The organism is Hydrogenophaga palleronii, assembly GCF_031457455.1.
In the GTDB taxonomy this organism is placed as follows: Bacteria; Pseudomonadota; Gammaproteobacteria; order Burkholderiales; family Burkholderiaceae_C; genus Hydrogenophaga; species Hydrogenophaga palleronii_A.
In genome coordinates, this window is record NZ_JAVDWU010000016.1 from 1 (window position 1) to 92,277 (window position 92,277).

Here is a 92,277-nt window from a genome sequence, read left to right on the forward strand (position 1 = left end):
GGGCAATCTTTGCCAGTCGGTCTGAGCCAATAGCCGGAAGTTCCAGGCCCTCCACCCCAACCCCTCAACCATACAAGCCGGTTCCTCGGGTGCCCTTGTTTGAAGGCACTTCATGCCTGCCGAGCTTCATCGATCAGTAGTTCACTGAAACGACTGATTGCCTTTTCTGTCTGAACTTTGTTGACCTTCTCCACCCGAACCGCGATGACACTTTTTCGATCTTCTTCTTTGCTTTGTGCTGCCCTTCTTGCTGTGCCTGCCTGGGCGCAGAGCCCCGAGTTCGACAGTTGCCTGAACACCTTGCGCGCCCCAGCGCGTGCAGCGGGTGTGCAAGAAGACACATTCACCCGCCACACGCAGGGCCTGGCGCCTGACATGAGTGTTATCGACAAGCTGAACTTCCAGCCGGAGTTCCGCACCGCCATCTGGGACTACCTGGCTGGGCTGGTGGACGAGGAGCGCGTGGCCGAAGGGCGGGCCTTGTTGGCGCAGCATGCCGACACATTGACCCGGGTGGAAGAACGCTATGGCGTGGACCCGGCCACCGTGGTGGCGGTGTGGGGCGTGGAGAGCAACTTTGGCCAAACGTTTGGCAAATCGCCCCTGGTGCAGTCGCTGGGCACGCTGTCGTGCTTCGGGCGGCGTCAGACCTATTTCCGCACCGAGCTGTTTGCTGCGTTGCGCATCCTGCAGGCCGGGCACATCGCACCCGAACGCTTCGTGGGGTCGTGGGCCGGTGCGTTTGGCCACACGCAGTTCATGCCCAGCACGTTTGAGCGGCTGGCGGTGGACTTTGATGGCGACGGCAAGGCCGACCTGATGGACAGCACGGTGGACGCTTTGGCCTCCACCGCCAACTTCCTGCAGAAAGCCGGCTGGCAAACCGGACAACCTTGGGGCTTTGAGGTGCGCCTGCCACCCGGCAGCAATGTGAGCGGCGAAGGCCGCCGGACCAAGCGCCCCACGAGCGAATGGGCCTCACGCGGGCTGCGCCGCGTGGATGGGTCGCCCTTTCCCACCGGCCTGGGCAATGCGGGTCTCATGACGCCCGCCGGTGCGGAAGGTCCGGCCTTTCTGGTGCTGCGCAACTTCGATGCCATCTACAGCTACAACGCCGCCGAGAGCTACGGCCTGGCCATTGCCCACCTGGCCGACCGTCTGCGCGGCGGCGGCCCCTTCACCACGCCCTGGCCCACCGACGACCCCGGCCTCTCGCGCGCCGAGCGCCGCGAGGTGCAGACGCTGCTGATCGCGCGCGGCCACGACATTGGCGAAGTGGACGGCATGCTGGGCGAAAGGAGCCGCGTGGCGATCCGCGCCGAGCAGGAACGTCTGGGCCACGAGGCCAGCGGGCGCGCCGGGCAGAAGCTGCTGAAGGCGCTGCGCGGCGGCTGAGGCTCACGCGCCGACATGGCTTGAAGAAGCGGCACGCCACTCAAAACATCGAACGGATCGATCGGCCCCCTCACCCTTGCGCCATCGGCTAAAGTCTCGCCGATGAAGCTTCTGCTGATCGACGATCATCCCCTGTTCAGCGTGGGGTTTGCCCACGCCTTGAGCCAGGCATCGAGCGTCGAGGTTCTCACCGCGCCGACCATCAAGGACGGGCTGGACCAGGCGGCGGCCTGGCCGGACCTCGATATCGTGCTGATCGACTACCGTCTGGGCGACACCGACGGCCTGGCCGGGCTGCGGTGTTTCGGCGAGCGTTTCCCCATGGTCGCCCGCGTGCTGATCTCCGGCGATGAAGACCCGGCGCTGGCGTTGCGGGCGCGCGCGGCCGGAGCCAGCGGCTTCCTGGGCAAGTCGGCATCCATTGCGGCGCTGCTGGCGGCGCTGCAGCGCGTGGCCAACGGCGACGTGGTGTTCGACGATGCGGCCCTGCGCATCAGGGCGGGGGCCACCGCGCGCCAGATGGAGGTGCTGACCCTGGTGGCCCAAGGCCAGCCCAACAAACGCATCGCGCTCGAGCTGGGCATTGCCGAGCGCACGGTGAAGCTGCACGTCACCGCGTTGCTCGAAACGCTGGGTGCACGCAACCGCACCCATTTGCTGGTGCGGGCACGCGAGCAGGGGCTGTTGTAGATGCTATGGCCGCGTCTGCGCGCCTGGCTCGAGGGGTTCGAAGGCGAGCAGCTTGACCACCTGTTTCGGTTCACGTCGTTGACGTCGCTGATGACCACGGTGGCGGCCCTGATCCTGTATTGGGCATTCCGCAGCGGTGAAGGATTCGACGCGGCCGACGCCTGGATGCTCGCTTTTGTTCTCGTCAGCGTGGCGCGCATGGCAGGCGCGCGCCGCTACCACCGCCTGCGCCCGGCACGCGATCGCCTGCACCGCTGGGCCGCCTGGGCGTTCGGCACCATCTTGCTGCAAGGGCTGCTGCTCGGCTCCCTGAGCCTGATCTGGCTGCGGCCGGCGGCACCGGAGGTCGAGTCGCTGCTGCATATCGTCATGGCGTCGATCGCCATCGGCGCCACGGTGCCCCTTCCACCCTTCTATCCCGTGTTCGTCGCCTTCGTCGTCTGCGTGATGGGGCCGTTGGCATTGCGCGACTTGTGGATTGGCGACGCCTACCACCTGACGCTTGCGGCGCTGGTGGTGGCCACCGGCCTGTACACCTTGCAAGGGGGGCGCCGTCAGGCGCAGGCCCTGGCGCAGACGCAGGCCGAGCGGCGCAAGAACGCCGCGCTGATCGAGGCCCTGCGGCTGGAGAACCAGCGCGCCGAACGGGCCCACGACGCAAAGGCACGCTTCTTTGCCGCCGCCAACCACGACTTGCGCCAGCCCTTGCACGCCATGGGTCTGCTCGCACACACGCTGAACGAGGGCGGTGCTGCGGCGCGCGCCGACGAGGTGCCGACGCGCCTGGTTGAATGCGTCGACAGCATGACGCAGATCGTTGACGAACTGCTCGAACTGGCTCAGGTGGATGCCGCGGGCGTTGTGCCACGGCCGGAAGCATTCGCACTCGACCCACTGCTGCGCGAGGTGGTGCGAACCTACGACCTGCAGGCCAGGCACAAAGGCCTGAAGCTGGACATCGACAGCAGCGCCTTGGCGGTGCGCAGTGACCGCCGTCTCGTCGCCCGTGTGCTGGCCAACTTGTTGTCCAACGCACTGCGCTACACGGAGCATGGTGTTGTACGCCTGGCCTCCCGGGTGCGGGGCGATCGCGTCGAGGTCAGCGTGGAGGACAGCGGCATCGGTATCGCCGCGCACGAGCTGCCGCGCATCTTCGAGGAGTTCTATCAGGTGGGCAACCCGGCGCGAGACAGGCGCTTGGGCGTCGGGCTGGGCCTGGCGACCGTCAAGCGCCTGGGCGAGCTGCTGGACTTGCGCGTCCAGGTGCAGTCCACGCTCGGGCAAGGCAGCGTGTTCTGCATCACGCTGCCGCTGCACGATGCCGCCCCAGCCGCCACCGCAGCACCAGCCCCACCGCACGACGCGCTGCTGGCACAGCGCCGTGTGCTGGTGGTCGAGGACGACGCCGACTCACGTGCGGCGCTGATCGGTTTGCTGTGCGCCTGGGGGTGTGAAGTACGGTCGGCAGAGGACGTGGTCAGTGCGCGCCAGCGACTGACCGAGGGATTCGAGCCTGAGGCGGTGCTTGCCGACCTGCGGCTCGCCGGCGGCGCCAGTGGCATCGACGCCGTGCTCGCGGTACGGAGCTCGCTCGGCAAGGAACTGCCGGCGCTGCTGGTCACGGGCGACGTGGGTGATGCACAGGCGCAACGCGCCGCGGACGCAGGCCTGCCCCTTCTGGCCAAGCCCGTCAAGCCCATGCAACTGCGTGCCTTCCTGGGCCAGGTCTTCGGAACATGACGTCGCGCGCCAACAACCTACCCTTTGGTGCTATTCAAACCGGGACACCCGCTGCATACCATCGAGGCCATTCCAGCAACGACAACAAGGAACGCCTCGAATGGTTCACATCAAATCCCTCGCCCTGGCCCTGGCCGCGCTCGTTTCCCTGGGCGGCTGCGGCAGCATTGCCAGCTCCACCAACAGCCTCTCCGACGACCGACTGAAATCTGAAGCGGCAGGCTCGCTTGGCCTGTCGCCGGGCGAGCTGTCGCTGCTTAACCGGCGCACCGAAGGCACCAACACCTTTTACGCCGTCAAGGGGCGCGATGGCAAGGAATACAACTGCGTCCTCAATGGCGGCAACCTGCTGAGCTTCGGCATGACCAACCCGCCCAGTTGCAAACGAAAAGGCAGTTGACGCCCCAATGCTGTTCACGCGTGAATGGAGCTTCGTGATGCGTCAGACGTACAGACTGGCAGGCCTGTGCCTGCTGGCCACCTTGAGCAACACCGCCCTTGCAGGGTGGGTTCTCTTCCACCAACAGGGCCAACCCGGCCATCGGGAAGCCTATTTTGCCGAGATCACCCACACCACCGAACGATCCGAGGTGGACAGCACCCTCGGCACAGGCAACGACATCATGGCCAGGACCAGTGTCTGGGAAATGCCCGTCCTGGTGGTTCACGAGTCTGCCACCGCGCCGGAGTGGACCGAACTGAAGCTGCAGTTTGAGTGCATGAACAAGTACCGGGCCTCGTCTTACAGCGAGGCGCAAAAGGCGGCCACCGCCAGACAGGAGGGCAAGCCATACAACCCGTCTGTCATCGCAGATGGCTGGAACGACCCGGCCAGGTGGAACGACCCGGTGAACATGCGCATTGCCGCACGCAGCTACACCGTGCCCAGGGTCGATTTGTCGAACCGGCCGCTGGCGGAAACGCGGTGGGCCAAGGATGCCCGCCCGCTGATGATCAAGGCACAGAAGTTCGCCTGCCAGGGCGAGGATGTGCGCAATGCCTTGCAGGCGGCCATGTCCCAGGGTCCGTTCGACGTGGGCCGCTTCAACACCGAGCTGCAGAAGATCGGCCTGGTGGAGCCGGTGCATCCACTCGAAGCCAGAACCGCTATCGCGCTGCTGGACCTGAGCTGGAACGTGCTCTGGAAAGACAGCAAACGGCCGGACCCTTCCGGGCTTTGGGTGAAAAAGCTCAGCCCGCAGGACAAGGCCCGCAACGAGGCCCAGTACGCCGCCATCCAGAAGCAGATGGACGACGCCGTGCAGATAACGAACAAGAAGTACCTGCCCAAGCTCAAGAAGATGCAGGCCGAGCACGGGTTCGTGGAAGCGGCGGCCAAGGTGCGCGGCAAGCGTTCACTCAGCAACATGGAAGCTTCGGCATTGATGGTGTGGCTGGCCCAAGAGGAAAGCGAAGTCGCCGCCAGAATCGGTGCCCCGGCCGTCGCGCAGTCCGGCAACCTGAAGTTTCTGGGCTACGACCAGTCTTTTGACAACACCTCGGCGATGGTGCACGCCCCCAGCGGTCGCGTTCTGGAGCAAGGCGTGCGCACCCACTGCGAGGCGCAGTTCGTGATGCTGCAGGACAAAGCGAATATCTGGCGCGTCGCTGACGTGCGCATCTCCGGTTCGTCCAGTCAACTGGGTATCAATCCATGCCATGGCCTGTTGAATGTGCCGGATGTTCCCGCAGCCCGGAAATGAAAAATGCCCACGCCTGAACGGCCCATCGCGCAGAGGGTCCGGCACATGCTCTGGCCGCTCCTGTTGGCCGGCATGGTGGCCACTGCAAGTGCTGCCCAACCGGGCGGCCCCGCATCGCCCGGCCCTGGGTTGCCATTCCATGCGGACGGAAAAACCATGCTGGTGACCAAGTCCGGGTTGGGCGCCTGGATGCTGTATGAGGACCCGGCAAACCCGCGCATGAACTGCTCGGTGAAGTTCGAGTCGGCAAGAAAGAAGCGATCCGGCTTCACCCTGCTGGGGCCCACCAGAAAAACGCCCGGCGCCGTGATCCTGTTCAACGGGGAAGACATCCCATCGTCCCCATCCGCCCAGGACATTCAGGTGGAACTGGTGCAGCACAGGCTGGCGTCCACGCAACTGCGTGCCACGCAGCTTCCGCGCCAGCAGGGTTCGCAGGAGGGCCTTCTTGCCGTTGCGGCTGGCGACATCCGGCAGACCATGAAGTCCATGCGTGACAGCGAACACAACATGCAGATCCGGCTGGAAGGCACCACGGTTTTCTCGCTGGACTACGACGGCCTGGCACTGGCACGCAACGCCATGCTCGACTGCCTGGAGGGCCGGCAGTTCGCGGGCCAGACCCTGAAAGAGGCCACGGCGGAAATCCGGCCGCTGGGCACGTCCGTCATCATGGGACAGGCGTACTTCAAGGGTGCTTTTCTGGCGCCCAGGAAGTATCCGCCCAAGGGCAGCGAGGCGGTCGGGCTGATCTGGATGACCGACGAATTCAAGGTCTGGTACGAGCAGGTGAAGCGCGACCAGAAAATGCCGAAGCACATTCCCCAGGCCATCCTGAAGCACTTCATGCGCACCCAGATTCTGGACGACAAGGGCAGCTTCATGTTCACCAACATGCCCGCAGGCGAATACCTGTTGATCACCGACTTCTCCTACGAACGAACCCGCAACCAGGTAGAGGTGATCGGGCGAACGGACGTGTACACGGCTGGGGGAAATTACGTTGGATCGAACGACCAGATCACCGTCAACACCTACGCATTTCAAGAAGGGGTGACCTTCGAGAAACGCGTCGTCGTGCCCGCTGACGGCCAGACGATCGAAGTGACTCTGGACAAGTCTTGTCTCTTCGGCTGTTAAGCATCATGGAACGGGCATTCAAGGAGTGCCGTTGAAACGGCCTGCAGCTGTTCGGAATTGCGCCATCTCCATGGTCTTGGCGCTGGGTGCGGTTGGTGGCACCCAGGCACAGACGGCGCAGATGGACCAGTTCATCGAGGACATGGTGCACATGCACCAGGATTCCACGCTGTGCATCGAGAAGTCCGCTTCCACCGCCGCCATCCGCCAGCAACTCGTGACGTTCTTGCAGGCAACCGGAGCACAGAGCACCGTGACGCCCCGGGCCCTTGCCATGGCCATGTGGGCCAACTTTCCGTGCCCCTTCTCTCCCCTGCGGCAAGAGGCATGCTGTCATTGCTGGCCTGGCGGCCACATGCCCGTTCGCCAAGGCCGATGACCTGGAAGTGGCTAGACGCCACCCGGGCGTCTCGACATGGACGATGCATGGCGCCGGACGCGTGGGTGTTGCGCGAACCGACGTGGCGGACCACGTCGAGGAATGGGACGTCTTCCTCGTGATGGCGCCGTTCGTGTTTGACGAGGTGGCATTTTCAGCCGGTGACCTGGTGGCCTACGTTCGCAAAGAAAATGGAAACGACATGGGCATCGCCACCCAGTTCCGTCATTTGCGGCGGTTGCCGTAGATCGGCCTGGTTCCGGCCATCCCGCCCAGCGCCCGCGCCACCCGCTCCCCCGCCGCGCGCAACCGGTCGATGAGCGCCGGCGGTGCCTGCGCTTCGAACTCCACGTTCAGCGACATCAGCCAGTACACCAGCCAGTCGAGCTGGTGCGCGGGGCAGCGCATCAGGCAGCGCGTGTCATCGATGGCTTCCAGCAACGCCGCCGCGGGCGGGATGCGCGGCGCCATCACTTCCATGGGCTGGTGCAGCACCACCCTCGCCTCTTCGCCCTGAATGTCTACAGCGATCCCACCCGCCACGTAGGCGCGCAGGTCGCCACCGCCGGGTCCAGGGCGCGGCGCGAAGTGCACGCCGTTGACGGGCTCGCTCTCCACGCGATCGATGCGAAAGGTGCGCCAGTCGTCGCGCGCCGGGTCCCAGGCCACCAGGTACCAGTGATTCCCGGTGTGCACCAGGCCCTGTGGCTCCACCATGCGCGCGGTGCTGCGGCCCTTGACGTCGCGGTAGGCAAAGCCCACCTGCAGCTGGTCGCGGCAGGCGGTGGCCAGTGTGGCCAGCACGCCGGCGTCGATGGTCGGCCCGATGCGCTGCATTGGCAGGATGGCCGAGCGCAATGCATCGGTGCGGCGACGCAGGCGCGCGGGCATCACCTGCTCAAGCTTCACCAGCGCGCGCAGCGAGCTCTCTTCGACGCCGCTCACGGTACCGGCCGCGGCGATCTGCAGCGCGATGGCCACGGCCAGCGCCTCTTCGTCGTCCAGCAGCAGCGGCGGCAGGGACCGGCCAGCGCGAAACGCATAGCCGCCCGCCACACCGCTGCTGGCGTGGATCGGGTAGCCGAGCTGGCGCAGCCGGTCGATGTCGCGGCGCAGCGTACGCGGGTGCACGGCCAGGCGCTCGGCCAGTTCGGGACCTGCCCAATGGCTGCGGGTCTGCAACAACGACAGCACCCGAAGCAAGCGCGAAGAGGATGACAACATGGCCACATGCTAACTTCTATTGAGGGCTAAAACTGTCCGCAATTTGGGCGACATTGCAGTCACGGGTTCGGCACGGTGTTGAACCCGCCATCCACACTTCAAAGGAGCCCCTCATGTCCCAGATCGTTCTCTACTGGCACCCCATGTCCAGCGCCTCCCCTGTCGCCTGCGCCCTCGCCGAACTGGACGTGCCGCACAAGCGCATCAAGGTCGACATCACCAAAGGTGAACAGCGTCGGCCCGACTACCTGGCCCTGAACCCCAACGGAAAGGTGCCCACGTTGACGGTCGACGGCGCGCCGATGTTCGAGGCGCTGGCGATCGAGATGTGGCTGGGCCAGACCTACGGCGTCAAGAGCGGCCTGTGGCCCGCCGAAGGCACACCTGAACGGCTGCAGGCCATGGCATGGAGCACCTGGTCGTACGTGACTTATGGCGCGCAACTGGTGCGCCTGCAGGCCGCCAACGACCTGGGCACACCCGATGATGCGCACGGCACCGCCGCGCGCAAAGGCCTGGACGAACTGCTGACCGTGCTCGATGGCCGCCTGAACCAGCAGGCCTGGATGCTCGGCGACAAATACACACTGGTGGACCTGATCGTGGCCTCGGTGATCGGCTACAGCGCCCACATTGGAGCGCCTGTGGCCGCGCACCCGACCACGCTGGCCTGGCTGCAGAAGGTGCAGGCGCGGCCGTCGATGCAGATTGACGCCTGAGGCCAATTGCAGAGATCCCATTGTGCGGTGGTGCCTCTGCTTAAGCCACATGGACTATCCTTGCCGTAGATCAACGAAGCAGGGGCTGAACATGAGCGCATGGCATAAGGCGGGGATAGGCTGGCTATGGGCATGCCTTTTTGCGATCAGCGGCGCGAGTCTGGCACAGGTCTATACATGGACTGACGCCGATGGGAAGAAGCACTTTGGCGATGCGGCCGTGCGGCCCAAGAACAACGCCAGCCCGGAGGTCAAGGTGCCGCCTCCCAACGTGGCGGACCGCTTTGAAGTCCGAAAGGCGCCCGAGGGGCAAAGCGAGTCGACAACCTCTTCGGAGGCGCTCCCCCTGACACCTCCTGCAGCACCCCACCCGACAGAGCAGGCCCGCCGACCTTCGGGCGCCCAACGCAGCCAGGATTCATGCAAGGCAAAGTGGGAGGCCTTCGACTCGGCCTCTGCCTGCTATGCCGAATGTGGGAAAAGTCTGGCCCCGGACGGAGGGCGAAACAACGCTGCGTGTGGCCATTGCACGGACGTGCCCATGCCTAGATGTTGAGGTGCCAGGCGCCCGGACCGGGCAGGCCTGCATGCAGGCCATGAGATCCAGTCACACCCATCCGAACTGCGCCCTCACATCCCGCGCCGTCACATTGACAGGTGCCGCCGGTGCATGGGGGTATTGGCGCAGGTTGGGGGCGCGCACACCGCCGTCGTTCTGTCCGAGCACGGCCACACCCTTGATGCGCCAGCCCATCTGCCGAAAGGCGGCCACGTAAGCTGCGGCATCGGGCAGTTCGACGGACTCATTCCTGTTGGCCGTGGGTGACAGGCAGAACACCGTGGCGTCGCAACGCGAGCGGTTGGCTTCGGCCGCGAACTGCTCGATGGTGGTGTGGGTGTCCTGCAGCGTGCCCACGCGGGCGTAGAAGCGTTGGGGTCGCTTTGAGCCTTGCAGAAGGATGTCGCGCACGCTGCGGTTGAAGCAGCCCGTGAGGCTGCGCACCAGCGACGCCTTGCGGGTGCGGGTGTTGCCGATGATGATGTAGGCGTCCATGTCGGAAGGGAAAGCGGCGGGCAACAGTTGAGAGACGGCGTTTGAAGTCGCAAGGAAGCGGTGTCAGGTCAGCTTCACCGCCGTGCCGCTCACGGCCACCATCATCATGCCGTTTGTCTCCCCCAGCACCTCGTAGTCGAAATCGATGCCGATCACACCGGTGGCCCCCAACTCTTTGGCGGCTTCAATGAGCTCGGCCATGGCCGCATCGCGCGCGCCGGCCAGGGCGCGCTCGTAGCCACCGGCCCGGCCACCCACTACATCGCGCACCGAAGAAAACATGTCGCGAAAGATGTTGGCGCCAATGATGGCTTCACCATTGACCACGCCCAGGTACTGGTTGAGCGCGATGCCTTCGGGCAAGGTGGTGCTGAGGAAAAACTGATCGGTGCTCTTGGAAAACCAGCCCATGTGCAACTCCCGTCAAACACACCTCAACGCGGGTGCCCGGCCATTGTGCCGCACGCTCACCACAGCGCCACCAGTTGCCCACCCTGCAGGCCCCAGGCACGCTGCGCCATGGCGCGGGCCTCCTGCTCGTCGTGGGTGACCAGAATGGCCGTCATGCCGGCCTCGGTGATGCGTTCGCGGAATTCGCTGCGCAGCTGTTCGCGCAACGTGGCGTCGAGCGCACTGAAGGGTTCGTCCAGCAGAAGCGCGCGGGGCTGTGTGATCAGGGCGCGCGCCAAAGCCACACGTTGTTGTTCGCCGCCAGAGAGCGTCCACACCCGTGCGGTCCCGCGATCGCCCAGACCAAAGCGCTGCAGCATGGCGCGCGCCTGCTCGCGAGCGGCAGCTTTTCGCACGCCTTGCTCCACCAGGCCAAAGGCCACATTGTCGACCACGTTCAGGTGCGGAAAGAGCGCGAAATCCTGGAACATGAGTGCGAAGCCGCGTCGCTCAGGGGGCAGGCGGGTGATGTCCACACCGTCAAACCACACGCTGCCGGACTCGGGCTGATCCAGACCGGCGACGATCTTGAGCAGCGTGCTCTTGCCGCTGCCGGAAGAGCCAAGCAGGGCCACGGTTTCGCCGGCCACCACACTCAGGCTCACGCCGTCCAGCAGCTGGCGGTGGTCCCATTGTTTTCTGATGTCGCGCAGTTCAAGCATGGCGCGCATTGTCCGGGTTGGGGCGCTGCGCCCGGCCTTCGATGCCGGCGAAGGCCAGCAGCGCCAGCAGCATGAGCACACAGGCCAGCACCAAGGCGGCGTCCAGGTTGGCGGCACCCGGGCGGCTCAGGCGCTGGTAGATGAGCGTGGTGAGCGTGGTCCATTCAGGGCGTGAAAGGAACAGCGACACCGCGAATTCGCCCAATGCAGTCGCTGCCGCAAACGCCATGCCCCGGCGCAAGGCAGTGGCCACCAGCGGCAGCGTGATCCGCCAAAAAATGCGCCAGGGACGGGCGCCCAATGTGGCCGCAGCCTGCGCGTAGCTGGCCGGCAGCGCATCGAGCGCGGCAGTCAGCGACTTGGCCACGAAAGGGTAAGCCAGCAGCGCGTAAGCGGCCACCAGCAATCCCAGGCTGGCTGTCCATTGCGGGTACAAGAGCAGCAGGCCAAATGCCACCGTCACTGGCGACACCACGAACGGCAAAAACGCCGCCGCGCGCCAGCCCAGCGCAGCTGTGGATTGCACGCCGCCGGCACCGCGCAGGGCACTCACCCGATCCAGCACCTGCACCGCCAGCGCGTGGGTGAGGCCCAGTGCCGTGGCCAGCGCCAATGCCATCCCGGAAAAACGCATGGTGTTGCCCAACGCGGCAAGGGTTTCAGGCTCCCTCAGCACGGCCGCACCCTGCCCCCACACCACTGCATGCAGCGCGCGCATCACGATCGCCAGCAAGGGCGCCGCACACACCACCACCAGCACCACCAACGCACCCGCCAACGCCAACCAATGGCCTGCACCCTGCGGGCGCTGGCGCATCACGGGCACCGTTCGGCCGGGTGCCGCCAGGCGCTTTTCGATGGCGGCGTAGGCCAGTGCCACGGCACCGGTGAGCAGCAGCATCCACACTGCCAACACGCCCGCCTGGCCCAGCTCAAGGTCATGGGCCACCAGCGTGTAGATCTCCACCTCCACCGTGGCGTAGCGCTGCCCGCCGAGGATCAGCGCCAAACCAAAACCGGCGAAGCAGTAGAGGAACACCAGACACAAAGCCGACGCCAGCCAGGGCGCCACCGCAGGCCATTCCACGCGCCAGAAGGCACGCCAAGGCGTGGCACCTAACGTGCGCGCAGCAGCCACGCGTTGCGCGCTCACCTGCTCCAGCGCGTCCACCCCGGCACGCGCCACCACACACAGGTTGAAGAACAGGTTGCCGTACAACAGCAGCCAGGGCGTGTCTTCCAGGCTCCAGCCCGCCGCCGCCATCGGTTCACCCAGCCAGCCCCGCGGCCCCCACAGCGCCAGCACCCCCATCGCCGCCACCAGCGTGGGCACCACAAACGGCAGCATCAGCAATCGCAGCACCGAGGCGCGACCAGGAAACTCCAGCCGCGCCAGCACCCAGGCCACCGGCAGCCCCAGCAAGAGCGTCAACACGCAGGTGATGCCCGCCTGCGCCACCGACCACCCCACCCGCCACCGCAAATGATCGTCCTGCCAGACCGCCCACCAAGACACCTCGGCAGCCCCCAGCCCCTCCACCAGCAACCGCACCACCGGTGCCACCAGCAACACCCCCAGGAACAGCAGCGGCCCCACGAGAAGCCAACGCCCACGCGCGTTCATGCGAGGCCAGACACTGCTATTTCAACACCACCTTTGTCCACCGCTGCACCCACGCCCGCCCCTTTTCCTCCATCTGCGCAGCAGGCGGATTGTCAAACGCGGTGGGCTCCACCGCGTGCTGCTCCATCACTTCCACACGGGGTGCACCAGCCTCGGCCGGATACATCCACATGGTGGTCTGAAGGGCCTGCTGGGCCGGAGCAGAGCGAAGAAATTCGATGAACCGCCCGGCCCCTTCACGTGCGGCCGGGTTGCCGCCCCTCACCAGCGCCACGCCTTCCACCTGCCGGAACACACCGCCTTTGAGGAACAGGTTGGCAGTGGGTGATTCGCTGAGCTTGTCCTTGCTGAAAAACACCTCGGCGGCCGGGCTGCTGGCGTAGCTCACCACGATGGGCCGTGTGCCGCCGTTGCGGGTGAATTCGGTGTAGTAAGCCTCGGTCCAGCCTTTGGCCACCTTCACACCGTTGGTTCGCAACTTCGCCCACCAGTCGAACGCGGCTTCTTCGCCCAGGGCGGCAATGTTGGCAAACAGAAAAGCCAGGCCAGGGCTCGATGTGGCGGGGTTCTGTACCACCAGCAGTTTGGCGTAGGCAGGTTCGGCCAGTTGCTCCAGGCGGGTGGGCAAGGCCAGCCCCGCTTTGGCGAACCAGGCCTTGTCGATGTTGAGGGTAACGTAGCCATGGTCCACCGGCACCACGCCGGCCACCACGCCGGTCGCATCTGCGGTTTCGCCCATGCCGGCAGCGGCCTTGCGCTGTGCGGCCGGTCCCACATACGGTTCGATCACATTGGCGGCCACCGCACGCTGCAGCAAGGTGTTGTCGATGCCGAAGACCACATCGGCAACCGGTTTGGCGCGGGTGAGGATGAGCTTGTTGAGCATCTCGCCGGCGTCGCCGCCCCTGACGATCTGCAGCTTCACGCCGGCTTGCTGCTCGAACCCGGCCAGCAGTTCGGCCGGCAGCTCGAAGGAGCTGTGGGTGAGCACGCGCAGGGTTGCCGGCTTGGGAGTTTGGGCCAGTGCGGTACCGCCCAACAGTGCCAAGGAAAGAAAGCCGCCTGTCGCCAGGGAAAACACTCGTCGCTGCATGCCAACCGCCAATTCATGAACGCCGCGAAGGGCGGTGGCAGAGGCGGTTTCCGGCAAGGCGGATAGGGTCTGTCACGCTCCCTACGCTGGCACAACCCAGATCAGGTGAGAGGGGTATTTCTCAGCCCTTGACCAGCGCAGAAACAGCAGTGGTCCGGCACCCCCGGTGAAGGCCTGCATTGTAGACCTGGGAGCGTGTTAATGTGGCCGAGCGCCAATCCCTTGGCGCACGCCAGTGCCTCTTCGGCCTGCATGGCTTTCCCCTGGAATGAGTCCTTGTGAAGCGTTGTGCCCGTTCGATCTGAACACCCGACGCGCCCACTTCAAGGAAAACAGCCATGCCCGGCTATCAGGTCAAAACCGAAACCCTTCTGCTGGGCAATACTCCCTGGCAGATCCGCAGCCTGGTGGACAACCAGCAGTACGCCGATCCGCTGAACACCTCGGGTGAGATTGGCATTCCGCCGGCCGGCTGGTCGCTGTTCGGCCAGGTGTGGCCATCGGCGCGCGTGCTGGCGCTGGCCATGCTGACCCATCCGCTGCGCGGCCAGCGCATTCTGGAGATTGGTGCCGGCCTGGCGCTCACCAGCCTGGTGCTGCACAGCCGGGGGGCCAACGTGACGGTCAGCGACTGGCATCCGCTGGCCGAGTCCTTTCTGCTGGAGAACCTGCGGTTGAATGGTCTCGGCCCGATGCGCTACGCGGCTGGCAACTGGGCAACGGCCAACCCCTGGCTGGGCAGGTTTGACCTGATCGTGGGCAGCGACCTGCTCTACGAGCGCCAGCAGCCGGCCCAACTGGCCAGCTTCATCGACCGGCATGCGGCCGCAGGCTGTGAGGTGATCGTGGTGGACCCGGACCGGAGCAACCGGGCCGCGTTCGGGCAGGAAATGGCGGCGCTGGGCTATGGCCTCATCATGCGCACGGCCGACCGCGAGCTGGAAGACGGCGTGGCCTACAAGGGCCGGTTTCTGACGTTTTCCAGGTGAGATGAAACACCCCCCGTGCCGCTTCGCGTCACCCCCCTCAAGGGGGGCGGCACTGGCCGTCCGGCAAAGCCGGCCCGGCGGTGCCCCTGGATGGGACCACTTCGTACGTCGTGGGTCGCGCGCTGCGCGGCGGAGCAACTGAAGTGCTGAATCGCCCATGCAAAAGGCCCGCTTAAGCGGGCCTTTTGCATGGGCGATGCCTGAAACGCGAAGGCGGATCAGCCGCCCTTTTTCGAGCGCTTGCCGGGGTTCTTCTTGCTGCGCGTGGCTACGCCGCGCTCCAGGCTCACGCGTTGACCGCGGCCGGGGGTGGTCAGCGAAACGCCAGGCACGGGCGTGGGACGGGGGGTGGCTCTGCGGTCGGCTTCGGTGACGATTTTGTTGCCCATGGCTGCATCCTGAGAAAGTTGGAGGAAAAACCGCTATTGGACCACAAGCGCCGTGGCGGGCGCCAGGGTCAGGCCGCGTCCACCATGTTCCAGGTGAATGCCGAGTCGGTGGAGAGCGCTTCTTCACGGTGCACCGGCATCTGCCAGCCGTTCTGCGCGTTCACCTGGGCAGAGATGTCGATGCGTGGCGCCTGGGCGTTCACGCCGCCAAAGATGGTGGCAAACGAGGCATCGGCCGCGTCGCGTCCGGTACCGATGCGGATGAAGCCCATGGGAATGGCGGTGCCCGATGGGTCAAACATGTACCAGCGGTGCCCCAGGTACACCTCCACATAGGCATGGAAGTCGGTGGGGCCGAGCGCCGGGTCGGCACCGTAGTCGATGGCTGTGGTGAAGCGGGCCGGGATGTTCAACGCGCGGCACATGGTGATCATGAGATGGGCGAAATCGCGACACACGCCTTTGTGGTCGTTCAGCGTGTCCAGCGCCGATGTCATGGAGTTGCTGGTGTTGGACTCGAACGTGACCTGACTCTGCACCCAGTCCTTGATGGCCTGTACACGGCGGTAGCCCTGCGGCATCTGACCAAACAGCTCCATGGCCATGGCGGTCACACAGTCGGACTGGCAGTAGCGGCTGGGATAGATGTAGCTCAACACGTCGGTGGGCAACTGGGCCACCGGGGTTTCAAACACGCTGTCGGGCTGGGCCACGTGGTGGGTGATGTCCAGCGTGGCGCGGTAGCGCAGTGTGAGTGGACCGGGGCCAGCGGTGAGGCGTAGGGTGCGGTTGCGGGTGGCGGCATCGGTGTGCATGACCATGGGCACCGGCTGGCTCACCTGCAGCTCTTCCCACACCACTTTCTGCTGTGGCGCGTGAGCGGCCTGCACGTTGAAGATGAAATCGGCGCTGGGGGGCGCCACGTCGTACTGCAGATCGATAGCGAGATGAATGCGAACCATGGAGATCACCGTGAAAAAAGAGCCGTGGGCCGGGGAACAGGTCGCTGGCGCGCAAGCGCCGCGAAACGGTGAACAGCGTCGGGAAAACCGGAAAGACCATCTTACGCGCACGCAAGCCTTGGGCCATGTGCGCTAGCGCACACCGGTCATGGAACAAACCGCCCCTGCGCATCCTCAAAAGCCTTGCAGCGGGGTTGTTTTCCTGCTGCAGGAGGTACTTGCCATGAAACCCCTGAAACATTGGGCCGACGCGGTCAACGCCATCCTCGGCGTCTGGTTGGTGGTATCGCCCTGGCTGTTGGGCTACCAGGACGTCTCCGCAGCCATGTGGAACGCGAGCATCGTGGGTGTCGCGCTCATTGCCGTTGCAATGGGTGCCATCTTCGTGCCCCGGGCCTGGGAAGAATGGACCGAGTGCGGTCTGGCGGTGTGGCTGCTCGCATCGCCCTGGCTGCTCGGGTTCGCCGCCATGCAAACCGCCATGCTCACTGCGGTGGCCACGGGTGTGGTGATCTTCGCGCTGGCGCTCTGGACTCTGATGACCGACAGCGAATACAACGGCTGGTGGCACAAGGCCACCGGGCACTGAGCGCCTGAACGGAGCGACCGGCCCGCCCGCTGGCCGCTCCCCAGGGCACGACGCAGTGACCCGCCCCCGGGCGGGTGGGAGTGCGCGCTCGCGCCCGCGCCTCTTGCCGTAAGCTCTGAGCCAGATGCACACGCTGCTCACCACCTACTCCTGGCAGGAACTGCGCCACCACCCATGGCGCAACGCGTCTGCGGTGGCGGCGGTGATGCTGGGCGTGGCATTGGCGTTTGCGGTGCACCTCATCAACGCTTCGGCCCTGGCCGAATTCTCCAGCGCGGTCAGTTCCGTCAACGGTCAGCCCGATCTGGAACTGCGGTCGCGACAAGGCCTGCTCGACGATGCGCTGGTGGAACGTGTGAGTGCGCACCCCGGCGTGGCCCTGGCCAGCCCGGTGCTGGCACTGTCCACCGCCGTGCTCGATGCGCGCGGCGAAAAGCTGAGTGTGCAACTGGTGGGGGTGGACGCGCTCACGGTGGCCGGTGTGTCGCCTGCGCTCATGCCACGCACGGAACAAGCTGACGATGCTACCGGTAGCCGACGTCTGGACCTGTTTGCATCAGACGCCGTGTTTCTGAACCCGGCGGCCCGCCTGGCGCTCAGCACGGAAAGTGAACCACCCGCCACGCTGCAAGTGCAAAGCGGTCTGAGCCTGCGCACCGTGCGCGTGGCCGGCACCGTGAATGCACCGGGTGCGCCCATGCTGGTCATGGACGTGGCCGCCGCGCAGGCCCTGATGGACCGCGTGGGCGCGATCAGCCGCATCGACATGCGTCTGACACCCGGCACGCAGGCAGACGCCTGGCTGGCATCGATGGCGCTGCCGCCGCAGGTGGTGGCGCAGCGCCCGGAACAGGCCACCGAGCGGGTCAGCAACCTCTCAAGAGCCTACCGGGTGAACCTCACCGTGCTGGCACTGGTGGCGCTGTTCACGGGTGCGTTCCTGGTGTTCAGCGTCTTGTCGCTCTCGGTGGCACGGCGCCAGCAGCAGTTCGCCTTGCTGGGCGTTCTGGGCCTGTCCGCACTCGAGAGGCTGCAACTGGTGCTGGCCGAATCGGCCTTGCTGGGTCTGCTGGGCAGTGTGCTGGGCGTGGCACTGGGCTCCGCGCTCGCGGCACTGTCGCTGCGTCTGTTGGGTGGTGACCTGGGCGGCGGCTATTTCTCTGGCGCCACGCCACCCTTGCAGTGGCAATGGTGGGCCGCCCTGCTCTATGGCGGGCTGGGTGTGGCCGCTGCGGTGGCGGGGGGGTGGTGGCCCGCCCGCGCCACCGCACAAATGGCGCCGGCCCTGGCGCTCAAGGGACTGGGTGGCGCAAGCGTCGGCACCACACGCCGGGGCCATTCCGTGGCGCTCGGCATGGTGCTGCTGGCCGGCGCACTGGCCTGGGCACCGCCGGTAGCGGGCATTCCCCTGTTCGCATATTTTTCTGTGGGCCTGCTGCTGGTGGGTGGCATTGCCGCGTTACCGCTGGGCGTGAGTGCCCTGCTCGACCGGCTGGCGCCCTGGGTGGCCCGCCACGCCTTGCCCCTGCTGGCGGTGGAGCGCTCGCGCCGCATGCGCGAAACGGCTGCCGTGGCCACCAGTGGGGTGGTGGCCAGCCTGGCCCTGTCGGTGGCGCTCACCGTGATGGTGGCGAGCTTTCGCGATTCGGTGACGCAGTGGCTCGACGGCGTGCTGCCAGCGCCGCTGTATGTTCGCGCAGCCGCCAGCACGCTGAGTGAGAGCAACACCCTGCCAACCGACTTTGTGCAGGCGATGGGCCAGGTGCCCGGTGTGGCTCGGGTGGACCCGCTGCGCGCCACCTCACTGCAGTTCAGCCCCACGCTGCCCGCCGTGGCCCTGCTGGCCAGGCCGCTGGACGGCGCAGGCACCACCGGCCAGCGTCTGCCGCTGGTGGGCAACCCATTGCCTATGCCCGCAGCGGCTGTGGGCGAAGACGTGGTGCCGGTGTACGTGAGCGAGGCCATGCTGGACCTGTACGACGCGCAACCCGGTGGCTGGCTGCCGGCGCTGGGCCTGGCCTTTCCGCCAGCGAGTGCAGGCACACCTGAGCCCCGCTTCTTTGTGGCCGGCGTCTGGCGCGACTACGCGCGCCAGCACGGCAGCGTGGTGATGGACCGGACCGACTTCGTGCGCCTCTCCGGCGACGAACGGGTGAACGATCTGGCGCTGCATCTGGACGAAGACGCTGAAGAAACTTCGGTTCAAGAGGCCATTCGCGCATTGGCCCGTGAGAAGGGAGCAGAAGACCTGATCGAGTTCGCTTCGGCCGGGCAGATCCGCGCCGTGTCGCTGCGCATTTTTGACCGCAGCTTCGCCGTCACTTACTGGTTGCAGGCGGTGGCCATTGCGATCGGCCTGTTTGGAGTGGCCGCCAGCTTCAGCGCGCAGGTGCTGGCTCGCCGGCGCGAATTTGGCCTGCTCGCTCACCTGGGGCTCACGCGCCGGCAGATCCTGGGTCTGGTGGCGCTCGAAGGCCTGGCGTGGACGGTGCTGGGCGCCATCGCCGGCCTGCTGCTGGGGCTGGCGGTGAGCCTGGTGCTGGTGCACGTGGTGAACCCGCAAAGCTTCCACTGGACCATGGACCTCGCCCTGCCCTGGGCGCGGCTGCTGGCGCTGTGCTTCGCCGTGGTACTGGCGGGTACGGCCACCGCCTGGCTGGCCGGGCGCGCCGCCGCCAGCCGCGACGCGGTGCAGGCGGTCAAGGAAGACTGGTAAAAAGCTCGGCATGAAACACACCACACCCACACCGGACTGGACCCACCAGGCCATCGCCCTCATTGAAGCCGATTTCTGCCGCAGCGCCGACACGCACCTCATCGCCCTGCCCCTGCCCCACTGGGCGGCGCATGGCATTGACATGTACCTCAAGGACGAATCCACCCACCCCACCGGCAGCCTCAAGCACCGGCTGGCGCGCTCGCTGTTTTTGTACGCGCTGTGCAATGGCTGGCTGCATGAGGGCACCACGGTGGTCGAGGCCTCCAGCGGTTCCACCGCCGTGAGCGAGGCCTACTTCGCCCGCCTGCTCGGCCTGCCCTTCATCGCGGTGATGCCGCGCAGCACCTCACAGGAAAAGGTGGACCAGATCACCTTCTACGGCGGGCGCTGCCATTTCGTCGAAAAGGCCGGCGAGGTGTACGCCGCCGCGCAGCAACTGGCGCAGGACACGGGCGGCCACTACATGGACCAGTTCACCTATGCCGAACGCGCCACCGACTGGCGCGGCAACAACAACATCGCCCAGAGCATGTTCGAGCAGATGGCACGCGAGCGCCACCCGGTGCCGCGCTGGATCGTGGTGGGCGCGGGCACGGGCGGCACCAGCGCCACCATCGGCCGCTACCTGCGGTACCAGCGCCACGCCAGCCAGCTCTGCGTGGCCGACCCCGAAGGCTCGGTGTTCGCCGCCTACCACCGCAGCGGCGACGCCACGCTCACCGCACCGGGCTCGCGCATTGAAGGCATCGGCCGCCCGCGTGTGGAACCCAGCTTCATCCCCAGCCTGGTCGACCGCATGATCGAAGTGCCCAATGCCGACTCGCTGGCAGCCATGCATGCACTCTCCGCATTGCTGGGCCGCCGCGTGGGCCCTTCCACCGGCACCAACCTGGTGGCCATGCTCACGCTGGCACAGGAAATGAGGGCCAGGGGCGAGAGCGGCGCGATTCTTTCGCTCTTGTGCGACAGCGGCGAACGCTACCGGCCCACCTACTTCGACGCCGACTGGGCCAGCGCGCAGTTTGGCGACTGCGCCACCGCCAACGCACGCATCGCCGCTCAGCTTAAAGGCGCATGAGCTTCGTTCAGGAAACCCTCGCGATGGCAGATGCTGCCCGGCTCAGCCGGCGGCGAATGCTGCTGGGCGGAGCGGGTGTTCTGGTGTTGCCCTCAGCGCGCGCACAGGCTTCTGCACACAGGCCGGGCGACGTGCTGCAACCCCGCGCGCTGACCTTTCCACGCGACCACGGCAGCCACAACGACACCCGCACCGAATGGTGGTACCTCACCGGCCACGGGCAAACCGCCGAGGGCCGCGCCTTCGGCTACCAGATCACTTTTTTCCGCAGCCGCGTGGACGAAGCGCAGCCGCTGCAAAGCCGGCTGGCGGCACGGCAACTGCTGTTCGCCCACGCCGCCATCACCGACGTGCAAAGCGCCAAGCTGTGGCACGACGACCGCATCGCGCGATGGAACGGTCTGCCGCCCGTACAGACCGAGCGCGGCGTGTTTGCCAGTGAAGACGACACGCAGGTGGTGCTGCGCGACTGGTCGTTCCAGCGCCTGCCCGACGGTCGCTACCGGTCGCGCATCGAAGGCGGCGACATTGCCATTGACCTGACCGCCACCCCAACGCAAGGTGTGCTGCTGCAAGGCGAAGAGGGTTTCTCGCGCAAGGGGCCGGAACCCGCCCAGTCCAGCTTCTACGTCACCCATCCGCAACTGGCGGTGCAGGTCGCGCTCACGGTGCGCGGCCAGCGTTTCGACGTGAAAGGCACGGCCTGGCTGGACCACGAATGGAGCGAAGCCGTGCTGGCCCCCGACGCCGTGGGCTGGGACTGGATCGGCATGAACCTCTTCAACGGCGACAGCCTCACCGCCTTCCAGCTGCGCCGGCAGGACGGCAGCGCCTTGTGGGCCGGTGGCTCCTTTCGCAGCGCGACCGATGCCAACGCGCCAATGGCCGGTCAGCGCTTCGCGCCCGATACCGTGCACTTCGAACCCTTGCGCACCTGGACCAGCCCCCTCACCCGCGCCACCTACCCCGTCGCATGGACCATCACCACGCCCGCCGGCCGCTTCAGCGTGCACGCGGCGATCGACGCACAAGAACTCGACAGCCGCCAGAGCACCGGCACCATCTACTGGGAAGGCCTGTCGGATTTGCTCGACGAACAGGGCCAGCGAGTGGGGCGGGGGTATTTGGAGATGACGGGGTATGCGCGACGACTGGTCTTGTGAAGCACGGCGCGTTCCTCATCCATGTGCCAATACATGACGCAGAATGGCTTTCTGCACGGGCAGAAGAAGCTTCTTCTGTTCATGCCCAACGAAACCCGCGTAGCTCAAGGGATCAAAAGCCAACTCACGGCCAATAGAAAACGGCGGGGTGGGTAAGAGCTTGGGATGTCCCATTTGGGAAAGATGGGCTTCGGTAAGCGAACTGCCTGGGGCCTCAATTCCGCTGGGCCAGGCATCGGTGATGACGATGTCCACCTTTGCATCCACCGATTCGGTGAACACCACGTTGGGCATGGCTTCATGAAAGCGGGCCTCACACACATGTTGAATCGAAAAACCCATGACACCAGCGAGCTCGTGCCACGATCGCAATACGTTGGTGGGCGGACCCCAAAGGCAGATGCGTGCCTGCTCAATGGGAACCAAGGCGCTGTTCACGTAGAAGGCGTCGGTCAGCACCTCGCAGGGATGACCCTTGCTGGACATGGCATTGACCACCGGGCGGCAGGAAGCGTCTGCGAATTCCGCCAGCCGCTCATGATTCGACTCCCGCACCACATACACGGCATAAAACGGATCCAAATAGCCCGCAAGATCACAAACCCGCTCACCTGTTTTGAGGAGATTCGGCAGTTCCGTGAAAGCAAGCCCAAGCTCGCGAAAAGCCTGAACGAAGGTGGTCCGGGTGCGAATGCCATTGCCTTCAAACGACCACGCCACTGCACCATTCATAGGCATTGCCGGTGCTTCGACAAATGTCCAGATTGCCCTTACGTCGGCAGGCGTCAGGTCGGACAAGTGAATGAGGTTCATGCAAGTATTCCGGTGTGCTCACGTCATGCCCAGACTGTGAATCACGAGCTTCTCATTGCGCAACGTCAGGGGCCCACTCCCTGAAGAACCGTATGCGCTCGCCGTGGTCAGGATGACTGGAGATGGCAATGGGCAGTGCTACCCCTTCCTTGTCTTTGTCCGCCTTGCCCTTCTCGTCGTCACCTCGGTCTTCCTCCTGCATGCGCTCAAAGAACACAGCCATCGCTGATGGCGAGAGCCCGGCTGCGTGCAACATGCTGGCAGCATGCGCGTCGGCGCGGCGTTCGGCGTCGCGGGAGTATGACTGGGTGGCCAGCGTGGCGGGCACGGTGGCGATGAAGCCGCTGGCGTCGCCCAGCACCACGCCCACGAGCGCACTCACCAGGCTGGCGCGAACCATCATGTCCATGCCGTCCCGGTGCTGCACGTGGGCCAGTTCGTGGGCGAGCACACCCACAATGGCGTCGGGCTGGTCTTTCAGCAGGTCGACGAGTGCGTCGGTCATGACGATGTAGCCACCCGGCAAGGCAAACGCGTTGGCACCCAGGATCTTGGAGGCATGGAACGAGAGCTGCCAGGGCGGCGCATCGCCCGCTGGGTAGGCCCGCTCCACCACCGTCTCGAAGCGCTTGCGAAGTTCAGCCTGCCGAGCTTCGGGCAGCTTGCTCGGCTTGAGAAACAGGCGGTCCAGTTGCTGCATGCTCTGCTGGCCAATGCGGGCCTCCAGTGCGTCGGGCAAGGCATGTGCCACGGTCTGGCTGAGCCAGGGAACACCCCACACCCAGGCGGCGGCCAGAAAGACCACCGTGCCAGCCATGGCCACCAGCGTGGCACGCCAGCTCTGCATCCAGCCCACGACGGGGCTTTCATATGGGTGGTTGGCCTGCCACCAGGTGTCCCATTCGGCGGCATCGGCATGCTGGATCATGCCGCCGTCGGGCAGGTCGGTCTGGCGCTGACCATGCGAACGGCGTTCAGGCCATCGCACTTCTTTCAGCGGGTAGTGGCGCACCTCGTCGCCGGTGTGCATGAGCAGTTCGGCCCCCTCAATGCGAAGGCGCACCGTGCGCGCCCGGGGGCTTTGCCCATCAAACCAGCGGGTGACGATGGGCCCGCCCGGCGGCATCACAGACCCATGTCCATGCCAAAGAAATCGCCGGCGGCGTCGCCCAGCACGCCCTTGTTGCGCTGCTGGGCCTTGGCCACCCACTGATCCACGTCGCCATCCACCTCCACGGCCATGGCTTCCAGCTTGACGCGCGCGGTGCGCACCTTGGCAAAGGGCCAGAAAAGCCCCAACGTGAGCACCAGCAGCAACAGGTTGACCAGAGTGACCCGGAACAGGCTGCGAAAGCGCAACTGGCTCTGGAACGTCACTTGTTCGCTGCGGGTGTTATCCCACAGCAGGTTCTGCATGCGGGAGGCAGCAAAGGGACCCAGCACCAGCGGGACCACCAAGTAGAAAACGGCCACGAAGCCAATGATCATCAAGAAAATGGCTGCGGTGCCTGCGCCCGCGCCTCCACCGCCCATGGCCGAATACACCGCCCCGACACCCACCGTGACGGACAGCACAGCCACCAGCACGGCAAGGGAACCGAACACCACCAGCAGGGTCAGGCCGACCAGCTTGAGGAACAGCAGGTAGAAGCGGCCAGCACCCACTTTCAGCGATGTGCGCTCTTGTGCAAAGGCATAGCCGCCATGCTGGTATCGCTTGACGCGCGCCCATAGCCAGGGCAACAAGACCAGAAAGGCAAGAGTGACGACGCCCATCATGGCTGCGGCACCTTGCGCGAGTTCGGAAACGAGTTCTTCGTCGGTCTCCACGGCAGGCAGCATGAGCACAAACACCAGACCAGGCACAAAGAAAGGCAGCATGGCCATGTAGGCCGACTTCAGATCGCCTTCAAACGCAAACCGCACACCCCGCCAGCTGGTGTTGCGCAGACGGAACTGGAGAGAAGCACGCCACAAGGCAGGCCATAGCGCCATGAGCACCAGAAACGGCACCCAAGACAAAGACGGCACAAAGTTCGAAATCGCCCAGTAGCCCACGCCCAGCACCAGCATGACCAGATAGCCCCGAAACATTTTCCAGGGATCGGCATGAAAACCCAGCGGGTCCCCGCCGACCAGCGTGTTGTTCTGAAAGTAAGCCATGCGTCGGGCGCGCGCAAAAGGCCAGTACAAGGTCAGCGTGACCAGGGTCAACAACAGGTTGACGATCCAGATGCGGAAATACTCGCTGCCGGAACCCGTGAAGCGCACATCGAGCGTGCGGTTGCTCAGGCCCTTCGGGTCGCCTTCGTCGGGCAGCGTTTGTGTGGGCGCGAATTCGCCTTGTGGTTCCATCCCTCATCCTCCGTATTTGTGAAAACCGGGCAGATGCTACCACTGGTTACACAGGCATCCGGAGGCGTTGGCATTACTCCCAGAGTTGCTTGACGCGCGCGTCGCGCCCGCAAGAGAGGCGGTAGTAGTTGTAGCGCACCGGGTTCTTCTTGTAATAGTCCTGGTGGTAGTCCTCGGCCAAATAGAAGGTGCTCGCGGGTGCGAGTTCTGTGTGAATCTCCTTGAAGCGTCCGCTTTTCAGCAGTGCCCCATGGCTGGCCTCCACCACCTTGCGCTCCTCTTCGTTCTGCCAGTAGATGCCGCTGCGGTACTGGCTGCCGATGTCGCAGAACTGCCGGTTCTTGACGGTGGGATCAATGTGGCGCCAGAAGTATTCCACCAGTTCGGCGTAGCTCACCTTGGTGCTGTCGTAGATCACGCGCACGGCTTCGGTGTGGCCCGTGTGACCGTTGCTGACCTGTTCGTAGGTCGGGTTCGTTGTTTTGCCGGCGGTGTAGCCCGACTCGGCTTCGATCACGCCAGGCAGTTTTTCAAAGTCTTTCTCCACGCACCAGAAACAGCCCCCAGCAAAGATGGCGGTGGCCGTGGCGGCTTGGGCCGCACCGGCCAGGGTGGCGAGCCAGGCGGTGGCAATGAGGGAGGGCAATGTCTTGTTCATCGTGATGGCTCGGTGAATGGGTGGCCAGGTTTCACGTGCGCAGGGCTGGCAGGGCCGTGCCTTCAGGCACGAACGCCAGCGCCACGCCGTTGTTGCAGTAGCGTTTGCCGGTGGGGCGCGGGCCGTCGTTGAAGACGTGGCCCTGGTGCCCGCCGCAGCGCGCGCAGTGGTACTCCGTGCGCGGGAAGATGAGCTTGAAGTCGGTGGACGTACCCACCGCATCGGGCAGCGGCTGCCAGAAACTGGGCCAGCCGGTGCCGCTGTCGTACTTGTGGGCAGCGCTGAACAGCGGCAGGTTGCAGGCCGCACACACAAAGGTGCCGGGGCGCTTTTCACCGTCCAGGGGGCTGGAACCGGCGGGCTCGGTGCCGTGTTCGAACAGCACATGGTAGGCAGCGGGCGAGACGATCTGCTTCCACTCAGCCGCCGTCTTCTTCACTGGGAATGGTGCTGCCGCCACGGCGGTGGCAGGCAACGCAGCACCGGCGATCCAGCCGGTCAAGGACTTCAACATGGTTCGTCGCTCCATCACATCTTCCTCGGTTGTTTGCACGTGGGCACGAAATCTGCGCAGGCCCCGGCGGAGCAGCAGTTCGCTGCCTTTGGATCCACCATAGAGCAGTTTCCGTGACCATGAGTCGGTCCAGGAGCAACATCCTTACAGCCCAGTTTGCAGGGCCCCGGCGGCCAAGCGGCTACATTGGTGCGGCTTCCACCCTGCACGCCTGCTCATGACCCCCACCCCCGAACGTCCGCTGCCCGTGCGCTTCCTGCGCTTCCTCGGGCCCTTGGTGCTCACCAACGTACTGAACGCGCTCTCGGGCACGCTCAACATCATCTTCCTGGGTCAGTTGCTGGGCGCGGCGTCCATGGCGGCGGCGGTGGGCTTCTTTCCTGCTTTCATGTTCCTGATCGCGTTTGTCATTGGCCTGGGCACGGGCGCCTCTGTGCTGGTGGGGCAGGCGCATGGTGCCCGAGAGCCCGACAAGGTGCGCGAAGTGGCTGGCGCCGTGTTGCTGGGGGGCGTGTTGCTGGGTGTGCTGGTGGGCGTGACCGGTGCGACGTTCGCACAGCCCTTGATGCACTGGCTTGGAACGCCGCCCGAGATCCTGGCGGATTCCGTGAGCTATGCACGGGTGATGCTGTTCGGTCTTCCGGTGTTCTTCACCAACATGCTGGTGGCCGCTGTGCTGCGCGGCATGGGCGATTCGCTCACGCCGCTGCGCATGTTGGTGGTATCGTTCGCCGTGTCAGCCGTGGTCACGCCTGCGCTGATTCTGGGCTGGTTCGGTCTGCCCCGGCTGGGCGTGGCCAGCGCAGGCTGGGGCACGCTGCTGGGTACCTTGACCGCGTTGATCTGGCTGGCGTGGCGCCTCCAGCACCAGTCCCACACCCTGACCTGGTCGGCCCTGGTGCCGCACCTGCGGCTCTCGCGCCGCTTGTTGACGGTGGCCAGACTGGGCATCCCCTCCGCCCTGTTCTTCATCACCAGTGCAGCGGCCGACATGGGCCTGCTGGCCCTGGTCAACGACCATGGCGTGCACGCCACCGCTGCGTGGGGCGCGGTGAGCCAGACCACCGCCTATGTACTGTTCCCCGCCATGTCCATCGCCATTGCGGCTTCCGTGTTCACGGCACAGGCCGTGGGGGCTGGCGACACCGCCCGAATCGATCAGGTGACCCGCGTTGGCCTGCTCATGAACCTGGTGCTCACCGGTTCGCTGGCCCTGGGCGTGGCCTTGCTGGCGCCCCGGATTGCCTCGCTCTTCGTGCAGGACGCCGCGGTGATCGAGCTGGCCGCCACGGTGCTGCGCATTGCGGTCTGGGGCAACATCATCTTCGGCATGGCCAGCGTGTTCAGTGGCGTCATGCGCGCCACCGGCACGGTGCGCGTGCCCACCCTGATGTCGCTGGGCTGCCTGGTCTTCCTGCTGTATCCACTGGGCCGGGTGTTCGACAGTACACTGGGGCTGCCCTTCATCTGGCTGACTTATCCCGTCACCTTTGCGGTGGCGCTGCTGCTGCAAACGGCGTACTTCTACGGCGTATGGAAGCGGCAGCCCGTGCACAGACTGATCTGAGCGCGCGTTTGCCTATCAAGGGACAACCGCATCGCGCATCGCCCTTGGCCAAAAAAAACCTGCCAGAAGCAGGTTTTTCCTGGCGGACTTGGTGGCCCGGCCCAGACTCATCAGCGTGCAGGAACGATGACAACGGTGTCACCTGGCTTGGTCGCACCCGTGGCGCCCGTGGTGCCGCGGGAACCGGTGGCACCCGTGCTGCCTGTTGCGCCTGTACTGCCTGTGGCGCCGGTATAGCCCGTGGCGCCTGTGTCACCGGTGGCCCCGGCACCGCCAGTTGCACCCGTGGCGCCGGTGTAGCCTGTGGAACCGGTTGCGCCGGTGTCCCCCGTGGCGCCGGTGTAGCCGGTGGTGCCGGGGCGGCCTTGAGCACCCGTGTCACCTTGTGGGCCAGGGGGGCCCGCAGGTGCCGAAATGCAGGCAGCAAGGACGAGCGAAAAGCCGCTGGCGAGCAGCAATTTTGAGTATTTCATGATGGTTCCTAAGCGTGGCAACCAACCGCCTCGCACCGAAGGTGCCGGGTACGGCCGGTCATTGATCGGTATCTGGAGACAGGTTCGGCGAAGACAGATCACGTCTTCACCGCGCCAGTCGCCCACGCGCTTGATTGGCCATATGCCCCGGTAGCTGATGGTGGTGTTGCACCGCCGGTGTGCGACCCAGGCATTTGGCGACAGCGTCGCGACTGGGATCCAGCATAGGCACACAAACCGTTCCTGTCGGTGTGTTGAAGCACATTGCCGTGGCGCTGAATACTCGAGGCTCACCACGGAACGCCAGGCTTGGGGTGGCACATGCGCGGGCCGCCTTTCACCACCCGTCTCAAAACCCGGCACACTTCAACCATGAGTCTCACTTCTGCGTCCGAGCGCCCCAAGGCGTCTTCCCCCACCTCGCTCAGCGGCCTGTTGCCCTTCATGCGCCCTTACAAGGTGCAGATTGCGCTGGCGGTGCTGTTCCTGACGCTGGCCGCAGTGGCCACCCTGCTCTTTCCGGTGGCGTTGCGCCACCTGATCGACACCGGGCTGGTGCCTGAGGACCGCAACGCACAGGCCATGGCCCTGCAGGGGCACTTTCTGGAACTGTTCGGCGTGGCCGTGGCACTCGGCCTGTTCTCCGCCGCCCGCTTCTATGTGGTGAGCTGGCTGGGTGAGCGCATCACCGCCGACCTGCGCAACGCCGTCTACAGCCATGTGTTGCGCCAGAGCCCACAGTTCTTTGAGACCACGCAAACCGGCGAAGTGCTCAGCCGCCTGACCACCGACACCACCCTGGTCCAGACCGTGGTGGGCTCGTCGCTGTCGATGGGCCTGCGCAACACGTTCATGGGACTGGGCGCACTGATCATGCTGGTGGTGTCGCACCCTTACGTGATGATTCAGGTGATGCTGGTGATCGGCCTGGTGGTGCTGCCGACCATGTGGTTCGGCCGCCGGGTGCGCAAGCTCTCGCGCGCCAGCCAGGACCGCGTGGCCGACTCCAGCGCCATCGCGGCCGAAGTGCTCAACGCCATTCCCATCGTGCAGAGCTACACGGCGGAAGATCGCGAGGCCCGACGCTTCGACGCCTCCACCGAACAGGCATTCAACACCGCCGTGCGGCGCAGCCGGGCACGTGCCGGGCTGGTGGCCTTCATCATCATCGCCAATGCGGCGCTGGTGCTGTGGGGCCTGTACCAAGGCACACAAGCGGTCATTGCAGGAGACCTCAGCGCCGGCCAACTGGGCCAGGCGGTGCTCTACACCATCATCTTCGTGGGCGCGGTGGCTGTGCTGGGCGAGGTATACGGTGACCTGCTGCGTGCTGCCGGCGCCAGCGAACGCCTGGTGGAGTTGTTGAACACCCAGTCGCCCGTGCAGTCGCCCGAGCGGCCACAAGCCGCACATGCACCCCAGGGCGGCAGCAGCGTGCGGTTCGACGACATCACCTTCCACTATCCCTCGCGCCCGGCGCAGGCGGCGCTCTCGGACTTCACGCTCGACGTGCCATCCGGGCAAACCGTGGCACTTGTTGGCCCGAGCGGCGCGGGCAAAAGCACCGTGTTCGGACTGCTGCTGCGCTACTACGACCCCTTGATGGGCAGCATCCGCCTGGACGGCGTGCCCATCGACCAGCTCAGCCTGCATGATTTGCGCGCACGCATCGGCATCGTGCCGCAGGACCCGGTCATTTTCTCCAGCAGCGCGATGGAAAACATCCGCTACGGCCGACCCAGCGCCACCGACGACGAGGTTCGAGCCGCCGCCCACGCGGCGTTCGCCGACGAATTCATCGACAAACTGCCCGAGGGCTACGACACCTTCCTGGGCGAGCGCGGCGTGCGTCTCTCAGGTGGTCAGCGCCAGCGCATCGCCATTGCACGTGCCATGCTGAAGAACCCGCCGCTGCTTCTGCTCGACGAAGCCACCAGCGCACTCGATGCACAGAGCGAGCGCATGGTGCAGGCGGCCCTCGAATCGGCCATGAAAGACCGAACCACTTTGGTCATCGCCCACCGCCTGGCCACCGTTCAGCAAGCCAACCGCATCGTGGTGCTCGACCACGGACGTCTGGTCGAACAAGGCACCCACGCCGAGCTGGTGGCCGCCGGCGGCGTTTACGCAGGGCTGGCTGCACTGCAATTCAATGCGTAGCTCCACCCGGAGCGTGATCCGGATCGTGTGAAGTGACTCCCTTCCAGGGACCGCAAGGGTCCGGCTCCGCCGGCCCGAGAGGTCGTCCCCCCTCCAAGCCGAAGGCGCCAGAGAGGGGGGAAGCCGCGTCAGCGGCGCAGGGGGGAGTCACCCTAAATTGCGCAGCTCGCGCAACGCCACCGAAACGGGGGCCAGGTCAGGGGTCTGGCCCGCGATGCTTTCGCGCATGGCATTGAGGCGTTCGATGGCCTTGGCGTGGCGTTCCAGCCATTGTTCAAGCGGTTGCTGGCTGGACAGCAGCGACAGCGACATCTGCGCGGCGATGGAGTACACGTCGTCGCGGGCGCTGGCGCGGGCCTGGGTTTGCCACAACGAGTCTGTGGGCAGCTTGCCAATCTGCTGGCGCCACAGGCCGAGGCCCAGCGTGCTCTCGATGGCGAAATAGGTGCGCGCGGCTTCCTCCAGCGTGCTGCCGGCTTTGGCGGCCACGTCCACCAGGTCGAGCACGGGGTACAGGTATTCCAATACCGTGAGGTCGTCGGCAAGCTGGGTCTCCACACCGGCTTCGACCAGTCGCGCGCTGTCTGCCTTCCATTGCGCCACAGCCGCGGCGGGGAGCCACTGGTCCACATGCTGGCGCAGCGTCTGCGCGGCTGGCTGGTAGTGCGCGATCATGCTCGGCAGATCACCCTGGCCGCGGTGGCGCAGCATCCACCGGCTGGCGCGCTGGGCGATGGCCGCCAGTTGCGTGAGCAGGCTGAGCTGCAGGTCGGAACTGATGCGGTTGTCGAGCGCATCGATGCGGTCCCAGATCTGTTCCAGACCAAACACCTCGCGCGCCAGCGTGTAGGCGCTGACCACGTCGCTGGCGGTGCACGAGGCCTCGTTGGCCAGGAAGTTGACGAAGGTGGCACCCACCCGATTGACCACGGCATTGGTCATGTAGGTGGCGATGATTTCCCGGCGCAGCGCGTGGCGCGCGATGTATTCACCATAGCGCTCCCCCAGCACTTTTGGAAAGTACATCGTGAGAACCCGTGCATAGAAGGGGTCGTCGGGCAGCGTGCTGGCACACAGCTCGTCGAACAGGTTCATCTTGGCATAGGCCATCAGCACCGCGTTCTCCGGCCGCGTAAGGCCTTTGCCTTCGCGCTTGCGCCTGGCCAACTCCTCGTCGCTCGGCAGGAACTCGATGGTGCGGTTGAGCAACCCTGTGCTTTCCAGCCAGCGCATCAGGCTTTGCTGCCCGTTCAGCAGGTACACCGGGCGCGCCGCCGCCAGTTCGATCTGCTGCGTCTGGTAGTAGTTATCCTGCAGCACCAGCAGGCCGACTTCGTCGGTCATGCTCGCGAGCAGCTCGTTGCGGCTGTCCTGCGTCAGGCCACCGGCCTCTTGCACCGCACCCACCAGAATCTTGATGTTGACTTCGTGATCGGAGCAGTCCACGCCGGCGGAGTTGTCGATCGCATCGGTGTAGATCAACCCCCCGGCCTGGGCGAATTCGATGCGACCGTTCTGCGTGCAGCCCAGATTGCCGCCTTCGCCGAACACCTTGCAGCGCAATTCATTGCCATTGACGCGGAAGGCATCGCCGGCCTTGTCGCCGACCTGCGCATGGCTCTCGAAGCTGGCCTTCACATAGGTGCCGATGCCGCCGTTGTAGACCAGATCCACTGGCGCCTTGAGGATGGCGTTGAGCAGATCGTTGGGCGCCATCTCGGTGGCGTCGGTGCCGATCACGGCCCTTGCCTGCGGGCTCAGGCGGATGGATTTGGCGGTGCGGGGAAACACACCGCCGCCCTCGCTGATGAGCGATTTGTCGTAGTCATCCCAGCTGGAGCGCGGCAGCTTGAACAACCGCTCCCGCTCGGCAAAACTGAGGGCCACATCCGGGTTGGGATCAATGAACACATGGCGGTGGTCAAACGCCAGGACGAGCTTGATCTGGGTTGACAGCAACATGCCGTTGCCGAACACGTCGCCCGACATGTCGCCAATGCCGGCCACGGTGAAGGGCTGAGTCTGTGTGTCCAGGCCCAGGCCACGGAAGTGGCGCTTGACCGACTCCCACGCGCCTCGCGCGGTGATGCCCATCTTCTTGTGGTCGTAGCCCACCGAGCCACCCGAAGCAAACGCATCCCCCAGCCAGAAGCCGTAGGCCGCACTCACGCTGTTGGCGATGTCACTGAAGGTGGCTGTGCCTTTGTCGGCCGCCACCACCAGGTAGGGGTCGTCTTCGTCGTGGCGCACCACATCGGTGGGCGGCACCACGGCGCCCTTGACCAGGTTGTCTGTGACATCGAGCAGGCCAGAGAGGAAGGTCTTGTAGCAAGCCACCCCTTCAGCCAGATAGGCTTCGCGGTCGGTCGCCGGTGGCGGGTTCTTCAGAACGAAACCGCCCTTGGAGCCCACCGGCACGATCACGGTGTTCTTCACCATCTGCGCCTTCACAAGGCCCAGAATTTCGGTACGGAAATCTTCACGCCGGTCGGACCAGCGCAGGCCTCCGCGCGCCACCTTGCCACCGCGCAGATGCACCCCTTCCACCCGGGGCGAATACACCCAGATCTCGAACAGCGGCTTGGGCTCAGGCATGCCGGGAATGCTGCGCGGGCTGAGCTTGAAGCTCATATAGTCGCGCCCCTTCTGGTAGACATTGGTTCGCAGCGTGGCATTGATCGTGCCCAGGAACTGGCGCAACACACGGTCTTCTTCCAGGCTGGCCACATCGGCGAGCAAGGCTTCAATGACCTGTACCTTGGCGTCGGTCCGCTCCTTGCGGCGCTCGGCTTCGGCCGGGTCGAAGCGCAGCGCAAACAGTTCGAACAGGTTTTGCGCAATCAGCGGGTTCTTGTTCAGCGTGTCTTCGATGTAGCTCTGGCTGAAAGCAAAACCCAGCTGCTTGAAGTAACGCACATAGGCCCGCAAGACAGCAATCGCACGCGCATGGAGATCGGTGGACAGCACCAGGCGGTTGAGCGCGTCGCTTTCCACTTCGTGGCGCCACACCGCATGAAACAACTCTTCAAAGCGCGGCTTGAGATCGGCCACGTCCAGCGGCTGGGAGAATGCCATGCCCCAGTCGTGAATCCAGTGCCCTTGCGGCGCGAAATGGTAGGGGTGTTCGTCCAGCACGCGGGCGCCCATGGCCTCCATCACGGGCATGGCATCGGACAGGGTGATCTTCTGTGTGGAATAGGTCTTCAGGCGGACCTGGCCCTGGCGGTCGTACAGGTTCAAGGCCAGCGGTTGCTGCTCGCCCAGCTGGCTCAGGATCACCGCATCCTGGGCTGCGGTTTCGGCATCGAAGTCTTCACGGTAGGCGGTGGGGAACGCGTCCAGCAGGTCGCTCAACCGGGCCGAACCCTTGCCATTGCGTGCCAGCAGCACGGCGTGCACGCCGTCGACCCAGCGTTTGCAGGCCTGGGCCACCTGGGCTTCCAGCTTGGGCAGGTCCACGTCCAGGGGCAACTGGCTTCTGGCACGCACGATGTAGTGAATGCGCGCCAGGGCGCTGTCGGTGAGCATGGGTGTGAACTCGACCGATTCGGCATCAAAAGCCTCTGACAGCAAGGCGCCGACCTTGACGCGCAGCTCGGTGGTGTAGACATCGCGTGGCACATACACCAGCACCGATGCGAGCTTGCCAAACGCGCCGCGACGCACGAACAGGCGAACCCGTTGGCGCTCCTGCAGCCGCAGGATGCCGATTGCGTGTTGCGACAACGTGTCCGCGTCGATCTGCAAGATTTCATCACGCGGATAGGTTTCAAGAATGGCCTGCATGGCCTTGTGCGCGTGGCTGCCTTTGACCACACCCGCATCGGCCATGACCCTGGCCACGTGCTGACGCACCACCGGAATTTGCTCCACCGAAGCGGCATAGGCTGCGGCGGTGTACAGCCCGAAAAACCGGCTTTCTCCCACCAGCCGGCCAGCGGCATCGAGTCGCTTGACGCTGATCGCGTCAAGCCAGGCAGGCCGGTGCACGGTGGAGCGCCGCATCGCTTTGGTCGAGAGCACCAGCACCGGATTGGCGCTGAACTGCTGCGCCGGCTGGCTGGGCAGGGCCTGCTCGCCAGCATTCTTCAGCAATCCCAGCGCCGTGCCTGGGACGGGGACGAGCTGCTTGCCCTTGAGCTCATAGTCTTCTGCTGCCAGGAAGGTGAAATGGCCTTGCTCCAGCCAGGTCAGAAAGGCCTTGGCTTCGTCGGCTTCAGGTGCATCCACCGCCGTGAAGCTGGCATTGAGCACCTGCACGCGAGACAACATGGCTCGCCAGTCCTGCACGGCACACCGCACGTCGCGCAGGGTGTCTTCGATCTTCTGGCACAGGGCCTCACCATCCGGATCGGAGGCGAGACGGTCGCACTCGACCAGAATGCACGACACCATCTGTCCTTCGCCCGGCGTGTGGTCCACCGCTCCTGCGATCCGGGTCACTTTCCCGGCGGCGTTTCGTGTCACTCTCAACAGGGGATGGACGATCCAGTGCACCGTGCGGCCGGAGCCGTTCACGGCCATGGTGACTGAGTCGACCAGAAAGGGCATGTCGGGGTGCACGATCTGCACCATGCTGGTTCCCGCATCCTGCTTCTGGTCAGCGGGTTGTGGCAGCAACTGAACCCGTACCTCGTTGGCAGCTGAAGCATTGAGCAAAGCCAGGTGCGACTCGGCCATGAGCTTGAGCATCGCCGGATCGCGACTGCGCATTTCGTCGGGGTCGGCGGCGGCAAAAAACAGTTCCTGAAAACTCGGTTTCATGGTTTTTATCCAGTCGGATGGGGGTCAGGGTGGTGTCACTGAGCGGGTATCGAATCGCGCAGATTCTAGGAGTGAACAGGGCTCCCTAACCGGGTCAGTAGAGGATTGCATGGACCCATACCATGGGCTTATGCAAGAAATGCATGAACCCAGGGTAGCGCATTTTGAATGGCATCAACGGCCACGGTACCGCAAAAATCGGGAATGGGAAACTGGGTCAGGTCATGAGCGTGGATGGACTCATGCGGCAACCCCAGGCGGGTCTCGCGAATCAACCACCGCCATGCTCGGACGGAGGCCCGCCCGCCAGCGCGTATGCGGAACGCTATTGCAGCGTTTCCTTGAGCAGGGGAATCTCGGGCAAGGGCAAAACCTCGATGCCCTCTTCGATCAAGGCCATGGCCTCTTCCGGGCTGGCGCGTCCGCGGATATTGCGCTGATCGATCTCGCCCTGGTGCATCGCCCGGGCTTCATCGGCAAAACGTTCACCCACGTCCTCCGTGTTTTCAAGCACCTGCCGCACCGCCTTGAGCCACTGGGCCTGCATGGCGGAATGACCACCGGGCGAAGCTACCGCCCGATGCTGCGACGGGTCCTGCACGGCAGCTCCAGTCTCACGCGCCACCCCCAGGTTCAGCCGGGGCGCCGAGAGCATCTTGCGCACCTGCGCATCGCCACAAATGGGGCACGTCAACTGCCCGCGCGCCAGCTGGTCGCCGAAATCGCTTTCGGACGCAAACCAGCCTTCAAAGCTGTGCTGTTGAGAGCATTGCAGGTCAAGAACCTTCATGTCGCGAATTATCCGCCAGCGGGGGCTCAGGGTCGGTCGACCACTCCAATGCCCAGGCGCCCTGCTGGACCTGCAGCAACCACAGGGCGCCGACCAGGGTCTTGCCATCCACCACTTCTCCGCAGCGGCACCAGTCGTTCAATTGAGCGGGCGTGGCGGTGATCACATCGAGAAACTCACCGTCATCGAGCCGGCGCTCACCCAGGCTCAATCCGCGCGCAAACCAGATGTCGATGAGTTCGTTGGAGTACGCAATGGTGGGCGCCAGACGCCCTGCAAAGGCCCACTCCCTGGCGCTGTAGCCGGTCTCTTCAAGCAGTTCGCGTCGGGCACAGGCCAGGCTGCCCTCCCCTGCATCGAGCTTGCCCGCAGGAAACTCGATCATCACGCGCTGCATGGGGTGGCGATACTGACGTTCCAGCACCAGCTGGCCGTCGTCAAGCAAGCCGATCACCATCACGGCACCCGGGTGCAGAACGTACTCCCGGGTGGCATCGCGTCCGCTGGGCAAACGCACCGCGTCGCGGACCACGTGCAAGAAATGGCCATTCAGCAGCTCGGTACGGCCCAGCGTGGTCTCTCGCAAATGGTCGTCGCCCTTGATGCAGTCAGTCATGTCGATAGTAGGTGCGAAGCGGCTCGGACAGCAGGTCATGCCTCAGGAGCGAGGTGTCCCACTCCAGAGATACCGTGGAACCGGCTTCGCCGGGCCACTGGTATCGCCCCCTTGAGGGGGTGGCGCGAAGCGACGCGGGGATGCCTCATGTTCTCCGCTTGAACAAGTAGCGGTACACAAACCCGGGGAAGGCAAGCGTCAGAAACAAGGCGCCAGTGGTGGCATAAAACTGCCAGCGCTGCGGATAGATCTGTCCGGCGTATTGCTCAAGCGCCAGGCCCAGGGCACCCACCAACAAGTAGCACACAACCAGTTCGGCTGCCCGCATGCCCAGGGTTTTGGGGTTGGCACGCGGAACAATGGCCAGCCAACGGTCATTCAGGAACGGCAGGTTCGCCGCCACCAGTGCTGCAAGCAGCACCAGCCAGATGGAGACATCTTGGGTCATGTTGTGGCGTTCGATGGCACTGCACGCAATGAGTTCACCGCCAGGCGGTGAACAGCATCAGGCGAAGAGCGCGGAGACCGCCTGCGCACACAGGGTCATGAGCCCACCGGGCACGATGCCCAGCAGGAGCACCAGGGCCCCATTGAGCGAGAGCACGGAACGGGCGTCTGCGCCCGCCACGATGTCGGCGGTCTGCGTGGGTTCGTCGAAGTACATCACCTTGACGAGTCGCAGGTAATAGAAGGCCCCGATCAGCGACATCAGCACCGCGAACACCGCAAGACCGATGTAGAAAGGACCGCTGGACGCCAGCAGCGCCTGCAGCACCGAGAGCTTGGCGTAGAAGCCCACCAGTGGCGGCACGCCAGCCAGCGAGAACATGCAGATGGCCATGACGCCGGCATACAGCGGACTGCGCTGGTTCAGACCCGCCAGATCGTTGATGTTCTCCGACTCGAATCCGCTGCGTGACAGCAGCAGGATCACGCCGAAGGTGCCCAGCGTGGTCAGCACATAGGTCACCACATAAAACATGGACGACGCGTAGGCGTTGGCCATGTTGCCGCTGTCGCCGTCCAGGATGCCGGCCAGCAGGCCCAGCAACATGAACCCCATCTGGGCGATGGTGGAGAAAGCCAGCATGCGCTTGAGGTTGGTCTGCGCAATCGCTGCGAGGTTGCCCACCAGCAGCGAGGCCACCGACAGCACGGCCAGCATCTGCTGCCAGTCGAAAGCCAGCGGCTGCAGCCCTTCGACCAGCAGACGGATCACGATCGCAAAGGCGGCGAGCTTGGGTGCACCACCGATCATCAGCGTGATCGCGGTGGGTGCACCGTGATAGACGTCGGGCACCCACATGTGGAACGGCACCACGCCGAGTTTGAAGGCCAGGCCCGCCACCACAAACACCAGACCCAGCACCAGCACCTGGCTCGATCCCTTGAGCGTGGCCTCGCCTCCGGCAATGGCCTCCAGGACCGCCGCCAGGTCGAGTGAGCCGGTCGCGCCGTACACCATGGACAGGCCATACAGCAGAAAACCGCTGGCCAGTGCGCCAAGCACAAAGTACTTCATGGCCGCTTCCGTGGCCTGCGCGTCATCGCGCCGCAGGGCCACCAGCGCATAGCTGGACAGCGTCAGCAATTCCAGCCCCAGGTAGATCACCAGGAAGTTGTGACCCGAGATCATGACGAACATGCCCAGCAGAGCAAACAGTGCCAGTGTGAACAGCTCGCCGCCGCGCAGCATGTCACGAGCACCTGCGTAGGCACGGCCATACACCAGGGTGACCATCACGGCCAGTGCCGCGAAACATTTGAGCCAGTTGCCCATGGGGTCGCTGACCACCATGCCGCCCCACCCCATGATGGTCGTGCCTGTGCTGGCGTAGTAGCCTTGCAGCGCCGCCACCACCGCCAGGGTCGCCATGGTCAACACATAGGTAGCGCCCCGGAGCGGGCTTTTGACGGCGAGATCCAGCAATGCGATCACGCAGGCCATCACCAGCAACAGGATTTCAGGGTAAGCCGCGACCCAGCTGAGGTTGTCAATCATGTAAGCGCTCTCTTGCATTTTTGCTGGTCACGGAATCAGTTCAGTTTGGAGATGGCCACGTGGCGCAGCAGTTCGGCGACCGAAGCGTCCATCACATCCGTGAAGGGCTTGGGGTACACGCCCATGACCAGCACGGCGATGGCCAACACCGCCATGACAAGGAATTCGCGCGCGTTGATGTCGGTCAGGCCTTTGACGTTGTCATTGGCCGGCGCTCCCAGGTACACCCGCTTGAACATCCACAGCGAATAGGCCGCGCCGAAGATCAAGGCCGTCGCGGCGCCCATGCCGATCCAGAAGTTGGCTTTGACGGCAGACAGGATCACCATCCACTCGCCCACAAAACCGGCCGTGCCCGGTAGGCCGGCATTGGCCATCACGAAAAGCAAGGCGAAGGCGGTGAAATTGGGCATGGTGTTGACCACACCGCCGTAGTCGGCAATTTCGCGCGAGTGCACGCGGTCGTACAGCACGCCGATGGCCAGGAACATGGCGGCCGACACAAAGCCGTGGGCGATCATCTGCACGATGCCACCGGCCATGCCGAGGTCGCTGAACACGAAGAAGCCCAGCGTGACAAAGCCCATGTGCGCCACCGACGAATACGCCACCAGCTTTTTCATGTCCTGCTGCACCATGGCCACCAGACCCACGTAGATCACCGCAATCAGCGACAGCGTGATCATCAGCCAGGCCCACTCTTGCGAAGCATCGGGCAGGATGGGCATGGAGAAGCGCAGGAAGCCGTACGCACCCAGCTTGAGCATGATGGCGGCCAGCACAGCCGATCCACCGGTGGGTGCTTCCACGTGCACGTCGGGCAACCAGGTGTGCACCGGCCACATGGGCACCTTCACCGCAAACGCCGCAAAGAAAGCAAAGAACAGCAGCGTCTGTGCCGTGCTGCCCAGCGGCAGCTGGTACCAGTCGGCCAATGCGAAACTGCCCGCCGATTCCGTGTAGAGGTAGATGAGCGCCACCAGCATCAGCAGGGAGCCGAGCAAGGTGTAGAGAAAGAACTTGAAAGCGGCGTAGATCTTGTTGGGACCACCCCAGATACCGATGATCAGGTACATCGGAATCAAGGTGGCTTCAAAGAACACATAGAACAGCATGGCGTCCTGTGCACTGAAGACACCGATCATGAGGCCCGAGAGGATCAGGAACGCACCCATGTACTGGTTCACGCGCTGCGTGATGGCTTCCCAGCTCGCGACCACTACGACCACGTTGATGAAGGCGGTCAGCAACACCAGCCAGAGCGAGATGCCATCCACGCCCAGGTGGTAGTGCACATTGAATCGCTCGATCCACGCGGCTTTTTCCACAAACTGCATGCTCGCCGTGCCCAGCTCGAAGCCGGTGTAGAGCGGCACGGTCACGGCCAGTCCGGCGATGGCGCCCACCAGTGCGATCCAGCGCACCATGTGTGCCTGATCGTCACGGCCAAATGCCAGCAGCACGACGCCGAAGAAAACCGGCGTCCAGATCGCAAGGCTCAGCAAACCCATCTTGTTCTTCCTCTTATTTGGCGAGCCACACGAAATACGTCATGAACAGCAACACGCCCACGATCATCACCAGCGCGTAGTGGTACAGGTAGCCGGTCTGCACGCGACGCACCACGGACGACACCAGACCCACCAGCTTCCAGCTGGCATTGACCACTCCACCCTCGATGACCCCTCTGTCACCACCCTGCCACAGCCCGCGCCCAAGCCCGCGTGCCGCACGCGCCAGCACGTTCTCGTTGAACCAGTCCATGTAGTACTTGTTCTCGAGAATCGTGACCAGAGGGCGCAATGCGCGCCCGATGGCGACCGGCAGCGCCGGGTTCACCAAGTACATGTACCAGGCGGATATAGCGCCGGCCAGTGCAAGGTACAGCGGTGGGGTGAAGAAAGCGTGGCTGACCATGGCCAGCGGACCCTGGAAGATCTCGCCGAACTTGACCATCGCCGGGTGGATTTCGGTGTTGATGTAGATCGCATCGGCAAAGAAGTCACCAAACACCATCGGCTGGATCGTCATGTAGCCAATCACCACCGACGGAATGGCCAGCAGGAGCAAGGGCACCGTGACCACCCAGGGCGATTCGTGCGGTTTGCCGTCGCCGTGTCCATGGTCGTCGTGGTGACCGTGGTCGTCATGGTGAGCGTCCGGGTTCTGGTCGTAGCGCTCCTTGCCATGGAAGACCAGGAAGTACAGACGGAACGAATAGAAGGACGTGACAAACACACCAGCCAGCACGGCGAAATAGGCAAAGCCCGAGGCAGGCAGCGCGCTGAAGTGCACCGCCTCGATGATGCTGTCCTTGGAGTAGAAGCCCGCAAAAAATGGCGTGCCGATCAGGGCGAGCGTGCCCAGCAATGAGGTGATCCAGGTGATGGGCATGTACTTGCGCAAGCCACCCATCCAGCGGATGTCCTGGTTGTGGTGCATGCCGATGATCACCGAGCCTGCAGCCAGGAACAGCAGCGCCTTGAAGAAGGCGTGTGTCATCAGGTGGAACACCGCCACGGAGTAGGCGGAAGCACCCAGCGCCACGGTCATGTAGCCCAACTGCGACAGCGTGGAATACGCCACCACGCGCTTGATGTCGTTCTGGATGATGCCCAGGAAGCCCATGAACAGCGCGGTGATGGCCCCGATCACCATGATGAAGTTCAGTGCCGCGTCCGAAAGTTCGAACACCGGGGACATGCGGGCCACCATGAAGATGCCTGCCGTGACCATGGTGGCCGCGTGGATCAGTGCCGAAATGGGGGTGGGGCCTTCCATGGAGTCGGGCAGCCACACGTGCAGGGGGAACTGCGCCGATTTGCCCATGGCGCCGATGAACAGGCACACACCGATCACGGTGACCAGCAGCCACTCCGTGCCCGGGAACAGAACGGCGCTGAGCTCTGGGGCCCTCGTGAAGATCTCCGTGTAGTTCAGCGTGCCGGTGTAGGCCACGATCAGGCCGATGCCGAGAATGAAGCCGAAGTCACCCACCCGGTTGACCAGGAAGGCCTTCATGTTGGCGAAAATGGCCGTGGGTTTGTTGAACCAGAACCCGATCAGCAGGTAGGACACCAGACCCACCGCCTCCCAGCCAAAGAAAAGCTGCAGCAGGTTGTTGCTCATCACCAGCATCAGCATGGAGAAGGTGAAGAGCGAGATGTAGGCAAAGAAGCGGTTGTAGCCGGCGTCTTCTTCCATGTAGCCGATGGTGTAGATGTGCACCATGAGCGAGACGAAGGTCACCACGCACATCATCATGGCGGTCAGACCGTCCACCATGAAGCCGATTTCCATCTTCAGACCACCCACCACCATCCATTCGTAGATGGTCTGATTGAAGCGGGCACCGCCGATCACGTCCTTGAGCGTCATCGCCGACAGGATGAAGGCCAGCAGCACGCCCAGGATGGTGAAAGTGTGCGAGGCGCGACGACCGATCACGTTGCCGCCGAAGGTGGTGCCCAGGATGCCGGCCAGAGCGGCACCCACCAGGGGAGCGAGCGGGACGGCCAGCAGCGTGCTTGCAGAGAGGGTGGAGCTCATCGTTTTCGTGTCTCTTCTGGATCGGGCTTCAACCCTTGAGGGTGTTGATTTCTTCGACGCTGATGGACGACTTGTTGCGGAACAGCAGCATCAGGATCGCCAGACCAATGGCCGATTCGGCAGCGGCCACCGTCAGGATGAAGAACACAAAGACCTGGCCGTGCATGTCACCCAGGAAATGCGAGAACGCCACGAAGTTCATGTTCACGGCGAGCAGCATCAGCTCGATCGCCATGAGCAGCACGATGAGGTTCTTGCGGTTCAGGAAAATGCCGATCACCGACAGGGTGAACAGGATCGCACCGACAGAAAGAAAATGTCCCAGCGTGAGGCTCATGCCTTGCCCTCCTCGGTGGCGGCTGCGTCTGAGGCAGGCGCCTGTTTTTGGGTGGCGGCCATAGGCAGCACCACCAGGCGGTCGCTGGCGCGCACATGCACCTGCAGACCGGGGTTGATGGCCTTGCTGTCCTTGCGCTGGCGCAGGGTCAGCGCAATGGCTGCGATCATGGCCACGAGCAGAATCACTGCAGCCACTTCAATCGGATACAGGTACTCGCTGTAGAGCAACAGTCCCAGTTCACGCGTATTGGAATAGCCGGCAGCGTTGACACCCACACCGGCGGCATCCGGGCTGGCGGACACGGAAGGAAAACCGGCCCAGAGCACAGCAATGAGTTCGGCAGCGACCAGGGCACTCAAAATCGCGGCGAGCGGAAAGTGTTTCCAGAAACCCTGACGCACCGAGTCCATGTTGATGTCGAGCATCATCACGACGAAAAGGAACAGCACCATCACCGCCCCAAGGTAGACAAGCACCAGCGTGATGCCCAGAAACTCGGCCTTGAGCAACAGCCAGAGCGCAGCCGCCTGCGAAAAGGCCAGCATCAGGAACAGCACCGCGTGCACGGGATTGCGGGCAGTGATCACGCGGAAGGCTGCAAAAAGCAGCACGGCCGCGAACAGATAAAAGAAGCCGGTCTGGTAGTCCATGGAGGGGGTCTGGCTGGATGCGTTGGGCGATTTCGCGGGGTGTGGTATCGCTGAACGATCAACGGTATCTGGCGTCTGCGGCCTTGGCTGCAGCGATCTCCGGCTCGTATCGGTCGCCGACGGCCAGCAGCATCTCTTTGGTGAAGTAGAGGTCGCCCCGCTTTTCACCGTGGTATTCGAGAATGTGGGTCTCCACGATCGCATCCACCGGGCAGGCTTCTTCGCAGAAGCCGCAGAAGATGCACTTGGTCAGATCAATGTCGTAGCGCGTGGTGCGGCGGGTGCCATCTTCGCGCTGGTCGGATTCGATGGTGATGGCCACGGCCGGGCAAACGGCCTCACACAGCTTGCAGGCAATGCAGCGTTCCTCGCCGTTTTCATAGCGGCGCTGGGCGTGCAAGCCTCGAAAGCGTGGCGACAACGGTGTCTTCTCTTCCGGAAACTGCACCGTGACCTTGCGGCGCAAGGCATATCGCCCGGTCAGGGCCATGCCCTTGACCAGTTCAACCAGCAAAAAGCTCTTGAAAAAATCCCGGAACGAGAACGGTGCGACAACCGCAGGCGATGCGGCCGTGGTGGCGGTAGAAATGGACATATCGATCGCCCTGCTTATTTCCAGAGATTCCAGGACGTCTGCATCAGGCCGCCAACCAGCAGCAACCAGATGAGGGTCACGGGAATGAAAATCTTCCAGCCCAGACGCATGATCTGGTCGTACCGGAAGCGCGGGAAGGTGGCACGGATCCAGATGAACATGGACACCACCACGAAGGTCTTGAGACCCAGCCAGATCCAGCCGGGCACCCAGTTGAAGACGGCGCTGTCCACCGGTGGCAACCAGCCTCCCAGGAACATCAGCACACCCAGGATGGACACCAGCCACATGCTGGCGTATTCGGCCAGGAAGAAGATGGCAAAGCCCATGCCGGAGTACTCCACCATGTGGCCGGCCACGATTTCTGCCTCACCCTCGACCACGTCGAATGGGTGGCGATTGGTTTCGGCCACGCCGGAGATCAGGTACACCACAAAGATGGGCAGCAGTGGCAGCCAGTTCCACGACAGGAAATTCAGACCCACGTCGGCGGCCATGCCACGCGACTGCGAAGCCACGATTTCGCCCAGGTGCAGACTGCCGGCGGTCATGACCACCACCAGGAAGCAGAAGCCGATGGCGATCTCGTAGCTCACCATCTGGGCCGACGCACGCAGCGCGCCCAGGAAGGCGTACTTGGAGTTGGACGCCCAGCCCGCAATGATCACGCCATACACCTCGATCGAGGTGATGGCCAGAATCACCAACAGCCCCGCATTCACATTGGCCAGAATGGCATCGGGCCCGAAGGGTACCGCCACCCACGCGGCCAGCGCCGGCATGATGGCCATGATGGGGCCCAGGCGAAACAGCCCGTTGCTGGCCGCCGTGGGGCGAATCATTTCCTTGGTCAGCAGCTTGACCGCATCGGCAATTGGCTGCAGCAGACCAAACGGGCCCACACGGTTGGGACCATGGCGCACCTGCATGAAGCCCAGCAGCTTGCGCTCCCAGAGGGTGAGGTAGGCCACGGCGCCCATCAGCGGCGCCAGCACCGCCACGATCTTGATCAGGTTCCACAGCACGGGCCAAGCGGCCGTCGTCCACCAGGGCGCTGCAATCAGTCCCAGACCACCGTTGTACATCGCATCGATCATGCTGCCACCTCTCCCGCCGTGACTTTGCCGTCGCGTCCGTCGGCCGTGCTTTGCAAAGCAGGCGCGCGGCGCACCAGACCATCGAGCTGGTAAATCGAGGCCACGCAAGGAACGCGTGCTGCGGGCGCCAGATCGGGCACCACGTTGCCGGTGTTGTCCAGGTGTGTGGCATCCACAAAGGCACCAGAGGCCACGCCTGGCAATGCCTTGGCGAGCACCGCCTGTGAAGAATCGGCATCAAAGCCGCTCAGCCCCATCAGATTGCCCAGCACCCGCAACACCTTCCATGCAGGCCGGGTCTCACCCAGCGGCTTGACCACGGCATGGAAACTCTGCAGGCGTCCTTCGGCGTTGACGAACGAACCCGACGTCTCGGTGAAGGGCGCGATGGGCAACAGCACATCGCTCACATCGAGGTTGGTCTTGAAGGGGCTCAAGGTGACGACCATCCCCGCCGTCGCCAGGCCTTTTGCCGAAGCGGCTGCGTCGTGAAAGGGTTCGGTGTTCAGCAGCAGCACGGCCTTGAGCGCGCCGCCCAGCATTTGTGAAGCGTTCAGGCCACTGTGCCCGGGCAGGGCGCCCACCAGCTGTGCGCCAACGGTGTTGGCTGCTTCACTCAAGTAACCCACTGCGGCGCCCGTTTGCTGAGCGATCCAGTTGGCCAGCGACAGCAGGCTGGCCGCCTTTTCGTGATGAGCAGCCGCATTGCCCAGCAACACGGCTTTGCGCTCGCCACTCAGCAGCGACTTGGCAATGGCACGGGCTTCATCTCGCACGTCTTCGACACTCACTGGCGCCTGAACGCCCGCTTCAACCGCAACGGCCGCAGCGATACCAGCGAGTTCATTCACCCACTGACGGCTGTCGTTGACGATGCGCTGCGCCACGGGCATGGCCCAATCGGGGGAGTTGTCGTTCAGCAGGTGAACCACACCGCCTTTGCGCGCTGCTTGACGGATGCGCTGGGCGAACAAGGGATGGTCCTTGCGAAGATTCGATCCCACCACCAGCACGCGCTGCAGGCCCGACAAGGCCTCGATGGGCATGCCCAGCCAGCGGGCGTTGCCTGCAGCTGCGTGGTTGTCGAAGTCCGCGTGCCGCAAACGGGAGTCGATGTTTTCCGATCCCAGACCACGCACAAAAGCACCGGCCAGAGCCAGCTCTTCAACCGTGCTGTGGGGACTGGCGATCACACCGATGGCGTCGGCGCCGTGATCGGTCTTGACCTGCTTGAGTCCGTTGGCCACGTACTCCAGGGCCGTCTGCCAGTCCACCGTTTTCCACTCACCGCCCTGCTTCAGCATGGGCGCGGTCAGGCGATCTTCGCTGTTGACAGCTTCGTAAGAGAAGCGATCGCGATCAGCGATCCAGCACTCGTTGACGGCCTCGTTTTCCAGGGGAACCACGCGCATCACCTTGTGGTTTTTCACCTGGATGATGAGGTTGGCACCGGTGGAGTCGTGGGGACTCACGGACTTTCGCCGCGACAATTCCCAGGTGCGCGCCTGATACCGGAAGGGTTTGCTGGTGAGCGCACCGACCGGGCAGATATCGATCATGTTGCCCGAGAGCTCGGAGTCCACCGTGTCGCCGATGAATGTCTCGATCTCGGCGTGTTCGCCGCGATGTGACATGCCGAGTTCCATCACGCCGGCGACTTCCTGGCCAAAGCGCACGCATCGGGTGCAATGGATGCAGCGGCTCATCTCTTCCATCGAGATCAGTGGGCCCACGTCCTTGTGGAACACGACGCGCTTCTCTTCTTCATAGCGCGAGCCCGAGCTGCCATAGCCAACAGCCAGATCCTGCAACTGGCACTCGCCGCCCTGGTCGCAGATGGGGCAATCCAGCGGGTGGTTGATGAGCAGAAACTCCATCACCGACTGCTGGGCCTTGATGGCCTTGTCGCTCTTGGTGCGCACGATCATGCCCTGCGTCACCGGCGTGGCACAGGCGGGCATGGGCTTCGGCGCCTTCTCCACGTCCACCAGACACATGCGGCAATTGGCTGCAATGGACAGCTTCTTGTGATAGCAGAAGTGGGGGATGTAGGTGCCGGCCTTCTCGGCCGCATGCATGACCATGCTGCCTGGCGGTACTTCCACCTTCTTGCCGTCGAGTTCGATTTCAACCATGTTGTTTTCCGATGTCGATGTCAGACCGCTGCCGGAGCCACTGGCTTTGCACCAGCGTCGGCCCGGATCATGGCCTCGAACTCGGGCCTGAAATGCTTGATCATGGCGCGCACCGGCATGGCGGCTGCATCGCCGAGTGCGCAGATGGTGCGGCCCATGATGTTCTCGGCCACGTTGTCCAGCAAGGCCATGTCGGCAGGACGACCTTCGCCCCGATGAATGCGGTCTACCAGACGCCAGAGCCAGCCCGTGCCTTCACGGCAGGGCGTGCACTGCCCGCAGCTCTCGTGCATGTAGAAATAGGACAAGCGCTTCAGGGATTCGACCATGCATCGCGAATCGTCCATCACGATCACCGCGCCAGAGCCCAGCATGGAGCCGGCCTTGGCGATGGAGTCGTAGTCCATCGTGCAGTCCATCATGATGTGCGCCGGCAGCACCGGGGACGAAGAGCCCCCGGGAATCACCGCCTTGAGCTGGCGCCCCTTGCGCACGCCGCCAGCGAGTTCCAGCAACTTAGAGAAGGGCGTGCCCATGGGTACTTCGTAGTTGCCCGGCAATTCCACGTCACCGCTGACCGAATAGATCTTGGTGCCACCGTTGTTGGGCTTGCCACACTCCAGGTAGGCCTGACCACCATTGCGGATGATCCAGGGCACCGCCGCAAACGTCTCGGTGTTGTTGATCGTGGTGGGCTTGCCATAAAGGCCGAAGCTGGCCGGGAACGGCGGCTTGAAGCGGGGCTGGCCCTTCTTGCCTTCCAGCGATTCGAGCAAGGCGGTTTCTTCGCCGCAGATGTAGGCACCAAAGCCATGAAAGGCATGCAGCTGGAAGCTGAAGTCGCTGCCGAGCAGCTTGTCACCCAGGTACCCTGCGGCACGGGCTTCTTCCAGTGCGGCCTCAAAGCGCTCGTACGCCTCGAAGATTTCGCCGTGGATGTAGTTGTAACCCACCGAAATGCCCATGGCATAGGCGGCGATCGCCATGCCTTCGATGACGATGTGCGGGTTGTACAACAGGATGTCGCGGTCTTTGCAGGTACCCGGCTCGCCTTCGTCGGAGTTGCACACCAGGTACTTCTGGCCCGGAAACTGGCGTGGCATGAAGCTCCACTTGAGCCCGGTCGGGAAACCAGCGCCGCCACGTCCGCGCAGCGCAGACTCCTTGACCGTTGCGATGACTTGGTCCTGCGTCAAGCCTTCGCCGCCATCCTGCCCCAGGATCTTCCGCAGGGCCTGGTAGCCACCACGGGCCACGTAGTCCTTGAGCGACCAGTTGCTGCCATCCAGCCCGGCATAGATCTGGGGGTTGATGTGGCGGTCGTGAAAACAGGTTTGCACGCCGGTGGCGCGAAACTGGGAGATCACCTGTTCGGCGTTCATGCCTTGCCCTCCGAAGCGCTCAAGCCTTCGATGAGCTGGTCGAGCTTGTCATGGCTCATGAAGCTGCACATGTGGCGGTCATTGACCAGCATCACGGGTGAATCGGCGCACGCACCCAGACATTCACTTTGCTGCAGGGTGAACATGCCATCGGGCGTCGTTTCGCCCATGGTGATACCCAGCTTCTCTTCCAGGTAGGCCAGGGCCTTGCCGCCATCGCGCAGCTGGCAAGGCAGGTTGGTGCACACGTTGAGCTTGAACTTGCCCACCAGGCGCTGGTTGTACATGTTGTAGAAGGTCGTCACCTCATGCACGGCCATGGGCGCCATGCCCAGGTACTCGGCGATCGCCTTCTCAGCTTCGAGGCTGACGAACCCGTGCTCGTGCTGGGCAATGGCCAGGCAGGCCATGACGGCCGACTGCGCCTGATCCGGCGGGTACTTCGCCACCTCACGCGCGAAACGCTGCAAGGTCTCTTCGGACAGCAAAGGCGACCTCACGGGTTGATGGACGGATGTCATCGGTCAATCTCTCCAAAAACAATGTCCATGGTCCCGATGATGGCGACGGCATCGGCCAGCATGTGGCCTGTGGCCATCTCGTCCATGGCAGACAGGTGCGCAAAGCCGGGCGCACGAATCTTCAGGCGGTAGGGCTTGTTCGCGCCGTCGCTCACCAGGTAGATGCCGAACTCACCCTTGGGGTGCTCCACCGCCGCATAGGCTTCGCCCTCGGGCACATGAAAACCTTCGGTGAAGAGCTTGAAATGGTGGATCAGCTCTTCCATGCTCGACTTCATGGATTCGCGCGAAGGCGGCGCCACCTTGTGGTTGTCGGTGATCACCGGGCCGGGATTCACACGCAGCCAGTCCACGCATTGTTTGATGATGCGGTTGGACTGCTTCATTTCCTCCATGCGCACCAGGTAGCGATCGTAGGTGTCGCCCGTCTTGCCCACAGGAATGTCGAACTGCATGCGGTCGTACACGTCGTACGGCTGCTTCTTTCGCAGGTCCCAGGCAATGCCGGAGCCCCGCAGCATCGGGCCGGTCATGCCCAGGTTGAGCGCGCGCTCGGGCGTGACCACACCGATGCCCACGGTGCGCTGCTTCCAGATGCGGTTGTCGGTGAGCAGCGTGTGGTACTCGGCCAGGTAGGTCGGGAAGCGCTGGGTGAAGTCGTCGATGAAGTCCAGCAGGGAACCCTGGCGGTTGGCGTTCATTTCCGACATGGCACGCGCGTTGCGGATCTTGCTGTGCTGGTACTGCGGCATGCTGTCAGGCAGGTCGCGGTACACGCCGCCCGGGCGGAAGTACGCTGCGTGCATGCGAGCACCAGACACCGCCTCGTACATGTCGAAGAGGTCTTCGCGCTCGCGGAAAGCGTAGATGAGGATGGTGGAACTGCCGCAGTCGTTGCCATGTGAACCCAGCCACATCAGGTGGTTGAGCAGGCGCGTGATTTCGCTGAACATCACGCGGATGTACTGCGCACGGATGGGCACTTCAATGCCCAGGAGCTTCTCGATGGCTAGGCAGTAGGCGTGCTCGTTGCACATCATCGAGACGTAGTCCAGTCGATCCATGTACGGCAGCGACTGGATGAAGGTCTTGTGTTCGGCAAGCTTTTCGGTGGCGCGGTGCAGCAGTCCGATGTGCGGGTCGGCTCGTTGCACGACCTCGCCGTCGAGTTCGAGCACCAGGCGAAGCACGCCGTGAGCAGCGGGATGCTGTGGACCGAAGTTCAGCGTGTAGTTCTTGATTTCGGCCATTTCAGTGCAGGCCTCCGTAGTTGTCTTCACGGATCACACGCGGTGTGACTTCGCGCGGCTCGATGGTGACCGGTTCGTAGATCACCCGCTGGCGCTCGGCGTCGTAGCGCATTTCCACGTGGCCGGAGAGAGGGAAGTCCTTGCGGAACGGATGGCCAATGAAACCGTAGTCGGTGAGGATTCGCCTCAGGTCGTCGTGACCTTCGAAAACGATGCCATAAAGGTCGAATGCTTCGCGCTCGTACCAGTTCGCAGCGGCCCAGATCGATGTGACCGATGACAGAACAGGGAAATCGTCTTCACTGCAGAAAACACGCACGCGAACGCGATGGTTGTGCGTGACCGAAAGCAGGTGCACAACCGCTGCAAAGCGGGGACCTTCCCAGCGACCATCGCCGTAGGTGGAATAGTCCATGCCGCACAGATCGATCAACTGCTCGAAACGGAGCGCCGGCGCATCGCGCAGCTGCTGCATCACCGACAGGTATTCGGCAGCATCCACGGTGAGCGTCAGCTCTTCGCGCTCCACGTGAATGGCCTGGGCGCGCTCGCCCAGAGCCTCGGCCAGTACAGCCTTCAACATTTCCGGATTTACAGCAATCTCGCTCATGAAAACCGTCTTTCTTGGACAGGGCCGTTGCAACGGCGCTCAGGCACGCGCAATGGTGTTGGTGCGACGGATCTTCTGTTGCAACTGAATGATGCCGTAGAGCAGCGCTTCCGCCGTCGGAGGGCACCCGGGCACATAGACGTCGACCGGAACGATGCGGTCGCAGCCGCGCACCACGGAATAGCTGTAGTGGTAATAGCCACCGCCATTGGCACAGGAACCCATGGACAGCACCCAGCGTGGCTCGGCCATCTGGTCGTACACCTTGCGCAAGGCGGGCGCCATCTTGTTGCACAGCGTGCCGGCCACGATCATCAGATCGGATTGGCGCGGACTGGCCCGAAACACCTCGGAACCAAATCGCCCGATGTCGTAGCGCGCCGCGGCCGCGTGCATCATTTCCACCGCACAGCAGGCCAGACCAAAGGTCATGGGCCACAACGAGCCGGTCTTGGCCCAGTTCACCACCGAGTCGTAGCTGGTGGTGACAAAACCTTCCTTGAATACGCCTTCAATCATGTACCGCTCCGAAGCTTTGACCCGTCTTGTTCACACTCATTCCCAATCCAGTGCACCCTTCTTCCACTCGTAGGCGAAACCCACCGTCAAAATGGCAAGAAAGACCACACCCGCCAAGAAGCCGGTCATGCCGATGTCCGAAAAGGCCACCGCCCAAGGAATCAGAAAAGCAATCTCGAGGTCGAACAGAATGAAGAGAATCGCTACCAGGTAGTAGCGCACGTCAAACTTCATGCGGGCGTCTTCGAAAGCCTCGAAGCCGCACTCATAGGGGGAGTTTTTTTCTGCATCTGGCCGATTGGGGCCAAGGATGTAACCCAGGACCTGGGGAATGATCCCAATGGCAATGCCGACCAGTATGAAGAGAAGCACGGGGAGGTACTGATCGAGACTCATCTTGGGTATGTCCACTGACATGGCTGGGCGCCATGTTTGCCTAAGATTGGTGCCGACGGCGAGACTCGAACTCGCACAGCTTTCGCCACTACCCCCTCAAGATAGCGTGTCTACCAATTTCACCACGTCGGCTGGGTCTGCATTGCTGGCGCACGAGGAAACGTGTGCGCCTTGCTGACAACTCATAGAGTTTACCCTGAAACACCCCCTCTTTTTGGGAGGTGCCGGGCTTTTTAACTCGATGGGTGCGCCACTTGCAGCGTGACCGCAAGGGCTGTGAAGGACCTCACATCACGCAAGGTCCGTACCTTGAAGGCCCTGCTTATTTGCCCGGGATCTGTGCGGCGCCCGCATCGGGAGCAGCGGCTGGACTGGCAGGGGCTGCGGGAGCGGGAACATCGCTCGCAGGTGGCGCATCACCCACGCCTGGAATCTGCTGCGATGGCACCACGACGCCTTCGAGCACACTGCCCGAACTTGTTGGCGCCTCGCGCAGATTGCCGAAGTACGCCAACCCCAGGGTACAGATCAGAAACACGGCAGCCAGCACGCCGGTGGACCGCGACAGGAAGTTCGCACCACCCGAAGCACCAAAGAGGCTGGCCGATCCCGCACCACCGCCGCCGAAGGCCGCACCGGCGTCAGCACCTTTGCCATGTTGCATCAGGATCAATCCGATCATGACCAGGGCCGACAAGATCTGCACCGTCAAAAGAATGGTCAACACTACGTTCATCTTCAACTCCAGAAACTGTGCGCCACCAACGGAAGCGCAGGGAATAAGGGCTTCAGCGGGCGGCCGCTGCAATACTCAAAAAATCGGGCGCCTTGAGAGAAGCACCACCAATCAGACCACCGTCGATATCGGGTTGCGACAGCAGGCTCGCGGCATTGGAAGCATTCATGCTGCCGCCATAAAGAATCCGCACCCGCTCAGGATGCTCGGTAGCGGCAGCCAGTTGGGTGCGCAGCACCGAATGCACATGCTGCGCCTGCTCAGGTGAAGCGGTCTTGCCGGTGCCAATGGCCCAGACGGGTTCGTAGGCGACCACAATTTCGCTGGTGCAATGTGCAACCGTATGGATGACCGCTGCCAGCTGGCGCTTGACCACCTCTTCGGTATGCCCCTCTTCCCGCTCAGCCAGCGTTTCGCCCACACAGACAATCGGCGTGATACCCGCAGCCAGCGCCCGCTGGGCCTTGGTGGCGACCAGCGCATCGGTTTCACCGTGGTACTGGCGACGCTCCGAATGACCGACGATGGCGTAGCGGCAGCCAAAATCCTGCAGCATGGCGGCGCTCACCTCGCCGGTGTAGGCACCCTGTTCATGCGCGGACACGTCCTGCGCGCCCAGGGCGAGCTTCGCACCTTTGAGCAAATGCTGCAGCTGGGCAAGATAGGGCGCCGGCACACACAGAGCCAGATCGGCCACGGGCTCTTCCGAGCCCATCCCGCTGAGCATGGCGCTCACCAGCGCTTCGTTCGCGACCAGTGAGCCATTCATTTTCCAGTTGCCTGCAATGAGTTTTTTCATTTGGAATGCTCCACAGCAAAGTCACGTCCGCTCAGGACCATGACAGCACCAGTTTGCCGATGTGACGATTCGACTCCATCAGTTCGTGGGCGGCTGCCGCTTGTTCTGCTGGAAACACCTGGTGAATCACCGGTTTGATCGCGCCGCTGGACAGCAACGGCCACACCCGCTCACGAAGCGAGCGGGCAATGGCCGCCTTGAAAGCCACAGGGCGTGGGCGCAAGGTGGAGCCCGTGATGGTCAGGCGACGCCGCAGCACCATGCCGGCGTTGATCTCTGCCTTCACGCCACCCTGCACCGCAATGATCACCAGACGACCGTCTTCGGCCAGGCAATCGAGTTCGCGCGCCACGTAAGCGCCCGCCACCATGTCCAGCACCACGTTGACACCCTGACCATCGGTGAGGTCGGCCACGGCACGAACGAAGTCCTGCGTCTTGTAGTTGATGGCGTGATCGGCGCCGAGCACCAGGCAAGCCGCGCATTTTTCGTCGCTGCCGGCGGTGGTAATCACGCGCGCGCCCAGTGCCTTGGCAATCTGGATGACCGTGACACCAATGCCGCTGGTGCCGCCCTGAACCAACAGTGTCTCACCGGCCTGAAGCCGGGCCCGATCAAACACGTTGCTCCAGACCGTGAAGAAAGTCTCCGGCAGTGAGGCCGCTGCGGTATCGTCCAGCCCCTCCGGCACGGGCAGGCACTGCTCGACCGGTGCCACGCAATAGGCCGCATAACCACCACCAGCCACCAGGGCACAGACCCGGTCACCCACCTTGAACCCGGCCGAGGCCATCGCAGCCTCGTCGCCGGACTCGATCACACCGGCCACTTCCAGACCCGGAATATCGGAGGCGCCCGGCGGCACCGGGTAATTGCCGGTGCGCTGCAGCACATCAGGGCGGTTCACGCCCGACGCGCTCACGCGAATCAGCACCTCGCCCACCGCAGGCACCGGCATGGGCCGCTCGGCCATGCGCAACACCTCGGGTGCACCGTATGCACTGATCTCGACGGCTTTCATACCTGCCATTGTCATGAATCAGGACTGAGGCTGCTGCTGCGGGGTTTCGCCCACGCTGCGCTCGGCCAGTGCCTTCATCGACAATTTCACGCGACCTTTTTCGTCGGTCTCCAGCACTTTGACGCGAACGATCTGGCCTTCGGTCAGATAGTCGGTCACCTTTTCCACGCGCTCGTGGGCGATCTGGCTGATGTGCAGCAAGCCGTCCTTGCCGGGCAGCAGATTGATGAGCGCGCCGAAGTCGAGAATCTTGGTGACTGGGCCTTCGTAGACCTTGCCGATTTCCACTTCTGCGGTGATCTGCTCGATGCGGCGCTTGGCTTCGTCCGCCTTGGCGCTGTCTGCGGATGCGATGGTGATGGTGCCGTCTTCGTCGATGTTGATCTGGCAGCCGGTCTCTTCGGTCAGTGCGCGGATGACGGCGCCGCCCTTGCCGATCACGTCACGGATCTTCTCGGGGTTGATCTTCATGGTGAACAGCTTGGGTGCGAAGCTGCTCACTTCTGTCTTGGCTTCGCCCATGGCTTCCTGCATCTTGCCCAGGATGTGCATGCGGGCTTCCTTGGCCTGGGCCAGCGCCACCTGCATGATTTCCTTGGTGATGCCCTGGATCTTGATGTCCATCTGCAGGGCCGAGATGCCGTTGGTGGTACCGGCGACCTTGAAGTCCATGTCGCCCAGGTGATCTTCGTCACCCAGGATGTCGGTCAGCACGGCGAAGCGGTTGCCTTCCTTGATCAGACCCATGGCGATACCGGCCACGTGGGCCTTCATGGGCACACCCGCATCCATCAGGGCCAGGCAGCCGCCGCAAACCGAAGCCATGGAAGACGAACCGTTGGACTCAGTGATTTCCGAAACCACACGCATGGTGTAAGGGAAGTCTTCCTTGCTGGGCAGTGCGGCGATCAGCGCGCGCTTGGCCAGGCGGCCGTGGCCGATCTCGCGGCGCTTGGGCGTGCCGAAACGGCCGGCCTCACCGGTGGCGAAGGGAGGCATGTTGTAGTGCAACATGAAGTTGTCCTGGAAATCGCCAGCCAGCGCGTCGATACGCTGCGCGTCACGGTCGGTACCCAGCGTGGCCACCACCAGCGCCTGGGTTTCACCCCGCGTAAACAGGGCCGAGCCGTGGGTGCGGGGCAACACGCCGTTGCGGATTTCGATGGCGCGCACGGTACGCGTGTCGCGACCATCGATGCGGGGTTCGCCAGCCAGAATCTGGCCACGCACAATCTTGGCTTCGATCTCGAACAGCAGGGATTCGATGGCCACGCTGTCAAAGGCCACGCCCTCGGCCTTCAGGGCAGCGAACACGTCGGCATAGGCAGCGCGGCAGGCCTGGGTGCGGGCCTGTTTGTTGCGGATCTGGTAGGCGGCTTCGAGCTTGGCCTTGGCCAGTTCGTCGATCTTGGCGATCAGCGGCTCGTCCTTGGCAGGCGGCTGCCAGTCCCATGCCGGCTTGCCAGCGTCACGCACCAGCTCGTTGATGGCGGCGATGGCGATGTTGCCTTGCTCGTGGCCGAACACCACGGCGCCCAGCATGATTTCTTCAGACAGCTGGTCGGCTTCGGACTCCACCATCAGCACGGCCGCTTCGGTGCCGGCGACCACCAGGTCGAGCTTGCTGTCTTTCAGCTGGGTCTGGCCCGGGTTGAGCACGTATTCACCATTCACATAGCCCACGCGGGCGGCGCCAATGGGGCCGTTGAATGGGATGCCGCTGACGGACAGCGCGGCCGAGGTGGCGATCATCGCAGCAATGTCGGCCTGCACTTCGGGGTTCAGGCTTACCACGTGCACAATCACCTGGACTTCGTTGTAGAAGCCTTCGGGGAACAGGGGACGGATGGGGCGGTCGATCAGGCGGCAGGTCAGCGTTTCGAGCTCGCTGGGGCGGCCTTCGCGCTTGAAGAAGCTGCCGGGAATCTTGCCGGCGGCGTACGACTTCTCGGTGTAATCCACCGTCAGGGGGAAGAAGTCCTGGCCGGCCTTGGCTTCGGTCTTGGCGACCACGGTGGCGAGCACCACGGTGTCGTCGATGTTGACCAGCACGGCGCCGGTGGCCTGGCGCGCGATTTCGCCGGTTTCCATGGTGACCTTGTGCGGCCCCCACTGGAAGCTCTTCGTAACTTTGTTGAACATGGTCATGGTTATCTCCTGGATTGATTTCCGTCACCAGACGGAAAACGACACGTGCAGATGGACTGCACAAAACCCGGAAACATCAATCCAGAACACGATGCCATTCCAGAAGGGCTGGCCAGGTGCCACACGGCACACAACCCCTTTGGAATGACACAGCTTCGCTCTGCAATCGCTGCTCCGGAATCAAAAAAGTGGATCAATAAGCAAAAAACGCCCGAGCCAGCGAACCAACTCAGGCGTTTTGCGTGTCAAACCGGGTTCAAGTTACTTGCGCAGACCCAGTTTCGCGATCAGCGCAAGGTAACGCTGTGCGTCCTTGGACTTGAGGTAATCCAGCAGTTTGCGACGACGGCTCACCATGCGCAGCAGACCACGGCGACCGTGGTGGTCTTTGGCGTGGGTCTTGAAGTGAGGGGTGAGTTCGTTGATGCGTGCGGTCAGGATGGCGACCTGCACTTCTGGGCTGCCGGTGTCGTTGGCGGCGCGAGCGTTTTCCGCGATGACAGCGGCTTTGACGGATTGTTCGATCATTGAATTTCCTGCTTAAGGTACTTGCGTCCCGTCGCAGCAGGCAGATCCTGCGGAACAGGTCCGCAGCCGGCCGCCGCAACGGGCGTGAATGCCACCCACCCAGCGAAGCCGGGCCAGTAGCAACCGCGCATTATAGCGCGATGGCGGCGCGGCGCCACATCCAGTCACATGGGTCCCGACCAGGCACCTGGGGCAGATCACAACTTGTCGTAGCAACTGGTGTCTGACAAATTCATCCACGACGAGACGGCGGTGAGGGTTTCAAGGCCCGTGAAGGCGCGATCCGTCGCACCAATGCAGAGCGTGCCGTCCCCGCCCTTCTTGCCCCAGATGGCCCCGCTCTGCACGCCGTTGGGGAGCACCCAGAGACCCCAGTTCGCCGCCGCCCTGGCACTGGCATCCGAGCGGGAGAACGTGACCATGCCCAGCGGCGTGCTTCTGGCGTCGGCCGTGCCAGCGCCCGAACAGTCCCCGCTGGTATAGCGGACAAAGGTCTGGCTGTAGGAGATGGCGTTGTCGCTCACCGGCACGACCCGCAGGCGCAGTTTCAACGAACGGGTACCGGCCGGCGTACAGATCCTGGACAGCCAGTCGCCGACAAGGCTGTCTGCACCGACAGCCAGACGCTGATCGCCAGGCGGACTGGCCCCACCCTCGTCATCGCCTCCGCCACCTCCGCCACAGGCCACCAACCCGGCGGCCGCCAGCAGTGCGCTCATCAGCCACCATCTGGCAGGGTTTGGGGGTCGCATCCCGCGTCCGGGCATCGAATCACCGGTATTTCTTTTCATTGAGCTTCCTTTCATTGCAAAAATGTTGTCAATAGGAGCGGTCCAGCGCGTCCAGCCCAGGCGTGCGCTCGCACGCCCGGCCTGAGCAGGCGCGACAAAACCGGGCACAGTGCCCAGCGGAGAATGGTTTGGGGGCTCAGGCCAGCGGCTTGCGGGCGACGATGAAGACGCGGGGGTCCTTGCCTTTCGTGCCATGGCGTTCGACCGCCTCGACGTACAGGCCCTGGCGAACCAGGGCAGCCTGCAGATGCGCGGCGTCAAAGCAGAGCACCTGAGGCGCCTTGCCGATGGCGCGCATGATCGGCAGGAGCACGCGAGGCACCAGCGGATTCATCTCGTTGAGGCAGGCGGTCTTGGAGATGAACAGGCCGCCGGGCCGCAGCGCCTGCACGGCTGCGCTGATGGCACGGTCCAGGTCGTCGACCAGATGCAGGAGGTTGAAGGCCAGCACGGCGTCCCAGGTGCCCTGGCCGAACACCGGCGCGTCGGCGTCGGCCACCGCAAAGCTCAATTGCGGGAAGGGCTGGACCGCAACCTTCTCGCGGGCGATGGCGATCATCTCGGCCGACACGTCCGTGGCCAGCAGGCGACGGGTGTGCGGCGCCAGTCGCAGCGCGGTGCTGCCGGTTCCGCAGCCGATTTCCAGCACATCAAGGTCGGTCGTCAGCAGGTCTTTCACCCGCTGCAATGTGGCCTCGTAGCCTGCCGGGTCGGCAATCGGGTCGGCTGCGTACTTGCGCGCAATGCGGTCCCAGAAACGGGCCTTGCGGGCCAAGGCAGTGCTGGCGGGCGAAAGGGCGGGAGACGCGGCAGAGGCGGCGGCGGACGACGGGTGGGGCATGGCGGATGGGATGAACAGGTGACAACTGAAAACAGCAGGCGCCATGCTATCCATGCGCAGACCTGCAGGGAACTGCGGTAAATTGCAGCCCACATATACGTTTTTGCATGAGACACATCGACTGGAACCAGCTCAGGGCCTTTCTGGAAACCGCTCAGACCGGCTCGCTGTCGGCTGCGGCCCGCAAGCTTGGCCTGACACAGCCCACCCTGAGCCGGCAGGTGGCCGCCATTGAGCAAGGCCTGGGAGTGACCCTGTTCGAACGGGTGGGAAAGACCATGGCACTCACCACCACCGGGCTCGATCTGCTGGAACACGCGCGTGCGATGGGCGCGGCCGCTGACGCCCTGAGCCTAGCCGCCAGCGGGCGTTCACAGGCGGTGGGCGGTGTGGTGTCGGTGTCGGCCAGCGACGCGGTGGCCGCCTTCCTGCTGCCGCCCTTGGTGCAGCGCCTGAAGGAAGAGGAACCCGGCATTGCCATCGAAGTGATTGCATCCAACGCCCTGAGCGACCTGCTGCGACGCGAAGCGGACATTGCGATCCGCCACGTCAAACCCGAGCAGCCCGAACTGATTGCGCGACTGGTGCGCGAAGCGACCGCCAGCTTCTATGTGGCCGAAGACTGGGTGCGCACCCACGGCCACCCCCGCACGGCCGCCGAGGCCGCCACCCTGCCCTTCGTCGGCGCCGACAGAACCGGCCAGTACCTGGGGTACTTGCAGGCGCATGGCCTGCCCGTGACGGAGGCCAGTTTCAGCAGCTACGCCGAACACTCGGTGGCCCACTGGGCGCTGGTGCAGCAGGGTCTGGGCATCGGCGCCATGATGGATGAGATCGCCCGAAGGACGCCCGGCATCGTGCAAGTGCTCAACGAGGTGCCTCCCGTTCGTTTTCCGATCTGGCTGGTCAGCCACCGCGAGCTGCGCACGGCGCGAAGGATACGGGTGGTCTTTGAGGCGCTGGCGGAGGGGTTGAGGTAGGGCCTGTTCAGGCCTTGTCCAGCCACCCTGCCAGCCGCTGCACGCCCTCCTCCAGCCGCTCCAGATCGCGACTGGCGAAACACCAGCGCAGCCAGCCGCTCGCTTCCGTGCCAAAGGCGCTGCCAGGCGCCAGACCCAGCCCTGCTTCACGCACCAGCCGCTTGGCCACGTTCAGGCAGTCGGGTTGACCGTCGATGCTGAAGAAGGCGTACATGCCCCCTTTGGGCTGGGCCAGCCTGACGCCGGGCACGGCTTGCAGCAGGGGCACCAACGTGTCGCGACAGGCCTTCAGATGGGCCACCAGTGCGGGTGTCACCTCATCGCCGCGCTGCATGGCCGCCACCGCTGCGCGCTGCACGAAGACCGGCGCGCAGGATGTGTTGAATTCGATGAGTTTGGCCACTTCGCGTGTGAGCGTGGCAGGCAACACCAGCCAGCCCAGGCGCCAGCCGGTCATCAGAAAGCTTTTTGAAAAACTGTGCGCCACGATGAGGCGGTCGTCGGGTTCGGCAACGTCGAGAAAACTGCTGGCCGCGCCATTGCCGGTATCGCCCGCGTAGTAAAGCCGCTCGTAAACCTCGTCGGCCACGATCCAGGTACCGGTGCGGCGGCAATGCGCCAAGATGGTGGCTTGTTCGCTGCGGGTGAGCGTCCAGCCGGTGGGATTGTTCGGAGCGTTCAGGATGAGCATGCGTGTGGACGGCGTGATGCTGGCGAGCAAGGCATCGACATCCAGTGCCCAGGCACCCGTGTCAGCCCCTTGGGCAACCACACGCAAGGGCACCGCCTTCACTTTCGCGCCCATGATCCGGGGCTGAGCCACTAGGTTGGGCCACACCGGTGTCACCACCACCACTTCGTCACCCGCGTCAACGAGCATCTGGCTGGCCAGCATGAGTCCGTTGACCCCGCCGGAGGTCACCGCGAGGCGTTCAAACCAGTGGTCTGTGCCGCGCCCGGGATGCAGATCTTCGGTGTAGGTGGCGATCGCCGACCGGAGTTCGGCCAGCCCCAGGTTGTGGGCATAGAAAGTTTCGCCGGCCTGGAGGGACGCGATTGCTGCATCGCGGATGAAATCGGGCGTGACTTCATCGCTTTCGCCAAACCAGAACTTGAGCACGCCGTTGCGCCCCAGCCCTTCATTGGCCACTTCGCGGATGCGCGATTCGGCCAGTTGGGTCACCACATCCCGCATCAAAACACTCCTGCCCGTTGCGGGCTTGTTCAACCTAAAAACTGCAATTGGACGGACCCGAGTGGGCCGTCAGGGAGTGGGCTGGCAAGGCGCGACGACGCAGCGGGCTTCTGCCCGTAAGGAGGAGCAACGCCGCCAGCGTGCTCCCTGGCGGTTCAATCGGGTCTGTAGCGCCCTCACCCATCAGGCGAGCCCCTTCGTGGTCAAGATTCTTAGTGTTCACGGACATTTCCAGCGGATAGAGCGCGGTCAACTGCGGTTTTTAGGTTCAACGCCGATTCCAGATTCAAGGCCGCTGCATGTTACAGCTGTGTGGCTGCTCGGCCTGCTGGGGGCTGAGCTGACGGATCACACGAAAACCGTAGCCCGAGCCTTCGACATCGAAACGGGTACCGGGTGTGCCCTGCCTGTCCATGACCGCCACGGCCAGCGGCTGCTGGAACTGGTGGTCGGCGGCGCGCATGCGGGCGGTCTGGCCGGCCAGGGTGACTTCGGCCTTTTCCAGTTGGGCCGCAATGGCCGCTGCGTTGATGGCGCCATCCTTGGCCCCAGCGCGTTCGATGGCCTGTGCGAGCGACTCGATCATGAGCTGCATGCGCATGTGCACGTAATCATCGGCCGGGTTGGGAAAACGCTGGCGGAAGGACGCGTAGAAGGCCTGCGATTCGGGGGTGGGCACATTGGGGAACCAGTCGGCCACGGCGATCACCTTGCCGATGCCGGCGTCTCCCATGGCAGCCGGAGCACCCAGCGCGTTGCCATAGAAGGTGTAGAAGGTGCCGTCAAAGCCCACTTCGCGCGCCGCCTTCACCAGCAGAGTGAGGTCGTTGCCCCAGTTGCCGGTGAGCACCGCCTGCGCACCACTGGCCTTGATCTTGGTGGCATAAGGCAGGAAGTCCTTGATCCGGGCCATGGGGTGCAGTTCGTCGCCCACGATCTTCACGTCGGGCCGTTTGGCTGTTAGCTGGTTGCGCGCTTCGCGCAACACGGCCTGGCCAAAGCTGTAGTCCTGCCCGATGAGGTAGATGCTTTTCACCCCTTTGTCTTCGCTCAGCACGCTCATGAGAGCGGTCATGCGCATGTCGGCATGGGCGTCGAACCGGAAGTGCCAGTAGCTGCATCTTTCGTTGGTGAGCACGGGGTCCACCGCCGAATAGTTGAGGAACAGCACTTGCTTGTCGGTTTCGCGTCCGTTGTGTTTTCCGATGGCGTCGATCAGGCCAGCGGCTGCGGCGGAGCTGTTGCCCTGGGTCACGATGGTGATGTCGCGATCAATCGCCGAACGCAGCGCGGAAAGTGCTTCCTCGGTCTGACCCTTGCTGTCAAAACGCTCGATGACCAGAGGGCGGTTGCCGCCGGGCAGCTTCACGCCGCCACGTGCGTTGACCCGCTCGGTGGCCCAGACCAAGTTGCGGTAGACGGCTTCACCCGTGTTCGCGAAGGGCCCTGAAAGGCCTTCGATCATGCCGATGCGGATGGGTGCGGCAGCAGGTGCAGAGGCTTGAGCCATCACGGCAGAGGCGGTGAGGCTCAGCGCGAGTGCAAGAAATAAACGGCGGGTAGCGATGGATAGCTGCATGAAAAGTGAGACCGGTCTGTGAATGTTCGCGCCCCACCCGCTGGGTGGCACACCCCTGGTTTTCCAAGGTGTCGCATTGGCGACATGGGCGGGTAGTGTAGTGCGTTGCGCGCAGCACCAGGCAGATGCAGCCATGGCCCACCCGCCAGCCCTGGCCACCCTGCAATCATCCCAGACCGGCATACCCTGATCTCTCAGGGGTGTCGCGATCAAGGCAGGGACCGACATTGCAGACCGGTGGCCCGCCGTTCGCCCTGCCTGGTCAATGGTCGATCACCAGTTGGACGAGCGGCTCTTCAGCTTCCAATCGTCGCCACGCAGCTGGTAGATGCCCACGGCACCAAAGCTCTGTTCGCCTTTGGCATCCCACCGCATGGTTCCGGTCACAGGCGCGTAGCCTTCCAGACTGCGCAACGTAGCCAGCACCTTCTTGCGGTCTGCCGATTTGGCCGCCCGAATGGCGCCGGCGAGCACATAGGTGCTGTCGTAGCTGTAGTGGGCCCCGTAAGCCACGGGCTGCTTGAAACGTTCCTGGTAGCTGGCCACAAACTTCGGGCCGGAGCCAAATTCGGAGGCGTTCAGCACAGGCGAGGTGGCGGAAATCTGGTTGATCAGCCCGGCTGCCTTGATCATCGCCGTGGTCTTGATCGTGTCACCACCCACCAGATGCACGTCGGTATGCCCCACCTTGACCAGGGCCTCCAGCAGTGCGATGGCCTGGAAGTCGTTGAGCATGGACACCACCACATTGGTCTTGTCTGCCTTCAACTGGGCGGCCAGTTCGTCGAATGCCACGGTGGTGCCGTCAAATGACTGGCGCACGGTGACTTCCTTGTTCAGCTCTTTCAGCCGTTTGGCAGCGCCTTCAGCCAGGCCCTTGCCATAGGTGGTGCCTTCGTCGAGCACCGCGTAGCGGGTGGCGCCGGCCAGGCCGGCCGCGTAGGCCCCCATGGCCCTGGCCTGGAGGTTGTCGTTGGCGACCATGCGCAACGTGGTGTCAAAGCCCAGCTCGGTATAGCGGGGGTTGGTGGAGATCGCGATCTGGGCCACATTGGCGGCCGCATAGACGGGTGCGGCTTCGATGCTCACGCCCGAGTTCAGGTTGGCGATCACGGCGACCACACCCGCATCCACCAGTTGCTGGGCCACGGCCTTGCCAGTAGCCGGATCGGCTTTGTCGTCCAGCGACACCACTTCGAGCATCACGGGTTTGCCGTCGACCTTGAAGCCTTGTTTGTTGAGCTCTTCCACCGCCAGCGTGACTCCGTTGAGCAGGTCCTGCCCCAGCTCGGCCAGTGAACCACTCAGCGGTTGGGCGACACCGATCTTGATGGTGTCGGGAACGCCCGAACAACCGGCAAGCAACCCCGTGGCCACCAGGGCAGAGGCCAGCAGGCTGTGAGAAAAGTGGCGGCGGTCCATGGCAGCTTTCATTGGGGGTTCCTGAGATTGATGAATCAGAACGCCCACCTCACCATCGGTCGCGTGGGCGTTCGCAGGTCTAAGGCGATGCTGAAGAAGTCCCGAGTGGCGGCCCAAGAGACTTGCTCAGCCTTGCCTTAACGGCCTGCGGAGCTTAAAGGTGAGCGCGGGTGCACCGCCGTGCGGTTTTTCACCGGATGGGCGGGATTAGTGCAATTAATGACTCAGTAGCGCCACCACAGGTAACGACACCCGATGCCCCTATTGGCACAGGGCGGGCGCTCAGCGGCCCGACAACTCGGCCAGGCTCCAGCGCGGTTTGACGTCAAACGCGTACGGCTGATCCGCCGACTTGGCATGGCCCAAGCCCGCCTGCCAACGCATGCCGGCGGCCAGGGCAATCATGGCGCCGTTGTCGGTGCACAAGTGCAGTTCGGGGTAGTGCACGCGCACCCCGCGCTGACGGCAGGCGGCACCGAGTTGCTCGCGCAAGCGGGTGTTGGCGCCAACCCCACCAGCCACCACCAGGCGCTTCAGGCCGGTGGCGTCGATCGCGGACAGGGATTTTTTCACCAGCACGTCCACGATGGCCGCCTGAGCACTGGCGGCCACGTCGGCACGTTGCTGGTGGCTCAAGGGATCGGCCAGATGGGTGGTGGCCGGTCCATCGGGGTGCGCCTGCGCCAGCCGCTTCACCTGGGTGAGCACCGCAGTCTTCAGACCGGCAAATGAAAAATCGAGATCGCCACTGTGCAGCAGGGGCCGGGGAAAACGGAACACCTCGTCGCCCCCTTCCTGGGCCAGCCTGGCCAGCGCCGGTCCTCCGGGATAGCCCAGGCCCAGCAGCTTGGCCGACTTGTCAAAGGCTTCGCCGGCCGCGTCGTCGATGGTCTCGCCCAGCAGTTCGTAGCGCCCCACCCCGTCCACGCGCATGAGCTGGGTGTGCCCGCCAGACACCAGCAGCGCCACAAAGGGGAATTCGGGCGGATCGGCACTGAGAAAGGGCGACAACAAATGACCCTCCAGATGGTGCACCCCCAGCACGGGCCTGCCCAGTGCGAAGCCGAGCGCACAGGCCACGCCGGAGCCCACCAGCAGCGCGCCGGCCAGGCCCGGCCCTCGGGTGTGGGCCACGGCATCCACATCCTTCAAGCTGAGGCCTGCCTGGGCCAGCACGGCGTCGGTCAGGGGCAGCACGCGCCGAATGTGGTCGCGGCTGGCCAGCTCGGGCACCACGCCGCCATAGGCCTGGTGCATCTCGATCTGGCTGTGCAGCGAATGTCCCAGCAAGCGGGGCGTGGCGGTGCCGCTGGCATCGACCAGGGCCACGCCGGTTTCATCACAGGAGGATTCGATGCCCAGAATTCGCATGGCGGGAGTGTACGGGGCGGCACAATCACGTATTGGATGTGCGGCATGTTTGTTGCTGCAGGATTCCCATGTCTCCTCCGACGACAACGCCTTTCCCAATGAAATCGGGCCTTCACTTCCTGGTCGCAGCCAAACGCTGCGAAATCGACGAGCTGCAACAGCTGGCGCGCACAAGCGCGCTTGTGAACGTGACCGGGCGCCTGGTGCATGGGTTGCAGCGCGAGCGGGGACTGTCCAATTTGGTGCTGGGCTCGCAAGGCGCGCGTTTCACCGAGGCCCGGGCGCAACAGATTACCGAGTGCCAGCAGATCGAGGCCGAGCTGCGCGCCTGCCTGGACTGCATGGACACCAGCGCCACGCCCACCGGCAACGGAGCGCGTCTGTACAGCCGCATCGCTTATGTGCTGCACGGACTGGAAGCCCTGCCCGGCCTGCGCCAGCGTGTCGAATCGCTGAGCTGGACCTCCCGCCAGGCCACCGACGCCTATGCGCGCCTGGTCACCGGCCTGCTGGCCGTGGTGTTCGAGGCCGCCGACAGCGCCACCGACCCGGAGGTGTCGCGCTTGCTGGTGGCCCTGTTCAACTTCATGCAGGGCAAGGAATTTGCAGGGCAGGAGCGCGCAGTGGGTTCGGCGCTGTTCGTCACCGGGCGGGCGGACGCCGGCGAACAGCAGCGCCTGCTGCACCTGATCGAGTCACAGGAGCGCTGCCTGCAGGTGTTTGTGGATTTCGCCAGTGCCGAGGTGGAAACCCTGTGGAGGCAGAGCCAGGAAAGCACCACCCTGGCCGAACTGGAGCGCATGCGCCGCATCCTGTGCACCGCCAGCCATGGCACCGCCCTTGATGCCAGCCTGAGCCAGACCTGGTTCGACTGCTGCAGCCGGCGCATGGACAGCATGAAAGCGGTGGAGGAGCGCGTGGCCGGCGACTTGCTGCAGGTCTGCCAGGAAAAGGTGGCCGCAGCCAATGCCGATCTGACGGCCTACAACGCCTTGAGTGCGGCACCTCCGTCCGGCACCGATGGCATGTCCTTCTTCGAAGACGCGGCACCCACCCCCGGCAATCCCGCGCTGGGCATGGCGACGCAGGGCTTTGGTCTGCACCTGGAGCGCTCCATTCTTGAGCTGGTCCAGGAACAGGCACACCGACTGCAGACCATGGGCGATGAACTGGACACGGTGCGCGCCAGCCTCAATGAGCGCAAGGTGATCGAACGCGCCAAGGGTCTGCTCATGGCACATCGCAAATTGAGTGAGGAAGCGGCCCACAAGATGATGCGCCAGATGGCCATGAACCAGAACCGTCGGCTCATTGAGGTAGCCGACGCAGTCCTGGCGATGGCCGACGTGTTGCCTGAGGGGCCGCGCTGAGCGCAAACTCCGTCGTCGCGATGCTGCGGCGCACAAGAAGCGTGCCTGAAGATCCCGCCGCACCAATCTGACGCCTGGTCGGGCATGGAAATCGTCAGCGATGCATGCCAAAGAGGGGACTTCTGCGCTGGCCAGCGAAATTTTTTCTTTCAAAATCAAACAACTGGTTCAACTACCTGGCCAGAGACGATTGGCTGGCACGCTCCATGCTTTATTTTTGGCAAACGGGAGGTGCCAATGGCGGCACCGACCCCGAAGTCTTCCCAGACACAGGACAACGGCGTCCATTTCCAGCTTGCAATGCAGGCCCGGAAATGGGCGCCGTTCTTGTTTGGACTCGCGATTTTTCTTCATCCAGGAGTTTGCACATGACCGCAGAAATCACCCCCACGAACGTCACAGCCCCTGTGCAGAGTGCACCTGCAGCGTCGCGCCGGGACTTCCTGATCAAAGGCGGCGCCGTGGGTACGGCGGCCCTGTTCTCCACCCTGGGTCATCACGGCGTGTGGGCCGCAGGGTCGGATGCCCCAGAGAAGACGGAAGTGAAGATCGGCTTCATCCCGCTGACCGACTGCGCCAGCGTGGTGATGGCAGCCGAGCTGGGTATCGACAAGAAATACGGCGTGAAGATCGTGCCCACCAAAGAGGCCAGTTGGGCCGGCGTGCGCGACAAGCTGGTCAACGGTGAACTGGACTTTGCCCATGTGTTGTACGGCCTGATCTATGGGCTTCAGCTCGGTACCTCGGGTCCGAAGAAAGACATGGCCGTGCTGATGAATCTGAACCACAACGGTCAGGCCATCACGCTGTCAAAGAAGCTGGCCGAAAAGGGCGCCGTGGATGGCCCCTCACTGGCCAAGTTGATGGCGACTGAGAAGCGCGAGTACACATTTGCGCAAACCTTCCCCACCGGTACCCATGCAATGTGGCTGTACTACTGGCTGGCGAGCGCCGGCATCGACCCGTTCAAGGACGCGCGCGCCATTGTGGTGCCTCCACCGCAAATGGTTGCCAACATGCGCGTGGGCAACATGGACGGCTTCTGTGTGGGCGAGCCCTGGAACCACCGCGCCATCATGGACGGCATCGGCATCACCGCCAACACCACTCAGGATGTGTGGAAGGACCATCCCGAGAAGGTACTGGGCACTTCGGCCGAGTTCGTGCAAAAGAACCCGAACACGGCACGCGCAGTCACGGCAGCGATCCTGGAGGCCAGCAAGTGGATCGACGCCGGCCTGCAGAACAAGCTGAAGATGGCCGAAACCATTGCGCAGCGTTCGTACGTGAACACCGGCGTGGATGCGATCAACCAGCGCATTCTTGGTCGCTACCAAAACGGTATGGGCAAGACCTGGGACGATCCCGATCACATGAAGTTCTTCAACGACGGATCGGTCAACTTCCCGTACCTGAGCGACGGCATGTGGTTCCTCACCCAGCACAAGCGCTGGGGCCTTCTCAAGAGCCACCCCGACTACCTCGCCGTGGCCAAGGCAGTGAACCGCATTGATATCTACAAGCAGGCAGCAGAAGCCACCAAAACGTCGCTGCCCAAGTCGGACATGCGCAGCGCGAAATTCATCGACGGCGTGGTCTGGGACGGCAAGGACCCGGCCAAGTACGCCGACGGTTTCAAAGTGAAGGCCTGACCGACCCCGCCGCACCTGGCTCGAATCCCAGTTTTCTCTCGTCGCTTCGCTTTGAAAGGACACCACCATGGTCAGCGCCGTTTTTCATGCACCGCTGGAGGGGATTTCGTCCCCCAAGACCTCATCCAGGAGCGCCGAAATGGTGGCGCCCTCTTTGCCTTCAACTGCCATGCCCGCTACGCCACCCATCACCGCACCCAGCAAGACGGCCAGTCTCACCCGTCATCGAACCTGGGACTTCAGCTTCCTGTGGACCACGGTGCTCCCCCCCCTGCTGGGGCTGGCCTTTCTGGTGATCGTGTGGGCACTGGTGGCCGGCACGGGCGAGAGCGGTATTCCCACACCCATGGAAACCTGGGCGCAGGCGCTGGAAGTTTTTTCTGATCCGTTCTACCAGGTAGGACCGAACGATCAGGGCGTGGGCTGGAACGTGCTGATGTCGCTGCAGCGCGTGGCCATCGGCTTTGGTCTTGCCGCCTTGGTGGGCATTCCCACCGGCTTCATGATCGGGCGATTCACCTTCCTCAGCCGCATGTTCAATCCTCTGATCAGCCTGCTGCGCCCGGTGTCTCCACTGGCTTGGCTGCCCATTGGCCTGCTGGTGTTCAAGGGTGCCAACCCGGCCGCCATCTGGACCATTTTCATCTGTTCCATCTGGCCGATGATCATCAACACCGCCGTGGGCGTGCAGCGCGTGCCACAGGACTACATGAACGTGGCTCGCGTGCTCAACCTGAGCGAATGGAAGATCTTCACCAAGATTCTGTTCCCCGCCGTTCTGCCCTACTTGCTGACCGGGGTGCGCCTGGCAGTGGGCACCGCGTGGCTGGTGATCGTGGCAGCCGAGATGCTGACCGGCGGAGTGGGTATCGGCTTCTGGATCTGGGACGAGTGGAACAACCTCAACGTGGCCAGCATCATCATCGCGATCTTCGTGATCGGCATCGTGGGCCTGCTGCTCGAATTCGGGCTCATCAAACTGGCCACGCTGTTCACCTTCGAAGAAGTCAAGCATTGAGAGCGAGCAGTTTTGGAGTCCCCCATGAATCAAGACAAATACATTGAAATCCAGGACGTCGAGCAGACCTTCAAGACCAAGAAGGGCACGTTCCCCGCGCTACGCGACATCAACCTGACCGTGGCCAAAGGCGAGTTCGTCACACTGATCGGCCACTCGGGCTGTGGAAAGTCCACGCTGTTGAATCTGATCGCCGGCCTCACCATGCCCACCAAGGGCGTGCTGCTGTGTGCAAACAAGGAGATCGCAGGCCCTGGTCCTGAACGAGGCGTGGTGTTCCAGAACCATTCGCTGTTGCCCTGGCTGACCTGCTTTGAGAACATTTACCTTGCAGTGGAGCGCGTATTTGGCGGCAGCGAGAGCAAAGCGCAACTGAAGGCCCGCACCGAAGCCGCGCTTGCGCTGGTGGGTCTGACGCCCGCCGCCAGCAAACGACCTGGCGAAATCTCTGGCGGCATGAAGCAACGAGTGGGCATTGCCCGAGCACTGTCCATGGAGCCCAAGGTTTTGCTGATGGATGAGCCTTTCGGCGCCCTTGACGCACTGACCCGCGCCAAGTTGCAGGATGAACTGCTGGAGATCGTGGCGCGCACGCAAAGCACGGTGGTCATGGTCACGCACGATGTGGACGAGGCCGTATTGCTGTCCGACAAGATCGTGATGCTGACCAACGGCCCGGCCGCCACCGTCGGTGAAGTTCGTACAGTGGATCTGGCGCGTCCGCGCAACCGCGTGGCACTGGCAGACGATCCGCAGTACCAGCAGCATCGCAAAGCGGTGATCGACTTCCTCTACACGCGGCAGGCGCACGTGGAGAAGGTGGCCTGACCCACCGCCGAACAACACCGCACCGACCCAAAAGGGGGCATGCCGGGCGGCATGCCCCCTTTTGCATGCACACCCTCTGACTGGCAGGGCGACAACATCACAGAGATGGTGCACGCACAGGGCTTCTGCCATCCTGGTCATCCGCTCCCACGCCCACTAATCGGGCATGGATTTTGCTGAGTTCAAGCAAGGCTAACGAAGGCCTTTTCAGTTGCCGCCGACGGTCGACCCCGGCCCACAGGCGCACCCGTGCACGACACCCCGTCGTCCAGCCAGGACGCGGCAGCATGGGCCAAATCCTCTCCCACACTCTCTCAAAGGTTCACGCCATGGCGGGTTTCCGTTCGTTCCTGAAAGCTGGCCACAGCCCGACGCTGCTGGCTTCCTTCATCTACTTCACCTATTGCTGTGGCGTGTGGGTCACGAACGGGGCCATGGCGCCGTTCATCCAGGAGTCGCTGCAACTCAGTCCGGCCCAACTGGGCGTGATGCTGTCGGTACCCATTTTCGCTGGGGCCCTGATGCGGTTTCCACTGGGCGTGCTGGCGCAGTACATCGGCCGCAAGAACGCCACGCTGGTAGAGATGGGCGGCATTGCGCTGGCCTTGCTGTACGGCTTCTTCTATGTCGAAACCTTCAACCACTTGATCGCCATGGGCGTGTTGCTGGGGATCGCAGGAGCGAGTTTTGGCGTGGCGCTGTCGCTGGGTTCGGGCTCGTTCCCGGCCCGCTACAAGGGCCTGGCCATGGGCTTGGTGGGCGCGGGCAATGTGGGCACCTCCCTTTCAGCCTTGCTGGCACCCCAACTGGCCCAGGCCTATGGCTGGAAAGCGGTGTACGGCATGGCCGCAGTGGGCCTGATGCTGCCGGTGCTGGTGATGATCTTCATGGCCAAGGAGCCGGACGACGTGGACAAACATTCGAGCTTCCGCGACCACATTGCCTGCCTGTTCGAAAAAGACGGCTGGGCGTTCAGCCTCATCTACGCGATCACCTTCGGTGGCTTCATCGGCCTCACCACCTTCCTGCCCAGCTACTACTACGACCAGTTCGGCGTGAGCAAGGTGCAGGCAGGGCAGCTGACCATGCTCGCGGCCTTTATGGGCGCGGCGCTGCGCATCTTCGGCGGCTGGATCTCCGACCACTGGGGCGGCATCAACACCCTCACCGCGGTGCTGGTGATCATCAGCGCATCCCTCATGGCCTGCGGCCTGGCCGGCGGTTCTCTGGTGCTCACCACCTTGCTGCTCATGCTGTGCTTCGCCGCACTGGGGGCAGGCAACGGCGCGCTGTTCCAGCTGGTGCCGCTGCGCTGGCCCACCACCACAGCCGTGGCTGGCTCCATGATCGGCGAAGTGGGCGCCCTGGGCGGCGGCCTCGTGCCCAACGCCATGGGCCTGTCCAAACAATACGCAGGCACCTACTTCTGGGGCTTTGCGCTGTTCTCTGTCTTGTCACTGCTCGTGTTGTTGATGATGCGATCGATGCAACTCCGCTGGACAAGAACATGGGCGGAGAAAGGGGGGCGCGCGCGAAGCGCGTGATCTGCGAAGCAGATACGTGCGCATTCCGAGGCCGTGCGCCTCAGTTGACGGCCTCCTTCGAGGTCCGCATGGCCACCGCTTCGACTTCGGACGGTTCAAAGCCCAATCGATGTCCCAGGGCAGGCTCCGCAAAGACGCCGTGCTGCATGGGCTCTGGCAACGCGCGAAGGCGCCTGCGGGTCTTGACCTTGGCAGGCACACCCACCGCGATCGAGTTGGACGGTACGCTGCGCGTCACCACAGAGTTGGCACCGATCGCCACATTGTTGCCAATGGTGATGCGCCCCAGCACCTTGGCGCCAGCGCCAATGTCCACATTGTTTCCAAAGGTCGGCGCGCAAGGATCATCGACGCGCGCCAGGCCCACCACCACGCCGGTGCGAATGCGGCAGTTGTCGCCGAACCTGGTGTAGCCACTGATCACGATGCCGCCAAAGTGATCGATGACAAAGTTCTTGCCCACGGTGACTTCACAAGGCAGTTCAATGCCGGTGAGGATCTGCACCAGCTTGAAGTTCAGCTTGTAAACGAGGGAAAAGGGCTTGCGGAGCAGCGCCGGACGGATGCCGTAGCGCCACCGCCCGAAACGGTACACCACCATGACCCAGAAGCCTTGGGAGCCCCAGTTGCGGCCATGCGAGTGGAAGTCGGCGCGAATGTTGTCGAACATGATGGACAAAGATGGTGGAACGCACATCAGATCACAGATCCCTCAAGGCATCCCGCACACCTTGTCGCAGAAAGAAACATCGCTATCTATTTCTTATCGACGGGCGGTCGAAATATCGACGTTAGCGCCGCACTGAATGCCCGTTTTCCGGGTCGAGGTGACGACGGCAAGTCATCGAACAGTCACACACGATCCCGGCCAACAACCGGCTCGCGAGGCATTGCCGCGACGGAAGACGACACCGCGACAAGAAGATTCTCCGGCCTGGATGAGCAACGCTCTGTGCGCCAGCGCACATGACAAATGTTGCAACCCGGCAGCCAGGGGCCGATCACAGCGGTCATCTCATGCGCAACTGGGACGATGCAGTCGAGTCAGGCTTTCGGGAGAAACAGCAACCACATCACGAGCAGCGCGTTGAACAGCACGCTGATGCCCAGCAACAGCTTCCACAGCGCGGTCGGATCGCGATGAAGCAATGCCGAGGCCGGCGGCACCGTGAGCGGGCGGGATGCACCGCGCTCGAGTGCCAGCAAAAACTCTTCGGCGGTTTCAAAGCGCAGCGCCTTGTCGCGTGCCACCGCTTTCTGCACCACGTGGTCGAGCCAGATCGGCACTTCGGGGTTGTGGCGGCTGGGGGGCGTGGGGTCGCGGTAATAGCGGCCCACCTGGTAGGGCAGCACTTCGCCGTAGGGCAGCTTGCCCGTCAGCAACTGGTAGAGCGTCACGCCCAACGCAAACAGGTCGCTTTGCGCGTCTGGGGGCTCAGGCTCTGCATCGCCCGCACCGATGGCGTGGGCACGGCCATGGTGACCCCATTGTTCCGGGTTGACGAAGCTGGGCGTTCCGGCGTGCAGACGGCGCATGCTGGCGGGTTCACGCCCGCTCAGTGCGACGCCCAGATCGAGCACGCGCAGCACACCGTCGTCACCCAGGTGCAGGTTGGCGGGTTTGATGTCGCGGTGGATCACGCCCTGACGGTGCAGCATGCCCAGCACACGCAGGGTCTGCATGGCGGCGCTGACCGCGTGCACCGGGCCGAAACGGTGTTCCCGATCCAGCAATTGCTGCAGGGTTTCGCCGCTGTGCCAGTCGTACAACAGATAGCAGGCGGTGGGGGACTGCCGACGGGGCAAGGGCTGGTGCACCGCCACGAGGTGATCGGCCGCGCGCGAAGACATCATGCGCTTGGCCAGCCAGGCTTCGTGAGCCAGCATCGCACGTTCGTCGGGGTCGTGCGCGCGTGCAGGGTGCAGCGTTTTCAATGCATACAGCGTCTGGCTCTGCGGGTCGCGCACCTGGTAGAGCAGGTTGATGCCGTTGTCCGCCACCATCGCGGTGACGACAAAACCATCAATGACCTCCCCCACTTTGAGCTTGTGTGGCACGGGCAGGCTCTGCGCCACGCGATCGGCGTCCTGCAGGTTGGGGCCTTGCAGGTCGAGCACCCGCACCAGCATGGCGGTCAGGTTGTCGGTGCTGCCGGCGGCCAGCGCAGCAGCCACCAGTCGCTCGGCAGCGGGTTGGGCGCCTCCTGCGGTCTCGCTGGCCTGGGCCACACACTCGGCCAGCCGTCGCTCCGGCAACACACCGTGCACACCGTCGGTGAGCATCACGAAGGTATCGCCAACCTCCAGATCGCCCTGCAGATAGTCCACCACCAGGTGGTCTTCCAGACCCACGGCTCGCAGCAACTGATGGTGCAGGTCGGGGTGATCGACGACGTGGTCGTGGGTGAGCAGCTGGAACTGTCCGTCGCGCAAGAGGTGACAGCGCGCATCGCCCACATGGGCCAAGGTGTACGACTGCCCGCGCAGCACCAGCGCCGTGAGCGTGGTCAGGCCCAGGGCCGGATGGCGACGGCGGTTCACGCCAGTCAGCCACGCATTCTGGGCTGCAATGATGCGGTCCAGCGCCACGGTGGTGTCCCAGGTTTCGGGCGTGTCGTGGTAGCTGCGCACCAGACTGGTCACCGTGGTTTGCGCCGCCTCACCCCCCATGCCACCCGTGCTCACACCGTCGGCAATCGCAACGATGGAACCCATGTCTTCCTGCCCCGCAGGCGGCAGCATGGCAGCGCAGAAGTCCTCGTTCTTTTCCTTGCGGCCGGTCTGACAGACAAACCCGATATCCAGTTGAAAAGCCATGCGTCAGCCCATGAGCATTTGCATGCTGCGCTCGTATTGCCCCGACAAAGTTTCGAAATCATCCAGCAGGCTTTCGCTCGCAGCAGCCAAACCCTCCAGCCGCAACAAGCGGTCGCGACCGGCCGGTCGGCGCACGTGATCGGCACCCGTCAGCACCTCCTGCCAATCGTGTGCGGCCGAATCCAGGGTGCGGCGGATATCGGGTGTGGACAGGGGCAAGCCGTTCAAGTAGGCCAGGCCCTGTTCGAACGCCTGACGCGCGGCTTCCATTTCGGCTTGGTGCTGCAGCTGCGGCTCACCACTTTCCAGCACACCCAGCAGCGAGGCCTTGGCAAAACGTTGCGACAACATGCGTTGCCGCCCGGCCATGTTGAGCATGCGCAGCGGCGCCACGCTGCCGGCGCCCTCCAGGCTGGTGGTCAGGCGCTCGGCGTCCTGCAGCAGGCGTTCGGCCAGCACATTGAGCGGCGCCAGTTGGTCGGGCGCTGGTGCGGCCTTGAGCGCCTTCTTCAGCGCCTTCCAGTCAGTGACCACGTCGGCCAGCAGGTCGCCGAAGGTCGGTTGTGAAAGGTTCTTGCTCAACAAGGCCAGGTTGGCATCGATGCGCTGGGCCGAGTCGGTCTGCAATGCCAGGTGCTGTGCCACCTGCACGCCCACCAGACGCAACAACCAGTGCTTGACCAATCGCTGCGAGAGCATGCGCAGCTGACCGGCACGGTTCACACCTTCTGCAAAGTGAGCCGACTGGATGATGTGCTGCGCCACCAGACCCAGGCGCTGGTTGCTGTGCATCGATGCGGTGCGCAGGATGTGGAAGGCGTCGTTGTCAGAGACTTGGCGGGCGCTCATGAGAATGCCCTTGGCACGCTCCACGGCCTTGCGCTCCTCGAACCGGGTCGACACGTCGCGAAGTTCTTCCAGCAGGGCCTGCTCGCGAGCAAAGCGCGCCTGCGCCAGTTGCATCAAAGGGCGCAGACGCTGTGCGCCGTAGCCATCGATCACATAGGCATGCATACCCGCCTCGGTGGCGCGCACGATGTGGTCGGCGTCTCCGTCCTGCGTGAACACCAGCACCGGCCGCGGCGAAACCTCTGCCAGGGATTGGGTGGCCTTGAACAATGCATCCACCACCGTGCGGGTGTGCACCACCACCAGATTTGGTGCATGACGCACCACGCTTTGCACCAGCAAGCTGCAATCGTCCAGGACCTCCAGCACTTGGGCACCGGCATTCTCCAGGTCGTCCACAAGGCCCTGGCAAGACGCCACATCACTCAACAAAACCACCGAAACACTCATATGAATCAATCACTTGTCAATTGCTCGCGTCCACCGGCGACACCGCGCATGGGGTGCAAGCATGCCTGAAACCGGAGGGTTCGCCCAATGGAAGAAGGTTGGCATGTCTATTGCTTGATGCACGACGGGCGCAACGAAGCGTCCGCCCCGACCCAGCGTCGAGGGTTCCGCGCACAACGCCGTGCGTAGCCAGTCCAGACGGCAACGAAGTCCTGTCTGGCGCCGACTGTTCTGTCGGCCCGATCGTATCCCTACCCAATTTCCTGTTCAGGCCTGCCTGCATTTGCGTGCGCGTGCGTGGCCTGATCCCCAAAGCAGTTTCATGAATGGAGTTCCCGCGATGAAAAAAGCAAAACTGGTGATGGTCGGCAACGGCATGGCCGGTGTGCGAACGCTTGAGGAGCTGCTCAGAATAGCCCCGGACCTCTACGACATCACGGTCTTCGGTGCCGAGCCGCATCCCAACTACAACCGCATCCTGCTCTCTCCGGTGCTGGCGGGCGAACAGACCCTGGACGAGATCGTGCTCAATGACTGGTCCTGGTACACCGACAACGGCGTCACCCTGCACGCCGGGTTCAAGGTCAGCGAGGTGGACCGCATCAAGCGTGTGGTGCACGCCGTCGGCCCCAACGGCGAGCAGGTCTCGGCCGAATACGACCGCCTGATCATGGCCACCGGCTCGAACCCCTTCATCCTGCCCATCCCAGGCAAAGACCTGAAGGGCGTGCTGGCCTACCGCGACATCGCCGACACGCAAGCCATGATCGACGCGGCCGCCACCTACAAGCATGCGGTGGTGATTGGCGGCGGCCTGTTGGGCCTGGAAGCCGCCAATGGCCTGATGAAGCGCGGCATGACGGTGAGCGTGGTGCACGTGGCGCCCTGGCTGATGGAACGACAGCTCGACGACGTGGCCGGCAAGATGCTGCAGGCCTCGCTGGAAGAGCGCGGGATGAAGTTTTTGATTGGCGCCCAGACGCAGGAACTGGTGGGGGGCGAGGATGGGCGCGTGAAAGCCATCCGCTTCAAGGACGGCAGCGAATTGCCAGCCGACCTGCTGGTGATGGCTGTGGGCATTCGCCCCAACACCGCCCTGGCCGAGAGCATGCGCCTGCATGTGAACAAGGGCATCGTGGTGAGCGACACCATGCAGACCGTGACCGACCCCCGCATCTACGCGGTGGGCGAATGCGCGGCGCACCGCGGCATTGCCTACGGCCTGGTGGCGCCGCTGTTTGAACAGGGCAAGGTGCTGGCCACGCACCTGGCCGAATTCGGCATTGGCCGCTACACCGGCTCGCTCACCTCGACCAAGCTCAAAGTCACCGGCATCGACCTCTTTTCTGCCGGCAACTTCATGGGCGGCGACGGCACCGAAGAGATCGTGATGAGCGATCCCTTCGGCGGCGTCTACAAGAAGCTGGTCATCAAGGACGACAAGCTGGTGGGCGCCTGCCTGTATGGCGACACGGTGGACGGCAGCTGGTACTTCAAGCTGCTGCGCGAAGGCCGCGCGCTCAGCGACATCCGCGACAAGCTGATGTTCGGCGAAAGCAACATCGGCGATGTGGGTCACCAGGGCCACAACAAGGCTGCCGCCATGGCAGACACCGACGAGGTCTGCGGCTGCAACGGTGTGACCAAGGGCAGCATCTGCAAGGCCATCAAGGACAAGGGCCTGTTCACGCTGGAAGAGGTGCGCAAGCACACCAAGGCCAGCGCGTCGTGCGGTTCGTGCACCGGGCTGGTGGAGCAGATCCTCATGTTCACTGCGGGTGGAGACTATTCCGCCACGCCAAAGTTGAAGGCCATGTGCGGCTGCACCGACCACGGTCACGCCGCCGTGCGCGAGGCCATTGCCACGCCGCTGCCCGATGGCAGCAAGCTGCTCACCACGGCCCAGGTTTTCGCCCATCTGAACTGGAAAACCCCCAACGGCTGCGCGAGCTGCCGCCCGGCGGTCAACTACTACCTGATCAGCACCTGGCCCAAGGAAGCGAAGGACGACCCACAGAGCCGCTACATCAACGAGCGCTCGCACGCCAACATCCAGAAGGACGGCACCTACAGTGTGATCCCGCGCATGTGGGGCGGCGAGACCACGGCCGACGAACTTCGTCGCATTGCGGATGCAGTCGACAAGTACAAGATCCCGACCGTCAAGGTCACGGGCGGCCAGCGCATCGACCTGCTGGGCGTGAAGAAGGAAGACCTGGTCAATGTGTGGAAAGACATCGGCATGCCCAGCGGTCACGCCTACGCCAAGGCGCTGCGCACGGTGAAGACCTGCGTGGGCAGCGAGTGGTGCCGCATGGGCACGCAGGACAGCACCCAGATGGGCAAGGACCTGGAGCGCGCCATGTGGCGCATGTACGCACCGCACAAGGTGAAGTTCGCCGTCAGCGGCTGCCCGCGCAACTGCGCTGAAGCCGGCATCAAGGACGTGGGCATCATCGGCGTGGACAGTGGCTGGGAAATGTACGTGGGCGGCAACGGCGGCATCAAGACCGAGGTGGCGCACTTCTTCGCCAAGCTCAAAACCGCCGAAGAAGTCATGGAATACACCGGCGCCTTCATGCAGCTCTACCGTCTGGAGGGCTGGTACCTGGAGCGCACGGTGCACTACATCAACCGCGTGGGCCTGGACTACGTGAAGAAAAGGATCCTGGACGACGCCGAAGGCCGCAAGGCGCTGTGGGAGCAACTGCAGTTCGCACTCGATGGTGAGCCCGACCCCTGGTTTGAATTTGACAAGGCAGCCGTGGACACGCGCCAGTTCGAGGCCGTGGTTGCCATTGCATGAATTTCGTCACCTTGATTGCTTCGAAAAAAAATCCATGAACTCTTTTCTTTTTAATCGCCGAACCCTGATCGCCGCCGCTGCCGGTCTCCCGTTTTTGAAGGTGCAAGCCCAGGTGCTTGACATCAACGACGCCATCAACAAGGCCGGTCGCCAGCGCATGCTTTCGCAGCGCATGGGCAAGGCCTGGCTGGCGCTGGTGCACAAGACCGAAAGCGGCAGCGCGCAGGTGGTGCTCGACAAATCGATGGCCCTGTTCGACCGCCAGCTCATCGAGCTCAAGGCCTATGCACCTTCGGCCGACATCCGCGACACCTACGTGAAACTCGAAGCGGCATGGAGCGACTACAAGACCGCGCTCATCGGCACAGCGCCCAGCAAGTCAGGCGCAGCCGCGGTGCTGCAGGCAGATGCGCGTGTGCTGGCACTGGCTCACCAGGGCACCGTGCAATACGAAGCGGCGTCGGGCCGTCCGGAGGGCAAGCTGGTCAACGTGGCCGGGCGCCAGCGCATGCTCTCGCAGCGCATGGCCAAGCTCTACTTCGCTGCCACGCTGCCCATCGACGCGCCCACCGCCACCGCCGAAATTGACAAGGCCCGCGCCGAATTCCTGAGCGCCATGGATCTGCTGCGCAACGCCCCCGAGGCCACCGCGCGTATCAAATCGGAACTGCAACTGGCCGATGGCCAGTGGTTCTTTTTTGACAACGCGTTGAAGCGCATGCAAACCGCTGGCGCTGCCGCCAAGCCCCTGTCCGACGTGTTCGTGACGAGCGAAAACCTGCTGAGCGTCATGGACCGGGTCACCGGGATGTACGCCGCCATCCATACCTGAGGACTGGAATCATCATGAGTCAATGGAAACCCATCTGCCGCGTCGACGACATCCCTGTGCTGGGTTCGCGCCGCGTGGCGCGCGAGCATGGCCTGGACGTGGCCGTGTTCCGTAACGATCGCGACGAAGTCTTTGCCCTGCTGGATCGTTGCCCGCACAAGGGCGGCCCGCTGAGCCAGGGCATCGTCTTCGGCACCAACGTGGCCTGCCCGCTGCACAACTGGACCATCGGCCTGTGCGACGGTCAGGCTTCCGCGCCCGACGAAGGCTGCACGCCCAAGTTCAAGGTGAAGGTGGAAGACGGCCAGGTGTTCCTGGACGCGAACGAGCTGCAAAGCCAGGCCACGGACCTCACGCGCCCCATCGCTGGCCCAGCTCGTCGAACCGTCTGCGCATGAACATGAGCACGTCCATCACCCGCTCCACCTGCCCCTACTGCGGCGTGGGCTGCGGCGTGTTGATCGAAAGCCAGGGAGATCAGATCACAGGCGTGCAGGGCGACCCGGACCATCCGGCCAACTTCGGCAAGCTCTGCAGCAAGGGCCAGACGCTGCACTTCACCGCCTCGCCCGCCGTGACGGCGCAGACCCGTCTGCTGCACCCCATGCTGCGCACCAGCCGCGGCGGCCCGGCACTGCGCACCGACTGGGACAGCGCCATGTCCCTGGCCGCAGACCGCTTCCACAACGTGATCCGCGAACACGGCCCCGACGCCGTGGGCTTCTACATCAGCGGCCAGTTGCTCACCGAGGACTACTACGTCTTCAACAAACTCGCCAAGGGCGTGATCGGCACCAACAACGTCGACACCAATTCCCGCCTGTGCATGAGCAGCGCGGTAGCCGGCTACAAGCTCACCCTGGGTGCAGACGCCCCACCCGCCTGCTACGACGACGTGAACCACGCCCAGTGCCTGTTCATCGTGGGCAGCAACGCCGCTTTTGCCCACCCGGTGCTGTTCCGCCGCATTGAAGAAGCGCGGCAACGCAATCCCGGCATGAAGGTCATCGTGGCCGACCCGCGCCGCACCGACACCGCCGAACTCGCCGACCTGTTCCTGCCGATCCAGCCCGGCAGCGACGTGATGCTGTTCCACGGGCTGCTGCACATCATGCTGTGGGAAGGCTGGACCGACCCCGCCTACATCGCGGCACACACCAGCGGTTTCGACGAACTCAAGGCACTGGTGCGGGATTGCACGCCTGACCGGGTGGCCGATGTGTGCGGCATTCGCAAGGAAGACCTGTTCACCGCCGCACAATGGTTCGCCGGCCTTGACGACCCGAGGTCTGGCGCCCGCAAGCCCACGCTCAGCCTCTACTGCCAGGGCCTGAACCAGAGCAGCAGCGGCACGGCCAAAAACGCCACGCTCATCAATCTGCACCTGGCCACCGGCCAGATCGGCCGACCTGGTACCGGCCCATTCAGCCTGACCGGCCAGCCCAATGCCATGGGTGGCCGCGAAGTGGGTGGCCTAGCCAACCTGCTGAGCGCCCACCGCGACCTAGCCAACCCCGCGCACCGCCATGAGGTGGCCGCGCTCTGGGGCGTGCCCTCGGTGCCCGACCAACCGGGCAAGACGGCGGTGGACATGTTCCAGGCCGCCGCCGACGGCGAGATCAAGGCGCTGTGGATCGCGTGCACCAATCCGGCGCAGTCCATGCCCGACCAAGCCACGGTGCGCCGCGCGCTGGAGCGCGCCGAGTTCGTGGTGGTGCAGGAAGCCTTTGCCACCGCCACCACCTGCGACTTCGCTGACCTGCTGCTGCCCGCCACCACCTGGGGCGAAAAAGAAGGCACGGTCACCAACAGCGAGCGCCGCATCAGCCGCGCCCGCGCTGCCGTTCCCGCGCCCGGCGAAGCCCGGCACGACTGGCAGATCGTGGTGGACTTTGCCCAGCGGATCGAAACCCAGCTGCGGCCCGGCCAGTCCACGCTCTTCCCCTACGACACCCCCGAATCCATCTGGAACGAACACCGCGAATCCACCCGCGGCCGCGACCTCGACATCACCGGCCTGTCTTACGACATGCTGGACAAGCAAGGCCCGCAGCAATGGCCGCTGCGCGATGGCGATGCACAAGGCAAAGAGCGCCTGTACGAAGACGGCATCTTCCCCACAGCCGACGGCAAGGCCCGCTTCGCTGCCCTGCCCTGGAAACCCGTGGCAGAACCACGCGAGTCGCGCTTCCCCTTCTCACTGACCACCGGGCGCCTGCGCGACCAGTGGCACGGCATGACCCGCACTGGCACGCTCGGTCGCCTGTTTGGCCACGTGTCCGAGCCCATGGTGCAGATGCACCCGCAAGACATGGAGCGCCGTGGCCTGAAAGACGGCGATCTGGTGCACGTGACCAGCAAGCGCGGCTCCATCGTGCTGCCACTGCAGGGGTCGGCCAGCATCGGCCTTTCGCAGGCCTTCATTGCCATGCACTGGGGGCCTGAGTACCTGAGCGGGCGCAGCAGCAGCGGCGGCGTGCTGGCCGGGGTGAACGCACTCACCACGTCGGCCTACTGCCCAACGTCCAAGCAGCCTGAACTCAAGCACGCAGCGGTCAAGGTGCTGAAGGCCGAGTTGCCGTGGTCGCTGTTGGCCATGGCCTGGCTGCCAGACAACCGGGCGCTGGCCGTGCAGGCAGAACTGCGCGCCCTGATGCCCACTTTCGAATTCGCCACCTGCGTGCCCTTCGGGCGCGACCGCACCGGCGTGCTGTTTCGTGCGGCAGCGCATGACGCCCCCGACGCTTCCGTGGTGGAACAACTGGAGGCCTTGCTGGGTCTCAAAGCAGCAGACGTCTTGCGCTACGTCGACCGCCGCTTGGGCCAGCGCCGCACCGCCCGACTCGTGCGTAGCGGCGACTCCACCCGGCTGGGAGCTTTCGTGCTGGCAGGTGACACCCGGGCCGAGGCCTGGATCCGCCCCTTGTTGCAGGACGAACTGCCTGCAGAAGCCTACGGGCGGCTGTTGCTGATGCCCGGCGCCAAGGCCCCGGTGGCCGTGGTCGCGCGTGGCAAGCAGGTTTGCACCTGTTTCAACGTGAACGAAGACGACATCAACGCCCAATTGCCCACCTGTGCCGGTTCTGACAATGAACGCCTTGCCACGCTACAAAGCCGGCTGCGTTGCGGCACCAACTGCGGGTCGTGCATTCCGGAATTGCGTCGCCTGGTGCGTGCCACTCCCCAGACCCTCCGAGCGGCTTGAACCTGCAAGTCAATCGGCATATAACCCAAAGTCATCTGAACTCCCCCACAATCGCGCGCCATGGGCATCAGTCAGTACATCAAGGAAATCGGTCGCGGCAAAGACGGCGCACGTGCGCTCTCGCGCGAGCAGGCCACCGACCTGATGGGCCAAGTGCTCGACGGCACCGTGACCGACCTGGAAGTGGGCGGTTTCTGTCTGGCCATGCGCATCAAGGGCGAAACGCCTGAAGAAATGGCGGGCTTTCTGGACGCCGTACACCAGCGCCTGCGTCGCCTGCCCGACAACGGCCTGACCACCGTGGTGCTGCCCAGCTACAACGGGGCACGCAAACTGCCCGTGCTCACCCCCCTGCTGGCCCTGTTGCTGGCCCAGCGTGGCGCTGCCGTGCTGGTGCACGGCACGGCCACCGAAGACAGACGCGTGAGCAGCGCCAGCGTGTTGGCGGCGCTGGGCGTCGACCCGGTCACCGGCCCTGTCGCCTTGGGCGCTGGCCAGCTCGCCTTTGCACCCACCGAGGTCCTGAGCCCCGATCTCAAGCGCCTGCTCGACGTGCGCCGCGCCGTGGGCCTGCGCAACCCGGCCCACAGCCTGGTCAAACTCATGAACCCCTGCCAGGGCAAAGCCTTTGTGGTGGGCAGCTACACCCATCCCGAATACGCGAGTTCCATGGCGGCCACCTTCGCCCTCACCGGCACCCACGCCATGCTGCTGCGCGGCACCGAAGGCGAACCGGTGGCCGATGCGCGCCGCACACCGCAGATGGAAGCCTTCCGAGACGGCGAGCGCCACCTGCTGCAAGCCGCGCAGGGGGGCAGCCTGGCCACCGTGCCCGACCTGCCCCGCGAGGTTGACGCCCGCACCACCGCAGCCTACATCCGCGCGGTGATGGATGGCGAACGCGCGGTACCTCCGCCTATTTCCCTGCAGCTGGAACACATCTTGCAGGAACTCCACCATCATGAAGCCACAGACCATGCCATCGCCCTCTGACTACCTGCCCGGTTCCGTGGCGCTCGTGGGCGCGGGCCCAGGCGATCCGGAACTGCTCACCATCAAGGCTGCCAAGGCCATCGCGGCGGCCACCGTGCTGCTGGTCGACGACCTGGTCAGCGAAGGCGTACTGGCCCATGCGTCGCCCACTGCGCGCATCGTGCACGTGGGCAAGCGCGGCGGCTGCAAGAGCACTCCCCAGGCCTTCATTGAAAAACTCATGATCATGGCCGCGCGCGAAGGCGAGGTGGTGGTGCGGCTCAAGGGGGGCGACCCCTTCATCTTCGGTCGTGGCGGCGAAGAGGTGGAGCACCTGCGCGAAGCGGGCATCGACGTACAGGTGATCAACGGCATCACATCCGGCCTCGCCGGCCTGACGTCTCTGGGCGTTCCACTCACCCACCGCGAACACGCCCACGGCGTGGTCTTCGTGACCGGCCATGCCAAGCCGGGCGATGCCGGCACCGACTGGAAAGCCCTGGCCGCCACCGCACGCGACGCCAAGCTCACCTTGGTGATCTACATGGGTGTTTCCAGCGCCGCGCAAATCCAGGCCGATCTGTTGACCGGCCTGCCCGCCAGCACACCGCTGGCCATCATCCAGCACGCCACCCTGCCCCACCAGCGCCACGCCGTGACCACGCTGGGCGAGCTTCGCACCACCATCGACCATGAGCAACTGGGCAGCCCGGCCGTGATCGTGGTGGGGGATGTGGTCAGCGGTGTGGCCGCCGTGGCCGTTCCCCATCAGCTTCACCGCGTGGCCTGAAGCACAAGCGTCGCGCGCCGTTACACTGCGCGCTGATCCGGTGGGCGCAAGACCCACGCAGACGCTTCGGGGACCCCGCCATGATCGACAAACTCTTTGACCTCACCCGCAGTCACGGACCGCTGCAACCCGGGCGTGGTATGGTCACAGGCGTGATCGCGCTGTCGCTCGCCATCCTGTGTGTCCTGGGTGTGCTGGCCTTTCACTTCCCCCAGTACCTCACCACCCCCGAACTGCGTCGCAGCTACGACGTGAATCTGATGCGCCAGCTGCTGTTCTGGTCGCTGGTGCTGGCCGGCGCACTCAGTCTGGTGAACCTGGTGTTCCGCCGCGCACCCTGGCTGGCCGGTACCGCGTTTGCCTTGGTGCTGCTCTCGGCCCTGCTGGGCGGGCATCAGGTGGAGGTCGATCCCAACTTCCCCGACCACACACCCTACATCGGACTGGACTGGTTCATCCTCGACCTGCTGGGCTCGGCACTGATCTTCATCTTCATCGAAAAGCTGTTCGCCCTGCGCAAGGACCAGCCCGTGTTTCGCCCCGAATGGCAGACCGATTTCCAGCACTTCATCGTCAACCACATGGTGATTGGCTTCATGCTGCTGGCCACCAACCTGCTGGTTCACAAACTGTTTGGCTGGGCGGCCGACGACGGCATCCGGGGCTGGTTTGGTGCATTGCCGTTCTGGGCCGGCCTGCCACTGATCGTGCTGGTGGCCGATCTGGTGCAGTACTGGACCCACCGCGCCTACCACGAGGTGCCCGTGCTGTGGCGCCTGCACGCCGTGCACCACAGCGCCAAACACATGGACTGGATGGCCGGTTCGCGCCAGCACCTGATCGAAATCCTCATCACCCGCACCCTGGTGCTGGCGCCTATCTTCCTGCTGGGCTTCTCGAAGGAAGTGATCGACGCCTACATCATCATCGTGGGCTTCCAGGCCGTGTTCAACCACGCCAACGTGAGCGTGCGCCTGGGCCCGCTTCGCTACCTCATCGTCACACCCAACTTCCACCACTGGCACCACAGCCAGGACCAGGAAGCACTGGACAGGAATTACGCCGCTCACTACGCCTTTCTGGACCACCTGTTCGGGACCGCCGTGAAGAGCGAAAAAGCCTGGCCGGAGCAATACGGCGTGCTGGGCGACTACGTGCCCGACGGCTTCTGGAAGCAGATGAAGTTTCCGTTCACCTGGAAGGGCTGAAAGGGCTGAGCCGGTTCAGTCCTGCTGGTCTGATGTCAAACGCGCCAACCAGGGATCCCGGTCCAACCCGCCAAACTGCTCCATCAGGAAATCGACGAAAAAGCGCGTTCTGGCCGGCAGATGCTGTCTTGCCGGCACAGCAGCAAACAGGCGCAGCACGGTTCCTCGCCAATCTGGCAGGACGTGCAGCAAGTGCCCTCGCCGAATGGCCCGCTCGGCGACAAAGCTGGGCAGACCAACCACACCCGCACCGGCCAGCGCCAAGGCCAGCGTCATGTCGATGTGGTGGGTCGCAAAGGACGCCGAGCTCACCGGCACACTGACCATCGCGGGTTCGGTCAGGGCAACGTCCGGCACACGCCGGTAAAGAGTGATCTCCTTGCGCTGTCCCGCCACCGCAGGCGCCACGCCCGTGTGCTGGGCCAGATCTTCCGGGCGCTGCGGCATGCCACATCGCTGAACATAGTCAGGGCTGGCACACAGGATGAAAGTGGACCAGGCCAGGGGCCGCGCCACGAACTCGCCCTGCAAAGACTGCGAGCCCAGCGAAAGCACGGACACATCAAACGCGCTGTCTGCCGTGTCCAAAGGGCCGGGCAACGACAGCTCCATCGCAATCCGGGGATAGCGGGCAGAGAACGCCGGCAACACAGGCGCCAACTGGTGCACGGCAAATGCGGGAGGACACAACACCCGCAAGCTCCCCGTTGGCTCACGCACCGCCGCACCGGCCAGTGCATCGTTGGCATCCAGCTGCGCCAGCACTTCGCGCGCCCCCACCAGATAGGTCGCGCCCACCTCGGTCAGTGCCAGGCGGCGGGTGGTCCGGTTGAGCAAGCGTGCGCCCAGATGGGCTTCAAGTTCGGCCACGCAGCGCGTCACCACCGCAGGCGCCAGGTCGAGCGTGCGTGCGGCACCGGCAAAACTGCCCTGTGTTACGACCTGGCTGAACACCCTCAAGCAGCGAAGCTGATCCATGGCCGGATTATTCCATTAATAGGAATAGACCATGCCACTTCAGCCCGTTTTCACTGGAATCCCTCCCCACTAACCTCAAAGGACCACCCATTGTTCATTTTTTGCAATCAATATGCCTGATCTCCTGCTCTGCACCCGCCGAACCATCAACAAGGCGTTGACCACGCTTCCGCTCGCGATGCCTTGGACAGCATGGCCGCAGGTGCCCATGGCCGCGCCCCGGCTGCCGGCACCGGCGGCTGCCCGACTGGACGCACTTCAGACCCATCCCGGCCTTGCCGGCGAGCGCGTTTACCGGGCTGATGTCCGTCCGCTGGAAGCGCCTGATGCGCCTCCGCTGTTCGTCTATGCACGCCACGTGAAATCCTCGGGCGACGACCGGGAGGCCTCGCATCTGACTTACCTTCCCAGCGGCGAGCTGATCATCGAAGAGCGTGTCACCAGTTCGGCCGGCCATGTCTTTCGGCGCCTGGACGTGGCCAACCGGCAAACCGGCCTGGCCGGCTCGGTGGTGCTGGACGCGGATCAAGACCGGCTCCACTTCGAACGGACAGACGCGGCGCAGCACAAGAGCGAGCGCGTGACTGCACCGGTGGTCGCCGGACCCAACCTGCATGGCCACATCCTGCGGCACCGGGACGCGTTGGCCAAGGCGGAGCGACTGCCCGTGCGCTTGGTGGTGCTGGCGCGCATGGAAACGCTGGGGTTCGACATTCACCAGCTCGCCTCCAACGGGCACGTCTCCACCTTCCAGCTCACCCCCAGCCACTTCCTGCTGCGCCTGGTGGTCTCCCCTTTGCGCGTGATCTTCGACGACGCCACCGGCCGCGTCATGCGCTACGAGGGACGCGTGCCACCCATGAGGGATGGCGGGCAGAAGCTGGTTGATCTGGACGCTGCGGTGGACTACCACTGGGACGCAGATCGCTACCGGTGAAGGCGTGGTTTTCCATGCAAAAGACAGGGCACCGGTTCGCCTGCAACCCACTTTGGCGCGGAGATTGCTTTGTTCCGGTCATGACATCCCTCGCCACTCTCTCCCCTCTCACTTTGCACCCCCACACACCACACCACATCGCAAACCTGTCGCTGGTGAACATCGCTGCGCGCCAGCGCATGCTCTCCCAGCGCATGATTCTGCAGACGGTGATGGCCGCCAACGGTGACGCAGAGTGGTTGCGTGCTGCACACGGCAGTCTGCTCATCTTCACGGAGAGCCAGCAGCACCTTGACGCCACCATCAAAAAGCTAGAACCCGCCAGCGCCCAAAAGCTCACGGACACCTACGACGGTCCGAATGGCGTAGGCCCTGTGGTGCAAGCCTTCATGCGGCTCATGCGCAGCACGCTTGACCAGATCGAGGCAGGCAGCCCACGCGTCCCGGCTACCATCGCCGAACTGGTCGGCCACACCGATCGCATCCTGGCTGCCCTCAACACCGCGACGACGGCCTTCGACGAAGTGAGCCAAGCCGGCTCCGACGCGATGATGAAGGAACTGGCAGGCATCGTTGACGACATCCAGGGCGTGGCCAAGGAGGCCAAGGTGGTGAGCTTCAACGCTCAGGTCATGGCCGCGCGAGCCGGGCAGCATGGACGCGAGTTCGCGGTGGTGGCCAATGTGCTGTCCGACATCACCGGCGAGATCGACCGGCTCACGCGCAAGGCAGCCGTGCTGGCCGAACGCAGCAGAAGGCGGTGAAACACCCCCGCAGCGCTTTGCGCTACCCCCTTCAAGGGGGCGATACCTGTAGCCCGGCAAAGCCGGTTCCACGGTATCTCTGTATGAAAGCAGTTCGCGCCGGAGGCATCGCACACCCTAGCCGCGCTGTGCGCCTACACTGCGCGCCATGCAAGATTTCGACGTCATCGTCATCGGCGCGGGTGCGGCCGGTCTGTTCTGTGCCGGCATTGCGGGTCAACGCAGGCTGCGTGTGCTGGTGCTCGACCACAGCGAGAAGGTGGCCGAAAAGGTGCGCATTTCCGGCGGCGGGCGCGCCAACTTCACCAACCGCGACATTGACGTGCGCCAGCCGCACAAACATTTTCTGAGCGAGAACCCGAATTTCTGCCGCTCGGCCCTGTCGCGCTACACACCGGCCGATTTCATCGAACTGGTGCAGAAGCACGGCATTGCCTTCCACGAAAAGCACAAGGGCCAGCTGTTCTGTGATCGCTCGGCCGAAGACCTGATCCAGATGCTGCTGCGCGAATGCGAGGCCGGTGGCGTGCAGCGCTGGCAACCCTGCGCGGTCAAAGGCGTGCGCGTCAGCGGCGAATCGACCTACGAGATCGATACCGACCGTGGCACCGTGACCAGCCGCACCGTGGTGATTGCCACGGGAGGTTTGTCCATCCCCAAGATCGGCGCCACCGACTTCGGTTACCGCATCGCCAGGCAGTTTGGCTTGCGGCTGGTGGAACCCCGCCCCGGTCTGGTGCCACTCACCTTTGACGGCGATGGCTGGGTCCCGTATGCCAACCTGGCCGGACTCGCCCTGCCCGTGCAGATCGAGACAGGTGGCCATGTCAGCCCCCACGCTCCGCCGCTGCGCGGGTCGCTGCCCCCCGAGGGGACGCCTTCTGCCTTGGGGCGGCCCGGCGGCAAAAGGAAGAACCTCGTCACCTTCCACGAAGACCTGCTGTTTACCCACCGCGGTCTTTCCGGGCCGGCCATCCTGCAGATCTCCAGCTACTGGCGCGACGACACGCCGATCCGCCTGAACCTGGCACCCGACGTGAACCTCACCGAAGCTCTGGCGCGCGCCAAGGTTACATCGCGCAAACTGCTTGCCAATGAGCTGGCCAGTGTCGTGCCAAGCCGACTGGCTGACGCTTGGGTGCAGCAGGACGCCGACTGGCAGCGACCCGTGGCCGAAGCCACAGACAAGGCCCTGGCCCGGTTGGCCGAGCGCCTGTCGCGCTGGGAAATCACTCCCACCGGCTGCGAGGGCTACAAAAAGGCCGAAGTCACGCTCGGCGGCGTGGACACGCGCGATCTGTCGTCACAGACCATGGAATCGAAGCAGGCCGGGCTGTATTTCATTGGTGAAGTGGTGGATGTGACCGGCTGGCTGGGTGGCTACAACTTCCAGTGGGCCTGGTCCAGCGCGCATGCGTGTGCATGTGCCATCCCCTTGTAGTGCCACATTTGCCCACCTCTCAGCGATCCAACCCCTTGCCGGCGGCTGGCGAAGGGCTATAATCCAAGGCTTTGCTGGCAAATACCCGTCTGCCAATACTAGTTAACGACGGGACTTTTTGCGGAAACGACGCCCGGGCCCGATCTTCCCGGTCATCCTCTTTCCGCGCAATCTGGATCACTTTCGCCAATGACGACCATCCGTGTAAAAGACAACGAACCCTTCGACGTCGCCCTGCGCCGTTTCAAGCGCACCATCGAAAAACTCGGCCTGCTGACCGATCTGCGCGCCCGCGAGTTTTACGAAAAGCCCACCGCCGAGCGCAAGCGCAAGAAAGCAGCCGCCGTCAAGCGCCACTACAAGCGTGTGCGCTCGATGCAGTTGCCCAAGAAGCTGTACTGATCTCCCCGCATCCAGCGTTGCTGGACTGGCACCAAAAAAACCCGCTCGGGACGCCGCAGCGGGTTTTTTTGTATCTGCGGCCGGCCAAAGTCGCCTCAAGTCAGGCGCAAACGCTGAACCAGCGCCTGCGCCGCCTCGCCCAAAGCCGCCTCGAAATCGCTGCGCAACGGATGCGTATCACGCCAGCGAGGCGTCATCACCGCCACCTGAAAGGGAATGGAGACACTGAGCGGGCGCACCACCAGCCCATCACCGGCCATGGCCAGCGCCGTCAGGGGATTGACGATGCCCAGACCCAGCCCCTCACGTACCAGCGCACAGACCGACACCGCACTCGCTGTTTCCAGGCGCAGTTCGCGCTGCACGCCCCCGCCTTCGAAGAGTGCGTCGATCTGCAGCCGGTAAGGGTCGGACGGCGACAGGCTGATGAAGGGCTGGTTTTCAAAATCAGCCGGGGTCAACTGTGCGCGGGCGCACAAGGGGTGTGCCGCAGGCAGCACCGCCACCTCGTCAGCCACGAGCAGCGACTGCCAGTCGCAGGCGCTGGGCGGTTCCCTGCGTTCGCTCAGGCCCAGATCAAAGCGCTGTTCAGACAGTGCCGCCTCCAGTTGCGGCGAATCCATCGGTGCGAGGCTGACCGCCGCTTCGGCCTGCCGGCCCACAAACCGCCGGATCGCATCCGGCAGCAGGGCATGGGCCAACGCAGGCAGGCAGGCCACCTGCAGCCGGCCATGTGCGTAGGAGCGCAGCGCCACAGCGGTGGCCGCGATACGGTCCAGCCCAACGTACGACAAGCGCACTTCTTCCATCAAGGCCAACGCGCGCGCCGTGGGCTGCAGGCGGCCCTTGCGGCGGTCGAACAGCACCAGGCCCAGCAGCTGTTCCAAGCGCGCGATTTCGCGGCTCACCGTGGGCTGCGAGGTGTGCAGCAGTTCGGCAGCGCGCGTGACGTGCCCTGCCTGCATGACGGCGCGAAACACCTCGATCTGACGGTGGGTCAGTCTCATATCAAGAATGAATATGCATTCAAAAACAAAGCATTTTGCAACATGGTCGCAAAAGCGCATCATCCGACCCATGAATCCATTCGATCCCGCCACCCTCACCCGTCTGGCCCGCGAGCACGGCACCCCTCTGTGGGTGTACGACGCGCCCACCATTCGCCAACGCATCGCCGACCTCCGTTCCTTTGATTCCATCCGTTTTGCACAGAAGGCCAACGCCAACACCCATCTGCTGCGGCTCATGCGCGAACAAGGCGTGGTGGTTGACGCCGTTTCACGCGGCGAGATCGAGCGTGCGCTGGCCGCTGGCTACACGGCTGCCCCTGCAGCCTGCGGCGCCAGCGGCATCGTCTTCACCGCCGACCTCTTCGACCACGACACGCTCGACACGGTGGTGCGCCACAAGGTGCCGGTGAATGCGGGATCGACCGACATGCTGGACCAGCTGGGTGCGCGCTCACCCGGCCACCGCGTGTGGCTGCGCATCAATCCGGGCTTTGGTCACGGCCACAGCAACAAAACCAACACCGGCGGCGAACACAGCAAGCACGGCATCTGGCACACCGAACTGCCGAAAGCCCTGGCCGCCATCCAGCGCCACGGGCTCCACCTGGTGGGCCTGCACATGCACATCGGCTCCGGTGTGGACTACGGCCACCTGCAGCAGGTCTGCGCGGCCATGGTGGCCCTGGTGAAGGACAGCGGCTGCACGCTGGAGGCCATCTCGGCCGGTGGTGGCCTGTCCATCCCCTATCGCGAGGGCGAAGCGCGCATCGATACCGCGCACTACTTCAGCCTGTGGGATGCGGCACGGCGCGAGATCGCCACTCACCTGAATCGCGACGTGCACCTGGAGATCGAACCCGGCCGCTACCTGGTGGCCGAAGCCGGTGTGCTGCTGGCCGAGGTGCGCGCCACCAAATGGCAAGGCGGCCAGCACTTCACCCTGGTCGACGCCGGCTTCTCCGACCTGATGCGCCCGGCCATGTACGGCGCATTTCATGGCATGAGCCTGCTCGCGCCGGATGCTGGTCAACGCCCTTTGCGGCACACGGTGGTGGCGGGGCCGTTGTGCGAATCGGGCGACGTGTTCACCCAGGAAGAAGGCGGCGTGGTCCTGACGCGCGAACTGCCCGAAGCACGTGTCGGCGACCTGCTGGTGCTGCACGATGCCGGTGCCTACGGTGCCTCCATGTCCAGCAACTACAACAGCCGCCCGCTGGCCGCAGAAGTGCTGGTGGACGGTTCGGATGCGCGATTGATTCGGCGGCGCCAGCGGGTGGAGGAGTTATTGGGACTGGAGGAGGTGTAGTACCCCCTTGCGCCGCTTTGCGGCGTCCCCCCTCTCTGGCGCGCCTTCGGCGTTTGGAGGAGGGACGCACCCTGAGGCCCGGCAAAGGTTCTATGGTTTGTTGTCAAGCGACTGGGGTATGCGTTGCGGATCAAACGGTTTGCCGGTGCGCCAAACGGCAAAGGCGATG

Annotated in this window: 83 protein-coding genes, 1 tRNA gene and 1 riboswitch; of the genes, 35 read left to right on the plus strand and 49 right to left on the minus strand. The window is 64.0% G+C overall.

Going from position 1 to position 92,277, the window contains the following annotated elements:
• Positions 1 to 180: 180 nt before the first annotated feature.
• The 8 genes from J2W49_RS24495 to J2W49_RS24530 all read left to right on the plus strand — a co-directional run bounded on the left by J2W49_RS24495 (position 181) and on the right by J2W49_RS24530 (position 7,294).
• A complete protein-coding gene (locus tag J2W49_RS24495) occupies positions 181 to 1,395 on the plus strand; it encodes a lytic murein transglycosylase (protein WP_405001083.1) in 1,215 nt (404 codons plus the stop codon).
• Positions 1,396 to 1,497: 102 nt separating this feature from the next.
• The gene (locus J2W49_RS24500; RefSeq protein WP_310322220.1) at positions 1,498 to 2,085 is read left to right on the plus strand and encodes a response regulator transcription factor; all 588 of its coding nucleotides are present in this window, start codon (positions 1,498 to 1,500) and stop codon (positions 2,083 to 2,085) included.
• Positions 2,086 to 3,825: a hybrid sensor histidine kinase/response regulator gene (locus tag J2W49_RS24505; RefSeq protein ID WP_310322221.1), complete on the plus strand. Its 1,740-nt coding sequence runs from the start codon at positions 2,086 to 2,088 to the stop codon at positions 3,823 to 3,825. It abuts the gene before it with no gap.
• Positions 3,826 to 3,925: 100 nt separating this feature from the next.
• The gene (locus tag J2W49_RS24510) at positions 3,926 to 4,225 is read left to right on the plus strand and encodes a hypothetical protein (protein WP_310322223.1); all 300 of its coding nucleotides are present in this window, start codon (positions 3,926 to 3,928) and stop codon (positions 4,223 to 4,225) included.
• Between the two features lie 37 nt (positions 4,226 to 4,262).
• Positions 4,263 to 5,528, plus strand: coding sequence for a hypothetical protein (locus tag J2W49_RS24515; protein ID WP_310322225.1), 1,266 nt, complete (start codon positions 4,263 to 4,265; stop codon positions 5,526 to 5,528).
• A 45-nt stretch (positions 5,529 to 5,573) separates the two neighbouring features.
• Complete coding sequence (locus tag J2W49_RS24520) at positions 5,574 to 6,668, plus strand: hypothetical protein (protein WP_310322227.1); 1,095 nt, start codon at positions 5,574 to 5,576, stop codon at positions 6,666 to 6,668.
• A 31-nt stretch (positions 6,669 to 6,699) separates the two neighbouring features.
• Positions 6,700 to 7,047: a hypothetical protein gene (locus tag J2W49_RS24525; RefSeq protein WP_310322229.1), complete on the plus strand. Its 348-nt coding sequence runs from the start codon at positions 6,700 to 6,702 to the stop codon at positions 7,045 to 7,047.
• Between the two features lie 7 nt (positions 7,048 to 7,054).
• The gene (locus J2W49_RS24530) at positions 7,055 to 7,294 is read left to right on the plus strand and encodes a hypothetical protein (protein ID WP_310322231.1); all 240 of its coding nucleotides are present in this window, start codon (positions 7,055 to 7,057) and stop codon (positions 7,292 to 7,294) included.
• On the opposite strand, the gene J2W49_RS24535 is transcribed toward J2W49_RS24530, so the two are convergent.
• Positions 7,273 to 8,271 carry a helix-turn-helix transcriptional regulator gene (locus tag J2W49_RS24535; RefSeq protein WP_310322233.1) on the minus strand — a complete coding sequence of 333 codons (999 nt, stop codon included), beginning with the start codon at positions 8,269 to 8,271 and terminating at the stop codon, positions 7,273 to 7,275. The genes J2W49_RS24530 and J2W49_RS24535 overlap by 22 nt on opposite strands.
• A 113-nt stretch (positions 8,272 to 8,384) precedes the next feature.
• Between J2W49_RS24535 and J2W49_RS24540 the strand changes: the two genes are divergently transcribed.
• Positions 8,385 to 8,990 (plus strand): glutathione S-transferase family protein, encoded by a 606-nt coding sequence (locus J2W49_RS24540; RefSeq protein ID WP_310322235.1) that lies wholly within the window; start codon positions 8,385 to 8,387, stop codon positions 8,988 to 8,990.
• 91 nt (positions 8,991 to 9,081) lie between these two features.
• Complete coding sequence (locus tag J2W49_RS25790) at positions 9,082 to 9,546, plus strand: DUF4124 domain-containing protein (protein WP_405001084.1); 465 nt, start codon at positions 9,082 to 9,084, stop codon at positions 9,544 to 9,546.
• A 51-nt stretch (positions 9,547 to 9,597) separates the two neighbouring features.
• Here J2W49_RS25790 and J2W49_RS24545 read toward each other — a convergent pair whose 3' ends face one another.
• The 5 genes from J2W49_RS24545 to J2W49_RS24565 form a co-directional block, all read right to left on the minus strand.
• Positions 9,598 to 10,044: a hypothetical protein gene (locus J2W49_RS24545; RefSeq protein ID WP_310322238.1), complete on the minus strand. Its 447-nt coding sequence runs from the start codon at positions 10,042 to 10,044 to the stop codon at positions 9,598 to 9,600.
• 63 nt (positions 10,045 to 10,107) lie between these two features.
• Positions 10,108 to 10,455 carry a heavy metal-binding domain-containing protein gene (locus tag J2W49_RS24550; RefSeq protein ID WP_310322241.1) on the minus strand — a complete coding sequence of 116 codons (348 nt, stop codon included), beginning with the start codon at positions 10,453 to 10,455 and terminating at the stop codon, positions 10,108 to 10,110.
• Positions 10,456 to 10,511: 56 nt separating this feature from the next.
• A complete protein-coding gene (locus J2W49_RS24555) occupies positions 10,512 to 11,156 on the minus strand; it encodes an ABC transporter ATP-binding protein (RefSeq protein ID WP_310322242.1) in 645 nt (214 codons plus the stop codon).
• Positions 11,149 to 12,780, minus strand: a complete 1,632-nt coding sequence (locus tag J2W49_RS24560) for an ABC transporter permease (RefSeq protein WP_310322244.1) — start codon at positions 12,778 to 12,780, stop codon at positions 11,149 to 11,151. The genes J2W49_RS24555 and J2W49_RS24560 overlap by 8 nt, the downstream gene beginning before the upstream one ends.
• Positions 12,781 to 12,796: 16 nt before the next feature.
• Positions 12,797 to 13,873, minus strand: a complete 1,077-nt coding sequence (locus tag J2W49_RS24565; RefSeq protein ID WP_310322246.1) for a thiamine ABC transporter substrate-binding protein — start codon at positions 13,871 to 13,873, stop codon at positions 12,797 to 12,799.
• Positions 13,874 to 13,933: 60 nt separating this feature from the next.
• Positions 13,934 to 14,048, minus strand: a riboswitch (TPP riboswitch).
• A gap of 163 nt (positions 14,049 to 14,211) precedes the next feature.
• Here J2W49_RS24565 and J2W49_RS24570 point away from each other — a divergent pair.
• Positions 14,212 to 14,862 carry a class I SAM-dependent methyltransferase gene (locus J2W49_RS24570; protein ID WP_310322249.1) on the plus strand — a complete coding sequence of 217 codons (651 nt, stop codon included), beginning with the start codon at positions 14,212 to 14,214 and terminating at the stop codon, positions 14,860 to 14,862.
• Between the two features lie 218 nt (positions 14,863 to 15,080).
• Here the strand turns inward: J2W49_RS24570 and J2W49_RS24575 are convergent, their stop codons facing one another.
• Together J2W49_RS24575 and J2W49_RS24580 are read right to left on the minus strand one after the other, a co-directional pair.
• Entirely contained in the window at positions 15,081 to 15,251 is a 171-nt protein-coding gene (locus tag J2W49_RS24575) for a hypothetical protein (RefSeq protein WP_310322251.1), read from the minus strand.
• A 68-nt stretch (positions 15,252 to 15,319) separates the two neighbouring features.
• A complete protein-coding gene (locus J2W49_RS24580; protein WP_310322253.1) occupies positions 15,320 to 16,213 on the minus strand; it encodes a transglutaminase-like domain-containing protein in 894 nt (297 codons plus the stop codon).
• 223 nt (positions 16,214 to 16,436) lie between these two features.
• Here J2W49_RS24580 and J2W49_RS24585 point away from each other — a divergent pair, with 223 nt between their 5' ends.
• From J2W49_RS24585 to J2W49_RS24600, 4 genes are all read left to right on the plus strand, one after another.
• On the plus strand, positions 16,437 to 16,802 hold the full coding sequence (locus J2W49_RS24585; protein ID WP_310322255.1) for an SPW repeat protein: 366 nt from the start codon (positions 16,437 to 16,439) through the stop codon (positions 16,800 to 16,802).
• A 124-nt stretch (positions 16,803 to 16,926) separates the two neighbouring features.
• Positions 16,927 to 19,518, plus strand: a complete 2,592-nt coding sequence (locus J2W49_RS24590) for an FtsX-like permease family protein (protein ID WP_310322259.1) — start codon at positions 16,927 to 16,929, stop codon at positions 19,516 to 19,518.
• A gap of 10 nt (positions 19,519 to 19,528) precedes the next feature.
• On the plus strand, positions 19,529 to 20,599 hold the full coding sequence (locus tag J2W49_RS24595; RefSeq protein WP_310322260.1) for a PLP-dependent cysteine synthase family protein: 1,071 nt from the start codon (positions 19,529 to 19,531) through the stop codon (positions 20,597 to 20,599).
• Entirely contained in the window at positions 20,596 to 21,762 is a 1,167-nt protein-coding gene (locus J2W49_RS24600; RefSeq protein WP_310322262.1) for a lipocalin-like domain-containing protein, read from the plus strand. The genes J2W49_RS24595 and J2W49_RS24600 overlap by 4 nt, the downstream gene beginning before the upstream one ends.
• A 15-nt stretch (positions 21,763 to 21,777) precedes the next feature.
• Here J2W49_RS24600 and J2W49_RS24605 read toward each other — a convergent pair whose 3' ends face one another.
• The 5 genes from J2W49_RS24605 to msrB all read right to left on the minus strand — a co-directional run bounded on the left by J2W49_RS24605 (position 21,778) and on the right by msrB (position 26,102).
• Positions 21,778 to 22,575: an ornithine carbamoyltransferase gene (locus J2W49_RS24605; RefSeq protein ID WP_310322265.1), complete on the minus strand. Its 798-nt coding sequence runs from the start codon at positions 22,573 to 22,575 to the stop codon at positions 21,778 to 21,780.
• 52 nt (positions 22,576 to 22,627) lie between these two features.
• Positions 22,628 to 23,701, minus strand: coding sequence for a M48 family metallopeptidase (locus J2W49_RS24610; RefSeq protein ID WP_310322392.1), 1,074 nt, complete (start codon positions 23,699 to 23,701; stop codon positions 22,628 to 22,630).
• Positions 23,701 to 24,930, minus strand: coding sequence for a YjgN family protein (locus J2W49_RS24615; protein WP_310322268.1), 1,230 nt, complete (start codon positions 24,928 to 24,930; stop codon positions 23,701 to 23,703). Before J2W49_RS24615 ends, J2W49_RS24610 begins: the two co-directional genes overlap by 1 nt.
• A gap of 73 nt (positions 24,931 to 25,003) precedes the next feature.
• The gene (gene msrA, locus J2W49_RS24620; RefSeq protein ID WP_310322272.1) at positions 25,004 to 25,588 is read right to left on the minus strand and encodes a peptide-methionine (S)-S-oxide reductase MsrA; all 585 of its coding nucleotides are present in this window, start codon (positions 25,586 to 25,588) and stop codon (positions 25,004 to 25,006) included.
• Positions 25,589 to 25,619: 31 nt separating this feature from the next.
• On the minus strand, positions 25,620 to 26,102 hold the full coding sequence (gene msrB, locus J2W49_RS24625; RefSeq protein ID WP_310322274.1) for a peptide-methionine (R)-S-oxide reductase MsrB: 483 nt from the start codon (positions 26,100 to 26,102) through the stop codon (positions 25,620 to 25,622).
• Between the two features lie 217 nt (positions 26,103 to 26,319).
• Here msrB and J2W49_RS24630 point away from each other — a divergent pair, with 217 nt between their 5' ends.
• Positions 26,320 to 27,669 carry an MATE family efflux transporter gene (locus J2W49_RS24630; RefSeq protein ID WP_310322276.1) on the plus strand — a complete coding sequence of 450 codons (1,350 nt, stop codon included), beginning with the start codon at positions 26,320 to 26,322 and terminating at the stop codon, positions 27,667 to 27,669.
• 110 nt (positions 27,670 to 27,779) lie between these two features.
• On the opposite strand, the gene J2W49_RS24635 is transcribed toward J2W49_RS24630, so the two are convergent.
• Positions 27,780 to 28,142, minus strand: a complete 363-nt coding sequence (locus J2W49_RS24635) for a collagen-like protein (RefSeq protein ID WP_310322279.1) — start codon at positions 28,140 to 28,142, stop codon at positions 27,780 to 27,782.
• Between the two features lie 372 nt (positions 28,143 to 28,514).
• On the opposite strand from J2W49_RS24635, the gene J2W49_RS24640 reads away from it, so the two are divergent.
• Positions 28,515 to 30,302, plus strand: a complete 1,788-nt coding sequence (locus J2W49_RS24640) for an ABC transporter transmembrane domain-containing protein (protein ID WP_310322282.1) — start codon at positions 28,515 to 28,517, stop codon at positions 30,300 to 30,302.
• 147 nt (positions 30,303 to 30,449) lie between these two features.
• On the opposite strand, the gene J2W49_RS24645 is transcribed toward J2W49_RS24640, so the two are convergent.
• From J2W49_RS24645 to J2W49_RS24770, 26 genes are all read right to left on the minus strand, one after another.
• The gene (locus tag J2W49_RS24645) at positions 30,450 to 35,066 is read right to left on the minus strand and encodes an NAD-glutamate dehydrogenase (RefSeq protein WP_310322285.1); all 4,617 of its coding nucleotides are present in this window, start codon (positions 35,064 to 35,066) and stop codon (positions 30,450 to 30,452) included.
• Positions 35,067 to 35,391: 325 nt separating this feature from the next.
• Positions 35,392 to 35,856 (minus strand): DUF1178 family protein, encoded by a 465-nt coding sequence (locus tag J2W49_RS24650; RefSeq protein ID WP_310322288.1) that lies wholly within the window; start codon positions 35,854 to 35,856, stop codon positions 35,392 to 35,394.
• Complete coding sequence (locus J2W49_RS24655) at positions 35,843 to 36,472, minus strand: NUDIX domain-containing protein (protein ID WP_310322291.1); 630 nt, start codon at positions 36,470 to 36,472, stop codon at positions 35,843 to 35,845. Before J2W49_RS24655 ends, J2W49_RS24650 begins: the two co-directional genes overlap by 14 nt.
• A gap of 145 nt (positions 36,473 to 36,617) precedes the next feature.
• Positions 36,618 to 36,920, minus strand: coding sequence for a DUF2818 family protein (locus J2W49_RS24660; protein ID WP_310322294.1), 303 nt, complete (start codon positions 36,918 to 36,920; stop codon positions 36,618 to 36,620).
• A gap of 57 nt (positions 36,921 to 36,977) precedes the next feature.
• Positions 36,978 to 38,474 (minus strand): NADH-quinone oxidoreductase subunit NuoN, encoded by a 1,497-nt coding sequence (nuoN, locus tag J2W49_RS24665; RefSeq protein WP_310322296.1) that lies wholly within the window; start codon positions 38,472 to 38,474, stop codon positions 36,978 to 36,980.
• A gap of 35 nt (positions 38,475 to 38,509) precedes the next feature.
• A complete protein-coding gene (locus J2W49_RS24670) occupies positions 38,510 to 39,985 on the minus strand; it encodes an NADH-quinone oxidoreductase subunit M (RefSeq protein ID WP_310322298.1) in 1,476 nt (491 codons plus the stop codon).
• Positions 39,986 to 39,998: 13 nt separating this feature from the next.
• On the minus strand, positions 39,999 to 42,023 hold the full coding sequence (gene nuoL / locus J2W49_RS24675; RefSeq protein ID WP_310322301.1) for an NADH-quinone oxidoreductase subunit L: 2,025 nt from the start codon (positions 42,021 to 42,023) through the stop codon (positions 39,999 to 40,001).
• A 28-nt stretch (positions 42,024 to 42,051) separates the two neighbouring features.
• Entirely contained in the window at positions 42,052 to 42,360 is a 309-nt protein-coding gene (nuoK, locus tag J2W49_RS24680) for an NADH-quinone oxidoreductase subunit NuoK (RefSeq protein WP_310322304.1), read from the minus strand.
• Complete coding sequence (locus J2W49_RS24685; protein WP_310322306.1) at positions 42,357 to 43,013, minus strand: NADH-quinone oxidoreductase subunit J; 657 nt, start codon at positions 43,011 to 43,013, stop codon at positions 42,357 to 42,359. Before J2W49_RS24685 ends, nuoK begins: the two co-directional genes overlap by 4 nt.
• A gap of 58 nt (positions 43,014 to 43,071) precedes the next feature.
• Positions 43,072 to 43,608 carry an NADH-quinone oxidoreductase subunit NuoI gene (gene nuoI, locus J2W49_RS24690; protein ID WP_310322309.1) on the minus strand — a complete coding sequence of 179 codons (537 nt, stop codon included), beginning with the start codon at positions 43,606 to 43,608 and terminating at the stop codon, positions 43,072 to 43,074.
• 14 nt (positions 43,609 to 43,622) lie between these two features.
• Positions 43,623 to 44,705, minus strand: coding sequence for an NADH-quinone oxidoreductase subunit NuoH (gene nuoH, locus J2W49_RS24695; RefSeq protein WP_310322310.1), 1,083 nt, complete (start codon positions 44,703 to 44,705; stop codon positions 43,623 to 43,625).
• Positions 44,702 to 46,840, minus strand: coding sequence for an NADH-quinone oxidoreductase subunit NuoG (nuoG, locus tag J2W49_RS24700; RefSeq protein ID WP_310322311.1), 2,139 nt, complete (start codon positions 46,838 to 46,840; stop codon positions 44,702 to 44,704). The genes nuoH and nuoG overlap by 4 nt, the downstream gene beginning before the upstream one ends.
• 20 nt (positions 46,841 to 46,860) lie before the next feature.
• On the minus strand, positions 46,861 to 48,222 hold the full coding sequence (nuoF, locus tag J2W49_RS24705; protein WP_310322312.1) for an NADH-quinone oxidoreductase subunit NuoF: 1,362 nt from the start codon (positions 48,220 to 48,222) through the stop codon (positions 46,861 to 46,863).
• Positions 48,219 to 48,743, minus strand: coding sequence for an NADH-quinone oxidoreductase subunit NuoE (gene nuoE, locus J2W49_RS24710; RefSeq protein ID WP_405001085.1), 525 nt, complete (start codon positions 48,741 to 48,743; stop codon positions 48,219 to 48,221). Before nuoE ends, nuoF begins: the two co-directional genes overlap by 4 nt.
• Complete coding sequence (locus J2W49_RS24715; RefSeq protein ID WP_310322399.1) at positions 48,740 to 49,993, minus strand: NADH-quinone oxidoreductase subunit D; 1,254 nt, start codon at positions 49,991 to 49,993, stop codon at positions 48,740 to 48,742. Before J2W49_RS24715 ends, nuoE begins: the two co-directional genes overlap by 4 nt.
• A 1-nt stretch (position 49,994) precedes the next feature.
• Positions 49,995 to 50,603: an NADH-quinone oxidoreductase subunit C gene (locus J2W49_RS24720; protein ID WP_310322314.1), complete on the minus strand. Its 609-nt coding sequence runs from the start codon at positions 50,601 to 50,603 to the stop codon at positions 49,995 to 49,997.
• Between the two features lie 39 nt (positions 50,604 to 50,642).
• Positions 50,643 to 51,122: a NuoB/complex I 20 kDa subunit family protein gene (locus tag J2W49_RS24725; RefSeq protein WP_304841957.1), complete on the minus strand. Its 480-nt coding sequence runs from the start codon at positions 51,120 to 51,122 to the stop codon at positions 50,643 to 50,645.
• A gap of 36 nt (positions 51,123 to 51,158) precedes the next feature.
• The gene (locus tag J2W49_RS24730; RefSeq protein WP_304911539.1) at positions 51,159 to 51,518 is read right to left on the minus strand and encodes an NADH-quinone oxidoreductase subunit A; all 360 of its coding nucleotides are present in this window, start codon (positions 51,516 to 51,518) and stop codon (positions 51,159 to 51,161) included.
• 47 nt (positions 51,519 to 51,565) lie between these two features.
• Positions 51,566 to 51,650: transfer RNA gene (locus J2W49_RS24735), tRNA-Leu, on the minus strand.
• A 190-nt stretch (positions 51,651 to 51,840) separates the two neighbouring features.
• Complete coding sequence (gene secG, locus J2W49_RS24740; RefSeq protein WP_310322319.1) at positions 51,841 to 52,254, minus strand: preprotein translocase subunit SecG; 414 nt, start codon at positions 52,252 to 52,254, stop codon at positions 51,841 to 51,843.
• A gap of 52 nt (positions 52,255 to 52,306) precedes the next feature.
• On the minus strand, positions 52,307 to 53,053 hold the full coding sequence (tpiA, locus tag J2W49_RS24745) for a triose-phosphate isomerase (protein WP_310322322.1): 747 nt from the start codon (positions 53,051 to 53,053) through the stop codon (positions 52,307 to 52,309).
• A 31-nt stretch (positions 53,054 to 53,084) separates the two neighbouring features.
• Positions 53,085 to 54,074, minus strand: a complete 990-nt coding sequence (locus J2W49_RS24750; protein WP_310322400.1) for an NAD(P)H-quinone oxidoreductase — start codon at positions 54,072 to 54,074, stop codon at positions 53,085 to 53,087.
• An 18-nt stretch (positions 54,075 to 54,092) separates the two neighbouring features.
• Positions 54,093 to 56,222, minus strand: coding sequence for a polyribonucleotide nucleotidyltransferase (gene pnp, locus J2W49_RS24755; protein WP_310322325.1), 2,130 nt, complete (start codon positions 56,220 to 56,222; stop codon positions 54,093 to 54,095).
• Between the two features lie 261 nt (positions 56,223 to 56,483).
• A complete protein-coding gene (gene rpsO / locus J2W49_RS24760; protein ID WP_310322329.1) occupies positions 56,484 to 56,750 on the minus strand; it encodes a 30S ribosomal protein S15 in 267 nt (88 codons plus the stop codon).
• A gap of 197 nt (positions 56,751 to 56,947) precedes the next feature.
• Entirely contained in the window at positions 56,948 to 57,469 is a 522-nt protein-coding gene (locus J2W49_RS24765; RefSeq protein WP_310322331.1) for a hypothetical protein, read from the minus strand.
• Between the two features lie 208 nt (positions 57,470 to 57,677).
• Positions 57,678 to 58,382 carry a class I SAM-dependent methyltransferase gene (locus tag J2W49_RS24770; protein WP_310322334.1) on the minus strand — a complete coding sequence of 235 codons (705 nt, stop codon included), beginning with the start codon at positions 58,380 to 58,382 and terminating at the stop codon, positions 57,678 to 57,680.
• A gap of 107 nt (positions 58,383 to 58,489) precedes the next feature.
• On the opposite strand from J2W49_RS24770, the gene J2W49_RS24775 reads away from it, so the two are divergent.
• Positions 58,490 to 59,362, plus strand: a complete 873-nt coding sequence (locus tag J2W49_RS24775; RefSeq protein WP_310322336.1) for a LysR family transcriptional regulator — start codon at positions 58,490 to 58,492, stop codon at positions 59,360 to 59,362.
• A gap of 7 nt (positions 59,363 to 59,369) precedes the next feature.
• Here the strand turns inward: J2W49_RS24775 and J2W49_RS24780 are convergent, their stop codons facing one another.
• The 4 genes from J2W49_RS24780 to tsaD all read right to left on the minus strand — a co-directional run bounded on the left by J2W49_RS24780 (position 59,370) and on the right by tsaD (position 64,929).
• Positions 59,370 to 60,557, minus strand: a complete 1,188-nt coding sequence (locus J2W49_RS24780) for a pyridoxal phosphate-dependent aminotransferase (protein ID WP_310322338.1) — start codon at positions 60,555 to 60,557, stop codon at positions 59,370 to 59,372.
• Positions 60,558 to 60,843: 286 nt separating this feature from the next.
• The gene (locus J2W49_RS24785; RefSeq protein ID WP_310322339.1) at positions 60,844 to 62,136 is read right to left on the minus strand and encodes a branched-chain amino acid ABC transporter substrate-binding protein; all 1,293 of its coding nucleotides are present in this window, start codon (positions 62,134 to 62,136) and stop codon (positions 60,844 to 60,846) included.
• A gap of 273 nt (positions 62,137 to 62,409) precedes the next feature.
• Positions 62,410 to 63,570, minus strand: coding sequence for a branched-chain amino acid ABC transporter substrate-binding protein (locus J2W49_RS24790; RefSeq protein ID WP_310322341.1), 1,161 nt, complete (start codon positions 63,568 to 63,570; stop codon positions 62,410 to 62,412).
• Between the two features lie 270 nt (positions 63,571 to 63,840).
• Entirely contained in the window at positions 63,841 to 64,929 is a 1,089-nt protein-coding gene (gene tsaD / locus J2W49_RS24795) for a tRNA (adenosine(37)-N6)-threonylcarbamoyltransferase complex transferase subunit TsaD (RefSeq protein ID WP_310322344.1), read from the minus strand.
• A 98-nt stretch (positions 64,930 to 65,027) separates the two neighbouring features.
• Here tsaD and J2W49_RS24800 point away from each other — a divergent pair, with 98 nt between their 5' ends.
• The 5 genes from J2W49_RS24800 (at position 65,028) to J2W49_RS24820 (ending at position 71,341) form a co-directional block, all read left to right on the plus strand.
• Complete coding sequence (locus J2W49_RS24800) at positions 65,028 to 66,299, plus strand: nitrate- and nitrite sensing domain-containing protein (RefSeq protein WP_310322346.1); 1,272 nt, start codon at positions 65,028 to 65,030, stop codon at positions 66,297 to 66,299.
• A gap of 368 nt (positions 66,300 to 66,667) precedes the next feature.
• A complete protein-coding gene (locus tag J2W49_RS24805) occupies positions 66,668 to 67,951 on the plus strand; it encodes a CmpA/NrtA family ABC transporter substrate-binding protein (RefSeq protein WP_310322348.1) in 1,284 nt (427 codons plus the stop codon).
• Between the two features lie 67 nt (positions 67,952 to 68,018).
• On the plus strand, positions 68,019 to 68,969 hold the full coding sequence (gene ntrB / locus J2W49_RS24810) for a nitrate ABC transporter permease (protein WP_310322351.1): 951 nt from the start codon (positions 68,019 to 68,021) through the stop codon (positions 68,967 to 68,969).
• A gap of 24 nt (positions 68,970 to 68,993) precedes the next feature.
• Positions 68,994 to 69,797 carry an ABC transporter ATP-binding protein gene (locus J2W49_RS24815; protein ID WP_310322352.1) on the plus strand — a complete coding sequence of 268 codons (804 nt, stop codon included), beginning with the start codon at positions 68,994 to 68,996 and terminating at the stop codon, positions 69,795 to 69,797.
• 329 nt (positions 69,798 to 70,126) lie between these two features.
• Positions 70,127 to 71,341, plus strand: coding sequence for an MFS transporter (locus J2W49_RS24820; RefSeq protein WP_310322354.1), 1,215 nt, complete (start codon positions 70,127 to 70,129; stop codon positions 71,339 to 71,341).
• A 40-nt stretch (positions 71,342 to 71,381) separates the two neighbouring features.
• Here the strand turns inward: J2W49_RS24820 and J2W49_RS24825 are convergent, their stop codons facing one another.
• The 3 genes from J2W49_RS24825 to J2W49_RS24835 form a co-directional block, all read right to left on the minus strand.
• A complete protein-coding gene (locus tag J2W49_RS24825) occupies positions 71,382 to 72,011 on the minus strand; it encodes a serine O-acetyltransferase (RefSeq protein ID WP_310322356.1) in 630 nt (209 codons plus the stop codon).
• 374 nt (positions 72,012 to 72,385) lie between these two features.
• The gene (locus J2W49_RS24830) at positions 72,386 to 74,158 is read right to left on the minus strand and encodes a bifunctional protein-serine/threonine kinase/phosphatase (RefSeq protein WP_310322358.1); all 1,773 of its coding nucleotides are present in this window, start codon (positions 74,156 to 74,158) and stop codon (positions 72,386 to 72,388) included.
• Positions 74,159 to 74,161: 3 nt separating this feature from the next.
• Positions 74,162 to 75,445, minus strand: coding sequence for a type IV pili methyl-accepting chemotaxis transducer N-terminal domain-containing protein (locus J2W49_RS24835; protein ID WP_310322360.1), 1,284 nt, complete (start codon positions 75,443 to 75,445; stop codon positions 74,162 to 74,164).
• Between the two features lie 352 nt (positions 75,446 to 75,797).
• On the opposite strand from J2W49_RS24835, the gene nirB reads away from it, so the two are divergent.
• From nirB to J2W49_RS24870, 7 genes are all read left to right on the plus strand, one after another.
• Positions 75,798 to 78,263 carry a nitrite reductase large subunit NirB gene (gene nirB, locus J2W49_RS24840; RefSeq protein ID WP_310322362.1) on the plus strand — a complete coding sequence of 822 codons (2,466 nt, stop codon included), beginning with the start codon at positions 75,798 to 75,800 and terminating at the stop codon, positions 78,261 to 78,263.
• Between the two features lie 34 nt (positions 78,264 to 78,297).
• The gene (locus J2W49_RS24845; RefSeq protein WP_310322364.1) at positions 78,298 to 79,095 is read left to right on the plus strand and encodes a type IV pili methyl-accepting chemotaxis transducer N-terminal domain-containing protein; all 798 of its coding nucleotides are present in this window, start codon (positions 78,298 to 78,300) and stop codon (positions 79,093 to 79,095) included.
• 14 nt (positions 79,096 to 79,109) lie between these two features.
• A complete protein-coding gene (gene nirD, locus J2W49_RS24850) occupies positions 79,110 to 79,493 on the plus strand; it encodes a nitrite reductase small subunit NirD (protein WP_310322368.1) in 384 nt (127 codons plus the stop codon).
• A 2-nt stretch (positions 79,494 to 79,495) separates the two neighbouring features.
• Positions 79,496 to 82,300 (plus strand): nitrate reductase, encoded by a 2,805-nt coding sequence (locus J2W49_RS24855; RefSeq protein ID WP_310322370.1) that lies wholly within the window; start codon positions 79,496 to 79,498, stop codon positions 82,298 to 82,300.
• A 60-nt stretch (positions 82,301 to 82,360) separates the two neighbouring features.
• Complete coding sequence (gene ybiB / locus J2W49_RS24860; protein WP_310322373.1) at positions 82,361 to 83,293, plus strand: DNA-binding protein YbiB; 933 nt, start codon at positions 82,361 to 82,363, stop codon at positions 83,291 to 83,293.
• Positions 83,277 to 84,062: a uroporphyrinogen-III C-methyltransferase gene (gene cobA, locus J2W49_RS24865; RefSeq protein ID WP_310322376.1), complete on the plus strand. Its 786-nt coding sequence runs from the start codon at positions 83,277 to 83,279 to the stop codon at positions 84,060 to 84,062. The genes ybiB and cobA overlap by 17 nt, the downstream gene beginning before the upstream one ends.
• An 80-nt stretch (positions 84,063 to 84,142) precedes the next feature.
• Entirely contained in the window at positions 84,143 to 85,270 is a 1,128-nt protein-coding gene (locus tag J2W49_RS24870; protein ID WP_310322379.1) for a sterol desaturase family protein, read from the plus strand.
• Between the two features lie 15 nt (positions 85,271 to 85,285).
• Here J2W49_RS24870 and J2W49_RS24875 read toward each other — a convergent pair whose 3' ends face one another.
• On the minus strand, positions 85,286 to 86,248 hold the full coding sequence (locus J2W49_RS24875; protein WP_310322381.1) for a LysR family transcriptional regulator: 963 nt from the start codon (positions 86,246 to 86,248) through the stop codon (positions 85,286 to 85,288).
• 112 nt (positions 86,249 to 86,360) lie between these two features.
• On the opposite strand from J2W49_RS24875, the gene J2W49_RS24880 reads away from it, so the two are divergent.
• The 4 genes from J2W49_RS24880 (at position 86,361) to rpsU (ending at position 89,792) form a co-directional block, all read left to right on the plus strand.
• Complete coding sequence (locus J2W49_RS24880; protein WP_310322383.1) at positions 86,361 to 87,185, plus strand: hypothetical protein; 825 nt, start codon at positions 86,361 to 86,363, stop codon at positions 87,183 to 87,185.
• Between the two features lie 80 nt (positions 87,186 to 87,265).
• Positions 87,266 to 87,949 (plus strand): methyl-accepting chemotaxis protein, encoded by a 684-nt coding sequence (locus tag J2W49_RS24885; protein WP_310322385.1) that lies wholly within the window; start codon positions 87,266 to 87,268, stop codon positions 87,947 to 87,949.
• A gap of 148 nt (positions 87,950 to 88,097) precedes the next feature.
• A complete protein-coding gene (locus J2W49_RS24890) occupies positions 88,098 to 89,390 on the plus strand; it encodes a BaiN/RdsA family NAD(P)/FAD-dependent oxidoreductase (RefSeq protein WP_310322386.1) in 1,293 nt (430 codons plus the stop codon).
• Positions 89,391 to 89,579: 189 nt separating this feature from the next.
• Positions 89,580 to 89,792, plus strand: coding sequence for a 30S ribosomal protein S21 (gene rpsU / locus J2W49_RS24895; RefSeq protein ID WP_056273869.1), 213 nt, complete (start codon positions 89,580 to 89,582; stop codon positions 89,790 to 89,792).
• Positions 89,793 to 89,887: 95 nt separating this feature from the next.
• On the opposite strand, the gene J2W49_RS24900 is transcribed toward rpsU, so the two are convergent.
• On the minus strand, positions 89,888 to 90,799 hold the full coding sequence (locus J2W49_RS24900; RefSeq protein ID WP_310322388.1) for a LysR family transcriptional regulator: 912 nt from the start codon (positions 90,797 to 90,799) through the stop codon (positions 89,888 to 89,890).
• Positions 90,800 to 90,869: 70 nt separating this feature from the next.
• Between J2W49_RS24900 and lysA the strand changes: the two genes are divergently transcribed.
• A complete protein-coding gene (lysA, locus tag J2W49_RS24905; protein ID WP_310322390.1) occupies positions 90,870 to 92,108 on the plus strand; it encodes a diaminopimelate decarboxylase in 1,239 nt (412 codons plus the stop codon).
• The last annotated feature ends 169 nt before the right edge of the window (positions 92,109 to 92,277 follow it).

Excerpts from the sequence above, each read along its gene's own strand:
- J2W49_RS24500 (WP_310322220.1), top strand. The coding sequence starts at position 1,498 with ATGAAGCTTCTGCTGATCGACGATCATCCCCTGTTCAGCGTGGGGTTT.
- J2W49_RS24505 (WP_310322221.1), top strand. The coding sequence starts at position 2,086 with ATGCTATGGCCGCGTCTGCGCGCCTGGCTCGAGGGGTTCGAAGGCGAG.
- J2W49_RS24510 (WP_310322223.1), top strand. The coding sequence starts at position 3,926 with ATGGTTCACATCAAATCCCTCGCCCTGGCCCTGGCCGCGCTCGTTTCC.
- J2W49_RS24515 (WP_310322225.1), top strand. The coding sequence starts at position 4,263 with ATGCGTCAGACGTACAGACTGGCAGGCCTGTGCCTGCTGGCCACCTTG.
- J2W49_RS24520 (WP_310322227.1), top strand. The coding sequence starts at position 5,574 with ATGCTCTGGCCGCTCCTGTTGGCCGGCATGGTGGCCACTGCAAGTGCT.
- J2W49_RS24535 (WP_310322233.1), bottom strand. The coding sequence starts at position 8,271 with ATGTTGTCATCCTCTTCGCGCTTGCTTCGGGTGCTGTCGTTGTTGCAG.
- J2W49_RS24540 (WP_310322235.1), top strand. The coding sequence starts at position 8,385 with ATGTCCCAGATCGTTCTCTACTGGCACCCCATGTCCAGCGCCTCCCCT.
- J2W49_RS25790 (WP_405001084.1), top strand. The coding sequence starts at position 9,082 with ATGAGCGCATGGCATAAGGCGGGGATAGGCTGGCTATGGGCATGCCTT.
- J2W49_RS24545 (WP_310322238.1), bottom strand. The coding sequence starts at position 10,044 with ATGGACGCCTACATCATCATCGGCAACACCCGCACCCGCAAGGCGTCG.
- J2W49_RS24550 (WP_310322241.1), bottom strand. The coding sequence starts at position 10,455 with ATGGGCTGGTTTTCCAAGAGCACCGATCAGTTTTTCCTCAGCACCACC.
- J2W49_RS24555 (WP_310322242.1), bottom strand. The coding sequence starts at position 11,156 with ATGCTTGAACTGCGCGACATCAGAAAACAATGGGACCACCGCCAGCTG.
- J2W49_RS24560 (WP_310322244.1), bottom strand. The coding sequence starts at position 12,780 with ATGAACGCGCGTGGGCGTTGGCTTCTCGTGGGGCCGCTGCTGTTCCTG.
- J2W49_RS24565 (WP_310322246.1), bottom strand. The coding sequence starts at position 13,873 with ATGCAGCGACGAGTGTTTTCCCTGGCGACAGGCGGCTTTCTTTCCTTG.
- J2W49_RS24570 (WP_310322249.1), top strand. The coding sequence starts at position 14,212 with ATGCCCGGCTATCAGGTCAAAACCGAAACCCTTCTGCTGGGCAATACT.
- J2W49_RS24575 (WP_310322251.1), bottom strand. The coding sequence starts at position 15,251 with ATGGGCAACAAAATCGTCACCGAAGCCGACCGCAGAGCCACCCCCCGT.
- J2W49_RS24580 (WP_310322253.1), bottom strand. The coding sequence starts at position 16,213 with ATGGTTCGCATTCATCTCGCTATCGATCTGCAGTACGACGTGGCGCCC.
- J2W49_RS24585 (WP_310322255.1), top strand. The coding sequence starts at position 16,437 with ATGAAACCCCTGAAACATTGGGCCGACGCGGTCAACGCCATCCTCGGC.
- J2W49_RS24590 (WP_310322259.1), top strand. The coding sequence starts at position 16,927 with ATGCACACGCTGCTCACCACCTACTCCTGGCAGGAACTGCGCCACCAC.
- J2W49_RS24595 (WP_310322260.1), top strand. The coding sequence starts at position 19,529 with ATGAAACACACCACACCCACACCGGACTGGACCCACCAGGCCATCGCC.
- J2W49_RS24600 (WP_310322262.1), top strand. The coding sequence starts at position 20,596 with ATGAGCTTCGTTCAGGAAACCCTCGCGATGGCAGATGCTGCCCGGCTC.
- J2W49_RS24605 (WP_310322265.1), bottom strand. The coding sequence starts at position 22,575 with ATGAACCTCATTCACTTGTCCGACCTGACGCCTGCCGACGTAAGGGCA.
- J2W49_RS24610 (WP_310322392.1), bottom strand. The coding sequence starts at position 23,701 with ATGCCGCCGGGCGGGCCCATCGTCACCCGCTGGTTTGATGGGCAAAGC.
- J2W49_RS24615 (WP_310322268.1), bottom strand. The coding sequence starts at position 24,930 with ATGGAACCACAAGGCGAATTCGCGCCCACACAAACGCTGCCCGACGAA.
- msrA (WP_310322272.1), bottom strand. The coding sequence starts at position 25,588 with ATGAACAAGACATTGCCCTCCCTCATTGCCACCGCCTGGCTCGCCACC.
- msrB (WP_310322274.1), bottom strand. The coding sequence starts at position 26,102 with ATGTTGAAGTCCTTGACCGGCTGGATCGCCGGTGCTGCGTTGCCTGCC.
- J2W49_RS24630 (WP_310322276.1), top strand. The coding sequence starts at position 26,320 with ATGACCCCCACCCCCGAACGTCCGCTGCCCGTGCGCTTCCTGCGCTTC.
- J2W49_RS24635 (WP_310322279.1), bottom strand. The coding sequence starts at position 28,142 with ATGAAATACTCAAAATTGCTGCTCGCCAGCGGCTTTTCGCTCGTCCTT.
- J2W49_RS24640 (WP_310322282.1), top strand. The coding sequence starts at position 28,515 with ATGAGTCTCACTTCTGCGTCCGAGCGCCCCAAGGCGTCTTCCCCCACC.
- J2W49_RS24645 (WP_310322285.1), bottom strand. The coding sequence starts at position 35,066 with ATGAAACCGAGTTTTCAGGAACTGTTTTTTGCCGCCGCCGACCCCGAC.
- J2W49_RS24650 (WP_310322288.1), bottom strand. The coding sequence starts at position 35,856 with ATGAAGGTTCTTGACCTGCAATGCTCTCAACAGCACAGCTTTGAAGGC.
- J2W49_RS24655 (WP_310322291.1), bottom strand. The coding sequence starts at position 36,472 with ATGACTGACTGCATCAAGGGCGACGACCATTTGCGAGAGACCACGCTG.
- J2W49_RS24660 (WP_310322294.1), bottom strand. The coding sequence starts at position 36,920 with ATGACCCAAGATGTCTCCATCTGGCTGGTGCTGCTTGCAGCACTGGTG.
- nuoN (WP_310322296.1), bottom strand. The coding sequence starts at position 38,474 with ATGATTGACAACCTCAGCTGGGTCGCGGCTTACCCTGAAATCCTGTTG.
- J2W49_RS24670 (WP_310322298.1), bottom strand. The coding sequence starts at position 39,985 with ATGGGTTTGCTGAGCCTTGCGATCTGGACGCCGGTTTTCTTCGGCGTC.
- nuoL (WP_310322301.1), bottom strand. The coding sequence starts at position 42,023 with ATGAGCTCCACCCTCTCTGCAAGCACGCTGCTGGCCGTCCCGCTCGCT.
- nuoK (WP_310322304.1), bottom strand. The coding sequence starts at position 42,360 with ATGAGCCTCACGCTGGGACATTTTCTTTCTGTCGGTGCGATCCTGTTC.
- J2W49_RS24685 (WP_310322306.1), bottom strand. The coding sequence starts at position 43,013 with ATGGACTACCAGACCGGCTTCTTTTATCTGTTCGCGGCCGTGCTGCTT.
- nuoI (WP_310322309.1), bottom strand. The coding sequence starts at position 43,608 with ATGTCCATTTCTACCGCCACCACGGCCGCATCGCCTGCGGTTGTCGCA.
- nuoH (WP_310322310.1), bottom strand. The coding sequence starts at position 44,705 with ATGATCGATGCGATGTACAACGGTGGTCTGGGACTGATTGCAGCGCCC.
- nuoG (WP_310322311.1), bottom strand. The coding sequence starts at position 46,840 with ATGGTTGAAATCGAACTCGACGGCAAGAAGGTGGAAGTACCGCCAGGC.
- nuoF (WP_310322312.1), bottom strand. The coding sequence starts at position 48,222 with ATGAACGCCGAACAGGTGATCTCCCAGTTTCGCGCCACCGGCGTGCAA.
- nuoE (WP_405001085.1), bottom strand. The coding sequence starts at position 48,743 with ATGACATCCGTCCATCAACCCGTGAGGTCGCCTTTGCTGTCCGAAGAG.
- J2W49_RS24715 (WP_310322399.1), bottom strand. The coding sequence starts at position 49,993 with ATGGCCGAAATCAAGAACTACACGCTGAACTTCGGTCCACAGCATCCC.
- J2W49_RS24720 (WP_310322314.1), bottom strand. The coding sequence starts at position 50,603 with ATGAGCGAGATTGCTGTAAATCCGGAAATGTTGAAGGCTGTACTGGCC.
- J2W49_RS24725 (WP_304841957.1), bottom strand. The coding sequence starts at position 51,122 with ATGATTGAAGGCGTATTCAAGGAAGGTTTTGTCACCACCAGCTACGAC.
- J2W49_RS24730 (WP_304911539.1), bottom strand. The coding sequence starts at position 51,518 with ATGAGTCTCGATCAGTACCTCCCCGTGCTTCTCTTCATACTGGTCGGC.
- secG (WP_310322319.1), bottom strand. The coding sequence starts at position 52,254 with ATGAACGTAGTGTTGACCATTCTTTTGACGGTGCAGATCTTGTCGGCC.
- tpiA (WP_310322322.1), bottom strand. The coding sequence starts at position 53,053 with ATGAAAAAACTCATTGCAGGCAACTGGAAAATGAATGGCTCACTGGTC.
- J2W49_RS24750 (WP_310322400.1), bottom strand. The coding sequence starts at position 54,074 with ATGAAAGCCGTCGAGATCAGTGCATACGGTGCACCCGAGGTGTTGCGC.
- pnp (WP_310322325.1), bottom strand. The coding sequence starts at position 56,222 with ATGACCATGTTCAACAAAGTTACGAAGAGCTTCCAGTGGGGGCCGCAC.
- rpsO (WP_310322329.1), bottom strand. The coding sequence starts at position 56,750 with ATGATCGAACAATCCGTCAAAGCCGCTGTCATCGCGGAAAACGCTCGC.
- J2W49_RS24765 (WP_310322331.1), bottom strand. The coding sequence starts at position 57,469 with ATGAGCGCACTGCTGGCGGCCGCCGGGTTGGTGGCCTGTGGCGGAGGT.
- J2W49_RS24770 (WP_310322334.1), bottom strand. The coding sequence starts at position 58,382 with ATGCCCCACCCGTCGTCCGCCGCCGCCTCTGCCGCGTCTCCCGCCCTT.
- J2W49_RS24775 (WP_310322336.1), top strand. The coding sequence starts at position 58,490 with ATGAGACACATCGACTGGAACCAGCTCAGGGCCTTTCTGGAAACCGCT.
- J2W49_RS24780 (WP_310322338.1), bottom strand. The coding sequence starts at position 60,557 with ATGCGGGATGTGGTGACCCAACTGGCCGAATCGCGCATCCGCGAAGTG.
- J2W49_RS24785 (WP_310322339.1), bottom strand. The coding sequence starts at position 62,136 with ATGCAGCTATCCATCGCTACCCGCCGTTTATTTCTTGCACTCGCGCTG.
- J2W49_RS24790 (WP_310322341.1), bottom strand. The coding sequence starts at position 63,570 with ATGAAAGCTGCCATGGACCGCCGCCACTTTTCTCACAGCCTGCTGGCC.
- tsaD (WP_310322344.1), bottom strand. The coding sequence starts at position 64,929 with ATGCGAATTCTGGGCATCGAATCCTCCTGTGATGAAACCGGCGTGGCC.
- J2W49_RS24800 (WP_310322346.1), top strand. The coding sequence starts at position 65,028 with ATGAAATCGGGCCTTCACTTCCTGGTCGCAGCCAAACGCTGCGAAATC.
- J2W49_RS24805 (WP_310322348.1), top strand. The coding sequence starts at position 66,668 with ATGACCGCAGAAATCACCCCCACGAACGTCACAGCCCCTGTGCAGAGT.
- ntrB (WP_310322351.1), top strand. The coding sequence starts at position 68,019 with ATGGTCAGCGCCGTTTTTCATGCACCGCTGGAGGGGATTTCGTCCCCC.
- J2W49_RS24815 (WP_310322352.1), top strand. The coding sequence starts at position 68,994 with ATGAATCAAGACAAATACATTGAAATCCAGGACGTCGAGCAGACCTTC.
- J2W49_RS24820 (WP_310322354.1), top strand. The coding sequence starts at position 70,127 with ATGGCGGGTTTCCGTTCGTTCCTGAAAGCTGGCCACAGCCCGACGCTG.
- J2W49_RS24825 (WP_310322356.1), bottom strand. The coding sequence starts at position 72,011 with ATGTTCGACAACATTCGCGCCGACTTCCACTCGCATGGCCGCAACTGG.
- J2W49_RS24830 (WP_310322358.1), bottom strand. The coding sequence starts at position 74,158 with ATGGCTTTTCAACTGGATATCGGGTTTGTCTGTCAGACCGGCCGCAAG.
- nirB (WP_310322362.1), top strand. The coding sequence starts at position 75,798 with ATGAAAAAAGCAAAACTGGTGATGGTCGGCAACGGCATGGCCGGTGTG.
- J2W49_RS24845 (WP_310322364.1), top strand. The coding sequence starts at position 78,298 with ATGAACTCTTTTCTTTTTAATCGCCGAACCCTGATCGCCGCCGCTGCC.
- nirD (WP_310322368.1), top strand. The coding sequence starts at position 79,110 with ATGAGTCAATGGAAACCCATCTGCCGCGTCGACGACATCCCTGTGCTG.
- J2W49_RS24855 (WP_310322370.1), top strand. The coding sequence starts at position 79,496 with ATGAGCACGTCCATCACCCGCTCCACCTGCCCCTACTGCGGCGTGGGC.
- ybiB (WP_310322373.1), top strand. The coding sequence starts at position 82,361 with ATGGGCATCAGTCAGTACATCAAGGAAATCGGTCGCGGCAAAGACGGC.
- cobA (WP_310322376.1), top strand. The coding sequence starts at position 83,277 with ATGCCATCGCCCTCTGACTACCTGCCCGGTTCCGTGGCGCTCGTGGGC.
- J2W49_RS24870 (WP_310322379.1), top strand. The coding sequence starts at position 84,143 with ATGATCGACAAACTCTTTGACCTCACCCGCAGTCACGGACCGCTGCAA.
- J2W49_RS24875 (WP_310322381.1), bottom strand. The coding sequence starts at position 86,248 with ATGGATCAGCTTCGCTGCTTGAGGGTGTTCAGCCAGGTCGTAACACAG.
- J2W49_RS24880 (WP_310322383.1), top strand. The coding sequence starts at position 86,361 with ATGCCTGATCTCCTGCTCTGCACCCGCCGAACCATCAACAAGGCGTTG.
- J2W49_RS24885 (WP_310322385.1), top strand. The coding sequence starts at position 87,266 with ATGACATCCCTCGCCACTCTCTCCCCTCTCACTTTGCACCCCCACACA.
- J2W49_RS24890 (WP_310322386.1), top strand. The coding sequence starts at position 88,098 with ATGCAAGATTTCGACGTCATCGTCATCGGCGCGGGTGCGGCCGGTCTG.
- rpsU (WP_056273869.1), top strand. The coding sequence starts at position 89,580 with ATGACGACCATCCGTGTAAAAGACAACGAACCCTTCGACGTCGCCCTG.
- J2W49_RS24900 (WP_310322388.1), bottom strand. The coding sequence starts at position 90,799 with ATGAGACTGACCCACCGTCAGATCGAGGTGTTTCGCGCCGTCATGCAG.
- lysA (WP_310322390.1), top strand. The coding sequence starts at position 90,870 with ATGAATCCATTCGATCCCGCCACCCTCACCCGTCTGGCCCGCGAGCAC.